Genomic DNA, 115,343 nt, shown 5'->3' with positions numbered 1-115,343 from the left:
GGCCAAATGCCCGAGCCAGGCCGATCACCGCCTCGGTCAGCGCCAGGTCGTCGCGGTCATCGAGAATGTCGCGCACGAAGGTCTTGTCGATCTTGATGGTTTGCGTGCGCAGGTGCTTGAGGTCGTTGAGCGAGCAGTGGCCGGTGCCGAAACCGCCCAGGGAAAACCCCACGCCCAGCGCCTGGCATGCCTGGAGGCAGGCGCTGACATGGGCCAGGTTCTCCACGGCGACGGACTCGACAATCTGCAGATCCAACAGCCGTGGCGGCACCGCCGAATGCCGCTCCAACACCTGTCGCAGCCGCTCGACAAAATCCGCCCGCTGGAAATGCCGCGCCGAGATATTGATGCTCACCGGCCAGCCCTGCCCCGCTTGCTGCCACTGTTGCAACTGGGTCAAGACCTGTTCCATGACCCACTCGCCGATCTCGACGATCAGGTCAGTCTCCTCCACCAGGGGCAAGAACTCCCGAGGCGGCACCAGGCCACGTTGCGGATGCTTCCAGCGCAGCAGCGCCTCCAGGCCGACCACGGTGCCATGACGCATATTGACCTTGGGCTGGAAATGCAGCCGCAGTTCGTTATCGGCCAGGGCCTGGCGGACTCGCTCGACCGTCTGGTAAGTGGCCCGTACCTCCTTGTCCCGGGATACATCGAACAAGTGGAAACGATTGCGACCGCTTTGCTTGACCACGTACATCGCCTGGTCGGCGTGACGCAACAAGGTCTCGGCGTCTTCGTTGTCCCACGGGAACAACGTGACGCCAATACTGGCGAAGACCTTGATGTCCTTGCCGTCAATGGCATACGGCAGTGAGACGGCGATCAACACCCGGTTCAACGCGGCATGCAGCTCTTCCATCCCACGCACATGGCGCAGCACCAGCACGAACTCGTCCCCGCCCAGCCGCGCCACCACGTCCTCGCCACGCACAATGCTGCGCAGGCGCCTGGCGACCTCCACCAACAGTCGATCACCGCTGGCGTGACCATAGCCGTCATTGACCGCCTTGAAGCCATCAAGATCGAGCATGCACACCGCCAGGGGCAGGTTTTCCGCTCGGGAAAACTCCAGGGCCTGGTCCAGCAGATCCGACAGGTAAGTACGATTGGGCAGACCGGTCAGCACATCGTGACCGACCCGCCATTGCAACGAATGCAGCAGGCGACGCTTTTCGCTGACGTCGAAGCGAATCGCCAGATAACGCTCGATTTGGCCTGTCTGGTCGTCGACCACCGGCACCAGGGTGGTGTCGACCCAGTGCAGCGTACCGTCCTTGGCCCGGTTGCAGATCTCCCCTTTCCAGACCTGGCCCAGGGCAATGGTGCGCCACATGGCGCTGAAGAACTCGCCAGGGTGCTGGCCGGAATTGAGCAGGCGATGGTTCGCGCCCAGCAGCTCATCGCGCCGGTAACCGAAAAGACTGCAAAATTGATCGTTGACGTAGGTGATGCGCCCGCTCAGATCGGTCTCGGAAAAAATCGCGGCGGCGTCAACAGCCCTGCGGTACTTCTTATCCATCGAAGCAGTCATCCATGAGTCAGGCTCATTTGTCGCGCGCGGTTGCACCGCCTTCAGGACAGGCGAAAATCAACTAGGCTCAAACACTCTGAGAGAAGCTGGAGCGCGGGCCCTGGCGATGCCAAAGGAGAGCTTCAGCCCTTGCCTTGTATCGTGGCAAGAACACAAGGCCCGGCTCCTGCACACACCTCGGCTTCGAAAAGCAGGTCACCAAATACCCGTGCCAAAGGCCGATTCTACGAAACACATCACATTTTGCAAAGCAAGGTGATGGATCACGCGGTTGCCTAATGCGAAAATCTATCGTTAAGTTCTTGATTCTAAATGGGAATTAAGCGATGCAAATTTCAAGTTTGGGTCCGGCCATCAGACGCTACCGCAAAGTAGCGGGGCTTACTCAGGCTGAACTTGGCGAAAAAACCGGTTTTGATCCTAAAACCATCAGCCGCTTCGAAACCGGCACCTACACCCCCAGCGTCGAAGCCTTGTTCCTGCTTGCCAACGTGCTGGATGTGCAGCTGAAGGCCTTTTTTGCCGACATGGCCGATGAGGACGAACAGCGGGCGTACCTGTTCGGTGTCATACACAAAGCCACCCCGAAGGACCTGGGAAAGCTGATCGCAGCGGTCGACCAGGCCTTGTCCAAGCCTTGACGCAGTGAAAGAGAAGCCTGGCCTGTCGATGGGAGACCGGCTGGGCTTCTCTTTGCCCGCTTGCCCAATTCCGAGGGTGACGCAAGACATAATGCCACGTTGACATCGCTTGCCGCGAACCCGGACTATCAACGCGCTGATTCCTGCGTCCCTATGACGCCTACCGACTCGTCGACACAACAAAATCCCAGGGGACTCCGTGCATAAACTTTCGATCATTCTTGTCTCGATACTCGCCACCGGCTGCACCGCCAAATACGCGCAACAAGACGTGTTCCCCAACCCGGGGAAACTTGATCGGCAATTGCCCGTCACCATCGCCATACCGGTCGACGGCCGCTACGAAACGACGCCCTACCCTGCCTCCGGCGATATGACAGCCGCCGCTGTCAAGACGGCCTTCTCTTATTACACCAACCGTGTGACGGTAGTGGGCGCGTGCCGTGAATTGAGCTGCCTGAGACAAAACAGTCCTTCGGGCTACTACGTCATCCCGGAAATCCTGCACTGGGAAGAACGCGCCACGGAATGGTCGGGCCTCCCCGACAAGATTGAAGTGAAGCTCGCTATTTATGGCCCGACTGGCGCACAGCCGCTGGGGTCTGCGATCTTGTCCGGTAAAAGCAAATGGGCGACTTTCGGCGGGGATCATCCACAGGATCTTTTGCAAGAACCGATTGCCGAGTATGTGAAGGCTCAGTACTGACTATAGGATCCGGTCCTGTCGGCGCACAGGACCGGCCTGCTTGTTGACGTTGACGCTCGATTGCCTTGTCCGGCCAAAGCCTGGGCAGCAGAAAGGACCGATCGGTATCGATCAGCAAAACAACAAGAAATTTTGAAGTTGGCAAACCTTGCGAATGAAGGCTTGGGCGTTATGGAGGCAACCCCACCAGCCACACCCCGGCACACAATGTTCCCGCTGTGGCTGCTTCCTTCCGGATCTGACCAGGTTCACGGGTAATCGTTGCGGGGGGACCGATGGGGTCACCATAACGACGCCCGCCTGACGGCGAGCCGCGCCATTGTACCTATCTGACAAGAAGTTACAACCGTTCACGACGGATAAAAACTGAAGGCGCTCAAGCACTTGCTGTGGGAGCAGCGCTCGCTCGCGAGAATGTCGGGGCATTCGGACAGGGGGACGGGCTTGGCCACCGCTTGGCGAGCATGCTCGCTCCCCCAAGCAGGTCCGTGAGGAACACCGCAAGGGTGCCCCTCAAACATTGTCGAGATTAAATCATCGGCAACAGCCAAGTACATACGCTGGTAACCATTGATCACTTTCAGTTTCAATATATAGCGACAAAAGCAATGACGACTCTTAAAAACAGCAGGCGTTCTTGCCTATCTTCCAATCACGACGAAGTATTACAGACAACCACTGGACAGAACGGCCCATACTCGCCGTTCAGGGCCTGAGCCCGAACTTGAACATTGAAAGATACTGGCTGGGTACCCCCACTGACCCTTATTTCATGCCGATACCAGCCGCGCCCGTCTGGTTTTACTGAGGTTGCAGGAACAAACTGCGCCTGCCCATTTGCCGCTGCAGTCACTTTGAACGCATGAGCTGCAACCTGGTCGGGCCGGACGTTATCCGAGATTTGCCAAGCCAATATAATGCTGTATCGACTTTGCCCTGCCTGGGAAAGCCTGCGGGGCGCATTGGGAATTGTCGTCGTTTTATCCATCTCATTGTATTGCATAATATTCTCCCTAATAAAATCAGCCATCATCCATGGCGACTTCAGGGTAAAACAAAGCGTGAATACAAAACCACTTTCAAAACAAATGGCATTACTTTAACCGCCTCGACTTCTTATCGATAATCGACTCTATCTTTGGCGAGCAACATTGATCGCAAGAGCGATGTTATGCCAGCACTTCATCCGCCCGCCCACCCTCTTCCTGAATCACCAGATGGATGAAATGCAGTTTGGTGATCACCGCCGCCGGTACGACGAATGGGTAGAAATCCGGCTGGCCCATGCTGCGGGACAATTCGTTGAGCATGCCGGCCAGTTCGATCCAGGCGTTGACGAACGAGAGGAAAGCCGCACCGCCTGCATGCTCGGCATCGTACAAGGTCTCGGGCGGGAACGGCTGGTAGTCGAAATCCATCTCCCGGGCACTCATGCCGAAGCCCAGGGCCGTGTCCACCGCGTCCATCATGTGCAGGTAATGGGCCCAGGTTTCCGCCCAGTCCTCCCAAGGGTGCATGGTGGCGTAGGCGCTGACGTAGCGGGTTTGCCAATCCAGCGGCGCGCCTTGCTGGTAGTGGCGTTCCAGGGCTTCGGCGTAGCTGGCGCGCTCGTCGCCGAACAACTCGCGAAACGCCTCGAGCCAGTGGCTGTTGGCAATCAGCCGATCCCAGTAGTAATGCCCCACCTCATGACGAAAATGCCCGAGCAAGGTGCGATACGGCTCGCGCATCTGTTGGCGCACGTACTCACGATGGGCATCGTCCGCCTCTTTGATGTCGAGGGTGATCAGCCCGCTGGCATGGCCGGTCATCGGCGATTTGCCGTCGGGGTCGACGCCGATGAAGTCGAAGGCCAGGCCGATGTTTTCGTCGACCGTTTTCGGGATGACCGGCAAGCCAAAGGTAATCAGTTGCGCGACCAGCCGACGCTTGGCGGTCTCGACCTTGCGCCAGCGCTCAGGATTTTCCGGAATCGACAGGTCGGGGATGGTGCGGTTCAGGCTGCAGGCGATGCACAGGGTATCGCGCCCATTCTCCGGCAGTAGCCAATTACAGGCGGCCGGGGTGTCGAGGTTGGCGCAACGGCGGAACAGCCCGGCTTGCGGGTCGGCATCCAGTGTCCAGGTGCCGGGTTGCTCAGCGGGTTGCAAGGACGACAGGCGACTCTGCTCGGGTTGATACCCCAGGGCCGCCAGGCAGGCCAGGCACTGGCTGTTGCGAAAAAACAGGGACTGGCCGCAACGACACGACCACACCTTGCTGTTGCGCGACCGGTCGCCCATGAACGGTGCGGCGATGCGTGAACTCAATTGTTCGAAGAAGCGGTACATGGCGATCTCTCCCTGGAGCCTGCAAGACTAGATCATGCTCCGTGTCGGATCGTTCCCCCGCACTGCGTCACAACACCGAATAAACCGTGGCGAGGGAGCTTGCTCCCGCTGGGTGGCGCAGCCGCCCCAATCGGAACGACTCAACCTATCAGACGGACCGCGTCAGGAGGTTTTACGACGGCTGCGCCGCCGAGCGGGAGCAAGCTCCCTCGCCACAGAGGATGCCCTCACGATTGAACCGTGATGCCATGCTGACTCAAAAAAGCCACGAACGCCGCTTCGTCGAGCACCTTGAGTCCCAGCTCATTGGCCTTGGTCAACTTCGAACCCGCCCCCGGCCCGGCCACCACGCAATGGGTTTTCGCCGACACGGAACCGGCGACCTTGGCCCCCAGGCTCTCCAGCTTGTCCTTGGCGACGTCACGACTCATCAGCTCCAGCGAACCGGTCAGCACCCAGGTGTGCCCGGCCTCGGGCAAGCCTTCGACGACTTTCTTCTCGCTTTGCCAGTGCATACCGAAGTCGCGCAACTGCTGTTGCGCCGCTTCGGCCTGCTGACGGTTGGCGGCGATGGCGAAGAACTCGCGTACAGAGTTGGCCTGCTTTTCCGGCAGCGCCTGGCGCATGTCCAGCCAATCGGCGTCCATCACCCCTTCGAGCGAGCCGAACTTGTCCGCCAGTTTCTGCGCCCCGCCCGGCCCCACCGAAGGAATGTGCAGCTTGTCGAGAAAGCCACCCAGGGTGGTGCTGGCGGAGAACTCGGCGCCCAACTCGCCCTGGTCCTGGATCTCGAGGCCATGGCGCAGCAGGTCCTTGATCACCTGGCGGTTGTGCGGGTCTTCAAAGAAGCTGTGAATCTCGTGAGCCACTTCCAGACCGACGTCCGGCAAGTACGTGAGCACTTGAGGCAAGGCCGCCTGCACACGCTCCAGCGAACCGAGGGAGCGCGCCAGGACCTTGGCGGTCTCTTCGCCCACGTCCGGAATACCGAGGGCGTAGATAAACCGCGCCAGGCTTGGTTTTTTGCTGTCGACGATGGCGGCCAGCAGGTTCTTGCTCGACAGTTCGGCAAAGCCTTCCAGATCGACTACCTGTTCGAAGGTCAAGGCATACAGATCGGCAGGCGAACCCACCAGCCCCTCATCCACCAGTTGCTCGACGCTCTTCTCGCCCAGGCCCTCGATATCCATGGCCCGACGCGAGACGAAGTGGATGATCGCCTGCTTGAGTTGCGCGCCACAGGCCAGGCGACCGACGCAGCGGTACACCGCGCCTTCGCTGACGGTTTCGCGGCCCTTGCTGCGCTTGATCAATTGCGTGCGCTCGACATGGGAGCCGCAGACGGGACATTGCTGGGGCACCTCCACCGGGCGGGCGTTTTCCGGACGGCGCTCGGTGACGACCTGCACCACCTGCGGGATCACATCCCCGGCGCGGCGGATGATCACGGTGTCGCCGATCATCACGCCCAGGCGCGCCACTTCGTCCATGTTGTGCAGGGTGGCGTTGGCCACGGTCACGCCGGCGACTTTCACCGGCTTGAGGCGGGCCACCGGAGTCACCGCCCCCGTGCGGCCGACCTGGAACTCGACGTCCAGCAACTCGGTGAGTTCTTCAGTGGCGGGAAACTTATGGGCGATGGCCCAACGCGGTTCCCGGGCGCGGAAACCGAGTTCGCGCTGGGAAGCGATGCTGTTGACCTTGAACACCACGCCGTCGATCTCGTAGGGCAACGCGTTGCGCCGCTCGCCGATGTCACGGTAGTAATCCAGGCATTCATCGATACCGTGGGCCAGCTTCAACTCACGGCTGATGGGCATGCCCCAGGCCTTGAGTTGCTTGAGGTTGCCGATGTGGGTGTCGGCGATGTCCGACGTCACCTGGCCGATGCCGTAGCAACAGAACTCAAGGGGACGGTTGGCTGTGATCCTGGAGTCGAGCTGACGCAGGCTGCCGGCCGCCGCGTTGCGCGGGTTGGCAAACGTCTTGCCGCCCGCCTCCAACTGCGTGGCGTTGAGACGCTCGAAGCCGGCCTTGGACATGTACACCTCGCCGCGCACTTCCAGCAGCGGTGGCCAGCCAGTGCCCTGCAACTTGAGGGGAATGTTGCGCACGGTGCGCACATTGACGCTGATGTCCTCGCCCGTGGTGCCGTCACCGCGCGTGGCGCCGCGCACCAGCATGCCGTCCTGGTACAACAGGCTGACCGCCAGGCCATCAAGCTTCGGCTCGCAGCTGTACTCCACCGCCGCGCCACCGCCCAGCAAGTCGCCCATGGGCAGGTCGAGACCTTCCGTCACCCGCCGGTCGAATTCACGCATGGTGGTTTCGTCGAAGGCATTGCCCAGGCTGAGCATCGGGATCTCGTGGCGCACCTGGCTGAACGCCGACAGCGCCACGCTGCCGACCCGTTGGGTCGGGGAGTCGCTGGTGACCAGTTCCGGATGCTGCTCTTCCAGGGCCTTGAGCTCGTGGAACAGGCGGTCGTACTCGGCATCGGGAATGCTTGGCTCATCGAGGACGTGGTAGCGGTAGTTGTGCTGATCCAGCTCGGTACGCAGCTTTTGGATGCGGGTTTCAACGGCGTTCATGGATGTTCTCTCATAAAGCAAAAGAGCAGCCTGGGCTGCTCATTCTCAATACTTTGATCGCGTGTAGGAGCTGTAGGAGCTGACGAGTGCAACGAGGCTGCGATCTTTCCCCTGACACTTGAATCTCAAGCGAAAGATCAAAAGATCGCAGCCTTCGGCAGCTCCTACAGGCCAGCGATCCTTGGCCTCAGCGCTTCTGGGTCAGCGCCCGACGCTCGAATTCGACGATGCGCTGGCGGTAGTGCTCGATGGTCTGGGCGGTCAGCACACTGCGCTGGTCATCCTTCAGTTCACCATTGAGTTCCTGGGACAGCTTGCGAGCCGCGGCCACCATCACGTCGAAGGCCTGCTTGGGATGACGCGGGCCCGGCAGGCCGAGGAAGAAACTCACCGCCGGCGTGCTGAAATGATCGATGTCGTCGAGGTCGAACACACCGGGCTTGACCGCGTTGGCCATGGAGAACAGCACCTCGCCGTTACCGGCCATGCTTTCGTGGCGATGGAAAATGTCCATCTCGCCGAAACGCAGGCCGCTTTCGAGGATGTTCTGCAACAACGCCGGGCCCTTGAAGCCGGCCGGGTCGCGGCAGATCACGCTGATCACCAGCACTTCTTCAGCCTGGGCCTGGTCCTTGTCGGCGCTCGGGGTCTTGGTTTCGTCCGGGAAGTCGCCGTCGCGACTGCTGAAGCTCGGCCCACCATCCAGGTCGAGGTTCAGGTTCAAATCACCCTGGGACGGCTCGCTGTTGCGCTTGCCGCGCTTGGAGCCCGACTCCCGTGGCTCACGGACAGGTGCGCTCATCGACGGCAAGTCGTGTTCGTCCAGTTGCGGTTCCTTGTGGGTATCCAGCACCCGCGGCGGGCCCAGCAGTTCGGCGCTGTCATCCTCATCAGGCAGGTTCGACAGGCTGCGATCCAGGCGAAACTTCAGTTTCCCCTTGCCGCCGCGCATGCGACGCCAGCCGTCGAAAAGAATACCGGCAATGACAATGATGCCGATGACGATCAGCCACTCGCGCAGACCGATTTCCATGTAATCCCGTGCCTCTATAAAAATGCTGAAAAATAAGGGGCTTAGCTATTTGCAAACCGCTTTAAAACGTGGCGCCAACTCTATGTTCTGAATGGCGTTTTGCCCACGCATACGAAAAATTGACATTAAACTAGCACGACCAAAGATAACTTTACACCGTCTGTCGCATAGGCTTGTGCCCAATCTGTGAATTGAACATCAACCCCCCGGGTAAAAAATACCTACAACGGTCGAAGTAGAAGCCCTACAACCGGTTGTTCAGGCATCCACCATGGCCATGGCCTCCTCCACATCCACCGCCACCAGTCGCGAACAGCCAGGCTCATGCATGGTCACCCCCATCAACTGATCGGCCATTTCCATGGCGATCTTGTTGTGGGTGATGTAGATGAACTGCACCGTTTCAGACATCTCCTTCACCAGCCGTGCGTAACGGCCTACGTTGGCGTCGTCCAGTGGCGCGTCGACCTCGTCGAGCATGCAGAACGGCGCCGGGTTCAATTTGAAGATGGCAAAGACCAGGGCCAGCGCGGTCAGCGCCTTTTCGCCACCGGAGAGCAAATGGATGGTGCTGTTCTTCTTGCCAGGAGGACGCGCCATGATTGTCACCCCTGTATCGAGTAAATCTTCGCCCGTCAGTTCCAAGTAGGCACTGCCGCCACCGAAAACTTTTGGAAAAAGTGCCTGCAAACCGCCGTTGATCTGATCAAAGGTATCCTTGAAGCGGTTGCGGGTTTCCTTGTCGATCTTGCGAATGACGTTTTCCAGGGTCTCCAACGCTTCCACCAGATCATCGTTCTGGGCGTCCAGGTAGCGCTTGCGCTCGGACTGCTGCTGGTACTCGTCGATGGCCGCCAGGTTGATTGCCCCCAGGCGCTGGATACGCTGGGCAATGCGCTCCAGCTCTTCCTCGGCGTCTTTCTCGTTCGCCCCGGCCACCAGGGTGGCGAGCACACCGTCGAGGTCGTAGCCGTCTTCCAGCAATTGGTCCTGCAAGGCTTTGCGCCGCACCGTCAGGGCTTGCCACTCCATGCGCTGCTGTTCCATCTGGCCGCGAATCAGTTGCGATTGCTGTTCGGCCTGGCTGCGGCGCTTCTCGGCATCGCGCAGTTCGCGGTCGGCGTCCTCCAAGGCGATCTGCGCCGTCTTGAGCTCTTCGTCGACGCTCATGCGCTTGTCGAGCAACTCTTCGAGCTTGAGGCGCAGCTCTTCCAAAGGTGCCTCGCCCTCCTCCAGATTGAGGCTCAACTGCTCGCGCTTCTCGGTCAGGCGTTCGGATTGCATTTCCAGCCGTTCCAAGGCCTGGCGCGTGGAATCGTATTGAGCCTTGAGCGAGCCCAGGCGCACCGCCAACTGATGGGCGTGGTCCTTGTGCTGGCGTGCTTCCTGACGCACCCGATCCAGGCGCTCACGCAAGCTGTCACGCTGGGCCAGCAGCAGCTCACGCTGTTCAGTGTCCAGCGCCATGGCATCGAGGGCTTCCTGCAATTGCAAGCGCGCCTCACCGATCTGTTCGTGCTCCAAGGCCCGCTGCTCGCCCAACTCGGCGATCTCTTCTTCCAGGCGGGTGCGGCGCAGCGCCAGTTGTTCGAGCTTGGCCTTACCGGCCGATAACTGCGCCTTGAGCTCGCCCTGCTGGCGCGCTTCATCCTGCAACAGCCGCCGTAGGTGTTCGCGACCGTTTTCCTGTTGACGCTGTTGCGCCCGCAGGTTTTGCAATTCGGTTTCCAGGGCTTCAACGCTGGCTTCGCGCTCTTCCCGTTCGGCGCCCAGGCGCTGGATTTCCTGGCCACGGGCAAGCATGCCGCTCTCGGCTTCGCTGGCCCGGCGCACCCGCAGGAAATGCCGGCCGACCCAATACCCGTCACGACTGATCAGGCTTTCGCCGGCCGCCAATTGCCCGCGCAGGGCCAAGGCCTGTTCAAGGCTGTCCACCGGCTTGACCTGCCCCAGCCAGGGCGACAGGTCAACCTGGGCCTCGACTTTATCCAGCAAGCTGCCGGGCACGCGTACACCGTCGCCGGCCGGGCTAAGCAGGCGCAGATCGCCCTGGGTGAAGCCCGACAGGTCGAAGCCGCCGAAGTCATCCACCAGCACCGCTTGCAGGTCGGCACCCAGCACGGTTTCCACCGCCAGCTCCCAACCGGCATCGACCTTCAGCCCCTCGGCCAGCCGCGGACGCTCGGCCAGATGCTGGTCGCGCAGCCATTCGGCGGTGCCGGTGCCCGGGTCCAGCGCCGCTTGCTGCAAGGCCTCCAGCGAAGCCAGGCGCCCATTGAGCCGCTGCAGCTCACCCTGGCCCTGCTGCTGGTTCTGCAAGGCCAATTGCAAGGCCTGGCGCAGTTGTTCAAGGCGTTCGACCTGGGCGTCTTCGCTGGCCTGCAGGTCTTCGAGGGTGGCTTCGCTGGTCGCCAGTTGTTCGCTCAGTTCCAGGATCGCTGCGTCTTCCGGGTCCGCCGCGAGCAAGGCGCGCTCTTCGGACAGGCGGCGCTGACGTTCGGCCAGGCGCTCCATACTGGTTTCCAGCTGCTGGATGCGCGACTGCTGGACTTCAGCCTGGCGCCGCGGCTCGGCCGAGGCCAGGTTGAAACTGTCCCACTGCTCTTGCCAGCCATGCATGGTCAGTTCGGCTTCTTCCAGGGCCGCGGCGGCCTCTTCGGCGGCGGCACTGGTGATTTCCTGCTCCGGCGTGAGCCTGTCCAGCTCTTCGCCGAGGGTCAGCAGCAGTGTGCGGTCGTGGCCCAGGTGCGATTCGGTTTCCAGGCGCGCCCGCTCGGCTTCCTTCAAATCATCCTGCAACTGCCGCAGCCGTTGCTGCCCATGCTGGATGCTCTGCTCGACCCGGGCGATGTCGCCCCCCACGGAATAGAAGCGTCCTTGCACCAGATTGAAGCGCTCGGACAGGTCATGATGGCCGTCGCGCAGGCGCTCGATGGCGGCGTCCGCATTACGCTGCTCGGCCACCAGGGCTTCGAAGCTGACTTCCTGGTTACCGATGATCGCTTCACGCTGGCCGACCTGCTCGTTCAACGCCTGCCAGCGCAGGGCCGAAAGCTGGGCCTTGAGCTGGCGCTCCTCGCCCTTGTATTCCTGGTACTTCTTCGCGGCCTCGGCCTGGCGGTGCAGACGTTCGAGCTGACGCTCGAGCTCTTCGCGCAGGTCGGTCAGGCGCGCCAGGTTTTCATGGGTGCGCCGAATGCGGTTTTCGGTCTCGCGCCGCCGCTCCTTGTATTTGGAGATCCCCGCAGCCTCTTCGATGAAGTTGCGCAGGTCCTCAGGCTTGGCTTCGATCAGCTTGGAGATCATGCCCTGTTCGATGATCGAGTAGCTGCGCGGGCCCAGGCCGGTGCCGAGGAAAATATCGGTGATGTCGCGACGCCGGCACTTGGCGCCGTTGAGGAAATAACTGTTCTGGCTGTCGCGGGTCACTTTGCGCCGAATGGAAATCTCCGCATAAGCCGCATATTCGCCAACCAGGGTGCCGTCAGAGTTGTCGAACACCAGCTCGATGCTCGCCTGGCTAACCGGTTTGCGACTGGTGGAGCCGTTGAAGATGACGTCGGTCATCGACTCGCCGCGCAGGTTCTTGGCCGAGCTCTCGCCCATCACCCAGCGCACGGCGTCGATGATGTTCGACTTGCCGCAACCGTTGGGTCCGACCACCGCCGCCATGTTACTGGGGAAGTTCACCGTGGTCGGGTCGACGAAGGACTTGAACCCCGCCAACTTGATGCACTTGAGCCGCACGTCAGGCCGCCGTCAGGGCAGCAACCACCAGATCGCAACTGCGCTGGGCGTAGGCCGTGAGCACAATGCGGATCTGCGGCAGATCACGGGCCAGCACGGCGGCGAGCAGGCGCTGGAACAGGTCGAGGAATTCGCTCATTTCCGCCTTGCGCTGTTCCAGGGCCAGGAAATAGGCACGGCTCATGGCCGGTTGCAGGTTCTCGACGGTTTCCTGCAAGTACGGGTTGTTGGCAAAGGGATAGGCCGCGCGCATCACACTGAAGCTTTCATCGACGAAGGTGCGGATGTCCTGGCGCGCGTAGGCGTCCTGGAGGCGCTGCTGGATCGCCACGAACGGCGCCATGTCGGCCTGTTCTTTCCAGCCATGGGCTACGGCGTTGCCCAGCAGAATGTACAGCTCGCTCATCAGCGCGCAGAGGCTACGCACCTTGTGCTCGGTGAGTTCGGTGACATGGGCGCCACGGCGCGGCAGGATCGCGATCAAATGGCGTCGTTCCAGGATCAGCAAGGCCTCGCGGACCGAGCCGCGGCTGACATTGAGCGCCAGCGTGACCTTCTGTTCCTGGATGCGCTCTCCCGGCTTCATTTCGCCGCGAATGATGCGTTCGGCGAGATGATGGGCGATTTGCTCGGCGAGGCTGTCCGGGGCCTTGAACGTCATGGTTGTCCTTCAAACTCTTCGATTTGCACAAGCGGCGCAGTGTAGCGCACTCGATACGTCATGGCGCAGGGCCTGCAGCGGGTTTTTGGCACGATATAAGCAATTTTTTTCAGTGCTGCGCCCCCTGTGGGAGCGGGCTTGCTCGCGAAGAGGCCAGCCCATCCGCAAGAAATCTACCGGCAGAAACACCGTCTTCGCGGGCAAGCCCGCTCCCACAGGTATTTGCGCTTAACTGATAGACATAGGACATCCCTCGAGGATCAATACCCGAAACCGTTGTTCATCGACAAAACAACTTTTCCTGACCTTTAAGTCAGAAAATCATTGACCGAAAAGTCAGACCTGATAAATTCAGGCCCATGTCGATACAACAATAATGAGTCTGCGAGGCCTTCCGTGATCCAGTTTTTACTCAACCAGGAACTCCGTAGCGAGCACGCCCTGGACCCGAACCTGACCGTGCTCAACTATTTGCGCGAACACGTTGGCAAACCGGGCACCAAAGAAGGCTGCGCCAGCGGCGACTGTGGTGCGTGCACTGTGGTGGTGGGCGAATTGGAAACGGACGCGAATGGCCGCGAACGCATTCGCTACCGCAGCCTCAATTCGTGCCTGACCTTCGTCTCGTCCCTGCACGGCAAGCAACTGATCAGCGTCGAAGACCTCAAGCACCAGGGCCAACTGCACAGCGTCCAGCAGGCGATGGTCGATTGCCACGGTTCGCAGTGCGGCTTCTGCACACCGGGCTTCGTCATGTCGCTGTTCGCCCTGCAAAAAAACAGCGAGCAGCCCGACGCCCACAAAGCCCACGAAGCCCTGGCCGGCAACCTGTGCCGTTGCACCGGCTATCGGCCGATCCTGGCGGCCGCCGAGCAGGCCTGCTGCGGCAAGCAACCGGACCAGTTCGACGCCCGCGAGGCCGAGACCATCGCTCGCCTCAAAGCCATCGCACCGACCGAGACCGGCGAGCTCAATAGCGGCGACAAACGCTGCCTGGTGCCGCTGACCGTGGCCGACCTGGCCGATCTCTACGACGCCTATCCCCAGGCGCGTCTGCTGGCCGGCGGCACGGACCTGGCCCTGGAAGTCACGCAATTTCACCGCACCCTGCCGGTGATGATCTACGTGGGCAACGTCGCCGAACTCAAGCGCATCGAGCGTTTCGACGATTGCCTGGAGATCGGTGCCGCCACCGCCCTCTCCGATTGCTACGAAGCCCTGAAAGCCGAATACCCGGACTTTGGCGACCTGCTGCAACGCTTCGCCTCGCTGCAGATCCGCAACCAGGGCACCCTCGGCGGCAACATCGGCAACGCCTCGCCGATTGGCGACTCGCCGCCCCTGCTGATCGCCCTCGGCGCGCAAATCGTGCTGTGCAAGGGCCAGACCCGGCGCACCCTGGCCCTGGAAGACTATTTCATCGACTACCGGGTCACTGCGCGCCACGAAAGCGAATTCATCGAGAAGGTCATCGTGCCCCGGGCCAGTGCCGAACAGGCGTTCCGCGCCTACAAGGTGTCCAAACGCCTGGACGATGATATTTCCGCGGTGTGCGCGGCGTTCAACCTGCGCATCGACAACGGCGTGGTCAGCGACGCCCGCGTCGCCTTCGGCGGCATGGCCGCCACTCCCAAGCGCGCCAAGCATTGTGAAGCGGCATTGATCGGTGCGCCGTGGACCGACAGCACCGTCGAGCGCGCCTGCGCCGCCCTGGCCGAGGACTTCACGCCATTGTCGGACTTCCGCGCCAGCAAGGAATACCGCCTGCTCAGCGCCCGCAACCTGTTGCGCAAGTACTTCATCGAACTGCAAACGCCGCACATCGAGACTCGGGTGACCGCTTATGTCTAACCATCACGCCGTAGAAAAGACCCAGGCCGAATTGGCCGAGCTGTTCGCCCGTGACCTGACCTCTGGCGTGGGCCGCAGCGTCAAGCATGACAGCGCCGCCAAGCATGTGTCCGGCGAAGCGCAGTACATCGATGACCGCCTGGAATTCCCGAACCAGTTGCACGTCTACGCCCGGCTATCGGACCGCGCCCACGCCCGGATCATCCGCATCGATACCGCGCCCTGCTACGCCTTCGAAGGCGTGCGCATCGCCATTACCCATGCCGACATTCCGGGGCTGAAGGACATCGGCCCGCTGCTGCCCGGCGACCCGCTGCTGGCCATCGATGACGTGCAGTTCGTCGGCCAACCGGTGCTGGCCGTCGCCGCCAAAGACCTGGAAACCGCCCGCAAGGCGGCGATGGCCGCCATCGTCGAATACGAAGACCTGGAACCGGTGCTGGATGTGGTCGAAGCCCTGCGCAAGCGGCATTTCGTGCTCGACAGCCACACCCATCAGCGCGGCGATTCGGCCACGGCACTGGCGAGCGCCGAACATCGCATCCAGGGCTCGCTGCACATCGGCGGCCAGGAGCATTTTTACCTGGAGACCCAGATTTCCTCGGTGATGCCCACCGAGGACGGCGGCATGATCGTCTACTGCTCGACCCAGAACCCCACCGAAGTGCAGAAGCTGGTGGCCGAAGTGCTGGGCGTGTCGATGAATAAAGTCGTGGTGGACATGCGTCGCATGGGCGGCGGCTTTGGCGGCAAGGAAACCCAGGCCGCCAGCCCGGCGTGCCTGTGCGCGGTCATCGCCCACCTCACGGGGCAGCCGACCAAGATGCGCCTGCCCCGGGTCGAAGACATGCTGATGACCGGCAAGCGCCACCCCTTCTACATCGAGTACGACGTAGGCTTCGACAGCCGCGGGCGCTTGCACGGCATCGCCCTGGAACTGGCCGGCAACTGCGGTTGCTCGCCGGACCTATCGGCCTCCATCGTCGACCGGGCGATGTTTCATGCCGATAACGCCTACTACCTGGGCGATGCCACCATCAACGGCCACCGCTGCAAGACCAACACCGCGTCGAACACCGCCTACCGTGGTTTCGGCGGCCCCCAAGGCATGGTCGCCATCGAAGAGGTGATGGATGCCATCGCCCGGCACCTGGGCCTGGATCCGCTGGCGGTGCGCAAGGCCAACTATTACGGCAAGACCGAACGCAACGTCACCCACTACTACCAGACCGTCGAGCACAACATGCTCGAGGAAATGACCGCCGAGCTTGAAGAAAGCAGCCAATACGCCGAGCGCCGTGAAGCGATCCGCCGCTACAACGCCAACAGCCCGATCCTGAAAAAAGGCCTGGCGCTGACCCCGGTGAAATTCGGCATTTCGTTCACCGCCAGCTTCCTCAACCAGGCCGGCGCGCTGATCCACGTCTATACCGACGGCAGCATCCACCTCAACCATGGCGGCACCGAAATGGGCCAGGGCCTGAACACCAAGGTCGCCCAAGTGGTGGCCGAGGTGTTCCAGGTGGAAATGGACCGCGTGCAGATCACCGCGACCAACACCGACAAAGTGCCGAACACCTCGCCCACCGCCGCCTCCAGCGGCGCTGACCTGAACGGCAAGGCGGCGCAGAACGCCGCCGAAACCATCAAGCGACGCCTGGTGGAATTCGCGGCGCGGCAATACAAGGTCAGCGAAGAAGATGTGGTGTTCCATAACGGCCATGTGCGCGTACGTGATCACATCCTCAGCTTCGAGACGCTGGTGCAGCAGGCGTATTTCGCCCAGGTCTCGCTGTCGAGCACCGGCTTCTACAAGACCCCGAAAATCTACTACGACCGCAGCCAGGCCCGTGGCCGCCCCTTCTACTACTACGCCTTTGGCGCGGCTTGTGCCGAGGTGATCGTCGACACCCTCACCGGCGAGTACAAGATGCTGCGCACCGACATCCTCCACGACGTCGGCGCCTCGCTGAACCCGGCCATCGACATCGGCCAGGTCGAGGGCGGTTTCATCCAGGGCATGGGCTGGCTCACCATGGAAGAGCTGGTGTGGAACGACAAGGGCAAGCTGATGACCAACGGCCCGGCCAGCTACAAGATCCCCGCCGTGGCCGACATGCCGCTGGACCTGCGGGTCAGGCTGGTGGAAAACCGCAAGAACCCGGAGGACACGGTGTTCCACTCCAAAGCGGTGGGTGAACCGCCGTTCATGCTCGGCATCGCCGCGTGGTGTGCCATCAAGGACGCCGTGGCGAGCTTGGGGGACTATAGGCACCAACCGAACATCGATGCGCCGGCGACACCGGAGCGGGTGTTGTGGGGGTGTGAGCAGATGCGCGGGTTGAAGGCGGTCAAGACGGAGGAAGCTGAAGTCGAAGTGGCTTCGCTCTAGACCGCGGCGCGGCCGATCGCGAGCAAGCTCGCTCCCACAGGGGATTTGTGAACACCGCCCCAATGTGGGAGCGAGCTTGCTCGCGATGAGGCCGGAACAGACAAAAGAGATGTCGAGGTGAATATGTACAACTGGATCAGCGCCCTCGCCGACCTGCAAACCCGCGGCGAACCCTGTGTGCTGGTGACGATCATCGAAGAACTCGGCTCCACCCCGCGCAACGCCGGTTCGAAGATGGTCATCAGCGCCAGCCAGACGTTCGACACCATCGGTGGCGGGCACCTGGAATACAAGGCCATGGAAATCGCCCGGAACATGCTCGCCAGTGGCCAGCAGAATACCCATCTGGAGCGCTTCAGCCTCGGTGCGAGCCTGGGCCAGTGCTGCGGCGGCGTCACCGTGTTGCTGTTCGAACCCATGGGCCAGGTCCAGGCGCAGATCGCCGTATTCGGCGCCGGCCATGTCGGCCGCGCCCTGGTACCACTGCTGGCGAGCCTGCCCTGCAAGGTGCGCTGGATCGATTCGCGGGAAGCGGAATTCCCCGAACACTTGCCCCACGGCGTACGCAAGATCGTCACCGAAGAACCACGGGATGAAGTCGACGAATTGCCCGCAGGCAGCTACTGCATCGTCATGACCCACAACCACCAGCTCGACCTGGAACTGAGCGCCGCGATCCTCAAGCGCAACGACTTTGCCTATTTCGGCCTGATCGGCTCGAAGACCAAACGGGTCAAGTTCGAACATCGCCTGCGCGATCGTGGCTTCGACAGCACCACCTTGCAACGCATGCGTTGCCCGATGGGCATCGGTGAAGTCAAAGGCAAGTTGCCTGTGGAAATCGCCATCTCCATCGCCGGCGAAATCATCGCCACCTATAACGCCGATTTCGGCCAGCACACCGTGCGCGCCGAACCGATTGCCAAGCTGCTGCCGGCCTCGCGCCGCAGCCAGGCGAACCGTTGAACATTCGTTGAGAATTCCCATGCCCCTGACACGCAAAGCCTACCGCGCCGCCCTGCTCCACAGCCTCGCCGACCCGGCCGAAGTGGGTATCGAAGCGTCCTATGAATATTTCGAAGACGGTTTGCTGGTGGTGGAGAACGGCCAGATCAGCGCCATCGGCCACGCCCATGACCTGCTGCCGACCCTGGCGGCGGATATCGAAATCGCCCATTACCCGGACGCGCTGATTACGCCAGGTTTGATCGACACCCACATCCACCTGCCGCAAACCGGCATGGTCGGCGCCTATGGCGAGCAACTGTTGGACTGGCTCAACACCTACACCTTCCCCTGCGAAAGCCAGTTCGCCGACAAGGCCCACGCCGAGGCGGTGGCGGATATTTTCGTCAAGGAATTGCTGCGCAACGGCACTACCACCGCGCTGGTGTTCGGCAGCGTGCATCCGCAGTCGGTGAATGCGTTTTTCGAAGTGGCCCAGAAGCTCGACCTGCGGATGATCGCCGGCAAGGTGATGATGGACCGCAACGCCCCGGACTATCTGACCGACACCGCCGAATCCAGTTACACCGAGAGCAAGGCGCTGATCGAGCGCTGGCACGGCAAGGGCCGGCTGCACTACGCCGTGACCCCACGCTTCGCGCCCACCAGCACCCCGGAACAACTGGCCCTGGCCGGTCAGTTGCTGGGGGAATACCCCGACTTGTACATGCAGACCCACATCAGTGAGAACCTGCAGGAGGTGCAGTGGGTCAAGGAACTGTTCCCGGAGCGCAAGGGTTACCTGGACGTCTACGATCACTACCAGTTGCTCGGCGAGCGCTCGGTGTTCGCCCACGGCGTGCACCTGTGCGACGACGAATGCGCGCGCCTGGCCGAGACCGGTTCGGCCATCGCCTTCTGCCCCACCTCGAATTTTTTCCTCGGCAGCGGCCTGTTCAACCTGCCGATGGCCGAGAAGCATAAGGTGAACGTAGGGTTGGGCACGGACGTCGGTGGCGGCACCAGTTTTTCACTGCTGCACACCCTGAACGAAGCCTACAAGGTGATGCAGTTGCAGGGCGCGCGGCTGAGCCCGTTCAAGTCGCTGTACCTGGCCACCCTCGGCGGCGCCCGGGCCCTGCGCCTGGAAGACAGGATCGGCACGTTGCAGCCGGGGACGGACGCGGACTTCCTGGTTTTGGACTACAACGCCACACCGCTGCTGAGCTATCGCCTCAAGCAGGCCAAGGACATTGCCGAGCGGTTGTTCGTGTTGATGACGCTGGGGGATGACCGGACGGTGGCGCAGACTTATGCGGCCGGTAAATTGGTGCATCAGCGCTAGATTTTTATTGCCTGTTGAATCGCCATCGCGAGCAAGCTCGCTCCCACAAGGGTTATGTGAACAACACAAATCCACTGTGGGAGCGAGCTTGCTCGCGATTGACGGTATGACTGATTCACCCCATCAAAGCTTGGCGGTCGAGCGCCCCGGTTTCTTGCTCTGCAACAAATGCGAGAACACCGCGTGCAAATCATCCGACGCGCTTTCTTCGTCGAGGTTGAGTTTGCTGTCGATGTGGTCCATGTGATGCATCATCAGGTCCACCGCCAACGTCGCATCGCGCGCCTCGATGGCGTCGATCAACTGGGTGTGTTCGTCGTAGGAACAGTGGGAGCGGTTGCCGCTTTCGTACTGGGCGATGATCAGCGACGTCTGGGACACGAGACTGCGCTGGAAACTGATCAGCGGGGCGTTCTTCGCCGCTTCGGCCAGCTTGAGGTGGAACTCGCCCGACAAACGGATGCCGGCGCCGCGGTCGCCACGGGAAAAACTGTCGCGCTCATCGCTGACCATCTGCCGCAGCTCAGCCAGTTGTTCGGCCGTGGCATGCTGCACCGCCAGTTCGGTGATCGCCCGCTCCACCAGGCGCCGGGCCATGAACACCTGGCGAGCCTCTTCGACACTGGGGCTCGCCACCACGGCACCGCGATTGGGCCGCAGCAACACCACGCCTTCGTGGGCCAGGCGTGACAACGCCCGGCGGATGATCGTGCGGCTGACCCCGAAAATTTCCCCCAGCGCCTCTTCGCTCAACTTGGTACCGGGCGCCAGGCGTTGTTCGAGGATGGCCTCGAAGATATGCGCATAGACAATATCGTCCTGGGTTCCGCTGCGGCCGGCTTTACCAGCTCGCGGTTGTTTCTTGAGGGGCTGCAACTGTTCGTTCATGGGCACTCGAGTCGGGAGAACTGCGGCGAATTGACCGTGACTGTAATACGGCACAGCGGGTCGCTGGCAAGTATCGCGTAAAAAACAGCTCGATTGTACACAACCTCTAATGGCAACACGACTGTACGGCTGTTTGCGGGCATGGCTGTATTGCAATCGCACACGGGGTTGAGTTTAGGCTTAAACCCACCATTCTGTGACATCTGTGGGAGCAAGGCTTGCCCGCGATAGAGCTGACGCGTTATGCCTTGGAATCGAGGCGTTCTCATCGCGGGCAAGCCTTGCTCCCACAGACGCATAACCTATAACAAGGAACATCGCCCACCATGACCGAAGTCACGACCACGCCACTTCGTCCATTAGCCGATACCACGCCCTCGGCCATCGTCGCCGGGTTCATCGCCATGATGACCGGCTACACCAGCTCCCTGGTGCTGATGTTCCAGGCCGGGCAAGCGGCCGGGTTGACCAGCGGGCAGATTTCCTCGTGGATCTGGGCGATTTCCATTGGCATGGCCGTGTGCTCCATTGGGCTGTCGCTGCGCTATCGCACGCCGATCACCATCGCCTGGTCAACACCCGGCGCGGCGCTGCTGATCACCAGCCTGGGCGGTGTGAGTTACGGCGAGGCCATCGGTGCCTATATAACCTGCGCAGTCCTGGTGACGATCTGTGGCCTGACCGGCAGTTTCGAGCGCCTGGTCAAGCGCATTCCGGGCTCACTGGCGGCGGCGTTGCTGGCGGGCATCCTGTTCAAGATCGGCAGCGAGATCTTCGTCGCCACCCAACATCGCACCGGCCTGGTGCTGGGGATGTTTTTCACCTACCTGATCGTCAAGCGCCTGTCCCCTCGCTACGCGGTATTGGCAGCGCTGCTGATCGGCACGGCGCTGTCCGGGCTGCTGGGGCTGCTGGACTTCAGCGGCTTCACCCTGGAAGTCGCGACACCGGTGTGGACCACACCGCACTTTTCCCTGGCGGCCACCATCAGCATCGGCATTCCGTTGTTCGTGGTGGCGATGACCTCGCAGAACATGCCCGGCATCGCCGTGCTACGGGCCGACGGCTACAACGTGCCGGCCTCGCCACTGATCACCAGCACCGGCATTGCCTCGCTGCTGCTGGCGCCGTTCGGCTCCCATGGCATCAATCTGGCAGCCATCAGCGCGGCCATCTGCACCGGCCCCCACGCTCACGAAGATCGCAACAAGCGCTACACGGCGGCGGTCTGGTGCGGGATTTTCTACGGGATTGCCGGGGTGTTCGGCGCGACGCTGGCCGCGTTGTTCGCGGCACTGCCCAAGGAACTGGTGCTGTCCATCGCGGCCTTGGCACTGTTCGGCTCGATCATCAATGGCTTGAGCATCGCCATGAGCGAAGTGAAGGAACGAGAAGCGGCGCTGATCACCTTCATGGTCACGGCGTCGGGGATGACGCTGTTCTCCATCGGTTCGGCGTTCTGGGGGATTGTGGCGGGGGTGTTGACCCTGGTGATTCTGAACTGGCGTAGCGCTTGAAAGCATCGCGAGCAAGCTCGCTCCCACAAAGGGAGCATGAACGCCAGACCTCCTGTGGGAGCGAGCTTGCTCGCGAAGGCGTCCTGAAGGTCACTCAATACCCAACAGGCAGGCACAAAAAAACCGGCACCCATAAGGGCTGCCGGTTTCGGAACATCAAGCGACCGGATTGATCGGCTTTTCCGGATACCAGACGTCCATCAGCGGGCTGACTTCCACGCTGGTCAGCTCAGGACGGGCCTTGAGCCAGGCTTCAACGGCAGCGCGCTGCTCTTCGGTGACCGAGCCACGCTTCTGCAGGCAAACCAGACCGTAGTCGTCGCCGCCGACATAGCCCAGGCCGTTGGCTTCCATGGCTTCTTTCAGGAAAGCGTCGAGGAAAGCGTCAATAGCCTCATCGGCCAGATCTTCTTTGAAATCCAGGTTCAGTTCGAAACCCAGCTCCTTCCTTTGACTATTTAGCGTCGCATGTCATTATCGTCCTAACCGCTCTGTACCGGGCCTTTCACTCTGTTTTGTACGATAAAAAAAATGACAATTATCAAAAACCTACTCGGCATCCGCCATCACCCTTTCAACGCCATCGATGCCGCAGTAGTCGAGGTAATCCTCGAAGGCCAGGAAATGGTACGCAGCACGGTGAAGAACCCCAAGAAGAGCTACACGATCTCCCTCGATCTGACCTTGCTGGAAGGCTACTGCGACCTGACTGACCAGCGGATTACGATGGAGACACTACGAAGCCCAGCGATCGAGACAATCATGCAGGGCTTCACGAAAGCTGTTGCGGGGAAGGAGCTGATCGAACTGTCAATAAAAGCTGGGCGCAAGCCCTGCCGGAAGATCTACTACGCACTGAATGCTGCGAGAAAGAAGTACCCTGACTTTCATCCTGTCGAGTGGGACTTCGCTCAATACCATCCAGATCCTGCAATCTGTCATGCGATCGCATCAGCCAGTGGTGATAAACGTTGGTACTGGGAGGGCTGGTACCTTAAAGGTAAACTAGACGGTAGGGACAATGTATACCCGCGCCTGGCTCAGCTAGTGATTCCATACGGCCACGAATTCATTAAATCGGTTGATGCCGAGCTCCAGAATCATTATCTCGATCGCACCAACTCATTCAGCGTAGAATGGAATCATATGTTTGACTACTTGAGCAAACATCATTCTAGCTGGCCACTGCATAAACTCCAGAATGAATCAGGCGTAAGAAGTTTTATGGCTGCGTTCACTCGCGCTTATTTTACCGCAGCAAAAAAGGCAAATAAAGACGGCAAGACTCAAATCAAAAACTGGGGAAAATTCCTAAATTCGGTTGAAGCATGTCTCTGCAAGACTAATATTTGGTGTAATTTGACAGCACCAATCAAACGTCCGCCACCGCTAAAAAAACATCCGTCAGAGACTAAAACCAAGCAACACGACAATGGAATGATCGTTCAGGAAAAACTTCTTACCGACATTCCGCTGCATGTTACTGATGCGGAAGCTGTAGAGATTTTGTTTTTCCATATCAAACGAGACGTAGCCACAGTCCGTGGGTGGGCAGCTGCGCAATATGAAGATCTGAAAGCCCGGTATACACGTCGAATCTCGCTTGCTCGGGAAGGCCAGCCTATTTTGCGGCCACACGCTGATAACGCCTATAAAAATTATAGCCTAGCCGATATCTGCACCACACTGGAAGACACTGCCTCCACGGTGCGCCAAGAATACCTTTGCAAAATTTACAACTACCAAACCGGGGAAAAGTTCGGCGCAATAAAGCTCGCCCATACTTTCGGTTTCCCCACCGCTCACAGCCTCCTCCCATTACAGTGCTTGCTTGTGCTTGAGCACCCGGAAATCACAACCGAATTCCTGAAGAGCTTTGAGCTTTATAATGATCAAGGCAAACTAACTGGTTTCGATAAGGAAAACCGCTTACTGATTGGCTATAAAGATCGGAAGCAACCTGAAGTTCGAGAGCAAATCATTGAGCTGAATGACTACTCGTATACCATCGTGACGGATATCATTAACTTCACCGCCCTGCCTCGTCGCGGCCTCCGCGCAGATAATGACGACGCGTGGAGGTACCTGTTCCTGACAACTGGAAGAGCCTTCAAACCCTTTAAGATTGCGGGCATTCCAGGCTGGAATGAAACCGAGCTCGAAGGTGTTAGCGGGCTCCGTGAGCGGTTGATCAAGGAATTTAGTCCTCACAGCGACCTACCAGAGGGGGAGTTGGTCGAATTCATCAAGAGGATTCGCCTCACAAGTATCAGGGCGTCGCGAGCTGTGGAGGTGTTCCTTCAGACAAAGAGCACCGATAAAATGTCCAAAGCTCTGGGGCATGAGCGCTACTATCCGGACTTGCTGAGCCACTATCTTCCTGATGCCCTGCTCGCGTTTATCAAGGCGCGCTGGATCAGGGTCTTCCAGAAAGCGCTCGTATGCGAGGCGATGAAGGATAGCCCTTACTTATTCCGTGTTACTCAGTTCGCGACCATGGACGAGCTCGACACCTTCCTGGAAAACCATCGAATCAAAGAAATCCCCTCCCAGGCCGCAGATCCCGAGCGTAAAGCACAGGTTGAACAGGTAGAGAAGAGCGAGGCCATACTCTCGGTTGGGGTTCCGTTTCTCGCATCGCTGCTCTCCCTGGAGGCCGCCGTTTCGGCGTCCCTTGATCGCGCCCGCGTGTGTGGTAAGGCCGAGTACTGGGCGTCCCTAGCAGACAAGATCAAAACTGAAATTCTCGGTGGCCGCAGAGGTGAACTCAAGAAATACCTGGAAGCAGCAATGAAGCTCGTTGACCCAAGAAAGATGGAGGCTTTGATCTATGTCCCTGCGCATTGGTCGTAAGACCTCTAACCAAGCTCAAATCTCTAAAGACCGGCAAATCTCCACAGACCATCAGCCGCCCAACCAGCATCCCAGTGCAGCAATCATGCTGCAAAGGACGGGGTACGAATTTCTGGACGATATGGATCATGAAGACGATCCGGAAGGGACTGTTGCCCCTCATACCACCGCGCCCTGGCTGCACAGCGATTTCGATGAGCCTGTATGGAAGATTCAGGCCGCTTCTGAAAAGGCGATGGAGCTCGATTGGTCAGTCGTGCTGTGGAACGACAGTGTACTGACCGATCCTGAGAATGATGTGCTGTTACGGTCACTCAAGCATCTGTTGATTATCGGCGCCAACGGTGTCAACCAGGAGTTCTCCTCGTTGGCCCCGCAGAGTATGACGGTGAAGATCTCGTACACCCTGAAGCTGATCGACTACCTGTTGATCAACGCGAAGGATCTAGGTTTAGTGGATTTCGGCTTGGGCGACCTTGATCGCGATAGCCTCAAGGGCATCCTGAACAACCTGTCCAAGTCTCCGTGGTCTGAGGAGTCCATCTACGCATGGCGCGAGCGCGCATCGGCGTTTTGCGTGGCTGAACTCAGCAAGCTCACCAAGTCGGTGGAGCATGCAATGTATGCGAAATATCCGAGCATGCTGGTGGTGAGCGACGACAGTGCGGAAGACATGCGAATCGATGTTGCTGCGTCTGACATTCCACGCCTGCGTGCGGCGCTCATGCACGAGGGCATGTATTACGGCAACTCCAATCAAGGATACAGGGCCAGCTCAAAAGCGATTTCGGATCGTATCTATACGGGTACGCTTCGAGGCCGCCAGACTCCGAAATCTGCCCTGGAGGTATTGGCGTTTTATCCCCACGAACAAGCGTATAAGCGTGAATTTCCGGGCGTTCGTGTGACGACCGGGGAGGCTGTAACGCTTAGCACCACCACTTATAACAACTACCGCTACACCTTAGTTGGCAGTGCCGTCCTCAGTACGTTGGGCCTGCCCTCTCCGACCGATATCGATCAAATCGCCGATTACGTGCCACAGCTGAGTACTCCCGCACGCTTCAGAAGTGTTCCCTCAGCAAACTTGCTGAAGCTTTTCCGCAAGAGCATGGAATTTCACGTGGAGCACGGCAGGAAGATCCTGAACGGCTTCATTCGCGTGGCGGCTCACTGTCAGCGAGAGAACAAGCCCATGTCGCATTTAACTGATGCGGAGCTACAGCAGATCATCGGCCCGGAGCTCGTTGACCTAGGCGTGAGGCGTCTGGGCCTTTCGAGCAATCGTGTTTCCAAGCCAAGTCTGATACGCAAATCCAGCCGAGATAAGTACTTCCATAGCTTGCGGGCGAATCGAGGATTGCTAGAGCTGGTATACGTATACCTAGGCAGTGTTCAGCTGACTATAGGGACAATCATGGCTCGGCGTGTCGACGAACTGCTGACACTGGATGCCTCGAAGTGCCTTGACGCGAGCAAATCCTGGCTCATGTTCAACCTTGCTAAATCGTCACGTCGTGCCCTGGGCATCCGGCAACGGGAGTCACGGCCCATCGAAGCCATTGCGGTGGAGATGATCGAAGAGCTGCGTCGCTTCCAAAGGCTTCTCAAGCGCTTTGGCGTTATCGATGACATGACTGATCTGTTCGCTACCCCTTCCTCGATGGGATTCTCGGGTCTGCAGGACTGCACGATTTACCTTTACAACCGCCACCTTGATTTTGCTTGCGATTACTTCGAAAGCGACCTCAACGCCGAGGGGCAACGCTACTACGTGCGCCAGCATCAACTGCGACGCTTTTTCGCGATCATGTTTTTCTACACGAACAGCTTCGGCGAGCTGGATACGCTGCGTTGGATGCTAGGCCACCGAGACATCGAGCATGTCTGGCACTATTTGACCGAATGCTTGGAGCCCGGCGACATACGGGCAGCGGGCGCACGTTATTTCACGGATTTGGCGAAAAACGACCGCCTTGAAAACTACCAAACGCTGCAGGAACTGCTGGCTGCCGAGTTTGGCACAACGTCGTTCAAGCTCGTGGATGAAAAGAGGATTGAGGACTATCTACAGGCCATGCTCGAAGAGGGAAAAGCCCGAATCGAGCCTCACTTCTTCAACGACGAGAGCGGCCAGGCCATGAAGGTTCTTTTCATCGTCAGCTAAGTGGAGGGTCAACAGTTGGGCGGAACAGTTATCGAGACAATCAGTAATCCGCCCCACTGTTGACATGACCAGCCAGCCAGGGACAAGACTGGTGAGATAAGCAGATTACGGCACCGCTGTACCTAGTAGATGTGTCGGAGAGAAAGAAATGACTACATTGAGCAAACGCGAGCTAATCGACCGATCCATCGAAGGTATTTTTGCCCTTCTTTACGAAATAGCCCGCACGCCCGCCAGCTACGTTGGCAACGAGCAAATTCTTGAAGCGCTCAAAAGCCAGGGCAACCTGTGCACCCTGGACATGGAGTCGGAGATTCAGGGTAAGCCGTTGCGTATTCAGCCTATCAGTTTGAATACCCTCAAAAAGAGGCTTTCCGACAATGGGCCTGATCGGGATTTCGCACTCTTGGACAAGCTGAGGGTGCATGCTCAACAGGCTATCCTCGGGGTCAATGATAAACAGGCAGAACCAAAGAAGCGATCACTCAAGGGCTTGGAGGATCAAATTGCTGATCTCGAAGCGTCTGTCGCTTCTCTTCACGCTGTCAATATGGTGTTGGTACAGGCGTTGGAGGTTAATCGCAGAGACCTGATTAGTCTCTTAAGTATGACCAACGTGGGCCTGCGCCAGTCTAAAACTCAGAAAGCCATCGATCGAATAATAAAGATTTTGAGCATTAATCCTGCCCCATTCGACGATGTGACAATTCTATCCATGCAGAAGCATTTGCAGGTGGTGCCCAATGGCAAAACGAATCGTTAACTACCCGGAATCGTCTCAGCTGTTCACGCCCATCCCTGAGCTGAGGCTTTATGACTATATGTCGAATGACACGCTACAGACCGTGAACGGCAACATGATTTCGTTCATGTCCTGGCCCGACGGTTCGCCTTGCCTACAAGCCAATGCCTATATGATCCAGTTACGCATGCAGTCTGGCCGTGGGGGGCATGGCCCTTCGAGGTCAGGAACCAAAGGAGGCACGTTTGGACAGTACGCTGGCCAGTTGAGTCATTTAATCAGATTCTGCTACTACAATCGCTTGAATTTCATCGCGCTATCTGACGACGATTTTTGCCATTTCATATACGGCCTTCGCAAGGAAACTTGGAAAAACAATCCCGCCAAGCGCAAGCGGAATGAGCGAACCATCACAGATATTGGACGTAGATGTTTGAGCTTTCTTGCCCACGTAGGAGAAATGCACGGTATTCACAATTTTGTGGGCGTCGGAGGAACCATTTCGGTTGAAATGGTGGACTCGACAAGTTATCGGAATGGTAAAAGTTATAAACACTCAAGCGTTCACCATAGGTCATTCAGGACGCCGGGTGCGAGAAAGAGTCGTAGCCCTATCGGTGAAGCCACGGTCGAAAAGCTCAGGAACACTATTGACGAGATGTCCACATCAGAATTTCTCTGCCGCCGCCGGCATGTGATGATCTCATTGTTTGAAGAGATGGGCGCCCGTCGGGCCGAAGTCCAGCCGATTACAGTGTCTCAGGTGATTGCAGCCAGCAAGGCCAAGATGCCGGTGGTTCATGTCCAGACCCTGAAGAAGGGAGGAACAGGTGTCACACGGGAGCTTGAGCTCAGCCCGCTATTGATCGACGAGCTGATGGACTACATCCGTATTGACCGGCGCTCGATCATGAAACGCTTCAAAGGAATCCCGGATCACGACTTCCTGTTTGTCACTGAGCGAGGTGGTCGGCCTCTTGGGATCGACACCATCACGACGGAGTTCTCGAATATTCGCCGTGCAGCGGGTATTGAGGAGCAGGCATGCGCGCACCTATTCAGACACGCCTATTGTACGCACATCGTCGCCCAGCTAATTGCCGAGACCGAGGCGCTCAGCCCCAATTCGTTTAGGCAAACGCTAATGACCAACAAGATGTTGGCAGAACGCGCCATGGCCAAAACCGGACACGCGACATTGGAAAGCTTGCTGGATTACGTTGACGCAGCCTTCAGAAAAAAATCCAAATACGAGCAGATCATTCGAAATGTCGATATGGCAAGGGCATACGAGAGCTTCGAAAAGCGTAGGAAACGGCTTTTGGAGGACTTCAAGAAAGGGAAGCTCACCAAAGAAGACTACATTGAGCGTGAGGAGGCTTTGTCGAGCGCTATGGATCGCGCACTGGAGGCTGCATGACCGACCGCTAACCTGGGGCACAATGCCATGACCAATCCCGACCGGCTTTCAGGTGGACTTTTCATCTGGTGCAATCGCGGATCCACCTGCGTGTGAGCGCATGTGCTTCTTAAGCGGATGCTCAACACACCTTATGAAATCCATTGTTAAGGGCAATGGTGTCCGCCCATTTTTAGCGGACGCGATCACACTTACCTCAAGTTGATCACAACGGCGGTTCATAATTTGGATCGAGCAAATAAGGGATTTCTGGAAGGTGCGGCGAGAGCGTTTCGATCAAGCTAGCGCGCAGTCGGCTATCAATGTCTTTATGCAGGCGGATCTTTCCGATCGCCAGCGCGATCACGAACTCCAAGGCGGCTTCTCCCCGCTCTTGGCCATACCCTGCGGCGACACGCTTGATGATATCGCTCATCGACAAGCTGTGGGTTTCCTGAGCCCGGTAATCGAGCTCGGCAGGTAGCGCGGCACGCAAGAACGCAGCCTGGATAACACCATCGTCGAACCGGGAGAACACGTCGGGCGAGAGGAGCACTTGCTGAAGCTCCCCGGACTCCAGTCGCTTGGCGTTCTGCACTTTATCGCTATGCCGGGCATTCTGCAGAATCCACAGGATGGTGAGGTAGATGTCAGTCGACGTCGCGATCCTCACATCTTGCGTACCGTCGACAAATGCGAAACCTCGGCTCAGGGTCATCGGTTCACTGGTGTTGCTACTGGGCCAGAAAGGGTGCTGCCCGAGCCCACCTGTGCCTGCGTTATCAAACACCTCCATGCGCTGCGTTATTGGCGCTGAGAATGTGTCGACGACTGAGTGCAAAGAGTCGAGCAGGCGCTGCTCTTCGGCCCAGTGGTTCGTGCAGGCCAGCTCCGCCGCAGGGATTTCCATGAAGGTCTTGAAAACGTACCTACTGTGATCCTTGGCGGGCTGGGTCAGGTTGCTCTGCAGATCCTTCATCAGCGCAAAGCTGCGCCCGAAAAGTGCCCCAGTGATGTACAACCGGGTGCCGGACTGCTGCGCGGTGCGCAGGCGACGGCTTACGCTCTGTAGGCGCGACCCACGCTCAGCAGCAGCTGCAATGATAATGACAGACCCGTCAAAATCCACACTGGCATCAAATTTATCAAATGACACCTTGCTCTCGACCGTCACGCCACAGGACGCAAGGTACGCGATTGCCCGGTCGGCCAAAGCCTCGCTGGCCCTGTCGTCATCGTGAATGATCCACCGGGTCGATGCGACCGCTTCCTCCAATAACACCCGCTCGAACCATTCCACGAAGTCCTCGGCAGCGACCAGATTGTCTTTATCGATGCACACCGTCCGAGGCCTGAGCCCTGGCCGATCATGGGCGTAGCAGCTGAAAAGGTTCGCCCCCATGAAGGAGTGAAACAGTTTTTGCAGCAAGGCCGGCGCATGATCGGTTCCGATGTTCAGCGCCTTAGTTTCGCTGTGCTCTGCAACGAATCGCTCACCATGGATCCGAATCAGACGGATACCGCCCGCTTCACCCTCCCCCAGTATTTCGAAGTCGTCTGGCTGCTTGAGTGTGTACAGGACAGAACAGGAATCCGATGACCGCTCGAAGGAGAGGATGGTCGCCACACGCTCTGGAGGAGCGCTGTTCACTTTTACCCACTGTTGCGCGAGGCCGCACTGGGTTGAGGCAGAGATGAGGCACAAGGCGGAAACCGCCTTGGGCAAAGGCCCGTCTTTGATCAGTCCCTCGTGCGAGTGGAATGAACGGACGTTGGCGAAGCCTGGCAGCCCGAATTTCATGAGGTACATTTGCATGCACATCGCCAGGGGCAGCAAGGCAATCGTGTCCAGGTAGAGGGTATCAGGGCAAGACGCGCCCTCGTCCGTGGCCTTTTCGATCAAGGGCAGGCATGCGAATGCCAGGTAATAAGCGTGCAACGTCTCGGACAGGAGGTCTTCAGCGCGGATGAAATAATTTGAGGCCCGAGAGGAAGGCTTTGAATAGAAGAAACCCGCAGGCGCTTTCTTTAGAACACTGGAGCGCTCGACAAGGTTCGTCAGACCGGCTTTGGCAATGGCCCTGGATTTGTCCTTGATGAGCGTTGCCAAGCCCTCCTCAGGCCCTGAGATGTGGACATACTCTGTTATGACACCCTTTACGTCGTAGAACGCACACGCATAGGTGCGCGGCGACCCCGGGCCTTTGCGGCCTAGCTCCGCCATGAGCGGGGATGTTGTGTCTGCTTGCTGAGTGCGAAATTCGGCCAAGGTGTAGGCCGGCATAAGAAACATCAGGAGGTCGGGCATGACATAGCCGGCGAGCTGGTGCTGGAGCGCGTGCGCTGCTTGCGTCTCGGTCAGGAGATCAGGGCCGGTGAAAAACACCACCGCGTGAACCGGCTTCCCGGCGTGACTCAATTCGACTTCAAAATCCACGAGATCGAACATGTCAATTCACCGGAATGCAGATCGTGAAGACAGTGCCTTCGACAGCAGCCAATACTCGGCCACCAAATCGAGTCGACGGTTCGAATTCCATAACCTCATCTCTTCCATGAAAGGCCTGGTGCAATGAAAGCCGCCCCGTCCGGACACGTACAAAAGCTTTAAGTTTGTTGAGTGCCTGAACAGCGTTGTGCAGGCCCATTCCCGAATTCGGAGACTGTGTCTTGGAAGTGACGTGCTTCTTGAAGCAGTCGAGCGTGGCCTCAAGTTCAGCCTCTAAGCTCAGCCCCTCCAACGATTCGACTGGTCGTTCCTCCTTGACCGTTAGCCATCGCCGGGCCAGGCCAGGCCCGCTATCGATGACCGAGATCTCCAGGAATTCCAGTACCTCAGCTTTGACAAAACGCTTCAGAATGAATCGAGCAAGTTCTGGCTCAACGTCGGAGTAATCCAGCGCATCCTGACGACTCATCCTGTTGAGCTTGATCGAGGTGCCGCGCAGCGCCTTCTTATACTTGTTCCCGTCAACGTCGGTGACAGCATGCTGGTCAGCGTTCGAGATCAGCTCCCAGAGTACGCTGCCCAGTGCAGGGAGGCCTGATCTGAGCAATGCACCTTGGTCACTGCGAGTGGTCATCAGCTTCGACGACGTCTCTACGAGCGTTGAGAACCACGTCCTGGGCTGGACTTTTGGGACGGAGTGATCGAAGTAGAACGGCTTGATGAATTCACGCTTTGCATTGTTCACGCAGAATAGGTTGATGGCAGTTGGGCGGGCGCCTCTCAGGTTCGAAGTGTTGCGCAGATCACCTGCAAACATTGCATCGACCAGGGGTCTGATCGCCATGAGGGCTTCTCGCCGATCAATCAGTTGATGATCCTGGGCGTGCACTTCACTGCACATGATCAAGGCAAAGAATCCGGCGGCGCTGTGAGCCAACTGCGTGATTTGGGCGATCGCTTCATCAGCAGGCGAGTACAGGTGAAGGACGGTCTTATCGTAGGCACGAGCCCAGGTCACGATGAACTGAGCCAGTGCTGCATCAACACCCAGCCCACCGCCGTGGCTCATGCTGCGGGGAAGCCTGAGGTTGGGATCAGTGCCTAGCGACTGATAAAGATCCTCAATCTCGTAGAGGTTGAGCTTTCGGCTGATTTGCATTCACGCCCTCACATTCCATCGATGACAAGGCTGCCCGGGATTTCCAGCTGCCAGCGTCGTGATCTGCCTTAGCCGCCTCAGGCCTCGCATCGGAAAGGGCGCAGGCGGAACATGCGCCAGACTCTACTCGATGCAACAAATTTAGGCGATGATCCGAATAGCTTGCGCGCAACGCGCCGTGTTCGGCCTCGGCAAGCGTGCAGCTTTACCCACGACCCAGCAAGGGAATGAGAAATGACCAGCATCGAAAAGGATTTCGCAGATGTCAGGCGGCTGACTCGAATCGCCCTGCCCGAGAGTGACCGCTATGTATTTCGTCTGGGGGCCGCTGTCTACGGATTCGCTTCGGTCAGCAGTTTTATGGCGGAGGTGATCTGCCATATGGATCCCGAGAAGTCTCGTACCGAGCTCGAAGCCAAAACGGGCGGTCGCCTTGCAGACGCGTTTAAGCAAACGGTGGCAAAGATCGAGCATTTGGAACCGGAAGCCTTCGCCGCCGGACAACAAGCCTATGAGCTGTTCAGGACACTCAACGATGAGCGATCGGACATCATCCACTCCTACCCGATCACCAGCACGGCTGGTAACCAAATTCTGCATCGACGCCAGGATGCGACTGAGCCCAGAGGTCAGGGCCAGACGCTAACCTTCGGCAAACCGGCGAAGCACTTCGAGGTTACCGATGAGTTCATGGATACCTTTTTAGCTCGGCTGCATCAAGTGAACGAACGCCTGTATTTCATCCGTGACATCTTTCGTCCCACCGTACAACCTGTGGCCTGAGGGACGATGACGCGCGCGCTTCAGAGAACGAAGCGGTGCCAACAAGCTCTTCTTCCATCACATCAACCATGACGAGGTTAAACAGGACGAGCATGCAGAGAGCTGCCGCCCAGCCAAAAGTGCTGCCTTGTACAGAGCGTCCAGAGAGACGCTTATGTATGTACCATGGTGATCAAGCCAAGATCCAGCCGCCGGAATCAATACCGACGACGGGTCAACTTTGGCTGTCGGGCTCCCTGCCGTCTCGGCTTCCCAGGCTTGTATTTGCAACGAGGAAAGCCCGAGCAGGATTTGAAATCACCGAACTTACCCGTGCGCTGAAGCACAACCCCATGCTGACAGACGGGGCAACGTTCCTCTTGGATCGGTTCACCCTTCATGTCCGTAACCATGACCACACCGTCCTTCGCCAGCTCGGTCAAGAACGGCGAATTTCTGGCAGTTACGGTGAACATGGCAACCGACCTACGCGCCCGAGTCAACGCAACATAGAAAAGCCGGCGCTCTTCTCCATGCAGATAGGTGTCACCTTCTGGCATCACCAGGCCGAAGACTGGATCATCCCCTTTCAAGCTTGGGAACCCTCCAATCATCATCCCTGGCAGCAATACGTAGTCGGCTTGGTCGCCCTTTGAGGTGTGGATGGTTTTGAATCTGATCTCAAGCTTGTCGCCGTAGCGCTGCTCCCATCCTTGGGGGATGAACTGGGCGTCAGATTTGTAGCGCCCAAGGACGAAGACCGATATCAATCTATCGCTGGCTCCTGGGGTGACGCCGGTCGACAACTGCTGATATAGGTCGTCCAGGTACTGTCGCAAGCCATCCCGAACCTGATCCCTACTAGACAGTTGAAACGCCTGGAATGCGGGGCCGATGGGCTCCGTCACAGAGATCACAGTCTTCTGCAACTGAGCCGGGTTTTTAGCCACGAACTGGCTGGAGGCATCACAGATGGCCTGTGGGCACCTGTAAGTTTTCTCAAGCCGGAACACCTCTCCATGGCCATACCATTCCACGAAGCCAGTCATAACACTTACATCGGCGCCGGCGAACCGGTTGATCGATTGCCAGTCATCACCCACTGCGAATAGGTGACTGTGGGGTTCTTGAACCAACGCCCGGCACAGCCGAGCTCGCGCGCGCGAGGCATCTTGGTACTCGTCAGCCATGACCAAGCGATAAGGCGACGGGTAGCCACGTTCCAGGCAATCAGCGGCCAGGTTAATCATGTCCTCAAAATCGATCCCACGGTCTTCTTTTAGGGCAGCGTCCCAGCCTTCGATCACCGGGATCGCGAGCTCCAGGAACATTTTGTACCGGAACTTGAAGACGCCGATCGGAAGAGCGTCGTACCGTTCGTACAGCATTGCCGCCGTCAGGCTATTGCTCTTGTAGTGCGAGATGAATGATCTGAGCACCTTCACCAAGTCAATATGATCCAGCGGTACCAGGCCGGAGTCCGGGATCGGACGGTCGGGGTCTGGATCTAGCTCCACGCCTCGCGACGTTAGCTCGCGGGATAGATGATTGAAGATTTCACCCGTGCGCAATTGGTGTGAAGTCGACTCGATCAGTTGGGTGCCATAGCTGGCATGGGTCTTCCGCTTCCATTCAGCGCCTTCTGCATAATTCACGAAATGCTCGGGTGCCTGCCCCTCTGCATCGAAAGCAAAATGCTCGTGGTAAAGGTTTAACTGCGGGTAATAGAAGTCAGGCACATACTGACGGTGATCGGCGGTTGCAGTGTCGTGTTCGTAGGGCCGTTCATAGGCGTACTCAACACCATTGTAGAAAAGCCAGTTGGCAATCAAGCGCTCTTCTTGACTCGCGACATGCTCACCATTGAGTGTAATTAGCCGAGCCTCCCCTTCACCGTCGAAGGCCTCCGCTACATCTCTCAGCGGCGTAGCGGAGTGATCCCGCCCAAAGACCAACCGGAAAAGATCCCACTTGGTGCGGAACTCATCTGACCTGTCTTTAAGCGTATCGACAATCACCCCAAGCTTCTCCAGCCCAAGATCCGCCTTGGTAGCCCACTTAGGGACGCTTGGTTTTTTGCCCGTAGCGCCGCCAATGATTTTGAGGCCCAGTGAGTGAAATGTGAGCGCATTGATCGTGACACCGGCCATGCCGAGCCGTGCGAGAGACAGAGCGCCTCTTTCCTGCAGCTCCTGCGCAGCATCCTTGTTGAAGGCCAGCATGATGATCTCGGATGGGGCTACAAAACCGCGATGAACCGCGTAGATAGCCTTGGCAACCATCGTAGACGTCTTGCCGGAGCCGGCGGAGGCAATAAGCTGAACCCGGTTGTCGAAGCAAACAACGGCTTTTGCTTGCTCATCATTGAGCTCTCTGGACTCAACGTTATCCAGAAGATCTGAGCAAGCATCAAGCTCCCGGATCATGTGTAAGTGATTACGAGCTTTCCAATGCTCTATCCAGTCCTGAGACCATAAGCGCAACCGTTCCTGTATTCGCGGCTTGTTATCCCCCATCGCTGCCTGGATCACTGGAGAATCAAACAACGCCTTGAGCTTTGCATCGTCGACCTCTAGGGCATCCCGCTTGGAGAGAAGCTCCTGCTGCATGTCGTGCGTCAGCCAGCGGTGTTCTGCATCCGCTGTAACCGCGACCTGTTCGACCTTTTTCAGCCAAGCCATGATTTTGGCGTAGCAAGCCCGAAAATGCTGCCGGCTCGTTACAGCCCGAAGCTGATGATCAAGGGTGCTGCGCGCTGCGTGAGGCAAACCAACGAGATGAACTTCATGACCAATCCAGACAGTGACATTCGTCCACAGCAGGCGGTGATGAAAGCGCAGCGAGGAGAACGCTTCGAGAGGTATCGAATACATTTGGTCGTCCAGCTTGACGCTCAGCTCGTCATTCTCGATCGTCAGACGCCAAGAAGCAGCTCTTCTGAATAAACGCGATAGAAAAGAAGGTTGCCACTCCATTGTCATCCGCTAACCACACCGCAAAAAAACAGGGAGTTTATCAGAGGCCGAACGTCATCAGGCGCCACCACAACGCTTGAAGCCCATACACATTGAGATCAATTCACGAGGTGATTAGGCGGATGGATGTCAACGACTGGGTGGGGGTCGCAGTGCGAGGCGAGGCAGGTGTTACCACACAAGCAATCAGCCGAACACATGCCCGAACTCAGCCTCGTCTTGATGTCATCAAACCAAGCATTGCGGGGACGGACAGCAGCTCCGAATGAAGAGACCCCATGCTTGCAGGCTAGCCCTCGATCAGTACACTGATGGCCCATAGCCAGACAACTGGACGCCCGGACGCTAGAACTATTCGCAAGATCAGGAGCGCAACCGTATCGGATACCACGCAGTCGCCGGCAGAACGACCATGGCTGCTGGCTCGATATGCGTTGGGATCAGATCCGGCTTTGACATGAGGAGTGATTATGGGCATCAAAATGGATCATGCCTTTGACCAGAATGGCGATAGATGGGAAGCAGACACATACACCAAGGGCACAGGTGCAGAACCTCTTCAATGCAAATGCGGAACGCCAGTCGCTCACAACCCACCGTACACCCGGGAAATGTATGACAAATCTGTTTTCGTCCAGGGCTATTTTCGCCTCTATCCCAAAGGTGCCCATGCCGCGAACTGTCGATTCGGTGTGGACGAGGAAATTAACGAGATCGCCAGCACCTCCGAAGACCTGATCGAGAGCATCCAGCACAATCGTTATCGGATGCGCCTGGTCATGATCAAGAAAGCCCTGGAAAAAGGTGGTCGTAATTTCGAGGATGATGGGGGCACTCGGGCGACAGCGGGTCGGACTTACACCCACAACCCAAATCTTCTTCCTGCGTACATCAATTCCGCCAAGCGAGCCCTGAAGCTCCGCGCGCTCTGTGACAAAGACCATGACATCGAACAGCATCTGGAGCTGGTGTTTGAGGGCAACGTGAAGGTCGCCTGGAATCAGTTCTATTTCGAGCCGGAACGCCACGGGGAGGCGTATTACGCTGTGTCGCACAACGCCATTCAACACCCCGTCGCGATTCAGGGTGCTGTGAGCAGCGTCAGGACTGAAATCAGGGGTGATAAAACCAAAAACGTTATCAACCTGCAGATGAACAAGTTCCGAGCCGATCCGGATGACGCAGAAAATGGCATTGGCCTGGAAGTGAGCATTTGGGCCAGGGATCCAGCATGGCTCAAAGGCATTGAAAAGGACGATGAGGTTGTAGTTCTGGGCATGTGGAGACACTCCACAACCGCACCCGAGAAAGCCCCTAGGGAGGGGCGCTTCAAGACCCTCACTAAACGCAGACTCACGTTGACTTTGGTTCTGAAGGCCCAAGTCTCCAAAATCGACTGATGAACGCTTGCTCCCCTGCCTAAGGTCAAACAGGAAACGCTCATGCCGGCCATCACCAAACTCGTGCTGCACAATTTCAAAAGCTTTGGCGATCTGACTCTTCAGTTTGATGCCGGCACCAACGTATTGATCGGGGACAATGAGACGGGCAAGAGTAGCGTCCTACTGGCCCTTGACCTCGCATTAAGTGCGAGTCGCAGCCGGGTCGAAACCATTGGCTACGAAGCGCTACTGAACCAATCAGCAGTGAGGAAATTCCTGGCAGGCCCTGCCCGCCTCGATTTGCTGCCTGAGGTGATAGTGGACGTTTTTCTTGAAGCGGGTGATGACCAGGGTTTGTACGGACGCCAGAACTCGACGGGGGCAGACAGTGATGGCCTGCGCATGGCCATCGTTCCCTTGGTGGAGGATTTCGGCGGAACCATTCTTGAACTGCTTCGGGATAACAAAGAGAGCTTTCCATACGAATACTACGCGGTGCAGTTCTCCACTTTTTCCGGGGCACCCCACGTCAGTTATCGAAGGCCTGTGAAGCACCTACTCATCGACAGCTCTCGAATCGACACCGAGTACGCCGCGCGGGAGTACACACGTACGGTGTTCGGCTTCCACACCCAGGTGCCAGACCGCCATCGGCTCGAAAACCAATACCGTCAGGGCAAGGAAGGCTTCCAAAGAGACAGTCTCAAGGAGCTGAATGCCAAGCTGGGCGAGTACCAGTTCGCATTGCGAACCAGCGTGCGTTCGAATTTGGAATCTGACCTGGTGATCACCAAGGAAGGGATCCCAATCGAAAACCGTGGCAAGGGCGAGCAGTGTTTCATCAAGACCAATTTTGCGCTGCAGAAACATGATGCCAGAGGTGGTCTACACGCGTTGTTGCTCGAAGAGCCCGAGAACCATCTGAGCCACACGAACATGAAGCGCCTGGTAGAGCGTCTGACCCGCACCCAGGGAACTCAACTCTTCATCGCCACCCACAGTAGCCACATGTGCTCACGACTCGATCTTCGTCGAGCCCTGCTCCTGGGAACCGAACAAAAGGCAGGCCGACTCAAGGATCTGACGGAGTCCACTGCCGAATTCTTCATGAAGGCCCCGGACAACAATGTGCTTGAGTTTTCGTTGTCGAATCGGGTCATTTTGGTCGAGGGGGATGCCGAATTCATCCTTCTGGAACACTTCTACAACAAGCACGCTGGAACCACTCCGCAGTCAGACAACGTCCACATCATCTCGATCGGTGGTACCAGCTTCAAACGCTATCTAGAGCTCGGCAATCTCCTTGGGATCAGAGTCGCAGCAATCCGGGACAACGACCATGACCATCAGCAAAATTGCGTCGAGAACTACAAGGCTTGCCTGTACGACGGTGCCCGGATTTTCGCTGACGGGAACAATGAGCGCTCTACGTTCGAGATCGGCCTTTATCTCGACAACCAAAAAATCTGTGACGATCTATTCGGGGGAGCGCGCAAGACCCTGACGGTTCAGGATTACATGCTTAAAAACAAGGCGGATGTGGCGTTCGAGCTACTTACGAAGAAACCAGAAGAACTTGTCGCACCGGCCTACATCCAGGAGGCGATCAAGTGGATAAGAGCGTGATTTTCGCGGTCGCCGGATCCGGCAAAACCAGCCTGGTGATTGATCGCCTGAGCCTTGACCAGCGCGCCCTGATCGTCACCTATACCGAGAACAACTATCGCCACCTTCGACACCGCATCATCCAAAAATTCGGGACGATTCCGCCCAACATCACCGTCATGACGTACTTCTCCTTTTTGCATGGTTTTTGTTACCGGCCACTGCTGCAATTAGAGCTCAATACTCGGGGCATGAACTTTCGACTGCCAACCAACCCTCGGACGCCGCTCAGCGATATGGCGCGTTTTAGGGATAGCAGTCGAAGGCTCTACTACAACCGCCTGGCTAAATTGCTGGAGATGAGAAAATGCATACCGGCGATACGCGCGCGGGTCGAGCGTTTCTATGACTGTGTCTACGTCGACGAGGTGCAGGATTTCGCCGGCCACGACTTCAACCTACTGCTGGATATCTCGAAAGCAAAGGCCAGTATGACCTTTGTTGGAGACTTCTATCAGCATACTTACGATACCAGTCGGGACGGTTCGGTTAACAAATCGCTGCATGACGACATCACCAAGTACGAGAAACGATTCCGTGAGGCTGGAATCAAGGTGGACAAAACCACTCTGGGGCACAGCTGGCGGTGCTCAACAACCGTCTGCGATTTCATCAATGCGAAGCTGCAGATCACCATCGGCGCGCAGCAGGAGCGGGTCAGTGAGATCATTACGATCGAAAAACCTGAACAAGCCGCAACCCTTTACGCCGATCCAAACGTCGTGAAGCTCTTCTTGAAAGAACACGATAAATACGATTGCCACTCGCTCAACTGGGGAGCGAGCAAAGGCATGGATCACTTCGGGCACGTGTGTGTCGTATTGGGCTCTGACACCTGGAAACGATACCAGAATGGCAACTTACACGAAGCCAATCCACAGACTCGAAACAAACTGTACGTGGCTTGCTCGCGCGCAAATGGAGACCTCTACATCGTTCCCGACAAGCTTTTCAAACCGTTCAAGAAAGCCCGGTAGCCGGCTTAGTCGTCTTTGAGGGCAAGATGGTGGTGGTAGCTACATAGGCCGCCAGAATCTTGGTCATAGACGCCTAGGCTAGTGCTGCACATAGCGCACTCCGTGTAGTCCAGTTCAGCAAAGCAGATTGCACATTGCCCATGCTCCACGAGGAAGGTGTCGTTACCGCACTCGTGGCACGTTTCGCTGCACGCATCCCCACCATCTTTTACGTTCACGTAATTTATGCCAGCTAGCGATTCCGCCAAGGCAGGCACCATGACCGCCTCGTAGCTGCTGGATTCCAGACACACCATGCAGTCGAACTCTAAGCTCTCAGGATCGAGCGTCGGATCGCCGACCCGAACCAGCTGAGAGTCGCACTGGGGACAGCGCACTTCGTCAACAGCATCGGCAAGCTCGGGAAAAACCCAGTCAACTTGCTCCAACGATTTCAAGCACGCTTCGTATTGTCGAGCGTAGACCTGCTCGACCTCTACTAGAGATTGCCAGCATGACCGCCCCAACAGCTTCGCAGGGTCTTCGCCCAAGTGGGGCTGGCAGAACTGGATGATAAGCTGCAACGAATTAGCGATGGCCTCCTGCATCTGGGAGTGCGAGACCAGGCTGTAATAGTGCTCAGTTGAATTCCGGATTTTCTGAAGATTTTCAAGCAGCTTCCACTCAACCCCCGCAATGCCGAGCGATGTAAGCCGATTTTGGATCTCCATGTAGTCAACGGTTTTCTTGCCCTTGCCCTTCCAGATGACGGCCTGGGTCTCAGCGTCAATGACAGGGCTGATATCCGTTTTCAACAAAACTTCATCCGATCCAGATGGGCTGAGTTGCTGCAGCTTACATTTGAACAGCAACAGTAAACCCGCGTAGAGGTTGCGGATCGCCGAGAGAACCCTTCTCGGGTCGTCGCTATGAAAATCCTCCACGCCAAGCTGAATGGATGTGACAGCGTTTTGCATCATGCTCATTCGTAAAGCTCCAACGAACCTACCCACCCTGATTCGACAATCGTCGCTGTGAACTGCTATTCCGAGGATAGATGCATTGATGCCCATGCCCCTGGTATACGCCGTAAAGGCCTCCGCCCTGCGTCAGCCTGGGTTAACAGCTTGCTGGGTTGGCAGATCATCTATTGATTAAGCTACCTCAGCCAGAGGCCTTGGGAGATATCTGGAGGCTAGCATTAGTCCAGTCGAATGTTCGGCTATTTCCATAACGGCCTGCGAGGGGAATGTAAGTGAGCACTAGATCTGCACGCCACGATCTAGCCCACCACAGCAAGGCTCTGGCTCAACAGCTGGTATACGCGTACTACGCCAGCGATGCCTCGTATGATCATCGCTGCTTTGATTGGCGTTCTGGAAGCCGCAGAATCGCGCTCCGGGAAAAGCCGCAACCAAGCCCTCTTCATGCTTCGCACTTCAGGCAGCATCTTTGCGCGCCAGCCATGCGTATCCCACCTCCCACCCAAGACACTTTGTCGCGCGATCTCATTCCGCTATCATTCGGCAGAGCTCCTTTTGCTCGCCCGCTCTCAAGGAACAGAGCATGCCCACGAACAAACGCAAGAGTTTCTCCGAGAACACCAACATCATGTTGGTGGGCGAGGTTTCGGCCAAATGTCCTAAATGCCGAAAACCTCTGATGTACGAGAAAGCCAAGACTTCAAATAAAAAGTATGAACTTGCGCATATCTACCCATTGAATCCCAAGCCTAAAGAATTGGAGCTTCTCAAGGACGAATTCAGACTTCACGAGAACGTGGATCATCCGGACAACCTCATCGCCCTTTGCATCCTGTGCCATACTGAATTCGACAACCCGAGAACAGTAGAAGGCTATCGGGAGATGGTCGCATTAAAACAATCAATCATGGAGCACAACCGCCAGGCCAAGCTCATGGATGAGTATGCTATCGAGAACGAAATCGCGAAAATAATTGACGCGCTCGAACATGTTTCAGACGAGGACGTAGAGCTAAGTCTTGAGCCGAAAGAGTTGAGTTACAAGATCAATGAGACCATGACGCGGCTGACTAAGAATCGTATCAAGGAAAACGTCAGCAATTATTTTTCGTTCGTTCGAAAGAAACTTCAACTGGTGGAGGCAGAGTCCCCGGACTCCTCCATCATGATTTCCCTACAGGTCAAAACCTACTACCTACTGCAAAAAAAGCAAACACAGAACCAACAAGTAATATTCAAGAACATTGTGGATTGGATTTGTCACCGCTCTGGATCCGATTCCAATGAAGCCTCGGAAATAATCGCGTCATTTTTCATTCAGAACTGCGAGATTTTCGAATGATCACACCAAATAAATTTATACCATTCACGAAGTCATCTCTAGGTCATGCAGAAAAAGTGTACACCGCCGTTGAGCAACCCATGTCGCTTGTAGAGCTGTACAAAAAAACCTCAAGCATTGGCTCCATTGAGATCTTTCTTTACGCCGTAGAAATCTTATATCTAAGTGATGCTCTCCAGGTAAACCTCACAACAGGGATCGTTTCAAGATGCTGACATACATCGAGTGCGAGTGGTTCACTGAAAAGCGCATCACATTCAAGGAAAAGCTCAATATCGTCGTGGGAGATCGCGCCAACTCCAACTCGATAGGCAAATCAACGCTTCTTAAAATTATCGATTTTGTGTATGGCGGTGATACGCTGATAACCCATGGCAAAGATGTGGCTGAGAAACTAGGGCACCATAGCTACGTTTTCCAACTTCGCCTGGATCAAGAATACACATTTGAAAGAAATACTGGCAGCCCGACATTGGTATATATTCATGGGCTAGACGGAGGCAAGCAAGAAATAAGCATTTCGGACTACCTTGGTTTCTTGCGCAACCACTACACCAGCACAATTGAAAGTCTGAGTTTCCGATCCGTGGTGTCTTTAGTGACACGTGTGTGGGGCCGGGACAACCTGGACGTCAGGAGACCGCTGCATGATTTCACGCAGGAGAGCGGATCTCAATGTATTGATTGGCTGATCAAGGTATTCAACCGCTTTGGCCCGCTTGAAGATATGTCAATTCGACAGTCTAATTTGCTTGCTGAGCAAAAATCTCTTAATGCTGCAGCCAAACAGAGCATCATTCCAAAAATCAACAAGACCAGATACACCAAAAACGCTGAAGACATCGCTACTAATGAATCCCGCCTAGACAACATCAGAAATGAAATTTCTAGCCTAGCGATGTCCATCAACGAATTGATCGACGACTCTGTGCTAGAGCAAAAAACTCAAAAAAATCAGCTGCTCGAAATCAGGATGTCTATCTCCAGCGAACTTGAACGAGTGAAGGCCAACCTAGAAAATAATAAAAATATTACCCAAAGAAGCTTCCAGCCCTTGCTTGAAATAATACCCTCACTCAACCTGGAAAAACTGGACAACATCGAATCCTTCCATAACGGACTGACCCGAATCCTACGGAAAGAAATCAAAGCAAAAGAGCAGGAGCTATCCGAACAACTGGCATTAGTTGATGTGCAAATTGCCTCATGCAACGCCGCCATCGCCAAGGCACTAAAAAACTCCGGCAATCCTGCCTTCATCGTCGACTCGGTAATTGATATCTCTTTGGAGCTTTCCAAATTAACCAAAGAAAATGAGTTATACGATAAATTCACCGAACTTAAAAAAACAATTAAAAGACTCAAGGACAAGTTAAAAGAAGATAAATTATTCATATTATCGGAACTTGAAAAAAGCCTGAATAATGACATCGAAGGACTTGTCAACTTTATTTATGGAGAGATGCGAGCGTCGCCAAAGCTCGAACTTAAGCCAGAAAAATACAGCTATGAAATACCGGAAGACACCGGCACTGGCAAGGCCTATTCGAACTTAATCCTTCTAGACACCTCACTACTCAGACATACAACCATTCCCTACTTAGTTCATGACTCCATTCTTTTCAAAAACATCGAAAACAAGGCGATTGAGAATATACTGCACGTGTATCTGTCTCTCAACCAGCAAAGCTTCATTTCGCTTGATGGAGAAATAGTAGAGTCAAACTCGGCGAAGACGCTTGTCGAGTCATGCGCCGTTTTATACTTAAACGCTCAGAAGCTTCTATACACGATGGACTGGCGCAGAGAATCAGGCATTTCAACCGCCGACTGATCTGAAATCGGGGAGGCATGGCAGTATGACTGCTGCTGTCATTATGCTTTCGCCGCAGCCTCTTAAGACTGAGGTAAGCCAGGATCAACTTGGCAAAGAGGTGCAGCATAGTGCCCCAGTCTGCATGGCTGGGGCTGGTCTCAACTAGCCCCGACCTGAGTACAATCACCCCTGCACTGAGCACGCATAACCAGAACCGAGGAAATCCTCCCCTTTCAGTGATCCATGAGGGAGGATCAGGAGTCTAAATTTGAGCACCCCGCAATTTCTTCCGCAGCGCAATTACATCTTGGAAGAGCCGGAAGTTTATGTCGAGCGATACAGGATCATAGACGAAGCATCACTGCCCTTTTTGGCAGAGCAGGTAGAAAAATCAGGCGACGAGGCCTACCGAACCGTTCTACTTGGTAAGCAGGCAGGATTGGGCATCGACGCTTACGGCAAAGCCATGCGATGGGTTGGGAGGGCCGATCGGTTAGCCTTCAACGACCTCAAAAACGCGGCGGATTGGTTGTACTGCCCTGCCATCTTCGAACTCGACCGATTACTCACATCCAGTAATGCGGACGAACTGCTTATGAGTGATGAAGAGTTTGAGAGTGAGGCACGTTATTGGCGAGAGCTGGCGGAAAAAGCTGCGTGGACAGACATAGAGAGCGCATTGCTGACAGGCACGCGTCCGGTCTTGTGGCAAACGCTGCCGGGAAAGCCATGCATGCATAACGCCCGATTTGGTAAAGGATCGCTGTTTGTAGTTACCTACAAAGGAAAACAATTCGCGATTACTGCTAAGCACGTCGTTGGCGGAGTAGATCCTGCGATTTTCAGGCTAGTGCTGGCTGAGTCCAAGGACATTTTACCAGTCCATGCAGGACGACATCCGCTCGCAGGGTCAGAAGACCATCAAGACGACTCAGAAGATGTCTTCGTATGGCAGATCGATGTTGCCAGTACCGCTCCTGGTATCGAGTGGTGGTCATGGAATCTCGATGGTTTATGCCGAAAGGTCTCGGACATAAGTCCCGGTCAACGCGTCTATGCCGTAGGCTACCCAGAGTTTGAGGACAATTTTGACACCGAGAATTTCGACATTGAGGAACACCCATTCGTAGCGTCCGGGCTGTTAACCGACCGTCCGCTCACGGACGATATCTACTCGATGAAGCTTGACCAACACCTTCCGTCTGTTGACCTGAATGGGATGAGCGGAGGGCCTGTGTTTTCGAGGTTTGGTGAAAAGTTTCACTTCGTTGGAATGTGCATACGGGGCGGAGGAACGCCGCCGCATTTGCACCTCATATCTTCCGAAAATGTGCTCGTTTTCCTGGACACCCTCATAGAAGAATCCAGCCAAGTGGCTCCATAGCGGTCAGCGACCCGCCACAGGGGATAACCACCCCTGGCGGCGATAGCCGCCTCACTAAGCGGGCGGAGACCGGAAAGCTGGGCTGTAGAAAATCGTGTAATGCCCGCATGTGCAAAACAGTACATCACCGTCCAGGACAGGGTACGCGCACCAATGGATACGTACCTGCTCTACCTCGTCGCGAGGATACGAACTACGGTAGTTTGAAAGATCAAGATTGCTGTTCGAACACTTGGGATTCCCACAGGCCGCTGTATCTGGCCGTCTTTCTAGCCGTTGAACCATCCATTCTCCTACGCTAAATGTGCTTGCCGTAGGTGTTCATTAGGAACGTGCCAAGGACAGTCTTTCCGGTATTTAGGTGGCTCAACGGCTCCCTGAGGCATCCCTTGAATGAGTCGGCTGGCCGCCATTCAGGATGCTTACCACTTACCCAGCACAGTCGTGCCCGATGACCCGGTTAGCGAATTGCATGAGGTCGCTGATCTGTCCCGAACCTGACCGATCTAAGTGGTACCCCATTATCCCCACACCGCCAGGGCCATCTCTGTCGCACTTCCTCGAATCACCAATCATCACCACCTGCCCTTTTCCATCGTCGCGATAACCGGCCTCCACGCCCATCTCTCGGCATACGGCCAGATAGATCTCAGGAGTGGGCTTCATAACTCCAAGCTCGTAACTGAACGCGTGGCACTGCACATGCGCAAGGGCCTTCCTGATCACAGGGCCGAAGGGCTGGGCCAGATTCGAACAGATGCCAACCATGACCCCGGCTTCCTGGAGCCTGGAAATCGCTTCGAGTGCATCTGGGTATGGCTCTATGGATGCCAGCTCCTTCCCCAACGCATCATTCAGCTCGGCTCGCTTGTAGGGAGAAAGCTCAATACTCAGGTGATCAGCCATCTGATCAAAAGTGAGGTTTGTCGTCATCGCAAAATGAGCGCTGTTGGGTGCGAGCATCACCCCCTGTCGACGGCCTTCTCTGAACAGAGCACCGTAAGGGTTGGTGCGTCGGCGAATACGAACAACGGTACCAAATGCATCGAATACGGCGGCTGAAATCATGATGCTCTTTCTCCTGACCAACCTCATTCAAACGCCATGAGTGCTCGGCGCAAAAAGTCGCTAAACGCCACCCGAGTCTGTTCCGCCAATGACTCCAATCAGGACGTACCCTAGGAACCATAGGACTGTAAACCGGTTTTCCGACTTGTAAACCGAGGTGGTTAACACGTCAAAAAAGAGGTTTACAACTTTCTGAGATGCGTGTTTTCCAAGCCGCTTCTGCCAAATGATAGCTGCGATCATGAGCGTGATATTTTGTCCAAAAATGGAAAGCCAACGTTGCTGGCAAGCAGCATAAGTGACCGCGTGCACTACCCTGTTAACGCCTCAGCGACCACCTAGAAAAGCTTCAAAAGCATCCTGAACTGGGTATCGACAGTTCATAGGCAGTGATCCGGACATCGCCTGCGCGAAAGCGATTGCCTCATACGGGGGCATACAGTCCCCGCCATAAACCGCCCCAAGACTCATGATCCGGATCATTTCATGGACTGGCAGGAGTGCTGGCCTCATCGGCTTCGAGCCAATTCACAACGACGTAATGATCACGACCACTAATGCTCCGGAGCAATACGAAGCCCTGCTGCTCAGCGACAGGCTTGGCGGGGGGAGTGGCGACGGTCTCTCCGTCCTCAATCAGACCCGCACGATCCGAGAAGACCATGGCCGAGTATCGTGATCCTACCCTCGCAACGTCGGTAAGGTATGCATCGATGACAACGCCCCACTTGATACGCTTCGCAGCTAAGACTTGTAGAGGGATGGGAGTCACGTCACCCGCCGAGCTCCTCACTACTTTCGACACTTTAAATCTCCAGAATCTTGCTAGGGTCAAAGCCCGTTTCTTCGGACGGGTATCCCCGAGGGTTCGAGATCAGCCGGCACTGCCCAAAAAACTGATCGAGCGAATGGTGGGTATGCCCGAAGATCCAGACGTCGGCTTGGTCAACTAACTGGTGCCAGCGATTGAAATAGCCGGCGCTCAAATGTCCTGAATGCTCTGACCCAGAGGCCTCTTGGATAGGGCAATGATGAGTGATGACTACCGTCTTGCCGACATAGGGAATCGCGAGCTGCTCGCGCAGAAACTCGTAAGTTGTTCGATTCTTCTCAATGAGATCCGTAGGACGAATGCGACGGTATTCGCTACCCGTACGGATCATTCGAAAGTCATTCATTTCCCGCACGCACGCGCTGGAAGCAGCCATCACATCACCAGTTCCGGAGAAATCTGTCCAACCGGTCGCGACAAGAAATCGGACACTGCCCGACGTCCAGACCTGGTTGTCCAGGACATGCACATGGGAGGCCGCTGCTGCCTCCATTTTTTCACGAGTACGAGTGAGATGACCTTTGTAGAACTCGTGGTTACCGCTGCAATAAATCACATCACTCGTGAACGCGTCATTTGCCCACCTCACCCCTCGGTGCAGGAGATCGATATCCCCAGCCAGGACGACCAGGTCAACATCGATATCGGGTGGGGCAAAGCAGTCGAATTCGTTATGCAGATCCGAGTAAATCAAAATCTTCATCAGGGAACCCTTGCCTCCCAGGTAACGAGCCGGGACGGCATTTTTGGCCAACCTTAGAACAGCCGCTTGGCGGTGTATGGGTCTTCTAATTGACGCTTTATCAGTATATTGAAGCTCGGAGCAGACTGACTTTGAGCAGCGATACGAGCACCTGCTCATAACTTTAGGCCGTTTGAGCACCTTCGCCCCAAATACTTAACGAGACCAACCCTCATCTACGCGAATGCCGTGCAGAGAAAAGTCTCGAAGCAATTGCTCACGACTCAACCGAGCCGGAATTTTGAAAACCTGCATATATGCTTGATAAAAAGCAAAAGGGATTAACGCTAGGCCGACCCCATAAGTCGCAATTGCCACAATGCATCCAGCAGGAATTGCGGCGATACCAATCAGGACTCCCCACCAGAGGCCCCTGCGGGACAAGTTTCGAACTTCATCAAGGTCATATTCAACCGTACCGTTCTGGGCTTCAAACGCTACCAATACCACTGCGGATTTATGAAAGCTTTTTATATACCAAGTTCTCAACACGTCCTGTGCAAATGCACCTCGACGCTCAAGGTACTTTGGAACAATTAGATTTTTAAAATAAACATTTTTCCCAGACGAATCTAAAAGACGAACCTTTTTGTAAAGACGCGCATAGTCGTCGGAAGAGCTGGACTCAAAATTCTTAACAGTGACAGTTACTTTCTTCAGATCTGACATCCTAGCGTTCCTTAGTACCTACCCTGTACATAAAGCGATTTGAGTCTTAATTGCGCCTGGGCACGAGCCCAGGAGGGCGCGCCACCCCTCACCATGGAATCCATCGCAGGCATGTTGCTGAAATGCCGCGCCGTGCGGCATGCCAGGAGCTAGCCATGGAGACGAGCGAAACCCATTCGGCTCAATATATAGATTTGTTCGGGCGCAGGCAAACGAGGCATACCGTCTCCTTTTGAGAAGGCCTAATGTCGATTCAAACTGGCTTCGCCGCCGCGCTGCGCGTCATTCGCCTGGCCAAAGGTTTTACGCAAAAAGACCTCAGCGGCACGGTGGCCGCGTCGCACGTCAGCCAGCTAGAAAGCGGGAAGACCACACCGACACTCAAAGTAGCAGCAGACCTAGCCCATACGCTGGGCCTCTCACCCTCTGCTCTAATAGCCGTTGCTACTGCCTCTGATTCACGTGACTCACCAAGAGCGGTGCTGCTCCAGGCACTCGGCGAATTGGAGGCCCTCGGGCTGGCGGATCAAACTCCACCAGCATCGGCACTGGCCGTGGATAGCACTCACCCAACAAGCATCCGCGCTGCGGCTACGCGCGCGGACGTCCAGAAGCTCAAAAGCCAGGGGCTGACGCAGGTCGAGGTAGCGAAAGAACTGGGGCTTCCAAGATCCACCGTTCAGCGGCATTGGCATGAGCTTTGATAAAGGAGTGGGCTTGAGGTGATTTCGGGCATGGTTCCAGGCGGCAAACTGACGCGATTTACTAGGCACCAAAGCCGTTTTCTATTCGCGCTATCAGATCCATGACCTGTTCAATATCCGCCTCTACTGGGCGCTTGTTGCCCAGCGCTCTCGCTGGAGTGATCAGCCATTTTTTCGCGAGAGTCGCGTTACCGAAAACACCAATAGCTGCCCCCAGCACATTGGGGTCAATCTGACCTACTGATTCGTCAAGTATGACGTCTCGGTTTTCTCCAAGGCCCTGCTCAGCTTCATGAAACCGATCGACAGCTTCAGCTATGGCGCTTTCTAAAACGGCGGAGAGGTTCAGGTCGATGAGCGCTGCCCTCTCCAGAAGGTCACCGTTCACGAGAACACTGACAGCCTGTTTGGGGGCATTTGGATCGTAGCCGAGCGGCATGGCTTATCTCCTATATTGTGCTGCGCGAATGGGCTGTCCTGCTCGAAAGCTCCAAGCCAGCAAACCCTAGAAGTGAACGCCTAGCATGCCATCGACACTCCTCGTTCGTGACGGGGCAGATTCTAGCCTACACCTCAACGCCCAAGTCCATGGCCAGAATAGTCGTCATTGATCGTCACCGTGAGCGACTACACTCGATGACGGACGACACTCGACGGCATTTTTGGGAGCGCAGCCATGCAGGACAGCATCACACCAGCCACCATCTACTCAGCCTCAAACCCGCGTTTCGCTGGGCGTTTCCCAGACTCGCAGCATGACGAGCTTTGGCTCGCTGACATTAAGGCTTGCGAGCCTGGAGGGGCATGTCGGGTTTTCAAGAATGTGTTGTTTGTGGAATCTCAGGGGACGGCTTACCTATACGGCCTCGAACATGAAGATGGCAGGCCTAAGGAGCTCAAAGCAGAGGTGGTAGACCCACAGCAACTTTTCGTCGAATTTGTGCGAGAGCAGATTGAGCTCACGCTGGCCAGAATGGGCCTGCTCGCCCCCGTCTTCGATGGAGCAGAGTATGCCTGCGAGGCTAGGGTCACGGCGGCTTACATGATCCACCGTGAAAATCTTCGGTACTTGGCCTTCGGCTACCGCAATCGCGACGGCGACTACATCAGAGAGAAACTTGAAGACCCTGAGGACTGGCTCGATAACGCACGGGCTATCCGGCCTTTTGAGGAGCTTGGCACATCGAAGGCGTAGATAGGCCCGGGGGACAATTGGGAGTGACAGGGGCGGATGGGCCCAGTGAGAGCCCACCTAGCCGGATGCTTTAGGTAGGGTATCGTTCCGCCGGCATGCATTGACCGGGCTAGCATCAGAAGCCATTACGAGGCGCTTTGGAAAGGCCGGAACTCGGATAACCTTGGGCAGTCTTGTGCGAGACAGGTATGCGCCCAACCTGCCTATCAGTCCAGACACAGAGATATTGATCACGTAGGTGACCCCAAGCCCCGTTTAGAGGGCTGTATACTCCTAAACAAAATGCACCGAGAACGCCTTTTTTACGCCATCTGCGCCCTTTTGATTATGCCGAGGAAGCACCATGCCAGTTGATGGGCCTTTACCAGGGACGGGTGATCAGCACGACATCAATGCAGATGCAACACGTTGTCTGATGGCTCGTCATCCCAAGGATTGGCGGGTGCAAAGCCTAGAAGGGACTGACGACTATGGCTATGACTTCCAAGTGCAGACCACGCCGAATCAACGCGCGACGGATATTTTTCGTATCCAACTTAAAGGCACCCGCTCTCCTAGCCTGACGGCGGATGGCGAATACATTTCGGTGACTCTGAAAGCCACCACTGTCCGCTATTACGCCAGAGCCGTTGAACCGGTGCTCCTAGTGATCTGCGACCTTTCGGTAAATGAAGATCCTGTTGACTGCCCTCTTTACTACGTTTGGCTTAGGGATGAGCTGATCCGCATCACCGTCGATGATCTATCTGCCGAACAGAAATACGTCACCCTTCGCGCGCCAACAAAAAACATTCTGAAAAGGACTACGGATCTCTCTGAGGGCATTCGTCACCAGAACGAACTGTCTCGCGTAGGGCACGTCCTTAGCCAGCGCGCTCAGCAAACCCACCCTGGGATGCAAGCAGATGACCGCTTAACCTTGGTTCAGGGGGTGGTAGAAGGTGTGGCTGCAAGAGGGCCTGCGCTGATGAACGCCTTGGCAGGCTCAACGGAAGACTACTGGGTTAACCCAGCTCGGGGCACGCTTGCCTGGAATTTGACTCAGGCCAAAGCGGATCTCCAAGTAACTGCGCTGGATCGAGCGAAGATACAGCTCGACGAGGCAGAGCCAAAGCTCGAAAACTCGACCACGCTGGAGCGCGCAGAATATTGGCGTCTACGTGGCAACTGGCAGGTTCAAACCGGGGATAACGAAGCGGCAGCCTCTTCATACCAGAACGCGTATGAGGCAACGCCTTTGCCCAAGTACCGAGCCGCTTTGGTGGAAGCAGAGATCCGCATCAGATTCGAACACGATAACGAATCGCTTGCTGAGCTGCATGATCTGCTGGAGGGTGAAGACCCAATAGTCATCGCCGTTCGTTCCCGACTCCATGCTGTGCAAGGGCATTATGAGCTGGCCATTGAGCTGGCTGATTTGCTGCCAGAACCTCAACGGTCTTTCGCTAGAGCGTTTGCACATTGGTTGTCTGAGCAGCCTGCAGATGCCCTGACTGACTGCGAAGCGGGCCTTGCAGCCTGCGAGGCATCCGATGACATACGTGAACTGTTACTTTTGCTTAGGGCCCGAGCCAAATTTTCCCTAGCTTTGGCCACCGCCAGTACGCAGCGACGTGAATCTATCCCACCCGCAGGTCTTCCGGGTGTAAACCTTCAGAAGCTTGAGGAGGCTTGGGCTGCGATTAACGACGCGGTGTTATCTATAAAGGCGTCAGGGTGGGATTCCAACATAGAGCAGCTTGTCGACATATGGGGGGCTACAGCGTCGGCACTCGGAAAGGCAGAGTCGATACTTGCAGACCTGAAGGATGCTGTGCAGAAGCGCCCGGACTTGCCTCATATCCATGAGGTCTTACGGGGCATTGCGGGTCAGTTATCGGACTTCACCCTCGCATTGTCGGCAAATGATCAGTTGCCCGACTCACCTGACAAGCATCTCTGGAACACGCTCTTGCTATATGAGACCCGTAAATTCCGGGCATGCTACCAAAGCTTTGGCACATACGTCGGCACCGTGGAACGCAGCCATCCCCTTTTTGGCTCGGCTGTCACCGCCGCCTCGATTTCTGCTCACAAATCAGTTCAGCCTGGCCTAGTGAAACAGTGGATGAGTCTGCTCGAATCAGATCCTGATTTAGCTCCCCAAGCCGCCCTCGCACATTTTTATCTCCAGTTGGAGATGAGCAGGTTGGCCAAAGATGAAGCTTTGAAGACGCTGCAGGCACGGTATGAGGAATTGGATCAGCCCGTGAGCATTGCACTCACACTCATCCACGAGCTTGATCCCACCGATTCAGACAGTGCGATGGAGTGTGTTCGACTCGCCGAAAGAATAACAAAGCACTACGTACTCTCGCCTGCGATGGCGGCGCGCCTCGGGATGGCGTTGGTAGCTTTGAAAGATTGGCAGGGCATCGTAGAACTGTGTCAAAGCAATAAAGTCCGCGTTGAGTCGGGTGATCGAATGGGGGCCTTCGAGGCATTGGCACTTGATCATCTAGGCGAAACGGAAAAAGCGCGCGATCGGTTGTTGAAAATTGTTGCTACAGGATCCGACGACCCACTGGCTCTGAACACCTATGCCACGATCGCCACTCGCTGCGGCTACCTCGATGACGCCGTAGAGGCGGCGGAGAGGGCTCTCGAAACTGCAAAGTCCAAAGGAGAACAGCTGGAGTTCGTGAAGTTACTGTTCTTTCTCATTCAGTTTTCCGACCCAACGAGCGACAGACTATTGGAGCTGGCCCTGCGAGCAGGCGAACTGGTGGATCAGAGCGTAGAGAGCCAGGAAGGCACCTATTTGATGATGCACCTGAGCGGTACCCTGGGTGGACGCAGTGACATCGACCTTGCTAAGGATAGGGAGCAATTCCGAACACGCGCTGATGCATTCTTCAGAAATTTTCCGAATTCCCGGATGCTCTGGAGAGGCGAGGTTCGAGATGGCGCCTCTGGCAGGGAGCTGGTTGAAAGCCTAAAAGCACTGACTGGGCTGACGCCCGACAGAGAAGCGTTCCAGAAACGGTTGGAGCGCTCCCTCCGGCAGGGATTATCCACCATCCCTTTCTCATGGCGCCCGCGACTGGTGCTGTCCTGCATTTGCGATATCGTGCATCTGTGGGAAGTTGCCAAAGTGTCCAGCCGCGATGATCGCCAGTATCACTTGGCGATGGTCAACGATATTGGCTGGCAACCCGCCGGTGCCGATTCCCTGCGCAAGCGTGTGCCTCTGCTGGATTGGACAGCGCTGCTAGTCCTCAATGATTTGGGGCTCATCGACGCCGTCATCACTTTCTTCGGTCAAATTGCAGTGGCCAGAGCCACAATGGAGGAGCTTGCCGAGTTCACGAATCCTGTATTCGGAAGCCCGATGCGAAGCAAGTGCTTGGCACTACAGAACGCCTTGAAAGCCCATCTCGCTTCCATCCTCCAGCCCTCCTCGTCAGAAGAAGCAAACGAAGCACTGCCTTCAAAAGTCATTGGGCGAAGCAACAGCGAAATGGCGGAGATATGCGCCAAAGAGCCAGAACGGTACCGGCTCTATTCTGATGACGAAGCGCTGCGCATTTTTTGCGCCGCAGGTTCCAAGGTGGATGACTTCTGCACACTTGACGTCCTTTACGCCCTGACAGAAGTTGGGCAGCTTTCACCACTTGAAAAAGCGGGCAAAATTGCCCAGCTGTGCGAATGGCGGGTCGGGATAATCGTACAGCTATCCGAAATTGTGCAGTTACTTCCTCCGGATGTCTTTACTGCACGAACCGTACGTCAAGGCGTAGCAATCCTTGATGCAGAACCTGGGTTCATTTCAATGATCTCGGCGCTCTGGGATTACCGCGTACCCTTTGAAAAATCGCTGGGGCATGCAGCATCGGCGTTGCATGTACTGGTGGAGCATGCTCAGCTTCCTGAGATTGGACTAGCTTCGCTGATGCGGCACTGGCATATCAAAGCAGCCATGAAAAAGGATGCTCCTGATCAGGCCCTTGAGACCATAGTCCTTCTGATCATCACCTCGGCACTCATGGGCCATTTGTCGAAGGCTTGCGCCAAACGACTTTGGGCGGTTTACAGGCTGTTGGTCGAGTCCCACCATGGTGACTACATGGACGAACGTCTAGAGATGGTCGCCATCCAGCTGCTAGGTTCAAAATGTGCTCAGTTGGAATCCGTAGAGGCTGGCGAAGGTTTACGAATCTTTACTGAGCTCAATGAGAGCCTAACGAGGGGCACGATTGACCAGTACGAGTTCGCCAACGCTTACACCACAGCGCGAATAGCGGCGCAAAACCCCAAATTCGGACGATGAATGCAAGGGCGTCAGCGATGGACGCTTCGCCATGCGGCTTCGGTGTAGTCCCGCCTGGGGACGATTCAATCGTCAACTTCGTGTAGATCAGAAGAGCTCAGTTGCACCGCATGCTCAACTCCTCAATACCTTTCCGACCACTCGGCACTTTGTTGGTAATTAACTACCATCGTCCAGACGGCACCCTACTCCATGCACGGAGCAGCACCGGAGAGAACCTTTTTTGGGCGATAGGTTTACGACTCGCATTGGGCAGAGCCCATGCCGTGAGAGCCGTTTAGGCCAGTGAACTGGGGCTCTACAGCTTTGCCCTTCCGGACATGGCGTCAACGTAGATCAAGCCTCGTGTTTGAGCAGCCTTGATCTTGCAATCCAGCATCTGTGTGAACGTCAGCAATCCTTCTAATACGAGTATGAGATCGGCCCCGTCGATGAACACCGTCTTGATAGCTTTTCCGGCGATCAGCGAGTTCACAACCTGCTCACTGAAACCGTGGATCGAGATGAAGAGACCTCGGCCATACATCTTGCCTTCAACCTTGCCCGCAAACTGGTACACCGACTCGTTTGCAGCCGCCTTTTCTTGCCACTTCGCCTCGATGAGGTAGTGCTCCCCGTCGTATTTGATGGCTCCGTCAATCTGCTCACCCCTTTCTCGAAATGCCTCGGTCACCTCCAACGAAGAGACGCGAGCGAGCTCATGAAGTATTCGCTCCAAAGCATACCCGCGCTTACTTCCAGTTTGCTCGCCCTGAAGCAGCGAAATGAACTGCTTCTGGAGGTCTGGCAGGGTAGATTTGGCTGTTCGATTTTCCGACTCACGCCGCTCCCGCTCTTTTCTGAGTTCCTGGAGTTTATGGTCACGAATTTCCTGCAATTGCTTAAGGTGCGTGATCGCATTCTGAGCATGCACACGATCCAACTTTTGCAGCCGATCAAAGTAGTACTCGTCAAAATGCGTCCACGTGACAAGCGTCTGTAACATCGCCCTAAACTGACCCAGTCCCTCATCTGGCTTCTGGCTTAAGTGAGTAAACATCGCGTCAACGATCGCTGAGCGGGAGAGCGCCTTGTAATCACCCAAGGCGTTAATATCTGCCTTGGTACAGCTGTTGCTGCCAAAAAAACTCAGGATGTCGTCCTTTGGCCAAAGCACGTTGAGAATACACTGCCGCATGGCCAGCTTGATGTCGGATGGAAAACTCATTGAACAGTCCAAGCGCGTCAAAGGGAAGCCCAGTGTAAGGTCAGACGCTGCTTGCCACTACCACCTTTCAATTGACGGCTCACACCTCGCTCTTGCGCAGGAGCGTGTTAATTGAGCTAGCGACAACCGAGGGGCATTCAACCCCATCACTTGATCTATCAGAGGAAGCGAGACAAGCTCCGAAACCCTGATCCGGCCCACACCCGTGACGACCATTTTTGACAAGGACGACTGCATGCCCAACGTACAACGGATACTCCTGCCCGACACCAATCAGAGCCCTGTGCACATCTTGGCAGGTGTCAAAGTTGCAGACCGCCTCTGCGAAACCTCCGGCACGCTCGAAGTCATTTTCTTGGTACCTGCCAAAGCATCACTCACCTCTGGCGCCCTCCATGAGGCGCTAGGGGCGACGATTCACACGAAGCTAGTCAAAGGAGTGCCTGTGACATTGCCTAGCGGCGCCCAGATGCGCTGCGAAACGATGAAGACCTTGAAATGGGTATCCAAACCATCCGTGCTGATCGCCATCTTTGCCGGCCAGGACATGATGGACAAAATCGATTCGCTGCAAAATCTGGTCGCTGTCGTGGCTGTCCCATGGACGCCCGATGCAATTGAAAATTGGAATAGAACCTGGTCACCCCAAGTGCTGGGTAAGCCCACAAAATCCGGGAAGTCTGCTGCCCCGGCGCTCAAGCTCATCGCCGATCCAATCGTTGAGCAAGCGATGAAGTCCCTGACCTCAGTGATCAACCTGGGCACCGCCGTCCTGAACGCCTCCGATGATGATCACGCCAAACGCATCCTTAGAATCCTGCGCTCGCGTAACCACCAAGAGCCCGCAGAGAACATCAAGCTTTGGGCGATCAAGAATGGCTGGCTGCCGAAAGCAGCAGAGCGGCTGGAGGCCTTGGCTGAAAAGACGTTCGCTTTGCGTTCAAAACCGAAGCTCGATAACCCGGTTCACGCCGAGCAGAGCTATCAGCGCTGGATGGACGCGGCGAAGTCCTAGCTCCCCTCTTGGCCCACAGCTGACAGGGTCAGGATCGTGCCACCCACTGTTGCGCTACGCTGGCCCAGGTGCGTTCAGGCCTTACTCGCTTGACGCTGTCGCTGCCGAAATCGCTTGATGAATTCGGCATTTACCAGTTCATCGACAGCCAAATCAAGGCCACAGTTGACGAGCGAGGCCATGCCGCTATCAGACAGCGTGAATTCATCAGGGATGAAGCCACAATTTTTAATTCTGCTGCCGTCGATCCGCGTCATAAACGCCCTCACGAAATCTGAACGCCCTGATTTCCTACTTGCGGTGGCAGCTGCAGTAGCTGGGTCGGTGGCAGTCACCTCTGCGCGCTCGGCGTCAGTGCCGATTGCCTGAAGCACATCACTCAGCGGCGGCCAATATTTCAGGTCGAATTGGTACTGAAGACGATCCAGATCTTCTTTCACATAGCTCTCATACAGACCATTGTGCTCAGACGCTTCGTGCACGATATCCAAGATGTGATAGTGGGTATTGGAACGAAAACCTGAGTAGTTATGAATGGCATCACGCCGATCCAGCAATGCTGCCAATTGGTCAGCGAGCTCGCTAATCCGCCGGTTTACACCAACCAATTCCTCACGGGCTTGCCGCGCAGCTCGATTCTTCTGGAGGTTCCAACCATCAGCAGTATGGAGGAAGACATCCCAGAAAATGGAGAGGGCTCTGGGTGCGTGCGCCAGGGAGGCATGAACCTCTTGGTACACCTCCGCAAGCTCTATGCGGCGTTTGAGCATGCCGTCGATGATGCTGGACATGTTCGGCCAGATTCGCTTGGCCTGAAGATCCTCCATCATAGTGCGCAGTAGGATTTCGCATTTTTGTACCGCTTCGGTAGATTCGTGGGGCACTCAGTGATACCTGTCTGATTTATGTCTGCATAGGCTAGCGTTCGGCACCTGCAGAGTCGGTACCTATTCAAAACTTTTCCAGCTCACGATAGGTACGCACGCTTCCCATAGCGCAACGTTCATTGCGAAGGTACAGGCCCGCCGTCCTAATCAACCCGAAAATGCCCTCAAGCTTGCTCTCTTCCAGACACCCAAAAAGCGTCCTGTCGCAACAGCGCTCAGGCCAGTAGACTGCTTGCCTCGATCGCCGTTTACCTGAGCACCGGCTCAGCCACGAAGGAGAGGTTTCTTCAAAACGTATACCAATCGGCGGTTAACTCTGACGCTGGCCGTGTAAGCAGATCGCCAAGGTGTGACTCGATCGCCTCAGTTTTGCCCCATTTGTTCAACACCTGACCCGTAGTCCAGCCCCCCTTCACTACCAGTGAAATGCTCTCCCGAGCCATCGCGGGACAAGGTCTCGACAACGAGCCGTCTAAGAATCAACGCAATCTTTTAGGAACTGCCATGAATGACAGAGAATTTATTTATCGACATCAGACCGCCGCTCCGTGGAGCAAAACTGATGGCGCCTCTTTACGCTTGCCCGTGGTAGATGACGCGGAGGCGTTGGCAGTATCGTTCGTATACTGGCCTAAGGGCCGATCCGATGGATCTGCGCATGATCCAGGTGGTTTGATTTTCGAAATCTGTGAGTGGTGCAAGGCCTTATCCCCTGACGGCGAGAAGCAATGGGATGTGAAATTCAGAAAAGCGATCGAGGTCTCTGGATCCGTCAGTGGTTTGTTCAAATACAATGAGAACGTAGGTTTAGCTCGCGGAGTGAGAGAGCTATTCAGCAGGGGGACTCCCATTGAGGTCGAAGGCTTTGTAGCAGAGACGAAGGGCGAGCCTTACCTAGCGATCAAAGGGGCCAAAGACGCCATGGCCCGGTTTTATGGCGTAGATTCTACTGCCATCACAGTCACCCTCCAGGAATAGCCAATACTTGGCCTAGGCTCCCGCCTGGGCCGTAACGAGCGTTACGGAAGGGGAACCGTCGAGGTGCATTCGCTTCTACAATCGCAGCAAGTAATCAACACAGAGGCGGTAAAGCGTTATGGCACGCAGATGGTTGAAGCAGGAACGCCGGACGAAAGAAGAGCTCTTCGACGCCTTGGTACGAAACGCCCTGGGCTTCGTGAATAGCTCTATCGACCATCTCCAAACCAAACCCAAGAATGCCATCGTCGATCTGTACACGGCGGTCGAGTTGTTCCTGAAAGCCCGGCTAATGAAAGAGCATTGGACGCTCATGCTTTCAAAGCCCGAGACCGGCGATCTTCAGAATCTCGCCGTAGGTGATTTTCTCTCCGTCTATCTCGATGACGCGCTTAACCGAATCCCATCCATTCTTGGCGAGAGAATCGACAAGAACGCCTCGGACAATTTCAAGGCCCTAGGCGAGCACCGTAATCAGATCGTCCATTTCGCTCATTCAGGTATGGATAATCCGAGTAAGACACAGGCCGGGGTGATTGCCGAAGCATGGGCATCTTGGCACTACCTGCATGCGCTCCTGACCGGGCTATGGGAAGGCGTGTTTCAACCCTATGCAGTAGAGCTACAAGTGCTCAACCAGCGCATGATGCGCCAGGGCGAATTCATCAAAACCCGATTCGAAATCCTGAAGCCTCAAATCGAAATCCAAGAGAAGAAAGGCAAAAAAATCGTCCCCTGCGGCCATTGCCACATGCCCGCCGCTATTGTTGGCGAGACCCACTCATGGGGTACTGACTACACCTGCATGGTGTGTGGCGTCGATGACACCGTTGTGGAAGAGTGCAACGCAGAGCTGCCCTGCCCCGCCTGCAACGCTCCATTTAAATTCTTCCAAAAGGGTTTAAACGCTTGTCCAAACTGCGGCCACGGCATCACCATCGACGTCCTGACCAACCTCTGCGCCAAGCATTATCCTCAGGGAGATGAGTGGTGTGAGGAAGGACAGGAGCATATCGCGTCCTGCCACGAGTGCGAGCACCCTGAGCCTTCAGTATTCTTTATCGACGGGATGTGGAGCTGTGTATCGTGCTTCGACCGGGGCTGGGGTGCTGTCACGTGTGAGCGATGCGGTGAATTCGTCACTGGGGATATGGAGAGAATCAAATACTTTGCCTGCCACAAATGTGAGCCCCTGGTAAGGGAGCAGATGCTGCGCATGGTTGAGACTAATGAGAGCGGTAGTCGGGCTGAGGGTAGCGAGGAGCCTGCGCCAATAGCTCAAGAATGATGGGAATGGTATCTACGCCTCATGACGGCGGAAGACTCAGCCATTCAGGATGAGATGGCTGATGCATCTGAGACAAACGACCAGAATCGCCTACGTCCGTGATCCAAAAACCGTGTTGATGGCCTGTATGTGATAACCACCCGAACCATTGCGGCTGCTCCACAAGCGATTGCGTAACTCAGGTCTCCCCATGACAGAAATTTACACCTTGGATCAGAATTACTTCCGCTCGGAGGAGCTGAAGCAATTAATTGAAGACAGGCCCAAGGCCAAGTTTCTAATTCCGGACGCTGCACTCCTCGAAATGTGCAAAGGCCCCCAATGGCGCGAAACCATGCGCGGATCACTGGCCACCCTGTCGTCTATCCCCGGTCGCGTGTCGGTTTCGCTTTCTGTCGGCGTCGCGTTTCAAATGGAGTGCGCCGAGCTGAAAAGCATGGAAGGACGCTTGGTCGACAAAGCTTTCACCAAGGTCGTTCGAAGGGCGATGAACGATTTGAAAGCAGGATCTGATTCACCTGCCGGGCTAGGCCTCATCGCTGCACATATCGAGGAAATTCAGCCAGATATTGAAAAGCACGAGCTAAATCATGTCAAAAACCAAGAAAAGTTCTTGAAAAGAGACGGCCTGCTGAAAACTGTTCTGGGGCCGACCGCATCCAAAGAACTACGGCAAACCCCACCGGATGAGCATCGGCTTGGGGCCATTTATTCAATGGCCTTTGAGTGTGTGACAGTATTTCTCAGGAAAAAAGGATTTTCGGACGTCCGCATCAAAGGGTTTCTGAAAACTAAGCCACTGGTTCTGAGGTATTTCATATCTTGCTTTTGGCACAATATGGAATGGGTCAGCAAGGGTGGGATCGACAGTCGCCCCGCCGCTCGCATAACAAACGACTTGATTGATCAGGATTATGTAATTACAGCTTCATTCTTTGGTAAGCTCTTGACCAAAGACACCCCGGTCGCAAGAGCCTATTCGGAAATGAAACAGCTCCTAGCCATACAGGGAGCCATCTGATCATAGCAGTATCTCAATTCAGAATTGAGTTAGCATCGAACTTCACTATCTCGCCGACACTAACCATTCAGAATCTGGAAAATTCAAAATCAGCCGCTAAGTTGATATTTTGAAAATGCTACTTAACTCAGCTGCGCTCAGGCTTCGCTTGATTGAACCAAGACTCAAAGCTTCGGTGCCCAAATTTTTCCCTCCATGCAGCAGCATTTGAGCTGGCAGGTCGCAAACCAGATTCAGGTGCTGTGCTCGCAGCAGCCTGCTTAGCAGGGGTTGGAGCCGGGGATTCGCTTTTCAAATTCCCCACATCAGCTAGCTCCTTTCGAATTGCGCGGGGCGCATCGGGACGGCCCAGTAAAATCTCCAACAAGCGCTCCCTAGGAACGCCAGATTCGTCCAAAAGCTCGTTCAATTTCCTTTCGAATTCCAACGCCCGAACGAGCTCTCCATCCTGAAGCATATGCTCTTTCTGTTTTTCCAGCGTATGCACTAACTCAGTCAGACAAGCGAACTCTTGAAGACAGCCCATATCAGCCCTCTATTCAATTAACAGATGGGTTAACTCTACCGCTATCCCACAAAAAAATGTGAGGTACTCACCATTTTTGTGAGCCGGCCAACATTCCGTCGATGGCGTTAGATTGAAGGGGCGCGGATTATGTTGAACCCGGAGTTCGCAGCAACAATATAAGGCTAAAACGAACTTTCAATGGAAGCAGAGTCGCCCTGATAAAAACCTTCAACTAAGGATCGTAAAATCGATGGTGAGGCTGGATTACTGAGTCATCGAAAGGTTGATCAGGAAGGCAAAGTCACCAGACTTTATGGATGACATGGGCTGATCGCGACCGTCAATTCAGAATTGGCCAGATAAGACCTCGATCAAGGCCCCTCGACTCACGGCGTGGCTTCCCAATTCTGAATGCCACAGATCTGCGAAAAGAGCCTGGATTGGCCTAGCTCGGCCCATGCCTATAACCACACATAGACTATGGCTATGCACCAGGCCACGCCGCGTAGCCATTCGACGCACGCACCCCACGACTAGATCAGCCGATAGTCACGATGCAAAACGCCCAGCTCATCAAGCCCTCGCGCAAGCATCTGACTGTACCCTTGGCGATCATGGATGAAGGAGGATGAAAGACTGTGCCCTAGCCACTGCTCAAACCCATTTTCGGCGACGTTTGCCAGCGCCATTCCAACCGACCGCACGTCTTCAAATCGCCCATGTTGCAGGTCATCTTTGCTCAGGTTGTCGTAGACGTACCAAGTATCATCATCGAGCGCCGACCAACGCTTAAACGAGGCGCGTCTCACCTGGCAAGGCACGCATCGGCCACAGTGCTTGTAGCCGAACCGCTGGAAACGCCCGCAACTTGTGGATGCCACAGCATGCTGCTTGAGCAAATCCTGGTTTTTGCATCCCACCATCATTTCCCCTTTCGTAACCAAGGCATAGGGGTTACGAATCTGAACGTTGATGCCTGCAGCATCAAAGATCTGCTGAAGACGCCCAAGGTACTCAGGATGTGCGGTGCGCGTGCTGAGGCTTCCCAATCGGGACATAGTCAGTGGTGGATTGATAGCGATGAATCCGTTCTCGCAGATATAAAGCGGTACAGTCTCGCCGAGATGGTAGCGATCAAGCGATGTCGCCACCGCTAGGCCGAATGCTAAGAATACGATCGAGCGAGCACGCTGAGACGGCTCCTGCTCCCCCGGAGACTTGGCGACATGGTTTAAACCGATTCGGCTCAGTCCAAGGCTCTTGGCGAAGAGATTCTGCTTTTCGCCATCACCTCGGACAATCTGACTCACTGCGTAGGGCTTTACCCCCTGCTCGACCAGATCAATAGCACCAATCAAGCTGTCCAGGCCACCCGAGAGCAGCACAACGGAGTCTTCGATAGGGTGCAATGCCTCCATCTGTGCCGGCGGCCCATAACCACCAGGATGAAATGCCAGCGTCCACTGATCCGTTGTGAGGAACCGCAAAGCCGCCTCCAAGGCACGCGCTTGCGTATTCCAAAACACCGAATCCTTCACAGCAATTTCAAGGCTGATCTGGCGAGTCCAGGCATCAGCACTTTTTGCTCTCAAAGCAGTGAAATCCGCAGCTACCACCGAAAGGGCGATGTTCAGGAAGTCCCAGGCTTGAGGGCTGATCTCCAAATGGGCCTTGTCCAGCAGTTCCCTGGCGTAGCCACCAACGCTGACTTGCCCATCCTCAGCTTTGCCGTAGATCACCACTTGCATGGCGTCTTCCACACCCGGCACTTTGAAACCAGCTGGGCCGCACACGAATCTCATTCTACGTACCCCTCGAAGACTTCAAAGGTGTCTTTCAACGCCTGTGCGACAACCTGAGAAATTTTCCCTGTGGTCAGGGGCCTTCTGGCGGTTGCGATCTTGCGGAACGACGCGCTCACGCATTCTTTGATGTAATCCTTAATTTCCTTTAAACGACGCATGGCCACAGTCGCCGACGGAGCTTTCTCCTGAACAGTTTTTCCCAGATCCAGCTCATACCGGTGAAACACGTCCATGGCGGTAAAGCGCTCGATAGCAAACGCCCGCTGCTCGACCGACAGGTTAAGCAAGTCGGCGTCCGGGTAACGCAGCAGAACGTCAGACAGCGAACCGCGAATCGATGCACGCTCGGCTTCCGCATCCTGGGAGCCATCAACAGGGCGCACCGCTTCGACCAGTGCATCCATGACCTCAGAGGCCGAACGGCCCTGCAACAGCGCGCGATCAAGCACACCTGGGCCGGCTTGCGGGTTACCTTCAGCAACCGCCTCAAGGGCGCTGCCGAAGACCCCTGCGATCGACGCAGTGCCCCCAAAGCGAGCAGTGGTTGTTTTGGCCCCGCCGTACCCATGCCGGACATATTCCCGCAGACTCTTGCGCAAGCTGTCGCGATTACCACTGCTCGCATAGTCACCAAGCCCCCGCCGCGCGCCCGCAAATCGTCCAGGAGGCGCTAGCGGCGACGGTGCTTGAGGCGCCTGGCTCGGGTCATCAGCTTGGTCACCGTCCTCAGGCCTGTCTTTGTCTGGCTCGGATGGCCCGTCGTCATTCGGATCCGGCTCAGGCGGTTCAGGCGGTGTTGGAGGCACAGGCGGCGCAGGCGGCATCGGCGGCAGCGGAGGAGTCCAAGGGGGAACGAACGGTCGGTTTTTACCAGGCCCGTCATTATTTTGCGAAGTGCCCATCGAATCTCCTTATCGCAGCCTTCACAGGCCCGCTCACTTCAGCGGTCATCCAGAATTCGTACACTGACCTAGCCCATGGCTCGTCGGTCAGTTTCGGCACAATGGCCGCCTGAATTTGTGCAGGCGGGCGATCTTTGAGAAACGCAGCCAGTCGAAGCCCTTGCTGAGGGTCAAGGCGCCCAACCACGAGTAAGGCCTCCAAGATGTCCGGCACGCCCCACTCTTGCTCAGCACCCGCTTTATCCAGCAAACGATCCATCACCACGTTGATATCTACGGGCGCAATGAGAGCCAGCCGATCTTTCAACTGCCCGGCCATGTCAGGGGTAGCGAGCAGTGCAGTGAGCAGCTCGGCGGCCTCGGAAGACAGCCGGTCTTCGTCCGTGATAATCGGGGCGTGTTCACGACTGACGTAGATGGCTCCCCGCAAATCCTTGTCCGCCAACGCCGGTGGCAGAGCCAGCCATTCCTTTACGAAAGGCAGATCCCAGGGCTGCTGAAGCGTCAGGGCTTTGCCTACCTTCACATCCGCTTCCCAATCGCCAAGCATGGTCGGCTTACCATCCTTATGGGCAGCCACGGCCTTCATCAACTCTTCATATGCCTTGGGGTTGCCGCTACGCTCAAAGAGCATCAGCTTGACCAGCACCGCTTCGTCAACACCCACCCCGTGGGCACGAGAAATGCTCATCCGGATAGACAAGGCGTTCAGGAAACGCTTGATGAGTCGCGGGTTTCCCTGGATACCTGAGGCGGATGTCATGACTGCAGCCAGGCGCTCAGCGGTGTCGAACTTGCCGATGAGATCTGTGGGGAAGCTATCGTACAAACTCTGCATGAACGCGCGATCCACTCGGTTGCCCTGCCATGTCGACCGAAGCTGCCCGCGTACCTTGATCCGGATGTCTTCGATCACATCTTTCTCCAGCTTACTGTTCTCCAGGAACAGCATCATCATGTACGCCCTGACTTCCTGGGTACCCAGCGGAGGCACACGAATCGGCACTTGGATCAGTTTGTCGAAGTAGCTGGTCACCAAGACATCGTCAGGCACGCCGCTAAAGTGCTTTCGCACCGCGTGCTTGATCATCTCGTTGTCCGCAGCGATCACGAACGCCGTGTTGCGCAGGAACAAGAAGAGCCGAATGGCTTCCAGCGTGGAGATGGTGGTCTCGGGCAGGCAGCGATCTAGGTCGTCGATTAAGACGACCAGCGTGACTCCAAGCTCCTCCAGGATGGCCTCGAAGTTATCCCTGAGTGCCTGGATTTCCTTGGGCGGAGACTTTTTGGCAGGTGCGCTATTCCATAGCTTACCGGCCTCGTCTTTAGCTTTTTCGGCGGTGTCGTGCAGCGCCTCGATCGCGTCCTGATCGACCTGGCCATTTCGAACTCGGTCGATAAGCCCAATGACCTCGCTCAGCAAGCCGGGAGCAGGTACGCCCGTCGCAAAGGACATTGCTGTGCTGCCAGCAAGCTTCGCTGCCCGAAGCCAGTTTACTCGTGAGAGAAGCTCCGTGGCCTTATCCAGGCCTTTCGCGCGTTTCTTGGCCTCAGCCTCCAGCCGCGTGGCAATCACATCCATCAGGGCAGCGCGGGCGTCATCGTAACCTTGATAGAGCCAGGCGTTGAACTCGACGAACACAAAGTCCTTCTTTGGCTTCTCCTCGCCTTGGGGAGGATCTTTCAGCGACGCCTGGATCAGCTTGATCATGGACGACTTGCCCGCGCCCCACGCTCCAGATACGCCGATGGAGATCGGACGGCCATTAGCTTGGTAAACGATCTCGGCAACCGTGTCAGCCACCCCAGAGAAATTGAGGAAGTCTGTTTCCGTCTCGTTATCTACCCACATGACAACCCTCCTTGGACGTCTTCAGCGTGAAAGCTTTCCGAGTGAAAGTTGTCAGCGTGAAGCAATGGCAACAACGCGTCATAGTAGCCTTTGCACTGGGCCAGTGGCCACCACCTACAAGTGCACTTGGATGAGAAATATTTCGTTACGTGGAGGTTAGTCAGGAAAGGGGCGCGCCATGCTAGATCCCCAAGTCACCAGCAAAGTACATGTCCCGAAGATAGTCAGGTAGCTTCTGATTCAGAGCGAGCCGAAAACCAGCCCGGGTAAGCTCATGCCAATTCTGGTTTTGGATGGCCAAGGTTCCAGCAAGCTCGGATATCCAGGCAAACTCGCTCAGGTGCTACCCCCCCGACAGCCATCGTCGGTTAGATCAGATCGAGGGTTAGACCTAGGCCCTGCTGGGGAGGTCAATCAGACGGTCACGCAATTGGTGGTGTTAGCTGATAGACTGCGCGTCGTAATTACTTAGAGGATTTTTTTGATGGCCACTAACCGCTCCCGTCGTCTTCGCAAAAAGCTTTGTGTGGACGAGTTTCAGGAATTGGGCTTTGAGCTGAACCTGGAATTTAAGGAAGACCTGGATGATGAGGCAGTCGATGCATTCCTCGATGCCTTCCTGAGCGAAGCGATGGATGCCAATGGCTTGGACTACGTCGGCGGCGACGATTTCGGCCTGGTTTGCAAGGCAGAACGTGGCTCGGTTACCGAAGAGCAACGCGCAACCGTCGAAGCATGGCTCAAAGGCCGTAGCGAAGTGACCAAGGTTGAAGTCAGCCCTCTGCTCGACGCCTGGTACCCCGAGAAGCCGGTCAACGCTGCAAAGTGATCGCGCTTAGCTGCAGTGAATAACTGCTAGCTTGTGAAAAGACCACCCCATCGGGGTGGTTTTTTTTGGGCTACCGTGCGGCGCGGGACAGCAAGCATCCGGCCTGATTACAGTTTGCTTGAAGCTGATGACCGCGCTACCTGGCAGCTTCGGCGATGCGCCTCGCGTCCCAGAAAAGTGGCTTCCAATCCACTGTAGTACCGTCAATGGTCACCTCGCCTTTCAACCACATCAGCGGTATCACCGGCTTCGGAATACTTGACGCGAAAACGATGGTCGAGCCAAATTTCATCGCTCCTAGCTTCCACCGATCAACATCTTCTTGTGATACTGATGCCAAGTCGATTTCTGGAAAGTCCGCAGCGTTTCCTTCCTGCATCGCTTGAGCCTGGCGCTTTTCTCGTGCCTTCCGAGCCAGATACGGCCTTACGAGCTGCTCTCCTATGTCAGAGCACACCTTTCTAGCATCGTCGCACTCCTCCCCCCAAACCCCAGCTACACCAAACACATATGGCTCAATATTGGCGTCAATGGCCGCGCGGACGGCTGCGTCACCTTTGTCGATCAGGTCAGGAAACTGAAGATCGATCCCCGCCGGCACAAATGAAAAGTGATAACCGGGTGCGGCAGGCTGAATGTCGAACAGGCGATGATCAAGCTTGCTGCTAGCATGCCGTGCGGCAGCGAGGCCTGCATCACAGGTCACGCAGTATCTGAATACAATTTTCGTTTTGGACTGGGCTAGCGCCTCAATTTCGGACAGCGCCTTCAAACGCTTTACGATCTCGACCCCACTCCACAAACCGTCCTCATACACGTAGAGGACATCCGCTTTCAGATCCTGAAAGTAGGATAAATCAGCAACATCCAGAGCCGTAACAGCCCCTTCGGGCAGCATGTGCTCAAGAATGTTTTTCACCGCGATACAGCTTGAGCCCGGTTCATTGTCATGAAAATAGGCGTGAGCGATCGTGTAACCGATACCTTCAGCATCAGAAAGCTTGAAGGCTGTACGCAACTCAGCATCCGTTATCACGCGCAGGGCCTTCAACAGGCTCCGGCCCGTACCGGGGTGGCCAAGCTTGCCAAACTGAGTCACCCACTCCTTGGGTGTGAGGTGACCCAGGGAGCTTTTCGCCCACTCCTCTTCAGCACGTCTTTCCCAGTGAATTCCGAAGTCCATCAGCGATTTCTTGATCTCACGGCTCAGCGCCTCAGCGGACGGGCGTACGGTGAAATCTATGCCCTCCTCCTGGAGAACCTCCTGATCCAACAATCCCTTTTGAAAGTAAACCTTCCGGAAATCGGATTCGGAGTGATCATCAATTACATACTCGGTGAGGTCATCCAGGGAAAATTGCTTAGCTACAACCTTGAACCTAACTTGTTCTTCCCAGCCAAGCCCACACATAAGCGCTATCTTCCGCTTCAAGCTGGCAGCATCTGCTTCACGCACCACGACGAGGATGCACGGGCGGTGGTTAGCCCTCAGGTATCCTTGCACGACTACTCCATGATATCAGTTCAGAATCCGCCCAGAGCCGAGCCCGCAGTCACTTCTTACCGAGTATCCCTAGGGCATCAGCTACTGCGCCCACCGGCAACCTCAGTTCGCGCAGCTCAGCGATTGAAAGGTTCATCACCGCCCGTACCACCAAGTCACGAAGGTCAGCGTCTTTATTGGCAGCACATGACGCTGAGACCAGCACTTCCGCGCATCCGATGGCATTTCTGCTTTCGAATGTATTACCCGCCGTTTTGGGGGGCGTCTTGGGCAGACGGGCACTGCGCGAGCGGTTCATGAAGTCTGTAAGACTCTTGCGGTCATGCTCATTAACATCAGCAGCTTCTAACCTTTGGTTGAACAACTGCAGGAGACGGTCAATACGGAAGTCTATCCATCTCCGGTAGGCGGGCCTGTCGCGCTCGCGAAGGCTGGCAGTCCAGTGTGCATAAGGCAGTTGGGTATCAGGAAGAGCACTACCCAAGGCAGCTTGCTCGGCCTGCACAAATCCATTCATTATCCCGCTCAGTTCATCTTGAGTGACGCTGGGAATAAGGACAACTTCCGTCTGACCCGCATCAACGTTGCTGTCAGCGCCAAAAAGCATCAAGGATTTACTGGCTGTAATTAGTCCGACTTGGTATTTAGATTGAGGCCGGACAAAAGCCTTCCAAAGGGCATAATCAGGCTCAACACCGGTATCGGCAGTCGGGGCGCCAATGTTGTAGACCGAATCTTTGCCCTGAGCATGCGATCGGAAGAGAACCCCTTCGAAGTACTTTTCGATGAACCGTGAAAACGTAGCTTTAGTCGGAAGCCCCAAAGCTTTTATGTCTAATTCAGGTGTGGCTTTACGAACCATTTCACCGAAGACTGCTCCAGTGATCTTTTTATCACTACGACTTTCGAGCGAGGCCTTGAGCAGATTGATTGCGGCGTCAATTTCTTCTGTTGACTGCATTCTTCGTCCTTGCAAAATTAGAAAGGCTCGCCGATGGGCGAGCCTTATTTTTTTCCTACCATCTTTAGCTTTAGCTTTAGCTTTAGCTTAGCCAAATTAGTAAGTTAAATCCGTAATAGACAATAGACCAGTAATAGGAGTCAATCCCTATACCGCGCTACCATGTCAGCAGAAGGCCCGAATGGTCATCCGGTGCTATGTTCCCTCTGAAGTCTCGGGACGAAATATGATCCATGTTTCATGATTTCTACCGAGACCGCACCGCCATCCGCACTATACCTCATCCATTCGCTACCGGACAAATCCCTGCACATTGCGACCCGAGCTTTAGCTAGCCGGATCTCTGTTGGGGTTGGCTTGTGAGACTGGGCGCTCTCCGGCAGGCGCGAAGGGCAACGCCAGGCTTCGCATGCAACGCTGATGGCAGGGATGTCAGGAACCGCGCTTTCCTCCGCACGGCCACCCCAGGTCACTTGGGTACACAGGCGAACTACGTATTAATTGCTGAGCTTACGGGGCTGGAGGGCGTAGAGGGCGTACTAGGGAAGGGGTGGGGATTTTTGACAACCAACCGACTATTTTTTGCTAATTAGCAAAACTTGAAATTCATCCACGCACAGTTTTTTGCGCAGACGCTGGGAACGGTTAGTCGCCATTGGAACAATCCTCATAAGTAATAACGGCCGGCACTTTACCAGTTTGATGCGTCGATTGCCCGACTGATCGGGCGTATCGGCCTACCGTCGGTAAAAAATAGCAGCCGAAGGGCTCAGGCACGGCCCAAGCCGTTGCGGCTTGGGGCATAATGCCGACACTTTCATGACCGTTGAGGACGTTCATTTTCATGTCCTCGTTTTTTCCCCCTCGCCCGTAGGGTTCTATTTCAAATGATCAAATCTTTGCGCCCACTGCTTCTGGCCAGCCTTCTTCTTCCCCTGGCCCTCCCTGTCACCGCCCACGCCGCCACGATCAACACTGCCCTGTCGCCGAACGTGCAAAAGGCCCTCAAGGCCAGCAAACTGCAGAACGACGCCCTGTCCCTGGTAATGGTGCCGCTCAACGGCCCCGGCACCCCGACGCTGTACAACGCCGACGTTTCGGTCAACCCCGCTTCCACCATGAAACTGGTGACCACCTACGCGGCCCTGGAAATGCTCGGCCCCAATCACCAGTGGAAAACCGAGTTCTACACCGACGGCACCCTCAGCGGCGGGATTCTCAACGGCAACCTGTACCTCAAGGGCGGCGGCGATCCCAAGCTGAACATGGAAAAACTCTGGCTGCTGATGCGCGACCTGCGGGCCAACGGCGTACAGCAGATCACCGGCGACCTGGTACTGGACCGCAGTTTCTTCATCCAGCCGCAACTGCCCGAGTTCAACGACGACGGCAACGACGAAAACAAGCCGTTCCTGGTCAAGCCCGACTCGCTGCTGGTCAACCTCAAGGCCCTGCGCTTTGTCGCCCGCAATGACGGCGGCCGGGTGCTGGTGTCGGTGGAACCGCCGATTGCCAGCATTCGCATCGAAAACCAGGTCAAGGCGGTCAATTCCAAGCAATGCGCCGGCGGCGTGCGCTACAACCCGGTCCCACAGGCAGACGGCAGCGTGACGGTGACCGTCGGCGGCCAGCTCGGTGACGGTTGCAGCTCCCAGACCTACCTGTCGCTGCTGGACCATGCCACCTACACCGCTGGCGCGGTACGGGCGATCTGGAAGGAGCTGGGCGGCAGCATCCAGGGCAAGGACCGCCTGGCCGCGACCCCGAGCAACGCCAAGGTGCTGGCCCGGGCGTTCTCCCCGGACCTGGCGGAGATCATCCGCGACATCAACAAATACAGTAACAACACCATGGCCCAGCAGCTGTTCCTGAGCCTCGGCGCGCAGTTCCGTAACGAAGCCGATGGTGATGATGCCAAGGCGGCGCAACGGGTGGTACGCCAGTGGCTGGCCAAGAAAGGCATCACCGCGCCGCACCTGGTGATGGAGAACGGCTCCGGCCTGTCCCGCGCCGAACGGGTCAGCGCCCGGGAAATGGCGGCGATGCTGCAAGCTGCCTGGCGCAGCCCGTATTCGGCGGAGTTCATCAGTTCGATGCCGATTGCCGGCACCGACGGCACCATGCGCAAACGTCTGAAAACCACCGCCATGGCCGGCGAGGCCCACGTCAAGACCGGAACCCTGAACACCGTCCGCGCCATCGCCGGCTACAGCCGCGACATCAATGGCAACACCTGGGCGGTGGTAGCGATCCTCAACGATCCGAAGCCATGGGGCGCTTCGTCAGTGCTGGACCAGGTGCTGCTGGACCTGTACCGCCAGCCGAAACTGCCGCAGACGGCTTCGGTGCTCTGACCCAGCGCAAAAACCAATGTGGGAGCGAGCTTGCTCGCGATTCGGTCGGCCAGTCGATAGGGATGTGACTGACCTGCCGCTATCGCGAGCAAGCTCGCTCCCACAGGGGATTTGTGTCCACTGAAGGTCAAGTGTGAGAGCAAGCCAGCTCCCACATTTTGCCCGATACACCCCGCCAAAACGGCTAACCCAGCTGCGTCTCGACCCGATCCCGCCCGGCCTGCTTGGCCGCGTACACACCCGAGTCGGCCCTGAGCAGCAACGCATCGGCGCCCTCCCCGGCGCGCCAGGTGGCGATGCCGAAACTGGCGGTGACCACTCCCACATCCTCGATCGGCGCAGCTCGCAAGCCTCCCCACAGTTCCAGGGCCAGGGAATAGGCGCTGTCGCTGTCAGTGTCCGGGCACAGCACCACGAACTCTTCCCCGCCCAACCGGCAGAACACATCGGTGCGGCGCAACCGTTGGGCGATGCGCTGGCAGACCGCCTGCAACACCCGGTCGCCCATCGCATGGCCATGTTGGTCATTGATGCGCTTGAAGTGGTCGATGTCGAGCATGATGACCGCCAGCCCACCGGAACCGCGCTCGACCCGGGCCATCTCCGAGGTCAGGCGCTCCTGGAAATAACGGCGATTGCGAATGCCAGTCAGGGCGTCGGTCACGGACAAGGCCCGCAGCTCTTCTTCCACGCGCTTGAGGTCGGAAATATCCGAGATATAGCCGTGCCACAACACCCCGCCGCCAGGCAGCTCCTCGGGCGTGGCCTCGCCGCGCACCCAACGCAGGCCGCGCAAAGGCAATTGCACCCGGTACTCTTCACGCCATGGGCTCAAGGTGTGGGCCGAAGCACGGATCGAAGCGCGGACGCGCGTACTGTCCAAGGGGTGAATACGTGAGAAAATCGCCTCGGCGTTCTGCACCAGTACATCGGGTTCCAACTCATAGATGTCGCGGATGCCGTCGCTGGCATAGATCACGCTGAAGCGACCATTGAAGTCCATCTTGAACTGGTAGATCCCCCCGGGCACATGAGCGCTGAGCTTTTTCAACAACAGGTCACGGGCCGCCAGCGCCTCGTGGACGCGTTTGCGTTCGGTGACGTCGATACAGATTGCCAGGTGCCCGACCCACAGCCCCTGCTCATCGAGCATGGGTGTGGCGAGCATGTTCACGGTCAGGTGGCTGCCATCGCGGCGTACCAGGGTCCATTCCCGCGCCTGTTGCCCACCCTGTTCACCGCCCTCGAGCAGCATCGCATGGCAGGTGGGAATCGGTTTGCCAAAACGCGCGCCGAGCTGGGCGGCCCGGGCCTGGAGCTCCCGCGGCACATGCAGGCTTTCCAGGGTCATGCTTTGCAGCACCTCGCAACTCGGGTAGCCGAGCATCTGTTCGGCGCCGACGTTGAAGGTGGTGATGACCCCGCGCAGGTCAGTGGCGATGATCGCCACCTGGGTCGCGGCGTCCAGCACGCCGCGCAATTGGCCATGAGTACCGCGCAACTCCTGCTCCCGGGCGCGCAATTCACGGGTACGTTGCTCGACCAGCTTCAAGGCCCGCTGCCGTTGGCTGACCAGCACATAGAGCAAGGCGCTGAGCAGCAGGCTGAGCAGCCCGCCGAGTACCACCGTGCCCATGACCGAAGAGCGATTGGTGGACAGGAACATCTGGCTGGGCCGCAACTCCACCCGGTAGTCGCGATCGGCCAGGCGTAACAGGCGGGTCGCCGACAAATCACTGTCACCCGGCGCGTCGAGGGAATCGAACAGCACTTCCCCCCGGTCGTCCGTGGACTGGTCCAGAACACGCATCGAAAGATTGTCATGACCTGCGGCCGGCAAGCCATCGCCCACCAGCTGACGCATGTTGATACCCGCCACCACGTACCCGAACGGTTCCTTGGCCGACGCTCGGGTGACCGGCGCCACCAGCAACACGCCCCGGGCGAAGTCCGGTCCGACACCCATCAGGTCCAACGGCTGCGAGACCACCACCGTACCAAGCAAACGTGCGCGCTCAAGCGCGGCTCGACGCAATGGATGGGAAAGCAGATCGAACCCCAGGGGGGACATTGAGAGCGGCTGGCTCTGGAGGTACAACACCGGCACATACTCGTCCCGCTCGGCGGCACGCCGCAGGCCGCCGCTATCGTCGACCTCGCGGATGGCAAAGGCGTCGTCCCCCCGACCTCGCGTCTCTTGTTCGAAGGATTGTCGCAGGTGCCCAGCTATCCGTGGCGCCCAGGCGAAGGCCAGGGTGCGCCGCAACAGCGGTTCGACGTAGCCGTGAAATTCCGCGTTGGAAACCCCTGCCGAATTGACAAAGAACCGCCGCAAGCCATCGAGACGTTCTTCCTCGTCCTGGAATCGTTCTTCGATACGGCTGAAGCGCTCCTCGGCTTGCAACTCGAAGCGCTGGCGCAATTGCTGATCGAACAGGTTCGTCATCGCCCAGCTCAGCAAGCCGGTCAGGAAGGCGCCAGCCAGCAGCACCAGCAAAGCCACCAGCCAGGCCGACACATCTTCGCTGATAAAGCCCAGGATCCTGGGGCGCACCTGATGCAAAGCCATAAACGCAACTCAGAATGGAGCCAGGCATAGGTACAGCCCTGGACACAGCCTAAGTTATAGCTATTAGCCATCACTTTAGCCAGTCCCAAATGCGGCTGGAAGCCTTGAAGTACAAGGCTTCATGGATCCAATCAGGCTTCGATCAACGTGCCATGATCTTCCAGGCACGGTGGATCTTGCCGTTGCGGGCAAAATCCGGATCAATGGTCTTGGCGGTGATCTCTTCCACCGCGTAGCGCTCGCCGAGATTGTCCTCGAGCTGGAACTTGCGGAAGTTGTTGGAGAAATACAGCACACCGCCCGGAGCCAGGCGTGCCATGGCCAGGTCCAGCAACTGGACGTGGTCGCGCTGCACATCGAACACGCCTTCCATGCGCTTGGAGTTGGAGAAGGTCGGCGGGTCGATGAAGATCATGTCGTACTCGTCACGACTGGCTTCCAGCCAGGCCATCACGTCGCCCTGCTCCAGACGGTTCTTGTCGGAAAAACCATTGAGCGAGAGGTTACGCCGCGCCCAGTCCAGATAGGTTTTCGACAGGTCGACACTGGTGGTGCTCCGAGCACCACCCTTGGCAGCGTGGACGCTGGCGGTCGCGGTGTAGCAGAACAGGTTGAGGAAGCGCTTGCCGGCTGCTTCTTTCTGGATCCGCAGGCGCATCGGCCGGTGATCCAGAAACAGCCCGGTGTCCAGGTAGTCGGTGAGGTTGACCAGCAGCTTCACGCCGCCTTCGTTGACCTCGGTGAACTTGCCCTGGGCGCTCTGGCGCTCGTACTGCTTGGTGCCGCTCTGACGCTCGCGGCGCTTGATCACCACACGGTTCTTGTCGACGTTCAGTGCCTGGGGAATGGCCGCCAGGGCGTCGAACAAGCGGGCCGAAGCCTTTTCCGGATCGATGGACTTGGGCGCGACATACTCCTGGACATGAACCCAGTCGTGGTACAGGTCGATGGCCATGGAATATTCCGGCATGTCGGCATCGTAGACCCGGTAGCAGTCCACACCTTCACGCTTGGCCCATTTACTCAGCAACTTGAGGTTCTTTTGCAGGCGATTGGCAAACATCTGCCCGCCTTCGCTCAACCGCGCCTGCTCGACCACAGGGGCCGGTGCCGGAGCCGGTTTGATCGGGTTGCCGTTCTTGTTGTACTGGCGCTCTTGCGGTACTTCAGGGGCCTGATCGTAGACGGCCTGTTCGCGCTCGGCCTGGCGTTGCTCCGGGGTGCGACGCTCGCCGGTGACGAACTGATCCGGCAGGACCTTGATCAGCAGCAGCTTGCACGGCAAGGCGCCGTTCCAGAACGAATACTGCTTGTGGCTGCGAATGCCCATGCGCTTGCCCAGGTCCGGCGCGCCGGTGAACACCGCCGCCTCCCAGTTCAGGCAGGCCTGGCGCAGGCGCTCGCCGAGGTTCTGATAGAGGTAAAGCAGGCTGGCTTCATCGCCCAGGCGTTCGCCGTACGGCGGGTTGCAGATCACCAGACCTTTCTGGTTCTGGTCCGGACGCGGTTCGAAGGTGGCGACTTCGCCTTGATAGATCTTGATCCACTCGCTCAGGCCCGCACGCTCGACGTTGTTGCGGCCCGGCTGAATCAGCCGTGGGTCGGCTTCGTAGCCGCGAATCCACAGCGGCGGCTTGGCCAGCCCGGCGGCGGCGCGGGCGGTGGCTTCTTCGTGGAGTTTCTTCCACAACGCCGGCACATGGCCGAGCCAGGCGGTGAAGCCCCACTGCTGACGACGCAGGTTCGGCGCCATGTCGGCGGCGATCATGCCCGCCTCCACCAGGAACGTGCCGACACCGCACATCGGGTCGGCGAGCGCGCCGCCTTCAGCGGCAATGCGCGGCCAACCGGCGCGGATCAGGATCGCGGCGGCGAGGTTTTCCTTCAGCGGTGCGGCGCCTTGCTGCAGGCGATAACCGCGCTGGTGCAGGCTGTGGCCGGAAAGGTCGAGGGAGAGGATCGCTTCGCCGCGGTCCAGGCGCAGGTGGATGCGCAGGTCCGGGTTGAGCTTGTCGATGGACGGCCGCTCGCCCGTCGGGGTGCGCAGCTTGTCGACGATGGCGTCCTTGACCTTCAAGGCGCCGAAGTGAGTGTTGTCGATGCCCGAGCCATGGCCGCTGAACTCCACCGCCAGGGTGCCATCGGCCAGCATATGGTCTTGCCAGTCGACATCCAGCACACCGTGGTACAAATCTTCGGCGTCCTTCATCGGGAAGCGCTTGAGCACCAGCAACACGCGGTTGGCCAAGCGCGACCACAGGCACAGGCGATAGGCCGTTTCCATGTCGGCCATGCCGCGCACGGCCGAGGTGTGCTCGCGCGCCTCTTCAAGGCCAAGCCCGACGGCTTCCTCGATCAGCAGGCCTTCGAGGCCCTTGGGGCAGGTGAGGAAGAGTTCGAAACGATCGGACATGGGATTTCCAGAGCCTTTGGCTAAGTGGACCGGGCAACGCATTGCCAGGCCGGGTTCAGTCAGGTGCTTTTCTCAAGAGCACCCGCGTGGCACGAAAGTGTGCCGTGCCGCCCTCGCCGCTCAGGTTAAAAGAGCTTAGATGCGAAGGCAGGTAAAAAATTCTGTGCAACAAATTGTGAAAACTCGACCCTTTCGTCGAATAGTACCCGAGTGCAACGGGAGGACATTCTCATTCAAGGAAAGCCAGTCCCCTTTGGCGCAGGGCCGATCATACAGGGGTCTTGCTCAAAAGCGGTCAACGAACATGAAGTTACTTATCGCCCTAACATCTTTATTGTTACGTGCTTATGACAAAACGATCATTCCATCCATGTGACGCTTTGGTTAGAACTCAACACAGGTTGACGTCGCAACGGCGTCAACACCTCGGCTCGTCACGCCGGCAACGAGCCACCAACGGCAGAATGATTCTGCCCCGGCCTCGATAGAGGTCGACGCTAAGTAACAGTCAACAAGTGAGGGCAACACCCTATGAGAAGACTTAAGCGTGATCCGTTGGAAAGAGCATTTTTACGTGGTTACCAATATGGCGTTGGTGGTAAATCCCGTGAGCTTTGCCCCTTTACTCTACCGTCGGTACGTCAAGCCTGGATCAATGGCTGGCGAGAAGGACGCGGCGACAACTGGGACGGTATGACCGGCACTGCGGGTATCCACAGACTCAACGAACTTCACGCCGTCGGCTGACACAGGGCTTAATACTCAAGAACTCGACAATTTGACACCCATATCGATTTAACCACGCACGTCCCATCCGGACGGCGGGCTACGGCCCAGGGGGCTCCTTCGAGGAGCCCTTTTTAATGCCTGGGGTTTCGTGAATATCGGGGGGTGATTAGCGCAGGACTCAAGCTGCAAACATTCCTGTGGCGAGGGGATTTATCCCCTCGCCACAGGGGTACTGCACTCCCCCTTACAGGCGCGGCTGATCAACCCAACGCCGCAATGGCATCCACCGACTCACGGATCAGCGCCGGCCCTTTGTAGATAAAGCCCGAATAGATCTGCACCAGGCTCGCCCCGGCGGTGATCTTCTCGGCGGCATGCTTGCCTTCGGTAATCCCGCCCGCCGCGATGATCGGCAAGCGCCCCGCCAATTCAGCGGCCAGCACCTTCACGGTGTGGGTGCTCTTGTCACGCACTGGCGCGCCAGACAAACCACCCGCCTCGTCACCGTGCTCCAGCCCTTCGACACCTTCGCGCCCCAAGGTCGTGTTGGTGGCGATCACCGCGTCCATGCCCGTCTCGATCAGGGCCTGGGCTACCTGGGTGGTCTCCTCGTCGGTCATGTCCGGGGCGATCTTGATCGCCAGTGGCACATGCCGGCCGTGGATCAATGCCAGTTCCGCGCGCCGCCCGGCCAGGTCGGCCAGCAGTTGCTTGAGGGAATCACCGAATTGCAGGCTGCGCAGCCCCGGAGTGTTGGGGGAGCTGACGTTGACGGTCACATAGCTGGCGTGGGCATAGACCTTGTCCAGGCAGATCAGGTAGTCGTCGACGGCCCGCTCCACCGGCGTGTCGAAATTCTTGCCGATGTTGATGCCCAACACGCCCTTGTATTTGGCCGCGGCCACACGGGCCAACAGATGGTCGACGCCCAGGTTGTTGAACCCCATGCGGTTGATGATCGCCTCGGCTTGCGGCAGGCGAAAGATCCGTGGCTTGGGGTTGCCCGGCTGTGGTCGTGGGGTAACGGTGCCGATTTCGACGAAACCGAAACCCAACTGGGCGAACCCGTCGATGGCCGCGCCATTCTTGTCCAGACCCGCCGCCAACCCGACCGGGTTGGGGAACTCGAGGCCCATGACCGTTACCGGCAGGTTCGCCGGGGCCTTGCACAGCAAACTGTTAAGCCCTAGACGCCCACCCGCACCGATCAGGTCCAGGGACAGATCGTGAGAGGTTTCCGGGGAAAGTTTGAACAACAGCTGACGGGCCAGGGTGTACATGGGCGGGGGTGACTCGTTCGACGAAATGAGGCGGGGATTATAGCCGGGGCGGAGGAGTGGGTGGGAACGAGCATGAATGAATTGTCCTGCACACCGGTTTCCTTTGCTGCGTAGCCTTGGAAGAGCCGACAAGATGAAAGACTCGGCGTCTTGAATCTTGATGCAAAGGTGGATGGGGCACGCACTGGCATATGCCTTGCACCCTTTTCGTTCATCGGTGCCCATGCCAATGGCGGAATGAGTGCCACACTGTTTTAAAGGACAACGGCGTCGTCATCCGGCTTGCCTTGGCAATCGTCCGGACACGGCGCTTTTTTATGTGCAAAGGTGAAGCGCGATGAATGAAGTTCCAGCCAACCCCCTGGCCTGGGTCAACGGCAGCGATGCCCCGGAAAAGAGCGCGGTCAACCTCGGTTTCATGGCCTTGAGCGACTGTGCCCCGGTGGTGGTCGCCGCCACTCAGGGCTTCGCCCAACCCTACGGCCTGACCCTGAACCTCAAGCGCCAGGCATCCTGGGCCAACCTGCGGGACAAACTGGTCAGCGGTGAAATCGATGCCGCCCACAGTCTGTATGGCCTGGTCTACGCCGTGCATCTGGGCATCGGCGGGGTCGCACCGACCGACATGGCGGTGCTGATGGGGCTGAACCAGAACGGCCAGAGCATCAACCTGTCCCATGGCTTGCAGGCCCAGGGCGTGACCAGTCCTGAAGCACTGGAACGGCACGTGCACCAAACTCGCCCGAAACTGACCTTCGCCCAGACATTCCCCACCGGCACCCACGCCATGTGGCTCTATTACTGGCTCGCCGCCCAGGGCATCCACCCCTTGTCGGACGTCGACAGCGTGGTGGTGCCGCCGCCGCAAATGATTGCGCACCTGCAAGCCGGGCGCATCGACGGGTTTTGTGTCGGCGAACCGTGGTGTGCCAGCGCGGTGAAGCAGAACCTCGGTTTTACCCTGGCGACCACCCAGACCATCTGGCCCGACCACCCGGAAAAAGTCCTGGGCTGCACCCGGGCGTTCGTCGAGCAATACCCCAATACCGCCCGGGCCTTGGTGATGGCGATCCTCGAAGCCAGCCGCTTCATCGAACAAAGCAGCGAAAACCGTCGCAGCACTGCGCAACTGTTGAGTGCACCCGAATACCTCGACGCCCCGCTGGACTGCATCGAGCCGCGTCTACTGGGGATCTATGCCGATGGCTTGGGCAACAGTTGGCAGGATCCCCACGCCATGCGTTTTCATGGCGGCGGCGAAGTGAACCTGCCGTACCTGTCCGACGGCATGTGGTTCATGACCCAGTTCCGTCGCTGGGGCCTACTGCGCGAAGACCCGGACTACCTGGCCGTGGCCCGGGACGTCCAGCAGCTCAAGTTGTACCGTGAAGCCTGTGCGGCGCTGGATATAACGCCCCCGGGCCAGGATATGCGCAGCAGCCAACTGATCGACGGCATCACCTGGGACGGCTCGGACCCGGTCGGGTACGCCCGCAGCTTCAAACTGCACGCCTTGAGCGATGCGGCTCCCCTTCTCGCCAGCCGCTGACAGGAGCCACGACCATGCTGCGTATCCTGCTGATCAACGACACCGCGAAAAAAGTCGGCCGCCTCAAGGCCGCCCTGATTGAAGCCGGCTTCGAAGTGATCGACGAATCCGGCCTGACCATCGACCTGCCGGCGCGCGTCGAAACGGTGCGTCCGGATGTGATCCTGATCGATACCGAGTCACCCGGTCGCGATGTGATGGAGCAAGTGGTGCTGGTCAGTCGCGACCAACCACGACCGATCGTCATGTTTACCGACGAGCACGACCCCAATGTGATGCGTCAGGCGATCAAGTCGGGCGTCAGTGCCTACATCGTCGAAGGCATCCACGCCGCGCGCCTGCAACCGATCCTCGACGTGGCCATGGCCCGCTTCGAAAGTGACCAGGCCCTGCGCGCCCAACTCCTGGCCCGGGACCAGCAACTGGCCGAACGCAAGCGCATCGAACTGGCCAAGGGCATGTTGATGAAGATGAAGGACTGCAACGAAGAACAGGCCTACACCTTGATGCGCCGCCAGGCCATGAGCCGCCAACAGAAGCTGATCCAAGTGGCGGAGCAGATCATCGCCATGAACGAGTTGCTCGGCTGAAAACCTTGTAGCACCTGGCCTGGCGCCATCGCGAGCAAGCTCGCTCCCACAGGTTTCATGGCCCTGAAAATCCAATGTGGGAGCGGGCTTGCTCGCGATAGCAATCTAACTTCCAATATCAATATCGACTGACCCACCGTCTTCGCGAGCAAGCTCGCTCCCACAGGTTTCATGGCCCCTGAAATCCAATGTGGGAGCGAGCCTGCTCGCGATAGCCCTCACGCCAATCCCTACTGTTGGCACAGATCTCGCTTAAGACAAACCCACAGGTAACCAACGGCGGTTGCCCCACCTACGACAAAGACGTCGCACACCCTCCTTGCCTCTCTGGCGATCCGGGTTGCGGCGTTTTTTTGTTTTGGCTCTTCGGAGCCGGTGGTGCGACCACAGGCGGCGCACTGCTCTAAGCACTGACTCATTTCTCGAGACTTTTACAGCTGAGGTGCGCGATGAATTCAAGCTTCTGGAAATCCGGCCACACCCCGACACTGTTCGCGGCCTTCCTTTATTTCGACCTGAGTTTCATGGTCTGGTACCTGCTCGGTCCACTGGCGGTGCAGATCTCCGCCGACCTGCACCTGACCACCCAACAACGCGGCCTGATGGTGGCGACGCCGATCCTGGCCGGCGCCGTACTGCGCCTGTTCATGGGCCTGCTGGCCGACCGGATTTCACCGAAGACCGCCGGCATGGTCGGCCAGGTGATTGTGATCGGTGCGCTGTTCTGCGCCTGGAAACTGGGCATCCACAGCTACGAACAAGCCCTGCTGCTCGGCTTGTTCCTGGGCGTGGCTGGCGCGTCGTTCGCCGTGGCCCTGCCATTGGCGTCCCAGTGGTATCCGCCACAACATCAGGGCAAGGCCATGGGCATCGCTGGCGCCGGTAACTCGGGCACCGTGCTCGCGGCGTTGATCGCTCCGGTGATGGCGGTGGCCTTCGGCTGGACCAACGTGTTCGGCTTCGCGCTGATCCCCCTGGTGCTGACCCTGGTCCTCTTCGCCTGGCTGGCCAAGAACGCCCCCGAGCGGCCGAAAGCCAAATCCATGGCCGACTACCTCAAGGCCCTGGGCGATCGTGACAGCTGGTGGTTCATGTTCTTCTATAGCGTGACCTTTGGCGGTTTCATCGGCCTGGCCAGCGCCCTGCCCGGCTACTTCAACGACCAATATGGCCTGAGCCCGGTCACCGCCGGCTACTACACCGCCGCCTGCGTCTTCGGTGGCAGCCTGATGCGTCCCTTGGGCGGTGCCCTGGCGGACCGTTTCGGCGGCATCCGCACCTTGCTGGGCATGTACACCGTAGCGGCGGTCTGCATCGCGGCGGTGGGCTTCAACCTGCCAAGTTCCTATGCCGCCCTGGCCCTGTTCGTCTGCACCATGCTCGGTTTGGGTGCGGGTAACGGCGCGGTGTTCCAACTGGTGCCACAACGCTTCCGTCGCGAAATCGGCGTGATGACCGGGCTGATCGGCATGGCCGGCGGCATCGGCGGCTTCGTCCTGGCGGCCGGCATGGGGGCGATCAAGCAAAGCACCGGCAGCTATCAGTTGGCCCTGTGGATGTTCGCCAGCCTTGGTGTCCTGGCCTGGTTCGGCCTGCACGGCGTCAAGCGTCGCTGGAGAACCACTTGGGGTTCGGCCGCCGTCACCGCTGCTCGGGTATAACCTGCAACCATGAGCCTGCAATTGAGCTTCGCCGAAGCCAGTGCCATCGGCCCGCGGGAGGAAAACCAGGACGCCCTGCGCCTGGTCACCCCCGCCCCGGCCCTGGCCGCCAGCAAGGGTTACCTGTTCGCCATCGCCGACGGCGTGAGCCAATGCGCCGATGGCGGGCTCGCCGCCCGTTCGACCTTGCAGGCCCTGGCCCTGGACTACTACTCCACGCCGCAAACCTGGGGCGTGGCCCAGGCACTGGACCGGTTGCTACTGGCACAGAATCGCTGGCTGCAGGCCAACGGTGGCGGGCAACCGCTGCTCACCACCGTCAGTGCGCTGGTCCTGCGCGGCCGGCGCTTCACCCTCGCTCATGTCGGCGATTGCCGCGTTTACCGCTGGCACGCCGATCATCTACAACGGGTCAGCGAGGATCACGTCTGGGAACAGCGGGGCATGCAACATGTGCTCAAGCGCGCTCTGGGCCTGGATCAACACCTGATCCTCGACTTTCTCGACGGTGAACTGCGCACCGACGAAACCTTCGTATTGCTCAGCGACGGCGTTTGGGCGGTCCTGGGGGACACGGCCATCGCCGGCATCCTGCGCGACCAGCCGGACCTGGACCTGGCCGCGCAGACGCTGGTCAATGCCGCGCACCTGGCCGGTAGCCAGGACAACGCCAGCGCCTTACTGGTGCGGGTCGATGCACTGGGCGAAGCCAGCATCGGCGATGCCCTGATCCAGTTGCAGCAATGGCCCCTGCCGCCTGCGCTGAAATCGGGCCAAGTCTTCGAGGGCTGGCAGATCGAAAGCCTGCTTGGCCACAGCCAGCAATCGTTGCTCTACCGGGTACATGACGGCCAAGGCCAACCCTGGCTGCTGAAAACCCTGCCCGTGCAGCTACGGGACGACAGCCGGGCCGGACAGGCCTTGCTTTCGGAAGAATGGTTTCTCAAGCGGGTCGCCGGGCGGCAGTTTCCCGAGGTCCATGGCGTACCCCAGCGGCAGCATTTGTACTATGTGATGCGGGAATACCCGGGTGCGACCCTGGCCGCGCTGTTCAACCAGGGCGGGCCGCTGCCCCTGGCGCAATGGCTGGACCTGGCGCAACGGCTGGTGCGGGCGGTGGGCCTGCTGCATCGAAGGCAGATCTACCACCGCGACATCAAGCCGGAAAACCTGCATCTGGGCGACGACGGGGAATTGCGCTTGCTGGACTTTGGGTTGGCGTATTGCCCGGGCCTGTCCGAAGACCAGGCCAACGTGCTGCCCGGCACCCCCAGCTACATCGCCCCGGAAGCCTTCGGCGGCACCGCGCCCACGGCCCAACAGGATTTGTATGCCGTCGGCGTGACCTTGTATTTCCTGCTGACCGGGCATTATCCCTACGGCGAAATCGAAGCTTTCCAACGCCCGCGCTTCGGTGTGCCGGTCAGTGCCAGCCGCTATCGGCCGGACCTGCCCGAATGGCTCGGGCAAAGCCTGGAACGCGCCGTCGCGGCGGACCCGGAGCAACGCTTTGAAACCGCCGAAGAGTGGTTGTTGCTGCTGGAGCAGGGTGAACGCCGCAGCTTGAGCGTAAGGCCCAGGCCGTTGCTGGAGCGCGAGCCGCTGAAGGTCTGGCGGACCTTGGCGCTGGTGTCGCTGGTGGCGAATGTTGTGCTGCTGTTTTTGGTATTTCACGGCTGAGACCCGGTCGCGCCTATCGCGAGCAAGCTCGCTCCCACAGGTTGTGTGTCCACCACAGATCCAGTGTGGGAGCGAGCTTGCTCGCGATGGCGGCCTGATCGTCCATACAACTGCTCCTGCAAGATGCTCCATTACCGAGCAACACGCTTTGATTCGGTGCAATAAATCCTCCCCAACCCTCCCCACCCCACGCGTCCCCCAATAGATCCGCGTCCTCGCGGCACTTGGCACAACCACTGCATAACCTCTCTCACCATACATAAAGCAACGCCTCCAACGATGAAGGCGGTGCTTCCCGAGAGAACGGGACCAGGACAAAGGCGTCCTCGCTAGCTTGCTAGCGGGACGCCTTTTTTTGTTTTCGTAAAAATTGCCGAGCCAGTCCGATCGCCGTGACGAAACGGGCCTGGCTTGCGGAGAACCCTGATGAAAAAACTCAAACTGGTAATGATCGGCAACGGCATGGCCGGGGTTCGAACCCTCGAGGAACTGCTCAAGCTGAGCAACGAGCTGTATGACATCACGGTCTTCGGTGCCGAGCCCCACACCAACTACAACCGCATCCTGCTCTCGCCGGTACTGGCCGGTGAGCAGACGTTCGAAGAGATCGTGCTCAACGACCTGAGCTGGTACCTGGACAACGACATCAAGCTGCTGCTCAACCGCAAAGTGGTGGAAATCGACCGGGTCAAGCGCCGAGTCATCGCCGAAGACGGCAGCGAAGCCGAATACGATCGCCTGCTCATCGCCACCGGCTCCACCCCGTTCATCCTGCCGATTCCCGGCAACACCCTGGAGGGCGTGATCGGCTACCGCGACATCGCCGACACCCAAGCGATGATCGACACCGCCAAGACCCACAAGCATGCCGTGGTCATCGGCGGTGGCCTGCTGGGCCTGGAAGCCGCCAATGGCTTGAAGCTGCGGGGCATGGACGTAACCGTGGTGCACCTGGGCGAATGGCTGCTGGAACGGCAACTGGACAAGACCAGCGGCCAATTGCTGCAGACCGCCCTGGAAAACCGTGGCCTGAAATTCCGCCTCAGCGAGCAGACCCAGGCCCTGCATGACGCCGGCAACGGTCGGGTCGGCTCGGTGCAGTTCAAGAACGGCGACATCATCCCCGCCGACCTGGTGGTGATGGCCGCCGGCATCCGCCCCAACACCGAGCTGGCGGAAAAATCCGGCATCCCATGCAACCGCGGGATCCTGGTCAACGACACCATGCAAACCTACGACCCGCGCATCTACGCCATCGGTGAATGCGCCAACCATCGCGGCACCGCCTACGGTTTGGTCGCACCGCTGTTCGAACAGGCCAAGGTCTGCGCCAACCACCTCGCACAACTGGGTTTCGCCACTTACAAGGGCTCGGTCACATCGACCAAACTCAAAGTCACCGGCATCGACCTGTTCTCCGCCGGGGACTTCATGGGCGGTGAAGGCACCGAGACCATCACCCTTTCCGACCCCATCGGCGGCGTCTACAAAAAGCTGGTGATCAAGGACGACGTGCTGGTCGGTGCCTGCCTGTACGGCGATACCGCGGACGGCGGCTGGTACTTCCGCCAGATCCGTGAAAACCACGGCATCAGCGAGATCCGCGATCACCTGATGTTTGGCGAGAACGCTTTGGGCGACGTCGGCCACCAAGGCCAGGATAAAGCCATGAGCATGGCCGACAGCGCTGAAGTCTGCGGCTGCAACGGCGTGTGCAAGGGCACCATTGTCAAGGCGATCCAGGAACACGGGCTGTTCAGCGTCGATGACGTGAAGAAACACACCAAAGCCGCCAGCTCCTGCGGTTCCTGCGCCGGCCTGGTGGAGCAGATCCTGATCAACACCGTGGGTGGCGCGGCGGACGTCAAACCGAAAAGCGAAAAAGCCATCTGCGGTTGCAGCGACCTCAACCACGGCCAGATCCGCCAGGCGATCCGCGACCAGCACCTGCTGACCATCGCCGGGGCCATGAGCTACCTGAACTGGCGCACCCCGAACGGCTGCGCCACCTGCCGCCCGGCGCTGAACTACTACCTGATCTCCACCTGGCCCGGCGAAGCCCAGGACGACCCGCAGTCGCGCCTGATCAACGAACGCGCCCACGCCAACATCCAGAAAGACGGCACCTACTCGGTCGTCCCGCGGATGTGGGGCGGCGTGACCAATCCTTCGGAACTGCGGCGTATCGCCGACGTGGCCGACAAGTACAACGTGCCCATGGTCAAGGTCACTGGCGGGCAGCGTATCGATTTGCTGGGGATCAAGAAGCAGGACCTGCCCGGCGTCTGGAAAGACCTCGACATGCCGTCCGGCCACGCCTACGGCAAATCCATCCGCACCGTGAAGACTTGCGTGGGCAGCGAGTTCTGCCGCTTCGGCACGCAGAACTCCACTCAACTGGGCATCGAGCTGGAACACGACCTGTTCAACATGTGGTCGCCCCACAAGGTGAAGCTGGCCGTCTCCGGTTGCCCACGCAACTGTTCGGAAGCCGGCATCAAGGACGTCGGCATTATCGGCGTCGACTCCGGCTGGGAGATGTACATCGGGGGCAACGGCGGGATCAAGACCGAAGTCGCCGAGTTTTTCGTCAAGCTCAAGACCGCTGAGGAAGTGCGTGAATACAACGGCGCCTTCCTGCAGTTGTACCGCGAGGAAGCCTTCTATCTCGAACGCACTGTGCATTACATGCAGCGGGTTGGCATGGAGCACATCAAGAAGGCCGTGCTGGAAGACCCCGAGCGGCGCAAGGCCCTTCACGAACGCCTGAAGTTTTCCCTGTCGCTGGAGCAGGACCCTTGGAAGCAACGCCTGGAACAGCCTCAGTTGAAGAAAGAGTTCGAGGTCATCCCCGTGAAAAACCTGGAGGTGCCGGCATGAACTGGTTGGATATCTGCGCACTGGAAGAGATCAACATCCTGGGTTCGCGCATCATCAATGGCCCCAAAGGCGATATCGCGATTTTCCGCACCAGCGACGATGAAGTGTTCGCCCTTGATGACCGTTGCCCGCACAAGGGCGGCCCGTTGTCCCAAGGCCTGGTTTACGGCAAACGCGTGGCCTGCCCGCTGCACAACTGGCAGATCGACCTGGAAAGCGGCCAGGCCCAAGCCCCCGACGTGGGCTGCGCCCATCATCATTCGGCCCGGGTCGAAAACGGCCGGGTGCAGTTGGCCCTGCGGGACGCAAGCTGATGAACCGCCAGACCACGGCCTCGACCTGCTGTTATTGCGGGGTCGGTTGCGGCGTGCTGATCGAGCATGACGACGAGCGCATTCTCGGCGTCAGTGGCGATCCCGCCCATCCGGCCAACTTCGGCAAACTGTGCAGCAAGGGTTCCACCCTGCACCTGACCGGCGACCTCGCCGCCCGCGCCCTATACCCGGAGCTGCGCCTGGGCAAAAGCCTGGCCCGGGCCCGCACCGATTGGGACAGCGCCCTGGATCACGCCGCCAGTGTCTTCGCCAAGACCCTAGCCGAGCATGGCCCCGACAGCGTGGCGTTCTACATCTCCGGACAACTGCTGACCGAGGATTACTACGCTTTCAACAAACTCGCCCGGGCGTTGGTGGGCACCAACAACATCGACAGCAATTCCCGGCTGTGCATGTCCTCCGCCGTGGTGGGCTACAAACGCAGCCTCGGCGCCGACGCCCCGCCCTGCAGCTATGAAGACCTGGAGCTGAGCGACTGCGTGATGATCGTCGGCAGTAACATGGCCTACGCCCATCCCATCCTCTTTCGCCGCCTCGAAGAGGCCAAATCCCGCCGGCCGCAGATGAAAATCATCGTCATCGATCCCCGGCGCACCGACACCTGCGACCTGGCGGACCTGCACCTGGCGATCCTGCCGGGCACCGATGTCGCCTTGTTCCATGGGATTTTGCACCTGCTGCTGTGGGAAGACTGGGTCGACCGCGCCTTCATCAAGGCCCACACCGAAGGTTTGGCGGACCTGAAGAACCTGGTACGCGACTACACCCCAGCGATGGTCGCCCAGTTGTGCGGCATCAGCGTCGAACAACTGCACCAGTGCGCCGAATGGGTCGGTACCTCGCCGAGTTTCCTGTCGTTGTGGTGCATGGGTCTGAACCAATCCACCGCTGGCAGCGCCAAGAACAGCGCACTGATCAACCTGCACCTGGCCACCGGGCAAATCGGCCGGCCGGGTGCTGGCCCCTTCTCTCTGACCGGCCAACCCAATGCCATGGGCGGACGGGAAACCGGCAGCCTGTCGAACCTGTTGCCGGGTCACCGCGAAGCCGCCAACCCGGAGCATCGCGCCGACGTCGCCCGTTACTGGGGGGTCGAGCAATTGCCCGCCACCACCGGCTTGAGCGCCATCGAGCTGTTCGAGCAGGTGCGCAGCGGCAAGATCAAGGCCTTGTGGATCGCCTGCACCAACCCGGCCCAATCGATGCCGGACCAGACAGCGGTACGCGAGGCCCTGCAAGCCTGCCCGTTCGTGGTGTTGCAGGAAGCCTTCCGGACCACCGAAACCGCCGCCTTTGCCGACCTGCTGCTGCCGGCAGCCAGTTGGGGCGAGAAAGAAGGCTCGGTGACCAACTCCGAACGGCGTATTTCCCACGTCCGTCGGGCCATCGGCGCACCGGGTGAAGCACGGCCGGACTGGGCGATCACAGTGGATTTCGCACAACGCCTGGAGAAACGTCTGCGCCCAGGCCAACCCAGCCTGTTCGCCTTCGACACCCCGGCCCAACTGTTCGATGAATACAAGCAACTGACCCGTGGCCGCGACCTGGACTTGTCCGGCATCAGCCATGCCCTGATCGACCGGCTCGGCCCTCAGCAGTGGCCCTTCCCGGATGGCGCCACGGTCGGAACGACGCGCCTGTACGTGGACGGGATTTTCCCGACCGACAGTGGCCGAGCGCGCTTCGTGGCCGATCCCTATCGCGCCGCCCAGGAACTGCGTGACGCCCGCTACCCATTGACCCTCAACACTGGCCGCTTGCGTGACCAGTGGCACGGCATGAGCCGCACCGGTACCGCCGCGCAGCTGTTTGGTCATGTGAACGAAGCCGTACTCAGCCTGCATCCCGATGAACTGCAGCGGCATCGCTTGCAAGCGGGCGACCTGGTCAGCCTCAAGAGCCGTCGCGGCAGCGTGATCGTGGCCGTGGACAGCGACGACAGCGTGCGCCCCGGCCAGGCGTTCCTGCCCATGCACTGGGGGGATCGATTTCTCAAGGGCGGCGTGAATACCCTGACTCAACCGGCTTTCGACCCCTTGTCGAAACAACCGGAACTCAAGCACAGCGGCGTGCGCCTGGAGCCGGTGAACCTGCCTTGGCAGCTTTTCGCCTTGATCGAAGGCGACGTTCAACAGCATCTGGAAGCGCTGCGCCCCCTGTGCGAGGCGTTTTCCTACGTCAGCCTGAGCTTGACCGGCCGTGAACGTCCCGCGTTGCTGATTCGCGCTGCCAGCGCCGTCGCGCCCGAACCGCAACTGCTCCAGGCCATCGACGAGCAATTGGGCCTGATCGACGGGCCGGTGCTGGCCTATGACGACCCGCGCCGCGCCATCGGCAAACGGGTGCGCATCGAAAACGGCCGCATCACCGCCATTCGCCTGGCCGGCGAAACCCTGGCACGCCACTGGCTGCAGAACCTGTGGCTGGAAGGGCGTGCCGATGAACAACTGCGGCGCTGGCTGCTGGCACCTTTGAGCGCGCCGCCGGGCAATGTTGGCGCCGCAACGGGTGGCAGCAAAACGCTGTGCAACTGCATGAACGTCAGCCAGCGTGCGATCTGCGCAGGCATTGAACGTGGCCTGGACTTGCAGGGGCTTAAACAGGAACTGGGCTGTGGCACGCAATGCGGCTCTTGCGTACCGGAAATCAAACGCCTGCTGGTTGCCACTGCGCAACCGCTGGCGGCTATCTCGTGAGGAAAACACTATGAACGCAAAAGTCTGGCTGGTGGGTGCAGGTCCCGGTGACCCCGAATTGCTGACCCTCAAAGCCGTGCGCGCCTTGGGCGAGGCCGACGTGGTGTTGATCGACGACCTGGTCAATGCCGCAGTGCTGGAACACTGCCCCGCTGCGCGCATCATTGCCGTGGGCAAGCGCGGCGGCTGCCGTTCCACCCCCCAGGCCTTCATTCATCGGCTGATGCTGCGTTATGCCCGCCAGGGCAAATGCGTGGTGCGCCTCAAGGGCGGCGACCCGTGCATCTTCGGCCGCGGCGGCGAAGAGGCGCAGTGGTTGCGCGAGCATGGCGTCGAGGTGGAGCTGGTCAACGGCATCACCGCCGGCCTCGCGGGGGCGACCCAGTGCGATATTCCACTGACCCTGCGCGGGATTGCCCGGGGCGTGACCCTCGTCACGGCCCACACCCAGGACGGCAGCCGCCTGAACTGGCATGCCTTGGCCCAAAGCGGCACGACGCTGGTGGTGTACATGGGCGTGGCGAAACTGAGCGAGATCCGTGAGCAGTTGCTGGCCGGTGGCCTGGCGGCGAACACGCCCGTGGCCATGATCGAAAACGCCTCCCTGCCCCACCAGCGTGATTGCCGCAGCGACCTGGCCTCGATGGAAGCCGATGCCAGCGCCTTCCAGCTCAAGAGCCCGGCGATCCTGGTGATCGGTGCGGTGGCCGGTGCTGCCGAACTCACCGCGTCACAGCCTGCGTGGGTTCAGGCTTCGGCGCTGTAACCAACAGCACCCAACCTAATGTGAGAGCGAGCTTGCTCGCGATAGCGGTGGGTCAGCAGCATCAATACTGGCTGACATACCGCTATCGCGAGCAAGCTCGCTCCCACAGGTGTTGTGTTTAACCAACTGTTTGCGGCAACCCCCCCCTCATTTTCATAAATCCCAGGCAAAGAAAAGCCCGGCCTAGGCCGGGCTTTTCCAAAGCTGCGGGCTAATTACTTAGCTTGAGCTTCAACCTGCGCTTCTACGCGACGGTTAACTGCACGACCAGCATCAGTAGCGTTGTCGGCAACTGGGCGGGTTTCACCGTAGCCAACAGACTGAACGCGGGACGATTCAACACCGTACTGGTTGGTCAGAACTTGCTTAACGGCGTTTGCACGACGCTCAGACAGCTTCTGGTTGTAAGCGTCAGGACCGACGGAGTCAGTGTGACCTTCAACAGTAGTGGTGGTGGATGGGTACTGCTTCATGAAGTCAGCCAGGTTCTTGATGTCGCCGTAGCTGTTAGGCTTGACGACCGACTTGTCGAAGTCGAACTTGACGTCCAGCTCAACACGAACGACTTCGGCAACTGCTGGGCAGCCATCAGCGTCAACAGTTACGTTGGCTGGGGTGTCAGGGCACTTGTCGACGTTGTCGCAGACGCCATCGTTGTCGCTGTCGGAGCAGACTTCAGCCGGAGCTGGAACTGGAGCAGCAGCAGGCTTGGAGCCGCCACCGAAGTTCACACCGATACCAACGCTTGGCGCCCACTCGGTGTCGCCCTGGTCGATGTTGTACTGAGCTTCAACGCCGGCACGGGCGTAGAAGTTCTCGGTGAAATACAGCTTGGCGCCGCCACCAACGTTGGCGAAGGTAGAACGGTTACGACCGTTGCTGCCATTCTGGTCGATGCTCTGGTCGGAGAAACCGGCCGAAACGTAAGGACGCAGCATGTCGCCTGGGTTGTTGAAGTGGTACAGAGCGTCCAGAGCGGTGTTGGCGCCCTTGACGTTAGTGCCGTCGTCGGTACGTGCGTTGTGCACTTCGTCATAGGCCAGACGCAGTTCAACGTCGTCGGTCAGAAAGTAACCAACCGAACCGCCGAACAGGTTGCCGTTGTTCTTGAAGTTACGAGCGCTGTCGAATTGTTCTTTCTTGGCGAAGCCTTCGATTTCAACTGCGCCTTGGCCTTGTGCCAGAGCGCCGAACGAAGTGGCAGCAATCAAAGAACCAATGGCAAAGCCCAAGGTGTTTTTCAGTTTCATCCGTTAAATCCCCATCTGGTGATTGTGAAGCAGTCCCGCAAACCGGGGGACAACTCGGCGGCAAGTCTATCAGAACTTGCCTACGCGTAAGAGATATTTGCGCCGAACTAAGTTTCAGCAATGCCCGCAAATTTCTCACGCAATTTGTCAAGAGCGCGCTTGTAACGCATTTTTGTCGCGCTCAAACCCATGTGCATTATGTCTGCGATCTCCTGGAATTCCAGCTCTGCGACAAATCGTAGCACCAGAATCTCCCGGTCGATCGGGTTTACATAGACCAGCCAGCGATCGAGCCCACCCTTTTCCTCGGGCTTGGGCGCCTTATCTTCCGACGCTTCCTCGAGAGGATCCAGGCTCAACGCGTCCATCAAGCGACGCTTTCGCCGTTCCTTGCGATACTGCGTGATGCATTCGTTGTACGTGATGCTGTAGAGCCAGGTCTTGAACTTCGATTTCCCCTCGAAGTTCTTCAGGCCATACAGCACCTTCAACATCACCTCCTGACAGACATCGTCAGCATCACGATCGTTCCCGAGATAACGCGCACAAACGTTAAATAAAGTTCTCTGGTAGCGACGCATCAACTCTTCATAGGCGCGTGTTACGTGGAACAGCTCCGTATGCGCGCGCGCGACCAACTCCTCATCGGAGAGATCACGGGGGTCGTAGCGCGTGGATAGCGATTGGGGTTTGTTCAAAACAAGTCGGGCCGACAGTCTAGGTCAATGTGCGCCGCAGCCTGTGTTATCAGGCATTTCGCGGCGGCATACATTAGCAGGATTTGCCGGGTTAGCGGCTACTCACATGCTGTTCCAGCAGGATCCGATTGGAAAGCGACACCAACTCGCCCTCCTCGGTCAGCAATGTGGTTTTCACCGTGCCGATCTCCTCGATCTGGCCTTCGACCTCGCCAACACGCACTTGTTGCCCAACCTCATACAATTCACGCACATAGATTCCCGCAAGAATCTGACCGGCGATTTCCCGGCTTCCCAATCCCATTGCCAGCGCAACCGCCAGACCAACGGTAATCAATACGATCACGATCACGTGGTTGAGCAGGTCGGTCTTGACCTCCAACTGGCTGATCGCCACCGAAATACTGATGATAATCACCAGGCCCTGGGCGATACGCCCCACGCCAGCGGCATAGTCCAGCCCGACGCCTTCGGCCGCCCCGCGTACCAGCCCATTGGCCAGTTGGGCCAGCAGGACACCCACCAACAACACCAGCGCGGCACCAAAAACCTTCGGCAAATACAATGCAAGCATATCGAGCGTAGCTGAAACTCGCTCAAGGCCAAGGGATTCTGCTGCGGAAACCAGGAAAATCAACAATACGAACCAATAAACGATCTTGCCGACCAGGGTCGAGATCGGCACCTGGATGCCGCCACGGGACAGCAACTTGGTCAGGCCGGTGCCCCCCATCAGGCGATCGAGACCCAGTTTGGCGAGCAACTTGGACAGCAGCGTATCCAGCAGCTTGGCCACGACAAAACCCAGCAACAGCACCACCAGAGCCCCAAAGAGGTTCGGGATGAAGTTGGCTACCTTGGTCCACAATGCAGTCATTGCCGTGACGAGGCTCTGGGTCCAGAGATCAAGTTCCATATTCAATCAGCCTTATCAGCGGTGCGAGTAACAGGTTTACGGCGGGAAACCGGCGAGACATGGGCCGATCCGTTATTCAGGGCGATCATCAGCGCGGGCAACCAGCGGCCCAGCAGGCTGAACAGATCGCCCGCGCCGACCTGGCGGTTGGCGGTTTTCAGTACACGTCCCAGGCATGCATCGTCGTCCCGGCTGGACGGCGAAGCCTTGAGCATGTCGCGCAAAGACTGTTCAAACGGATCGTGCATACGCACCTCTCGTGATGTCTGTGGAAGACGCGATCAAATTTCGTCGGGTCACATGAAACCCCTGTCATACCCAGCGCAAACGACGGAACAACCACCACTGCCCCAGTGCCACGCAGATCATCAGCAGGCACGCAACCATGAAACCGTAGGGGCTTTCGGAAAACGGAATACCGCCGACGTTAATACCCAACAGGCCGGTGAGAAAACTCATCGGCAGGAAAATCCCGGTGATGATGCCGAAGCGGTACATGGTGCGGTTCATGCGTACCGAAAGGCGCCGGTCTTCGGCCTCCAGCACAAGCCCCACGCGCTCTCGAGTCAATTCCAGCTCCTCGAGGTAACGGGTCAGGCTGTTGTTCAATTCGTTCCAATAGTCGCCGTCGTCATCGCAAAACCAGGGCAGCTTGAGCCGTGTCATCTGGCCGAAGATGTCCCGCTGTGGCGCCAGGAATCGCTTGAGTGCGGCAGCCCTTCGACGGATGTGCAAAATGGCGTCGTGCTCGGGGGTATACCGTTCGTCGGTATCAAGCTTTTCTTCCTCGCCATCGACGATTTCGGAGAGGCAAGTGACCAGGTCCTGCACCTTGTTGGTGAGGTATTGCGCCATGTAAAGGATGAGTTCGGAGGCCGTTTTCGGCCCCTTGCCCTCGGCCAGTTGCGCCAACAGTTCATCGGTGGCGCGCAACGGACGCAGGCGCAGGGAGATCACTCGCTGGGCGGACGCGAAGATCCGTACCGACACCATGTCCTCTGGCTCGGCACCCGGGTTGAGGTTGATCCCCCGCAGGAACAGCAGCAGCTCGGCATTGGGCAACGGCAACAAGCGCGGCCGGGTGTTCTCTTCGAGCAGCAGGTCGCAGTTGAATTCGCTCAGGCCGCTGGATTTACGCAGCCAGGTGTGGGTTTGCGGATGACTGCGATCCCAGTGCAGCCACAGGCTTTCGTGGGCCTGCAGCTGCAAATCGTCGAGTTCGGTCCGGGCTATGGAACGCGCGCCGCCTTTACCGTCCAGCACCAGGGCATGCACCAGCCCCCATTGCGCGTTTTCTTCCTCGAACATCCTCATCCCTTATGGCTGTGGCACTTCATTCAGGCATTTTCAGCGGGCTTGGCGAAACGATCACGCCGTTGTTGTCGGCATAGACATACTCGCCCGGGCGGAACGTCACGCCGGCAAAGGTCACCGCCACATTGAGCTCGCCGACACCACGCCGGTCGGTCTTCATCGGATGGCTGGCCAGGGCCTGGACCCCGAGGTCGGTCTGGGCGATGACGTCGACGTCGCGGATGCAACCGTAGATCACCAGCCCTTCCCAGCCATTTTTCGCGGCTTTTTCCGCCAGCATGTCCCCCAGCAGTGCCCGGCGCAGGGAACCGCCGCCGTCGACCACCAGCACCTTGCCGTTGCCCTTGAGTTCAACCTGCTCCTTGACCCGCGAGTTGTCCTCGAAGCACTTGATGGTCACGATTTCGCCGCCGAAGGAATCGCGGCCACCGAAATTGCTGAACATCGGTTCCAACACCTGCACCAGTTCCGGGTAGGCGTCGCACAGGTCGGGCGTGAGGTAATGGTTCATCGAACAACTCCTGAAGGCTGGAACGTCAGACTGAATGAGCAACCGTTTGTGACTGGAACTGCTTGAAGCGTCATATCTTAGCCGCAAGCCGACCAGAGCGAAATGCCCTTGTCAGAGCCTTCGCCTCAAACCGCCTCGGCCAACTGGGGCTGCCCTGCCACCAGGGAGGCCTGTTGATCCTCGAGCCAACGCGCCACCAACGGCCAGACCTCAAGGTGAGCGGCCTTGCTGACCAGCATCTCCACATGTCCGAAATCATCGGTAAAACCCTGTCCCCGGCCCAGGCAGACAAACTGCTTGTGCACCGAGCCGATCTGATCGAAAAGTTTGCGGCAAGCCCAGGTCGGGTCCTGGTGATCACCCGCGGCACTCACCGCCAGCACAGGCAACTGGACATCGGCCAACCCGGCCCACCAGTTCTTCTCGGCATCGCCGAAACGTCCGAACAAACCGTACCAACGCATGCTTTCCAGGGCCAGGCCGATGGGCTCGTCCTCGGGGCCGCGCTTGAGCCTTGCGCCGGACAACTGGGCAAAGCGCTTGAGAATGAAGCGGCCACTCCATTCCACCGGAGGGATCTTCAGCGGCCAGTAGGTGCGGCTGACCTGGGTGCCGAAAAATGCCGCCGACGCCACGGCAGGCTCGCCCAGGTAGTGGCCGCCCAAGGCTGCCGCCAGGGTAATTCCCCCCAGGGAGTGGCCGATCCAATGGGGCACCTGCCCGCTCTGCTCACGCACGAAGGCGCCAATGGCCGGCAAGTCATAGCGGGCGTAGTCGGCCACCCGATTGTGGCGGTAGCCCTGGTTACGCTGAGATAGGCCATGGCCGCGCATCTCGGGGATCCACACGTCGAATCCCAGGCGTGCCAGGTACGCCCCCAGGCCCAAACCCTTGGACGAATACCAGAAGCGTCGGTTGGAAAAGCTGCCGTGCAACAAGATCACGGGAACGCCACGGGTTTCGGTGGCGTCGGCCATGCCCAGCCGGGTGACGGCCAGTTCGACGCTGTAGTCCGGGCTGTTGCCGGGTTTCAAGCGATAGACATCTTCGCTCAGATCACCGCGCCGCTCGGCGCTGATCAGGGCGACAGGAAATAGATTGCTGCTGCTTTGCATAATGCTCTTGCACAAAAAAAGACGACTGTGGGAGCGAGCTCGCTCGCGATTGCGGTTGATCAGCAAAATAATCTTGGCTGACACTCCGCTATTGCGAACAAGCTCGCTCCCACAAAGGTTACCCGGCTTACATTACCGGTGGGACCCCTTCACTCGATCAGCCCGCTGCCTGACCCTCAGCCAGGAAGAACCAGGTTTCCAGCACGGAGTCGGGGTTCAACGAAACGCTTTCGATGCCCTGCTCCATCAGCCACTTGGCCAGGTCCGGGTGGTCCGAAGGACCCTGGCCACAGATGCCGATGTACTTGCCAGCCTTGTTGCAGGCGGCGATGGCATTGGCCAGCAGTTTCTTGACCGCCGGGTTCCGCTCGTCGAACAGGTGGGCGATGATCCCGGAATCGCGGTCCAGGCCCAGGGTCAGCTGGGTCAGGTCGTTGGAACCGATGGAGAAACCGTCGAAGAACTCGAGGAACTCTTCAGCCAGGATGGCGTTGGACGGCAGTTCGCACATCATGATCACGCGCAGGCCATTGCCGCCACGGGCCAGGCCGTTTTCCGCCAGCAGGTCGACGACCTGGCTCGCTTCACCCAGGGTCCGCACGAACGGCACCATGATCTCGACGTTGGTCAGGCCCATCTCGTTGCGCACGCGCTTGAGGGCGCGGCACTCGAGTTCGAAGCAGTCTCGGAACGATTCGCTGATGTAGCGCGACGCACCACGGAAGCCCAGCATCGGGTTCTCTTCTTCCGGCTCGTAGAGCTTGCCGCCGATCAGGTTGGCGTATTCGTTGGACTTGAAGTCCGACAGGCGCACGATGACCTTTTTCGGCCAGAACGCCGCCGCCAGGGTGCTGATGCCTTCCACCAGTTTCTCGACGTAGAAACCGACTGGATCGTTGTAGCCGGCAATGCGCTTGTCGACGCTGTCTTTGATTTCCTGAGGCAGGCCGTCGTAGTTCAGCAGTGCCTTGGGGTGCACACCGATCATGCGGTTGATGATGAACTCCAGGCGGGCCAGGCCCACACCGGCGTTCGGCAACTGTGCGAAGTCGAAGGCGCGGTCCGGGTTACCGACGTTCATCATGATCTTGAACGGCAGCTCCGGCATGGCGTCCACGGAGTTCTTCTTGATGTCGAAGCCCAGTTCGCCCTCGAAGATGTAGCCGGTGTCGCCTTCGGCGCAGGAAACGGTCACGCCCTGGCCGTCCTTGAGCAGTTGGGTGGCGTTGCCGCAGCCCACCACTGCCGGGATCCCCAGTTCACGGGCGATGATCGCCGCGTGGCAGGTACGCCCGCCGCGGTTGGTGACGATGGCGCTGGCGCGCTTCATCACCGGTTCCCAGTCCGGGTCGGTCATGTCGGAGACCAGTACGTCGCCGGCCTGGACCTTGTCCATCTCCGAGACGTCCTTGATGATCCGCACCTTACCCGCGCCGATGCGCTGGCCAATGGCCCGGCCTTCCACCAGCACGGTGCCGGTTTCCTTGAGCAGGTAGCGCTCCATGACGTTGGCCTGGGTGCGGCTTTTCACGGTTTCCGGACGGGCCTGCACGATATACAGCTTGCCGTCGTCACCGTCCTTGGCCCACTCGATGTCCATCGGACACTTGTAGTGCTGCTCGATGATCATTGCCTGCTTGGCCAGCTCGCTGACCTCGGCATCGCTCAGGCAGAAGCGCGCGCGCTCGGCCTTGTCCACGTCGACGGTCTTCACCGAGCGACCGGCCTTGGCTTCGTCGCCGTAGATCATCTTGATGGCCTTGCTGCCCAGGTTGCGGCGCAGGATGGCCGGACGACCGGCTTGCAGCGTGCCCTTGTGAACGTAGAACTCATCCGGGTTCACCGCGCCCTGCACGACGGTTTCACCCAGGCCGTAGGCGCCGGTGATGAACACCACGTCACGGAAGCCGGACTCGGTGTCGAGGGTGAACATCACGCCGGCGGTGCCGGTTTCGGAGCGGACCATGCGCTGCACACCGGCGGACAGGGCGACCAGCTTGTGGTCGAAGCCCTGGTGCACGCGGTAGGAAATGGCACGGTCGTTGAAAAGGGAGGCGAAGACTTCCTTGGCGGCACGAATGACGTTTTCCACGCCACGGATGTTCAGGAAGGTTTCCTGCTGGCCGGCGAAGGAGGCATCCGGCAAGTCTTCGGCGGTAGCCGAGGAACGCACGGCGACGGCGATATCGGGATTGCCTTCGGACAGTTTGGCGAAAGCGGTGCGGATCTCGGCGTTCAGTTTCTCGGGAAACTCGGCTTCCATGATCCATTGACGGATCTGGGCACCGGTCTTGGCCAGGGCGTTGACGTCATCGACGTCCAGGGCATCGAGCGCATCGTGGATCTGCTTGTTCAGGCCGCTCAGTTCCAGGAAATCACGATAAGCCTGGGCGGTCGTGGCGAAGCCACCTGGCACCGATACGCCGGCACCGGCGAGGTTGCTGATCATCTCGCCCAGGGATGCGTTCTTGCCCCCCACATGCTCCACATCATGGACGCCGAGCTTATCGAGGGAAACTACGTACTCTACCAAGGTGATCTCTCCACTAACTGTGTTGGAAAAGCTCAAGGCACCGGCGGCTCCAGGGGAGCGCCTGCCGGCGATATGGCCTGGACCTGGAAAATAAGTGAGAATGCTGGCCACTGGCGGCCGGCAAATCGCGCCTATCATATCCAAGAATCGTCACTAGCTCACTAGCTTAAGGCCCAAGGCGCAAATGAAACGATCTGCTTTCTTTATCTCCGACGGCACCGGCATCACGGCCGAAACGCTAGGCCAAAGCCTGTTGGCACAGTTCGAAAACATTACCTTCGCCAAGATGACACGTCCTTACATAGACAGCGTCGACAAGGCGCGGGCCATGGTACAGCAAATCAATAAAGCCGCCGAAACCGACGGTTTCCGCCCGATCATCTTCGATACCATCGTCAATCAGGACATCCGTGAGATTCTCGCAACGTCCAATGGTTTCATGATCGACATTTTTTCCACCTTCCTGGCGCCCCTGGAACAGGAGCTGAGCGAGCACTCTTCCTACTCGGTCGGCAAGTCCCATTCCATTGGCCACAACTCCAACTACATGGAGCGGATCGAGGCGGTCAACTTCGCGCTGGACAACGATGACGGCGCCCGCACGCATTATTACGACAAGGCCGACCTGATCCTAGTGGGCGTGTCGCGTTGTGGTAAGACACCGACGTGCCTGTACATGGCGATGCAATTCGGCATCCGCGCGGCCAACTATCCGCTGACCGAAGACGACATGGAGCGCCTGCAACTGCCCAGCGCCCTGCGTGCCCACCAGCACAAGCTGTTCGGCCTGACCATCGACCCGGACCGCCTCACGGCGATCCGCAACGAGCGCAAGCCCAACAGTCGCTATTCAAGCTACGCCCAGTGCGAGTTCGAAGTGCGCGAGGTGGAAAACCTGTTCCGGCGGGAGAACATTCCCCATATCAACTCCACGCATTTTTCCGTGGAGGAGATATCGGCGAAGATCCTGGTGGAGAAAGGGGTGGAGCGGCGGTTCAAATAACCAGAAGGTATGCCGGAAAACCTGTGGGAGCGAGCTTGCTCGCGATTGCGGAGTGTCAGCCAACATTGATCTTGCTGACCCACAGCAATCGCGAGCAAGCTCGCTCCCACAAGGGATAGGAACTCTTCCGGCCTAGGGTTTCAACCGCTCAACCAACGCCTGCCCCACCGCCAGCGCCGAGGCCGGATTCTGGCCGGTGATCAATTCCCGATCCTCCACCACATGGGCAGTCCACGGCGTGGTGTTGCTGCTGTACTGCCCGCCAGCCTGCTGCAACGCGGTCTGTGGATAGAATTTCATGCTCCCGCCGCCCAGCAGCCCCTTGGCCAACTCTTCTTCCTGATTGCTGATTACCGTCATCCTGTACCCGGCGTAGATCCAGTCGGCCTTGGCCGAGGCCTGGCCTTTGGTAGTCAACTGGCCAACGAAGCCCTTGGCGTCAGGCAGGGTCGACAGCAACGCGATCGGCCCGTGGCAGACCAGCGCGGTGGTCTTGCCCTTGTCATGGAAATGCGTCAATACCCGCCCCAGCGGTGCGCTCGTGAGCAAATCCTGCATGGGCGCATGCCCGCCGGGAATGTACAGGGCATCGAACTGTTCCAGACCGATCTGCTCGACACGGGCCAGGCTGATCACCGGTGAGTCCTTGGCCGAAGTGATGTTCAGTTGAGCCAGCAACGCCTGGTAGCGCTCCAGCTCCGCCGGATCATTGTTGAAGTACATCTTGTCCACCGAGGACCGGTCCAGCGTCGGCGCCCTGCCCTCCGGGGTGGCGAACGTCACGTGGTGACCGGCATCCAGCAACAGCTTCACCGGTTGCAGCAATTCGTTGAGGTAAAACCCGGTGGAAAAGACCTTGCCCTTGTTCAGATCCAGATGATCGGAATCCGACAGGACCACCAGCACGTTATCGGCATGGGCCGCGACGCCAATACCCGCCAGAACAACAGACGTTGCCAAGGTCGTGAGCTTTTTCATGATGACTCCAGGATGTTTCGATAAAAGATGCGCTCACTGTATTGATGCGTTCACCGGCGATAAACTGGCGTACCGGAACATCACTTGGCCCCTGGAGGCAACAATGGCCCGTCGATTCGATTATCTGGCCGACGTGGAAGCCTTCGTCACGGTCGTGGAAAAAGGCACGCTCAGCGCCGGTGCCGTGGCGCTGAGCACCACGCCTTCGGTCCTGAGCCGCGCCATCTCCCGCCTCGAAGCCCGGCTCGGGGTGCAACTGTTGCGACGCACGACCCGGCGGCTGAACCTGACCGATGCCGGCACGTTGTACCTGGAACAGTCGCGCTCGGCCTTTGCCCTGATTGACGACGCCGAGCGGCGAATCCAGGGCCAGGACGGTGTCTTGACCGGTCGCGTGCGCTTGAGCGTGCCGACCACCTACGGTCATTACCGCCTGCCATCGCTGCTGTCGCGTTTCGCCGAGGCTTACCCGCAAGTTCGGGTCGAGCTGAGTATCACCAACCGCAACGTCGATCTAGTGGCCGAGGGGTATGACCTGGCGATCCGCCTTGGGCCGCTGCCGGACAGCGGCCTGGTCGGGCGCAAGCTCGAAGACGCCCGCCTTTGCCTGGTGGCCGGGCCGCATTACCTGGAGCGCGCCGGAATACCCCGGCACGTCGATGAACTGGCTGCCCACGCCTGCCTGCCCTTCGTAATGCCCAGCAGCGGACGCATCGCACCCTGGCTGTTTCGCGACAATCATGAAGACCGGGAATGGCTGCCGGCGGGCAATGTGCAGGTGTCCGATGATGTATTGGGCATCGTGTCCCTGGCACAGGCCGGGATGGGGATCTGCCAAACCTATGAATTCATTGTCCGGGAGCGAATCGAGCGCGGGGAACTGGTGGCTTTGCTGGAGGACTTTGGCGGGCGCAGCCGGCCATTTTCAATCATCTACCCGCCCCATCGGCAATTGCCGGCGGCGGCACGGGCGTTGATTGATTTTTTGATCGAGCAATAGCGGGTGACGCCGGCCTGCCTCTGTGGGAGCGAGCTTGCTCGCGATTGCGAAGTGTCAGCCGGCATTAATGTTGCCGATCCATCGCTATCGCGAGCAAGCTCGCTCCCACAGTGGTTCTGATGTGACTGCAAGATTTGTATTCTCCCGCAGCCTTGCTGTGGAAAGCTTTCTTGCTGCCACAGGCTCTACATTTAGTGGGTCGCAGCCGCCTGCTCGTCCATTTTCTTGCGCAAGCTCAGCGGGCGCATGTCGGTCCAGACTTCTTCGATGTAGGCCAGGCACTCCTTCTTGAAGCCGCTTTTACCGACGGTACGCCAGCCCTCGGGGATGGCTTTGTAGTCTGGCCAGATCGAATATTGCTCTTCGTGGTTGACCACGACCTGAAAGACGATGTCCTCGCGGTCGAATACTGAAGTCATGGGTGTCTCTCCATCTTTGCTCGAGGTTCGCTGCGTCACATGCGCAGCCAGGATATGAAAGGAACGTACGGGGCCGGGTGAAAATTAGCTGTCTTTGACCGCCGCATGCAGGGCTCGCCCGAAAATCTCGGCGACCTGATCGATTTCGGCCCGGGTGATGATCAACGGTGGCAGGAACCGCACCACGCCGCCCTGGCGACCGCCGAGCTCCAGGATCAGCCCGCGCTTGAGGCATTCGCGTTGCAACCGTGGCGCCAGCTGGGCATGCACTGGCGGATGGCCCAGGGCGTCCGGCTTGCCCGCCGGGTCCACCAACTCGACACCGAGCATCAGCCCGCGACCACGGATATCGCCCAGTTGCGGGAAGTCCCGCTGCAGGATGTGCAGGTGCTCACTCAGGCGTTCGCCCATGGCGGCGGCGTGGGTCGGCAGGTCGTGCTCACGCAGGTAGCGCATGACCGCAGAGCCGGCAGCCATGGCCATCTGATTGCCACGGAAGGTCCCGGCGTGAGCACCCGGCAACCAGGTGTCGAGCCAGTCGCGGTAAACCACCACCGCCAGCGGCAGGCTGCCGCCAATGGCCTTGGACAACACCACCACGTCCGGGATGATCCCGGCATGCTCGAAGGCAAACATTTTGCCGGTGCGGCCGAAGCCGCTCTGGATTTCGTCGACGATCAACGCCACCCCTGCCTGCTCGGTGATCCGCCGCAAGCCGCGCAGCCAGTCCAGGTCGGCGGGTATGACTCCACCCTCGCCCTGCACCACTTCGACGATGACCGCCGCCGGCAATTGCACGCCGGCCTCCGGGTCGTTCAGCAGGTTTTCCAGGTAATGCAGGTTGGCCTTCACGCCCTCGACACCGCCCAACCCGAACGGGCAGCGGTAATCGTAGGGGTATGGCATGAACTGCACGCCGCTGCTGAGCAAGGCGCCCAAGGGTTTCTTCGGCCCCAGGCTGCCCATCAGGCTCAATGCTCCCTGACTCATGCCGTGATAACCACCCTGGAACGACAGCACGGTGCTGCGTCCGGTGGCGGTACGCACCAGCTTGAGGGCGGCTTCCACCGCGTCGGTACCGGTGGGGCCGCAGAACTGGATCTTCGCCTCGGCGGCCAGTTCCACCGGCAACAGGCCGAACAGGTCCTGGACGAAGCGGTCCTTGACCGGCGTGGTCAGGTCCAGGGTATGCAGCGGCAGCTCGTCGGCCAGCACCTGCTGGATCGCGTCGATCACCACCGGGTGGTTGTGCCCCAGCGCCAGCGTGCCGGCGCCGGCCAGGCAATCGATGAAGGTGCGGCCCTCGACATCCTCGACATACAACCCCTTGGCGCGCTTGAGAGCCAGGGGTATGCGCCGTGGATAGCTGCGGGCATTGGACTCCTGCCGACTCTGGCGAGCCAGTAGCGGCGACTCATTGAACTGGTAAAGCGTCTCGGCCGGCACGGGGCTGACCCGGGCCGGCTGTGCTTCGATAAGGCTGTTGGCGACTGACATCTCTCGACCCCGCAGTACGTAGTGACCCAAAACGACACACCGGGCAGGTGCGCATCCGGTCGGGGCGCACATGCAGGTTTCCTGTTGTGGAAACGCATCAGCTGCGGGGGGATTTACTCGCGGGCAGCACTTTCTCCTGTGGCGCGATCAGTGGCTTGTGCATCGCAATGGCCTTGACCCCGCCGATGGCGAAAGCGTCAGCGCTTTGCTCGAACCCCAGGTGTCGATAGAACGCCTGGCTGCTACGGGTGCTGTTGAGGCGCACCCGGGCCACCCCGCGCCCGCGCAGCCAGGCCTCGATGTCCCGCACCAGCGCCCGGCCGACACCCCGGCGGAAGGACTCCGGCTGTACGTAGCAGAAGGCGATCCGGCCACTGGCCGAGGCCATCGCGACACCCGCCGGCCGCCCCTGCAAACGTGCCAGGGTCAGCCGCAAGCGGGGATCGACCAGCCAGGGGCGGATATGCGCGAGGGTGTTGTTGCGTACCCAGGCGGCGACGACAGTGGGGTCGTTGCGATGTTCGGCGGCACACCCGACCCGGATGGAGCGTTCGGCGATCCGGCTGATGATGCCGGCATCGCTGGGCGTGGCCGTGCAGATTTCGATGAAGGTGTCCATGGCGCGGTTTTCCTCAGTCCTTGAGTCGAGCTGAAAAAAACATAGACCCGGTTAAGGCCGGGGCGCCAATGACAGGTCGTTACAGCAGATGTACGCAAATCCCTGGTATGGGAGCACAACGCTGTTCTTAGAACTTGCCTGAACCTGTGTGGCGAGGGGATTTATCCCCGCTGGCTGCGCAGCAGCCCTCGAGAAGACAACTCACTCAATCTGACACAGCCGGTTCGCAGCTTTTGGGGCTGCTGCGCAGCCCAGCGGGGATAAATCCCCTCGCCACAGGTTCATCCACTTAGCCGACCACTACCTGCACCGGCATGGTCAATTCGACCCGTAGCCCATCCGGGCGGCTGTCGAAATGCAGACCGCAACCGCAACGCTGGACGATGGCCTGGACGATCGCCAGCCCCAGCCCGCAGCCGGTGCTCTGGCCGTTGCGCCAGAAGCGTTGGGTCAAGTGCTGGATGTCGTCGGCGGCGATGCCAGGGCCATGGTCGCGGACCTGGAAACGCACGCGCTGGCCGATCATTTCCAGGCTCAGTTCCACATCGGTATCGTCCGGGGTATGGCGCAGGGCGTTATCCAGCAGGTTGCGCAAGGCGGCGATAGAGAGCACCGCCGGCATCTGCACCGGCGCGTCGGACACCCCAGGGGCCAAGTGCAATTTGATTCGCCTGGACTCACTGCTGGCCGCGTCCTGGATCGCCAGTCGCGCGACCTGCTCGGCGTTGCAGTGCACGCCATCGTCGAACGACAGGCTGCCTTCGACCCGAGCCAGCAGCAGCAACTGTTCGAGAGTGCGATGCATGCGGTCGGCGCCCTCCTCGGCCCGGGCCAGGGATTGGTCGCGGGCGGCGCCCTCGGTCATGCGCGCCACTTGCAGGTGCGTCTTGATGGCGGTCAACGGGCTGCGCAGCTCGTGGGCGGCGTCGCCGGTCAGCCGTCGCTCGCGCTCGATGGTCTTGCCGATGCGCTGGAACAGCTGGTTCTGGGTCTCCAGCAATGGACGCAACTCGCTGGGCAGCGGATGGATCTGCAAGGGCTCCAGGGAATCGGCATTGCGCCGCATCAGCGCATCGCGCATGCGATTGAGCGGCGCCAGGCCCTGGCCGATGCCCAGCCACAACAGGCACAGGCAACCGAGCAACGCCACGCCCACCGGTACCGAGGCGGCCAGCAATATCGACATGTTCAAGGCTTCGCGCTCGATCTGGCGGTCGGCGGTGGTGATGCGCAAGTCGCCTCGGGCCAGGGTGAAGCTGCGCCAGGGCGCACCGTCGATCATCTGGTCGTGGAAGCCCATTTTCTCGGCTTCCAGGGCCTGTTCCGGGGTGCCGTGGCTGCGGGCCAGAATCTCGCCGCGCAAGGAACTGACCTGACAGGCCATGCCACCGGGAACGCTCAATTGCTCGGAGCTCAAGTGTGTGCCGTCGCCCTTGCTGGGCAATGGCGGCATCTGTTCCAGCAACCCGGCAACCATCCGCGCCGAGGCCACCAGGCGCTGGTCGAGGGAGAACATCATCTGGTTGCGCAGATCACTGAGCATCCACGCCGCAGCCAAGGCCCAGATCAGGGCGAAGGCCGCGCCGAGGGTCAGGCTCAGGCGCAGTCGCAGGCTCATCACTTGGAGGGTTCTCCGCCGTCGGCCGGCCCCAGGCGATAGCCCAGGCCGCGCACGGTCTCGACAATGCCGTTACCCAGCTTGCGCCGCAGGTGATGGATATGGACGTTGAGGGCATTGCTTTCCAGCTCGTCGCTGAACCCGTAGACGCTGTCCTTGAGTTGCTCGGTGGACAGCACCCGGCCGCGACTGTGCAAGAGCGCCTGCAACAGCGATTGTTCGCGCCGGGACAGATCCACCGGCTGGCCGTCCAGGGTGGTTTCCCGGCTGCTGGGGTCGTAGGTCAGGCGACCGTGCTCGATCAGGTTGACGCTGCGCCCCGCCACGCGCCGCAGCAACGTGTGCAGGCGCGCCGCAAGCTCGCGCAGGTCGAAGGGTTTGAGCAGATAGTCATCAGCCCCGGCCTGCAAGCCGTCGACCCGGTCGGTCACCGAATCTCGGGCGGTGAGGATCAACACCGGCGTCTCCAGCCCTTGCTGGCGCAGTTGCCGGAGCAGCTTGAGACCGTCCTCATCGGGCAATCCCAGGTCCAGCACCATGACGTCGAACTCCGCCACGCCGACCATCGCCCGCGCCGCCGATGCGGTGGCCACGTGCTCGACCGTCAGGCCCTGCGCCGTGAGGCCGGCAACGATCCCGCTGGCAATCAACTCATCGTCTTCGCAGACCAGTACGCGCATGGTAAGCCCCGTGGAAAAAGGTACATTAGGCCGCCGGCCGATTAAGCCGACATTATGCGACGAGTACGGCAAACATGGGCGATCATTACGGCCTGCCGGTCGCCGCCGGGTTAATCGACGGTTAATCGCCAGTCGCCATTGTGTTTTCCACTCGCTTCGTTCTAAGGCTTTATCCATGCGTCGATTGTTTTTGCTGTGGCTGTTCCTGATCTCGGGCCTGGCCCAGGCCGCCAATCCCTTCGAAACCAAACCCGATTTCCTGCCGGTGGAGAAGGCGTTCGTGTTGACCTCCGAACGCCTGGACTCCGGTGAGACGCAGCTGTTCTGGCAGATCGCCGATGGGTACTACCTGTATAAGCAGCGGCTCAAGTTCGATGGCCTGGCCGAGGCGCAGAAACCCAAGTTGCCGGAGGGCGAGGCCCACAGCGATGAGTTTTTCGGCGACCAGCAAGTCTATCGCCAGGCGCTGGAACTGAAGATTCCAGCCGATGCCACGGGCAAGATCAAGGTGGGCTTCCAGGGCTGTGCCGACGCCGGCCTGTGCTATCCACCCCAGACCCAGGTGATTGACCTGGGCGGCAGCGCACCGGCGGCAGCCATTGGCGAGGCGCCGGACCAGGCCTTGGCCAGCGGCCTGCAGCAACGGGCCTTGGGCTGGAGCTTGCTGGTGTTCTTCGGCCTGGGCCTGCTGCTGGCGTTCACCCCTTGTTCGCTGCCGATGCTGCCGATCCTGGCCGGGCTGGTGGTGGGCAGCGGCGCCGGGCCGAGACGCGGCCTGGCCTTGGCCGGCAGCTACGTGATCAGCATGGCCCTGGTGTATGCGGCCATGGGCGTGCTCGCCGCTCTGCTAGGGGCCAACCTCCAGGCACTGCTGCAACAACCGTGGCTGCTGGGCAGCTTCGCGGCCGTATTCGTGTTGCTGGCGCTGCCCATGTTCGGCTTCTTCGAATTGCAATTGCCGGCGGCGCTGCGTGATCGCCTGGAAAACGCCGGACGCCAGCGACGCGGTGGCAGCCTGGTGGGCGCCGGCGTGCTCGGCGCCCTGTCCGGCCTGTTGGTAGGCCCGTGCATGACCGCCCCGCTGGCCGGCGCCCTGCTGTATATCGCCCAGAGCGGCAATGCGCTGCACGGCGGGTTGATCCTGTTCACCATGGGCATCGGCATGGGCCTGCCACTGTTGCTCCTGGTGACCGTGGGCAACCGCTTCCTGCCCAAGCCCGGCGCCTGGATGAACCTGCTCAAGGGCGTGTTCGGCTTCCTGTTCCTGGGCACCGCACTGCTGATGATTCGCCCGATCATCGACGGCTCGCTGTGGATCGGACTGTGGGGCGTGCTGCTGTTGATCGCCGCCTACAGCGCCTGGCGCCAGACCGGAGGCTTCGGCCGCATGGCCTACCTCTGCGGCAGCGCTTCGTTGCTGTTCGGCCTGTGGGGCAGCCTGCTGGTGATTGGCGCAGCGGGCGGTGGCGATGATCTCTTCCAACCCCTGAAGGTCTACGCTGGCAGCGAGGGTAGCGCGACCGTCAGCGCCCACGATACATTCGTGACCGTCAGCGAGCCCGCCGCCCTGCAACGGGAGCTGGACGCCGCCAAGGCCCAGGGCCAGTGGGTGCTGCTGGACTATTACGCCGACTGGTGCGTGTCCTGCAAGATCATGGAAAAACAGGTCTTCGGCCGCGCCGAGGTGCTGGACGCCCTGCAAAGCGTGCGCCTGCTGCGCCTCGATGTCACCGCCGACAGCCCCGCCAGCCGCGAGTTGCTGAACCGTTACCAGGTACCGGGGCCGCCGAGCCTGCTGTGGATCGGCGCCGACGGTGAAGAGCGCCGCAGCCAGCGGATCACCGGGGAAGTCGACGCCAAGGCGTTCCTGGAGCGCTGGAACCTCACCCGGGATGCGCGCTGATGTTGACTTTCACCCTGGGCACCTTCGCCATCGCCCTTAACCATCTGTTGCTGATCAGCGCCCTGGCCCTGGCGACCTTTGTCGGCTGGCGGGTGGCCAGGCGCGGTGGGGAGAACCCTGAGTCGGTGCTGTTCGTGCTGTTTCTACTGGGGCTTCTGGCCGCACGGATCGGCTTCGTCGTCGCCTATTGGCAACATTACCGGGACGACCCGTGGCAGATCGTCGACCTGCGTGACGGCGGTTTCCTCGCCTGGCCGGGGATCGTGGCGCTGCTGATGGGCGCGTTATGGTGGGCTCGACGCCGCCCGGCCCTGCGCCGCCCATTGGGCTTCGGCGTCGGCAGCGGCTTGCTGTTCTGGCTGGTGGCGACCCTGTCGTTGACGATTTATGAACAAGGCACCCGGCTGCCGGACATCAACCTGCGCACCGCCGACGGCCAGACCGTGAAGCTCACCGACTACCAGGGCGGCCCCCTGGTGATCAACCTCTGGGCCACTTGGTGCCCGCCCTGCCGACGTGAAATGCCGGTGCTCGAAGAAGCCCAGCAACAGCGTCCGGACCTGACCTTCCTGTTCGTCAACCAGGCCGAAAGCATGCAAAGCGTCAGCACCTACCTGGCCACCCAGGGCCTGAGCCTGACCAACGTGTTGTTCGATGGCAGCGGCCGCCTCGGCCAGGCCGTGGGTTCCATGGCCCTGCCGACCACCCTGTTCTACAGTGCCGACGGCCGCCTGCTGGGCAGCCACTTGGGTGAATTGTCGGAAGCGAGCCTGGCCCGCGCCCTGGAAAACTTCGAAACGCCGGATTCGTCCACGACGCCCCACTCCGCCACAAGGAAACCGCCATGCCCCGCCTCCGCCACCTGCTGACCCTGGCCGTCGCCGCCGCACTGTCGCAGGCCCCGCTGCTCCAGGCCGAAGAATTGCCTGCGGCCATCAAGAAGATCGAAGCCAAGGGTGCGAAAATCGTCGGCACTTTCGAGGCCCCGGACGGGTTGCGCGGTTACGCGGCGCAATACCAGAACCGCGGCATGGCGCTGTACCTGACCCCGGATGGGCAGCACGTCCTGCTGGGCAACCTGTACGACGCCGACGGCAAGGACCTGAGCGCCGAACCGCTGCAAAAACTGGTCTATGCACCGATGGCCAAGGCCATCTGGACGAAGATGGAAGCGAGCAACTGGATCGCCGACGGCAACAAGGATGCACCGCGCACGGTGTACCTGTTCAGCGACCCGAACTGCCCGTACTGCAACATGTTCTGGGAACAGGCCCGACCTTGGGTCAAGGCCGGCAAGGTGCAGTTGCGCCACATCATGGTGGGCATCATCCGCGAAGACAGCCCGGGTAAATCCGCCGCCTTGCTGGCCGCCAAGGACCCGGAAAAAACCCTGGCCGAGCATGAAAAGGCCGGCAAGGGCAGCCCGCTCAAACCGCTCAAGGATATACCGCCGGCCATCCAGGCCAAACTGGACGCCAACCAGCAGTTGATGGACGAACTGGAACTGTCCGCCACCCCGGCGATTTTCTATCTGGATGAAAAAGGCGACCTGCAACAGCAGCAAGGCGCGCCATCGCCGGACAAGCTGGTGAAAATTCTCGGGCCGAAGTGACCGACCTCCACTGCAGCCCCCTGTGGGAGCGAGCTTGCTCGCGATGATGGCAGATCAGTCAGCATTGATTGACAGACACACTGCAATCGCGAGCAAGCTCGCTCCCACAGTGGATTTGCATCGGTCACAAAATCCCAGTGGGAACGAGCCTGCTCGCGATGCGGTGGATCAGCTGCGCAAGACCTTCAGCAACGCCTCGGTCACGAACTCCGGATTTTCAAGATTGGAAATGTGCCCCGCCTCTGGGACCAGCACATGCAGGCAACCAATCAGTTCGGCCATTTCCAGTGCCTCGGACGGTGGCCTTGGTTTGTCCTGGTCGCCGCACATCACCAGGGTGCGCTGCGCGTTGAGTTCATGCAGGCGCCCCCGCATGTCGTCCCGACCGAAAATGATCCGCCCCAGCGGCACGATGCTGGCGCGCAGGCGATCGCTTGGCAGCGCGGCCAATGTGGCGCGAAACTGCTGGTAGAGCGCCGATTGCGGGTCGATACCCGGCCGGAAGAAGATCGGCACGATGATGTCCAGCAACGGCTCGGGGACGCTGCCGCTGGCTTCGATCTTGTCGAACAGTGAGAAGTAGTACTGACGGGTCTGCTCCGGCTCGACGCCCACATAAGTGTCCATCAGCACCAGCGACTGGATCCGCGTAGGCGCCGCCAGCGCCAGCCGCGTCCCCCACATCCCGCCCACCGAAAGCCCCACCAGGTGGAAGCAGTCGATGCTCAAATAATCCAGCAGTTCCATCATCTGGCGGGCCAGATCGTTCAGTGAACTCATGCCTTCCGGCATCTGCCCGGACTGGCCGTGACCCCAAAGGTCCGGAGCGATCACCCGGTAATGCCTGGACAATACCTCGATCTGCGGCGCCCACATGGCGTGGTCCCACAGATAGCTGCCGCCCAGTAACACCACCGGGCCCTGGCCCTGGTCCAGGTAGTAAAGGGGTTGTCCGTCGATCGTTGCAAAGGGCATGGGTGACCTCCTTGTTTGAGTCTGGAAAAAAGCTTGGGAAGACTGAGCCGCGAAGCGCGAGGCGTCAACCTTGGGTTTGCGCTGGTTGTGCAGCCGCCATCGCGAGCAAGCTCGCTCCCACAGAAAATGTGCGTCGTACACAAATCCACTGTGGGAGCGAGCTTGCTCGCGATGGTCTTGTTAGACGCCGCAAAACTACATGCCTTCCAACTCCGCCATCAAATCATTCAACCGATCCACCTTCTCCTCAGTGATTTCGCTGGCCGCCAGTCCTTCGATGTAGTCGGCCAGCTCCAGCACCGTGCTGCACTCGAACATCGCCCGTAGCGGCACGTTGCGTTGCAGGGCCTTTTGCACCCGTGAGGCGATTTGCGTCGCCAGCAAGGAGTGACCACCCAGCTCGAAGAAGTTGTCCCGTACCCCCACCCGCTCGACTTTCAGCACCTGGGCCCAGATGTCTGCCAGGGTCTGCTCCAGTTCATTACCGGGTGCCTGATAGTCCTGGCCTTGCAACTGGCCGATCTCCAGGGCCGGCAGGGCCTTGCGGTCGAGCTTGCCGTTGGCGTTGAGGGGCAGACGATCGAGCCACAGCCAGTGCAGCGGCACCATGTATTCCGGCAGTTCGGCCCGCAGGCGCTGCTTGATGCGCTCCAGGCGTTCGGCGGGTTTGAGTGCCGAGTCGGTGGCCACGAGGTAGCCCACCAGATGCTTGCCATTGGCGCCCTCCTGCACGCCTACCGCCCCATCGCGCACTTCCGGCTGTTCATGCAAGCGCGCTTCGATTTCCCCCAGCTCGATGCGGTAGCCGCGAATCTTCACCTGATGGTCGATGCGTCCGACGTACTCCAACACCCCGTCGCTGCGCCGCCGCGCCAGGTCGCCGGTGCGGTACAGCCGCTCTCCCGGTGCCCCGAACGGGTTCGGCACAAAGACCGGGGCGGTGCGCAACGGATCGCTGACATACCCGCGCCCGACCCCAGTACCCGCCACGCACAACTCACCCACCGCCCCCAGCGGCACCAGCTCCAGCGCGCCGTCGAGCAGGTACAAACGGTTGTTGTCGGTGGGCGTGCCAATCGGCAGGTAAGTACCACGGGTGGAAGCCATGTCGACCCGGAAGAACGCCACGTCATCGGAGCATTCCGCCGGCCCGTAGGCATTCACCAGACCGATGTCCGGATAGCGCAGCAGCCATTGATGGGCCAGCTCCGGCGGCATCGCTTCGCCGGTGGGCAGCATCCAGCGCAGGCCGTCCAGACCGATGCGCTCTTGGGCGAGCATGCCCTGGATCAGCGACGGCACGCTTTCCAGCACGGTGATGCCCTGCTGCTGCACATGCTCCAGCAACCCTTGCGGATCGTGGGCGATGGCGTTGGGCACGATGTCGACCCGGGCGCCGAACAACGGCGCGGCCAGGAACTGCCAGACCGAAATATCGAAGCTTTGAGACGCCGTCTGGGCGATGACATCCGCCTCGCTCAGCGCCAGGTACGGCACTTTGCTCAGTTGGTTGTTGAGCATGCCCCGCTGTTCCACCATCACGCCTTTGGGCAGGCCGGTGGAGCCGGAGGTGTAGATCACGTAGGCGAGGTTGTCCGGCCCGCTGTAGACGCCAGGGTTTTGCGGCGAAAAGTCGCCGGCCTGGACGGTTTCCCATACCAGCAACTTCGGCCGTGCGGAGCAGGCGAACTCGTCCAGCAACGCCTGGGCCTGGGCCTGGCAGGCCTGGGTGCAGACCAGCAAAGGCGTGCGGCTCAATTCGATGATGCGACTCAGGCGCTGGCTCGGCAGGCCGGGATCCAGCGGCAAGTAGCCGGCACCGGCCTTGAAGCTGCCGATGATCATGCCCAGCAGTTGCGCATCCCGTTCAGCCAGCAACGCCACCGGCTGATCCAGACCGACCCCGGCCGCGATCAGCGCGTGGCCGAGGCGGTTGCTGCGCGCATTCAACTCGGCGTAGCTGTAGGTCGTGTCCAGGCAACTGACCGCAAGACGTTGCGGATGGACCGCGACCCGTGCCTCGAACAGCTCGACGTAGCTCTGCTCTAGCGGATAGGCATGCTCGCTCTGGTTGCAGCCTTCGATCAGGAAGTCCTGCTCTTGGGCACCGATCAGCGGCAACTCGCTCATGTCACCGTGCAAGCCCTCCATCAGCGCCAGCAGCAGCCGCTTGAATTCACTCAGCAAGCCCTGAACGGTGGCTTCATCGAAGTAGCGCTGGTCGTAGGAAAGGTGCAGCCCGAGGTCATCCCCCGGGTAGCAGACCGCCGTCAGCGGGAAATTGGTGTGGGTACGGCCCGAGTCGGAGGTGGCATTGAGGCTTTGGGCACGGTCCAGCACCGAGACTTCCACCGGCGCGTTCTCGAATACGAACAGGCTGTCGAACAGCGGTTGGCCCTTGGGCAGTTCGCTGACGTCCTGGATGCTCACCAGCGGCAGGTATTCGTACTCGCGCAGTTGCATGTTGCTGTCCAGCAAATCGCTGAGCCACTGGCGCACGCTGCAGCGCTGATGGTCCTCGGGCATCTGCACGCGCAAAGCGATACTGTTGATGAACAGCCCGACGGTGCGTTGCATCTGCGGCAGCTCCACCGGACGCCCGGCCACGGTGACGCCGAACAGCACGTCGCGGTCGCCGCTGACCCGGCGCAGGACCAGGGCCCACGCCGCCTGGGCGAAGGTGTTGACCGTCAATTGATGGGCCTGGGC

At 58.5% G+C, this 115,343-nt stretch carries 86 protein-coding genes and 1 other RNA gene (2 of these 87 running past the window's edge); 42 read left to right on the top strand and 45 right to left on the bottom strand.

Going from position 1 to position 115,343, the window contains the following annotated elements:
- Window positions 1-1,522, bottom strand: partial view of a putative bifunctional diguanylate cyclase/phosphodiesterase gene (locus AB7M32_RS13720; protein WP_454250208.1) — the 5' portion only. Its footprint begins 227 nt before the window's first position; the window shows 1,522 of its 1,749 coding nt (coding positions 1-1,522); its start codon is at window positions 1,520-1,522; its stop codon lies beyond the left edge, outside the window.
- 338 nt (window positions 1,523-1,860) lie between these two features.
- On the opposite strand from AB7M32_RS13720, the gene AB7M32_RS13715 reads away from it, so the two are divergent.
- Both AB7M32_RS13715 and AB7M32_RS13710 read left to right on the top strand, forming a co-directional pair.
- A complete protein-coding gene (locus AB7M32_RS13715) occupies window positions 1,861-2,175 on the top strand; it encodes a helix-turn-helix domain-containing protein (RefSeq protein ID WP_053120652.1) in 315 nt (104 codons plus the stop codon).
- A gap of 199 nt (window positions 2,176-2,374) precedes the next feature.
- Complete coding sequence (locus AB7M32_RS13710) at window positions 2,375-2,881, top strand: DUF4823 domain-containing protein (RefSeq protein ID WP_454250207.1); 507 nt, start codon at window positions 2,375-2,377, stop codon at window positions 2,879-2,881.
- Window positions 2,882-3,062: 181 nt separating this feature from the next.
- Here the strand turns inward: AB7M32_RS13710 and ffs are convergent.
- The 7 genes from ffs to AB7M32_RS13675 form a co-directional block, all read right to left on the bottom strand.
- Window positions 3,063-3,159, bottom strand: an RNA gene (gene ffs / locus AB7M32_RS13705) — signal recognition particle sRNA small type.
- Window positions 3,160-3,533: 374 nt separating this feature from the next.
- On the bottom strand, window positions 3,534-3,884 hold the full coding sequence (locus AB7M32_RS13700; protein WP_146139220.1) for a hypothetical protein: 351 nt from the start codon (window positions 3,882-3,884) through the stop codon (window positions 3,534-3,536).
- Window positions 3,885-4,050: 166 nt separating this feature from the next.
- On the bottom strand, window positions 4,051-5,211 hold the full coding sequence (locus tag AB7M32_RS13695; RefSeq protein ID WP_454250206.1) for a zinc-binding metallopeptidase family protein: 1,161 nt from the start codon (window positions 5,209-5,211) through the stop codon (window positions 4,051-4,053).
- A gap of 227 nt (window positions 5,212-5,438) precedes the next feature.
- Entirely contained in the window at window positions 5,439-7,802 is a 2,364-nt protein-coding gene (gene ligA / locus AB7M32_RS13690; protein ID WP_454250205.1) for an NAD-dependent DNA ligase LigA, read from the bottom strand.
- A gap of 187 nt (window positions 7,803-7,989) precedes the next feature.
- Window positions 7,990-8,835 carry a cell division protein ZipA gene (gene zipA / locus AB7M32_RS13685; RefSeq protein WP_092166671.1) on the bottom strand — a complete coding sequence of 282 codons (846 nt, stop codon included), beginning with the start codon at window positions 8,833-8,835 and terminating at the stop codon, window positions 7,990-7,992.
- Window positions 8,836-9,093: 258 nt separating this feature from the next.
- Complete coding sequence (gene smc, locus AB7M32_RS13680) at window positions 9,094-12,582, bottom strand: chromosome segregation protein SMC (protein WP_454250204.1); 3,489 nt, start codon at window positions 12,580-12,582, stop codon at window positions 9,094-9,096.
- A 1-nt stretch (window position 12,583) separates the two neighbouring features.
- Window positions 12,584-13,243 carry a GntR family transcriptional regulator gene (locus AB7M32_RS13675; protein ID WP_454250203.1) on the bottom strand — a complete coding sequence of 220 codons (660 nt, stop codon included), beginning with the start codon at window positions 13,241-13,243 and terminating at the stop codon, window positions 12,584-12,586.
- Between the two features lie 396 nt (window positions 13,244-13,639).
- Between AB7M32_RS13675 and xdhA the strand changes: the two genes are divergently transcribed.
- From xdhA to guaD, 4 genes are all read left to right on the top strand, one after another.
- Entirely contained in the window at window positions 13,640-15,094 is a 1,455-nt protein-coding gene (xdhA, locus tag AB7M32_RS13670; protein ID WP_454250202.1) for a xanthine dehydrogenase small subunit, read from the top strand.
- Complete coding sequence (gene xdhB, locus AB7M32_RS13665; RefSeq protein ID WP_454250201.1) at window positions 15,087-17,486, top strand: xanthine dehydrogenase molybdopterin binding subunit; 2,400 nt, start codon at window positions 15,087-15,089, stop codon at window positions 17,484-17,486. The genes xdhA and xdhB overlap by 8 nt, the downstream gene beginning before the upstream one ends.
- Window positions 17,487-17,609: 123 nt before the next feature.
- Window positions 17,610-18,452, top strand: coding sequence for a xanthine dehydrogenase accessory protein XdhC (gene xdhC / locus AB7M32_RS13660; RefSeq protein WP_454250200.1), 843 nt, complete (start codon window positions 17,610-17,612; stop codon window positions 18,450-18,452).
- 19 nt (window positions 18,453-18,471) lie between these two features.
- Window positions 18,472-19,776 carry a guanine deaminase gene (gene guaD / locus AB7M32_RS13655; RefSeq protein ID WP_454250199.1) on the top strand — a complete coding sequence of 435 codons (1,305 nt, stop codon included), beginning with the start codon at window positions 18,472-18,474 and terminating at the stop codon, window positions 19,774-19,776.
- A gap of 123 nt (window positions 19,777-19,899) precedes the next feature.
- Here the strand turns inward: guaD and AB7M32_RS13650 are convergent, their stop codons facing one another.
- On the bottom strand, window positions 19,900-20,664 hold the full coding sequence (locus tag AB7M32_RS13650) for a GntR family transcriptional regulator (protein WP_003183531.1): 765 nt from the start codon (window positions 20,662-20,664) through the stop codon (window positions 19,900-19,902).
- Between the two features lie 326 nt (window positions 20,665-20,990).
- Here AB7M32_RS13650 and AB7M32_RS13645 point away from each other — a divergent pair, with 326 nt between their 5' ends.
- Complete coding sequence (locus AB7M32_RS13645) at window positions 20,991-22,181, top strand: benzoate/H(+) symporter BenE family transporter (RefSeq protein ID WP_454250198.1); 1,191 nt, start codon at window positions 20,991-20,993, stop codon at window positions 22,179-22,181.
- A 156-nt stretch (window positions 22,182-22,337) separates the two neighbouring features.
- Here the strand turns inward: AB7M32_RS13645 and AB7M32_RS13640 are convergent, their stop codons facing one another.
- Window positions 22,338-22,622, bottom strand: coding sequence for a 50S ribosome-binding protein YggL (locus AB7M32_RS13640; RefSeq protein WP_454252136.1), 285 nt, complete (start codon window positions 22,620-22,622; stop codon window positions 22,338-22,340).
- 90 nt (window positions 22,623-22,712) lie between these two features.
- Here AB7M32_RS13640 and AB7M32_RS13635 point away from each other — a divergent pair, with 90 nt between their 5' ends.
- The 4 genes from AB7M32_RS13635 to AB7M32_RS13620 all read left to right on the top strand — a co-directional run bounded on the left by AB7M32_RS13635 (window position 22,713) and on the right by AB7M32_RS13620 (window position 29,363).
- Window positions 22,713-25,034 carry a hypothetical protein gene (locus AB7M32_RS13635; protein WP_454250197.1) on the top strand — a complete coding sequence of 774 codons (2,322 nt, stop codon included), beginning with the start codon at window positions 22,713-22,715 and terminating at the stop codon, window positions 25,032-25,034.
- Window positions 25,012-27,201 carry an integrase gene (locus AB7M32_RS13630; protein WP_454250196.1) on the top strand — a complete coding sequence of 730 codons (2,190 nt, stop codon included), beginning with the start codon at window positions 25,012-25,014 and terminating at the stop codon, window positions 27,199-27,201. Before AB7M32_RS13635 ends, AB7M32_RS13630 begins: the two co-directional genes overlap by 23 nt.
- A 148-nt stretch (window positions 27,202-27,349) precedes the next feature.
- Window positions 27,350-27,964, top strand: a complete 615-nt coding sequence (locus AB7M32_RS13625; RefSeq protein WP_454250195.1) for a hypothetical protein — start codon at window positions 27,350-27,352, stop codon at window positions 27,962-27,964.
- Entirely contained in the window at window positions 27,945-29,363 is a 1,419-nt protein-coding gene (locus AB7M32_RS13620; RefSeq protein WP_454250194.1) for a tyrosine-type recombinase/integrase, read from the top strand. Before AB7M32_RS13625 ends, AB7M32_RS13620 begins: the two co-directional genes overlap by 20 nt.
- Before the next feature lie 205 nt (window positions 29,364-29,568).
- Here AB7M32_RS13620 and AB7M32_RS13615 read toward each other — a convergent pair whose 3' ends face one another.
- Window positions 29,569-31,791, bottom strand: a complete 2,223-nt coding sequence (locus AB7M32_RS13615; protein ID WP_454250193.1) for a hypothetical protein — start codon at window positions 31,789-31,791, stop codon at window positions 29,569-29,571.
- Between the two features lies 1 nt (window position 31,792).
- Window positions 31,793-32,950 (bottom strand): ATP-binding protein, encoded by a 1,158-nt coding sequence (locus AB7M32_RS13610; RefSeq protein ID WP_317146860.1) that lies wholly within the window; start codon window positions 32,948-32,950, stop codon window positions 31,793-31,795.
- A 234-nt stretch (window positions 32,951-33,184) separates the two neighbouring features.
- Between AB7M32_RS13610 and AB7M32_RS13605 the strand changes: the two genes are divergently transcribed.
- Entirely contained in the window at window positions 33,185-33,733 is a 549-nt protein-coding gene (locus AB7M32_RS13605; RefSeq protein ID WP_454250192.1) for a hypothetical protein, read from the top strand.
- A gap of 197 nt (window positions 33,734-33,930) precedes the next feature.
- On the opposite strand, the gene AB7M32_RS13600 is transcribed toward AB7M32_RS13605, so the two are convergent.
- Window positions 33,931-36,687, bottom strand: coding sequence for a UvrD-helicase domain-containing protein (locus AB7M32_RS13600; RefSeq protein WP_454250191.1), 2,757 nt, complete (start codon window positions 36,685-36,687; stop codon window positions 33,931-33,933).
- Window positions 36,688-37,157: 470 nt separating this feature from the next.
- On the opposite strand from AB7M32_RS13600, the gene AB7M32_RS13595 reads away from it, so the two are divergent.
- From AB7M32_RS13595 to AB7M32_RS13585, 3 genes are read left to right on the top strand one after another with little or no spacing between them, the layout of a single operon-like run.
- Window positions 37,158-38,087 (top strand): hypothetical protein, encoded by a 930-nt coding sequence (locus AB7M32_RS13595; protein ID WP_454250190.1) that lies wholly within the window; start codon window positions 37,158-37,160, stop codon window positions 38,085-38,087.
- A 42-nt stretch (window positions 38,088-38,129) separates the two neighbouring features.
- Window positions 38,130-39,695, top strand: coding sequence for an ATP-dependent nuclease (locus AB7M32_RS13590; RefSeq protein WP_454250189.1), 1,566 nt, complete (start codon window positions 38,130-38,132; stop codon window positions 39,693-39,695).
- Entirely contained in the window at window positions 39,680-40,711 is a 1,032-nt protein-coding gene (locus tag AB7M32_RS13585; protein WP_454250188.1) for a DNA helicase UvrD, read from the top strand. The genes AB7M32_RS13590 and AB7M32_RS13585 overlap by 16 nt, the downstream gene beginning before the upstream one ends.
- Before the next feature lie 5 nt (window positions 40,712-40,716).
- On the opposite strand, the gene AB7M32_RS13580 is transcribed toward AB7M32_RS13585, so the two are convergent.
- Window positions 40,717-41,676: a hypothetical protein gene (locus AB7M32_RS13580; protein ID WP_454250187.1), complete on the bottom strand. Its 960-nt coding sequence runs from the start codon at window positions 41,674-41,676 to the stop codon at window positions 40,717-40,719.
- 580 nt (window positions 41,677-42,256) lie between these two features.
- Here AB7M32_RS13580 and AB7M32_RS13575 point away from each other — a divergent pair.
- The 4 genes from AB7M32_RS13575 (at window position 42,257) to AB7M32_RS13560 (ending at window position 46,215) form a co-directional block, all read left to right on the top strand.
- A complete protein-coding gene (locus AB7M32_RS13575) occupies window positions 42,257-43,015 on the top strand; it encodes an ABC-three component system protein (RefSeq protein WP_330755052.1) in 759 nt (252 codons plus the stop codon).
- Window positions 43,012-43,230, top strand: a complete 219-nt coding sequence (locus tag AB7M32_RS13570; RefSeq protein WP_454250186.1) for an ABC-three component system middle component 7 — start codon at window positions 43,012-43,014, stop codon at window positions 43,228-43,230. The genes AB7M32_RS13575 and AB7M32_RS13570 overlap by 4 nt, the downstream gene beginning before the upstream one ends.
- Window positions 43,224-44,849 (top strand): DUF2326 domain-containing protein, encoded by a 1,626-nt coding sequence (locus AB7M32_RS13565; RefSeq protein WP_454250185.1) that lies wholly within the window; start codon window positions 43,224-43,226, stop codon window positions 44,847-44,849. The genes AB7M32_RS13570 and AB7M32_RS13565 overlap by 7 nt, the downstream gene beginning before the upstream one ends.
- Before the next feature lie 250 nt (window positions 44,850-45,099).
- On the top strand, window positions 45,100-46,215 hold the full coding sequence (locus tag AB7M32_RS13560) for a serine protease family protein (protein WP_204934325.1): 1,116 nt from the start codon (window positions 45,100-45,102) through the stop codon (window positions 46,213-46,215).
- 429 nt (window positions 46,216-46,644) lie between these two features.
- On the opposite strand, the gene AB7M32_RS13555 is transcribed toward AB7M32_RS13560, so the two are convergent.
- The 3 genes from AB7M32_RS13555 to AB7M32_RS13545 all read right to left on the bottom strand — a co-directional run bounded on the left by AB7M32_RS13555 (window position 46,645) and on the right by AB7M32_RS13545 (window position 49,526).
- Window positions 46,645-47,283, bottom strand: a complete 639-nt coding sequence (locus tag AB7M32_RS13555; protein WP_454250184.1) for an HAD family hydrolase — start codon at window positions 47,281-47,283, stop codon at window positions 46,645-46,647.
- Window positions 47,284-48,089: 806 nt separating this feature from the next.
- Window positions 48,090-48,818: a metallophosphoesterase gene (locus AB7M32_RS13550; protein WP_454250183.1), complete on the bottom strand. Its 729-nt coding sequence runs from the start codon at window positions 48,816-48,818 to the stop codon at window positions 48,090-48,092.
- A 195-nt stretch (window positions 48,819-49,013) separates the two neighbouring features.
- On the bottom strand, window positions 49,014-49,526 hold the full coding sequence (locus tag AB7M32_RS13545) for a hypothetical protein (RefSeq protein WP_454250182.1): 513 nt from the start codon (window positions 49,524-49,526) through the stop codon (window positions 49,014-49,016).
- 245 nt (window positions 49,527-49,771) lie between these two features.
- On the opposite strand from AB7M32_RS13545, the gene AB7M32_RS13540 reads away from it, so the two are divergent.
- Window positions 49,772-50,230 (top strand): helix-turn-helix domain-containing protein, encoded by a 459-nt coding sequence (locus AB7M32_RS13540; protein ID WP_181125586.1) that lies wholly within the window; start codon window positions 49,772-49,774, stop codon window positions 50,228-50,230.
- A 61-nt stretch (window positions 50,231-50,291) separates the two neighbouring features.
- Here AB7M32_RS13540 and AB7M32_RS13535 read toward each other — a convergent pair whose 3' ends face one another.
- On the bottom strand, window positions 50,292-50,669 hold the full coding sequence (locus AB7M32_RS13535; RefSeq protein ID WP_401192567.1) for a type II toxin-antitoxin system CcdA family antitoxin: 378 nt from the start codon (window positions 50,667-50,669) through the stop codon (window positions 50,292-50,294).
- 237 nt (window positions 50,670-50,906) lie between these two features.
- Between AB7M32_RS13535 and AB7M32_RS13530 the strand changes: the two genes are divergently transcribed.
- The gene (locus tag AB7M32_RS13530) at window positions 50,907-51,425 is read left to right on the top strand and encodes a hypothetical protein (protein WP_454250181.1); all 519 of its coding nucleotides are present in this window, start codon (window positions 50,907-50,909) and stop codon (window positions 51,423-51,425) included.
- A gap of 343 nt (window positions 51,426-51,768) precedes the next feature.
- A complete protein-coding gene (locus AB7M32_RS13525; protein WP_454250180.1) occupies window positions 51,769-55,734 on the top strand; it encodes a DUF4365 domain-containing protein in 3,966 nt (1,321 codons plus the stop codon).
- A gap of 298 nt (window positions 55,735-56,032) precedes the next feature.
- Here AB7M32_RS13525 and AB7M32_RS13520 read toward each other — a convergent pair whose 3' ends face one another.
- Complete coding sequence (locus AB7M32_RS13520) at window positions 56,033-56,941, bottom strand: restriction endonuclease (RefSeq protein WP_401192552.1); 909 nt, start codon at window positions 56,939-56,941, stop codon at window positions 56,033-56,035.
- 235 nt (window positions 56,942-57,176) lie between these two features.
- Between AB7M32_RS13520 and AB7M32_RS13515 the strand changes: the two genes are divergently transcribed.
- The gene (locus AB7M32_RS13515; protein WP_454250179.1) at window positions 57,177-57,956 is read left to right on the top strand and encodes a hypothetical protein; all 780 of its coding nucleotides are present in this window, start codon (window positions 57,177-57,179) and stop codon (window positions 57,954-57,956) included.
- Between the two features lie 74 nt (window positions 57,957-58,030).
- Here the strand turns inward: AB7M32_RS13515 and AB7M32_RS13510 are convergent, their stop codons facing one another.
- Window positions 58,031-58,840, bottom strand: a complete 810-nt coding sequence (locus AB7M32_RS13510; protein ID WP_454250178.1) for a hypothetical protein — start codon at window positions 58,838-58,840, stop codon at window positions 58,031-58,033.
- 507 nt (window positions 58,841-59,347) lie between these two features.
- On the opposite strand from AB7M32_RS13510, the gene AB7M32_RS13505 reads away from it, so the two are divergent.
- From AB7M32_RS13505 to AB7M32_RS13495, 3 genes are all read left to right on the top strand, one after another.
- A complete protein-coding gene (locus AB7M32_RS13505; RefSeq protein ID WP_454250177.1) occupies window positions 59,348-59,821 on the top strand; it encodes a hypothetical protein in 474 nt (157 codons plus the stop codon).
- A 118-nt stretch (window positions 59,822-59,939) separates the two neighbouring features.
- Window positions 59,940-61,109 carry a hypothetical protein gene (locus tag AB7M32_RS13500; protein WP_454250176.1) on the top strand — a complete coding sequence of 390 codons (1,170 nt, stop codon included), beginning with the start codon at window positions 59,940-59,942 and terminating at the stop codon, window positions 61,107-61,109.
- Between the two features lie 190 nt (window positions 61,110-61,299).
- Window positions 61,300-62,130: a hypothetical protein gene (locus tag AB7M32_RS13495; RefSeq protein WP_454250175.1), complete on the top strand. Its 831-nt coding sequence runs from the start codon at window positions 61,300-61,302 to the stop codon at window positions 62,128-62,130.
- A gap of 127 nt (window positions 62,131-62,257) precedes the next feature.
- Here the strand turns inward: AB7M32_RS13495 and AB7M32_RS13490 are convergent, their stop codons facing one another.
- The 4 genes from AB7M32_RS13490 to AB7M32_RS13475 all read right to left on the bottom strand — a co-directional run bounded on the left by AB7M32_RS13490 (window position 62,258) and on the right by AB7M32_RS13475 (window position 67,197).
- A complete protein-coding gene (locus tag AB7M32_RS13490) occupies window positions 62,258-62,656 on the bottom strand; it encodes a hypothetical protein (protein WP_454250174.1) in 399 nt (132 codons plus the stop codon).
- A 515-nt stretch (window positions 62,657-63,171) separates the two neighbouring features.
- Entirely contained in the window at window positions 63,172-64,440 is a 1,269-nt protein-coding gene (gene qatC / locus AB7M32_RS13485; RefSeq protein ID WP_454250173.1) for a Qat anti-phage system QueC-like protein QatC, read from the bottom strand.
- Entirely contained in the window at window positions 64,437-65,042 is a 606-nt protein-coding gene (qatB, locus tag AB7M32_RS13480) for a Qat anti-phage system associated protein QatB (RefSeq protein ID WP_454250172.1), read from the bottom strand. The genes qatC and qatB overlap by 4 nt, the downstream gene beginning before the upstream one ends.
- Window positions 65,043-65,325: 283 nt before the next feature.
- Complete coding sequence (locus tag AB7M32_RS13475) at window positions 65,326-67,197, bottom strand: KAP family P-loop NTPase fold protein (protein WP_454250171.1); 1,872 nt, start codon at window positions 67,195-67,197, stop codon at window positions 65,326-65,328.
- A 484-nt stretch (window positions 67,198-67,681) separates the two neighbouring features.
- Here AB7M32_RS13475 and AB7M32_RS13470 point away from each other — a divergent pair, with 484 nt between their 5' ends.
- Window positions 67,682-68,026, top strand: a complete 345-nt coding sequence (locus AB7M32_RS13470; RefSeq protein ID WP_454250170.1) for a YggL family protein — start codon at window positions 67,682-67,684, stop codon at window positions 68,024-68,026.
- Window positions 68,027-68,162: 136 nt separating this feature from the next.
- Here the strand turns inward: AB7M32_RS13470 and AB7M32_RS13465 are convergent, their stop codons facing one another.
- Together AB7M32_RS13465 and AB7M32_RS13460 are read right to left on the bottom strand one after the other, a co-directional pair.
- Window positions 68,163-69,530, bottom strand: coding sequence for a phosphoribosyltransferase-like protein (locus AB7M32_RS13465; protein WP_454250169.1), 1,368 nt, complete (start codon window positions 69,528-69,530; stop codon window positions 68,163-68,165).
- Between the two features lie 49 nt (window positions 69,531-69,579).
- A complete protein-coding gene (locus AB7M32_RS13460) occupies window positions 69,580-70,491 on the bottom strand; it encodes a hypothetical protein (RefSeq protein ID WP_454250168.1) in 912 nt (303 codons plus the stop codon).
- Between the two features lie 887 nt (window positions 70,492-71,378).
- On the opposite strand from AB7M32_RS13460, the gene dacB reads away from it, so the two are divergent.
- Complete coding sequence (gene dacB / locus AB7M32_RS13455) at window positions 71,379-72,845, top strand: D-alanyl-D-alanine carboxypeptidase/D-alanyl-D-alanine endopeptidase (RefSeq protein ID WP_072407908.1); 1,467 nt, start codon at window positions 71,379-71,381, stop codon at window positions 72,843-72,845.
- Window positions 72,846-73,029: 184 nt separating this feature from the next.
- Here dacB and AB7M32_RS13450 read toward each other — a convergent pair whose 3' ends face one another.
- Window positions 73,030-75,414 carry a sensor domain-containing diguanylate cyclase gene (locus AB7M32_RS13450; RefSeq protein WP_454250167.1) on the bottom strand — a complete coding sequence of 795 codons (2,385 nt, stop codon included), beginning with the start codon at window positions 75,412-75,414 and terminating at the stop codon, window positions 73,030-73,032.
- A gap of 142 nt (window positions 75,415-75,556) precedes the next feature.
- Window positions 75,557-77,827, bottom strand: coding sequence for a bifunctional 23S rRNA (guanine(2069)-N(7))-methyltransferase RlmK/23S rRNA (guanine(2445)-N(2))-methyltransferase RlmL (gene rlmKL, locus AB7M32_RS13445; protein WP_454250166.1), 2,271 nt, complete (start codon window positions 77,825-77,827; stop codon window positions 75,557-75,559).
- Window positions 77,828-78,358: 531 nt separating this feature from the next.
- Here rlmKL and rmf point away from each other — a divergent pair.
- Window positions 78,359-78,574, top strand: a complete 216-nt coding sequence (gene rmf / locus AB7M32_RS13440) for a ribosome modulation factor (protein WP_003223300.1) — start codon at window positions 78,359-78,361, stop codon at window positions 78,572-78,574.
- Between the two features lie 242 nt (window positions 78,575-78,816).
- Here the strand turns inward: rmf and AB7M32_RS13435 are convergent, their stop codons facing one another.
- The gene (locus AB7M32_RS13435; protein ID WP_454250165.1) at window positions 78,817-79,836 is read right to left on the bottom strand and encodes a quinone-dependent dihydroorotate dehydrogenase; all 1,020 of its coding nucleotides are present in this window, start codon (window positions 79,834-79,836) and stop codon (window positions 78,817-78,819) included.
- A 337-nt stretch (window positions 79,837-80,173) separates the two neighbouring features.
- Between AB7M32_RS13435 and AB7M32_RS13430 the strand changes: the two genes are divergently transcribed.
- From AB7M32_RS13430 to cobA, 8 genes are all read left to right on the top strand, one after another.
- On the top strand, window positions 80,174-81,385 hold the full coding sequence (locus tag AB7M32_RS13430) for a CmpA/NrtA family ABC transporter substrate-binding protein (RefSeq protein ID WP_454250164.1): 1,212 nt from the start codon (window positions 80,174-80,176) through the stop codon (window positions 81,383-81,385).
- 14 nt (window positions 81,386-81,399) lie between these two features.
- Window positions 81,400-81,975, top strand: coding sequence for an ANTAR domain-containing response regulator (locus tag AB7M32_RS13425; protein WP_060738484.1), 576 nt, complete (start codon window positions 81,400-81,402; stop codon window positions 81,973-81,975).
- Window positions 81,976-82,424: 449 nt separating this feature from the next.
- Window positions 82,425-83,636: a nitrate/nitrite transporter gene (locus AB7M32_RS13420; protein ID WP_092327020.1), complete on the top strand. Its 1,212-nt coding sequence runs from the start codon at window positions 82,425-82,427 to the stop codon at window positions 83,634-83,636.
- A gap of 9 nt (window positions 83,637-83,645) precedes the next feature.
- On the top strand, window positions 83,646-85,316 hold the full coding sequence (locus AB7M32_RS13415) for a protein kinase domain-containing protein (RefSeq protein ID WP_454250163.1): 1,671 nt from the start codon (window positions 83,646-83,648) through the stop codon (window positions 85,314-85,316).
- Window positions 85,317-85,742: 426 nt separating this feature from the next.
- Window positions 85,743-88,196 (top strand): nitrite reductase large subunit NirB, encoded by a 2,454-nt coding sequence (gene nirB / locus AB7M32_RS13410; RefSeq protein ID WP_454250162.1) that lies wholly within the window; start codon window positions 85,743-85,745, stop codon window positions 88,194-88,196.
- A complete protein-coding gene (gene nirD / locus AB7M32_RS13405) occupies window positions 88,193-88,510 on the top strand; it encodes a nitrite reductase small subunit NirD (RefSeq protein WP_018605256.1) in 318 nt (105 codons plus the stop codon). Before nirB ends, nirD begins: the two co-directional genes overlap by 4 nt.
- Window positions 88,510-91,227 (top strand): nitrate reductase, encoded by a 2,718-nt coding sequence (locus AB7M32_RS13400; RefSeq protein WP_454250161.1) that lies wholly within the window; start codon window positions 88,510-88,512, stop codon window positions 91,225-91,227. The genes nirD and AB7M32_RS13400 overlap by 1 nt, the downstream gene beginning before the upstream one ends.
- 10 nt (window positions 91,228-91,237) lie before the next feature.
- On the top strand, window positions 91,238-91,993 hold the full coding sequence (gene cobA, locus AB7M32_RS13395; protein WP_454250160.1) for a uroporphyrinogen-III C-methyltransferase: 756 nt from the start codon (window positions 91,238-91,240) through the stop codon (window positions 91,991-91,993).
- 215 nt (window positions 91,994-92,208) lie between these two features.
- Here cobA and AB7M32_RS13390 read toward each other — a convergent pair whose 3' ends face one another.
- The 8 genes from AB7M32_RS13390 to ppsA all read right to left on the bottom strand — a co-directional run bounded on the left by AB7M32_RS13390 (window position 92,209) and on the right by ppsA (window position 100,330).
- Complete coding sequence (locus AB7M32_RS13390) at window positions 92,209-93,243, bottom strand: OmpA family protein (RefSeq protein ID WP_454250159.1); 1,035 nt, start codon at window positions 93,241-93,243, stop codon at window positions 92,209-92,211.
- 107 nt (window positions 93,244-93,350) lie between these two features.
- Window positions 93,351-93,941 (bottom strand): RNA polymerase sigma factor SigX, encoded by a 591-nt coding sequence (gene sigX, locus AB7M32_RS13385; RefSeq protein ID WP_003183614.1) that lies wholly within the window; start codon window positions 93,939-93,941, stop codon window positions 93,351-93,353.
- Between the two features lie 91 nt (window positions 93,942-94,032).
- A complete protein-coding gene (locus AB7M32_RS13380; protein ID WP_003199523.1) occupies window positions 94,033-94,857 on the bottom strand; it encodes a mechanosensitive ion channel family protein in 825 nt (274 codons plus the stop codon).
- 2 nt (window positions 94,858-94,859) lie between these two features.
- A complete protein-coding gene (locus AB7M32_RS13375; RefSeq protein WP_014337331.1) occupies window positions 94,860-95,105 on the bottom strand; it encodes a hypothetical protein in 246 nt (81 codons plus the stop codon).
- A 64-nt stretch (window positions 95,106-95,169) separates the two neighbouring features.
- Window positions 95,170-96,165, bottom strand: a complete 996-nt coding sequence (locus tag AB7M32_RS13370) for a zinc transporter ZntB (protein ID WP_072407931.1) — start codon at window positions 96,163-96,165, stop codon at window positions 95,170-95,172.
- 25 nt (window positions 96,166-96,190) lie between these two features.
- A complete protein-coding gene (rraA, locus tag AB7M32_RS13365) occupies window positions 96,191-96,682 on the bottom strand; it encodes a ribonuclease E activity regulator RraA (RefSeq protein ID WP_060738491.1) in 492 nt (163 codons plus the stop codon).
- A 125-nt stretch (window positions 96,683-96,807) separates the two neighbouring features.
- The gene (locus tag AB7M32_RS13360) at window positions 96,808-97,797 is read right to left on the bottom strand and encodes an alpha/beta fold hydrolase (protein WP_454250158.1); all 990 of its coding nucleotides are present in this window, start codon (window positions 97,795-97,797) and stop codon (window positions 96,808-96,810) included.
- A gap of 157 nt (window positions 97,798-97,954) precedes the next feature.
- Window positions 97,955-100,330 carry a phosphoenolpyruvate synthase gene (gene ppsA, locus AB7M32_RS13355; RefSeq protein WP_454250157.1) on the bottom strand — a complete coding sequence of 792 codons (2,376 nt, stop codon included), beginning with the start codon at window positions 100,328-100,330 and terminating at the stop codon, window positions 97,955-97,957.
- 184 nt (window positions 100,331-100,514) lie between these two features.
- Here ppsA and ppsR point away from each other — a divergent pair, with 184 nt between their 5' ends.
- A complete protein-coding gene (ppsR, locus tag AB7M32_RS13350; RefSeq protein WP_072407939.1) occupies window positions 100,515-101,333 on the top strand; it encodes a posphoenolpyruvate synthetase regulatory kinase/phosphorylase PpsR in 819 nt (272 codons plus the stop codon).
- A 132-nt stretch (window positions 101,334-101,465) separates the two neighbouring features.
- On the opposite strand, the gene AB7M32_RS13345 is transcribed toward ppsR, so the two are convergent.
- Window positions 101,466-102,311, bottom strand: a complete 846-nt coding sequence (locus AB7M32_RS13345) for a type 1 glutamine amidotransferase domain-containing protein (protein ID WP_454250156.1) — start codon at window positions 102,309-102,311, stop codon at window positions 101,466-101,468.
- Between the two features lie 103 nt (window positions 102,312-102,414).
- On the opposite strand from AB7M32_RS13345, the gene AB7M32_RS13340 reads away from it, so the two are divergent.
- Complete coding sequence (locus AB7M32_RS13340; RefSeq protein ID WP_454250155.1) at window positions 102,415-103,311, top strand: LysR family transcriptional regulator; 897 nt, start codon at window positions 102,415-102,417, stop codon at window positions 103,309-103,311.
- Between the two features lie 191 nt (window positions 103,312-103,502).
- On the opposite strand, the gene AB7M32_RS13335 is transcribed toward AB7M32_RS13340, so the two are convergent.
- The 5 genes from AB7M32_RS13335 to AB7M32_RS13315 form a co-directional block, all read right to left on the bottom strand.
- The gene (locus AB7M32_RS13335; RefSeq protein WP_454250154.1) at window positions 103,503-103,730 is read right to left on the bottom strand and encodes an MbtH family protein; all 228 of its coding nucleotides are present in this window, start codon (window positions 103,728-103,730) and stop codon (window positions 103,503-103,505) included.
- Between the two features lie 84 nt (window positions 103,731-103,814).
- Window positions 103,815-105,227 carry a diaminobutyrate--2-oxoglutarate transaminase gene (locus AB7M32_RS13330; RefSeq protein WP_454250153.1) on the bottom strand — a complete coding sequence of 471 codons (1,413 nt, stop codon included), beginning with the start codon at window positions 105,225-105,227 and terminating at the stop codon, window positions 103,815-103,817.
- Between the two features lie 97 nt (window positions 105,228-105,324).
- Window positions 105,325-105,846 carry a GNAT family N-acetyltransferase gene (locus AB7M32_RS13325; RefSeq protein ID WP_454250152.1) on the bottom strand — a complete coding sequence of 174 codons (522 nt, stop codon included), beginning with the start codon at window positions 105,844-105,846 and terminating at the stop codon, window positions 105,325-105,327.
- 289 nt (window positions 105,847-106,135) lie between these two features.
- Window positions 106,136-107,467 (bottom strand): ATP-binding protein, encoded by a 1,332-nt coding sequence (locus tag AB7M32_RS13320; protein ID WP_454250151.1) that lies wholly within the window; start codon window positions 107,465-107,467, stop codon window positions 106,136-106,138.
- On the bottom strand, window positions 107,464-108,144 hold the full coding sequence (locus AB7M32_RS13315; RefSeq protein WP_072407953.1) for a response regulator: 681 nt from the start codon (window positions 108,142-108,144) through the stop codon (window positions 107,464-107,466). The genes AB7M32_RS13320 and AB7M32_RS13315 overlap by 4 nt, the downstream gene beginning before the upstream one ends.
- Window positions 108,145-108,319: 175 nt before the next feature.
- Here AB7M32_RS13315 and dsbD point away from each other — a divergent pair, with 175 nt between their 5' ends.
- The 3 genes from dsbD to dsbG are packed head-to-tail and all read left to right on the top strand — an operon-like array spanning window position 108,320 to window position 111,659.
- The gene (gene dsbD, locus AB7M32_RS13310; RefSeq protein ID WP_454250150.1) at window positions 108,320-110,047 is read left to right on the top strand and encodes a protein-disulfide reductase DsbD; all 1,728 of its coding nucleotides are present in this window, start codon (window positions 108,320-108,322) and stop codon (window positions 110,045-110,047) included.
- Entirely contained in the window at window positions 110,047-110,916 is an 870-nt protein-coding gene (locus AB7M32_RS13305; protein WP_158457124.1) for a TlpA family protein disulfide reductase, read from the top strand. Before dsbD ends, AB7M32_RS13305 begins: the two co-directional genes overlap by 1 nt.
- Entirely contained in the window at window positions 110,892-111,659 is a 768-nt protein-coding gene (gene dsbG / locus AB7M32_RS13300; RefSeq protein WP_158457123.1) for a thiol:disulfide interchange protein DsbG, read from the top strand. The genes AB7M32_RS13305 and dsbG overlap by 25 nt, the downstream gene beginning before the upstream one ends.
- Before the next feature lie 168 nt (window positions 111,660-111,827).
- On the opposite strand, the gene AB7M32_RS13295 is transcribed toward dsbG, so the two are convergent.
- Window positions 111,828-112,634, bottom strand: a complete 807-nt coding sequence (locus AB7M32_RS13295) for an alpha/beta fold hydrolase (RefSeq protein WP_158457121.1) — start codon at window positions 112,632-112,634, stop codon at window positions 111,828-111,830.
- A 195-nt stretch (window positions 112,635-112,829) separates the two neighbouring features.
- Window positions 112,830-115,343 carry the 3' portion of a non-ribosomal peptide synthetase gene (locus tag AB7M32_RS13290; RefSeq protein ID WP_454250149.1) on the bottom strand. 10,473 nt of this gene lie beyond the right edge of the window, so the window shows 2,514 of its 12,987 coding nt (coding positions 10,474-12,987); its start codon lies beyond the right edge, outside the window; its stop codon occupies window positions 112,830-112,832.

The sequence above is a fragment of the Pseudomonas sp. R151218B TE3479 genome (genome assembly GCF_053629195.1).
The sequence above is the reverse complement of the archived record's forward strand: the minus strand, read 5'-3'. Positions and strand labels throughout refer to the sequence as shown.

What these genes read in the sequence shown, in the direction of transcription:
- AB7M32_RS13715 (WP_053120652.1), top strand. Translation starts at nt 1,861, where the DNA reads ATGCAAATTTCAAGTTTGGGTCCGGCCATCAGACGCTACCGCAAAGTA.
- AB7M32_RS13700 (WP_146139220.1), bottom strand. Translation starts at nt 3,884, where the DNA reads ATGCAATACAATGAGATGGATAAAACGACGACAATTCCCAATGCGCCC.
- AB7M32_RS13695 (WP_454250206.1), bottom strand. Translation starts at nt 5,211, where the DNA reads ATGTACCGCTTCTTCGAACAATTGAGTTCACGCATCGCCGCACCGTTC.
- ligA (WP_454250205.1), bottom strand. Translation starts at nt 7,802, where the DNA reads ATGAACGCCGTTGAAACCCGCATCCAAAAGCTGCGTACCGAGCTGGAT.
- zipA (WP_092166671.1), bottom strand. Translation starts at nt 8,835, where the DNA reads ATGGAAATCGGTCTGCGCGAGTGGCTGATCGTCATCGGCATCATTGTC.
- AB7M32_RS13675 (WP_454250203.1), bottom strand. Translation starts at nt 13,243, where the DNA reads ATGACGTTCAAGGCCCCGGACAGCCTCGCCGAGCAAATCGCCCATCAT.
- xdhB (WP_454250201.1), top strand. Translation starts at nt 15,087, where the DNA reads ATGTCTAACCATCACGCCGTAGAAAAGACCCAGGCCGAATTGGCCGAG.
- xdhC (WP_454250200.1), top strand. Translation starts at nt 17,610, where the DNA reads ATGTACAACTGGATCAGCGCCCTCGCCGACCTGCAAACCCGCGGCGAA.
- guaD (WP_454250199.1), top strand. Translation starts at nt 18,472, where the DNA reads ATGCCCCTGACACGCAAAGCCTACCGCGCCGCCCTGCTCCACAGCCTC.
- AB7M32_RS13650 (WP_003183531.1), bottom strand. Translation starts at nt 20,664, where the DNA reads ATGAACGAACAGTTGCAGCCCCTCAAGAAACAACCGCGAGCTGGTAAA.
- AB7M32_RS13645 (WP_454250198.1), top strand. Translation starts at nt 20,991, where the DNA reads ATGACCGAAGTCACGACCACGCCACTTCGTCCATTAGCCGATACCACG.
- AB7M32_RS13635 (WP_454250197.1), top strand. Translation starts at nt 22,713, where the DNA reads ATGACAATTATCAAAAACCTACTCGGCATCCGCCATCACCCTTTCAAC.
- AB7M32_RS13630 (WP_454250196.1), top strand. Translation starts at nt 25,012, where the DNA reads ATGTCCCTGCGCATTGGTCGTAAGACCTCTAACCAAGCTCAAATCTCT.
- AB7M32_RS13625 (WP_454250195.1), top strand. Translation starts at nt 27,350, where the DNA reads ATGACTACATTGAGCAAACGCGAGCTAATCGACCGATCCATCGAAGGT.
- AB7M32_RS13620 (WP_454250194.1), top strand. Translation starts at nt 27,945, where the DNA reads ATGGCAAAACGAATCGTTAACTACCCGGAATCGTCTCAGCTGTTCACG.
- AB7M32_RS13615 (WP_454250193.1), bottom strand. Translation starts at nt 31,791, where the DNA reads ATGTTCGATCTCGTGGATTTTGAAGTCGAATTGAGTCACGCCGGGAAG.
- AB7M32_RS13610 (WP_317146860.1), bottom strand. Translation starts at nt 32,950, where the DNA reads ATGCAAATCAGCCGAAAGCTCAACCTCTACGAGATTGAGGATCTTTAT.
- AB7M32_RS13605 (WP_454250192.1), top strand. Translation starts at nt 33,185, where the DNA reads ATGACCAGCATCGAAAAGGATTTCGCAGATGTCAGGCGGCTGACTCGA.
- AB7M32_RS13600 (WP_454250191.1), bottom strand. Translation starts at nt 36,687, where the DNA reads ATGGAGTGGCAACCTTCTTTTCTATCGCGTTTATTCAGAAGAGCTGCT.
- AB7M32_RS13595 (WP_454250190.1), top strand. Translation starts at nt 37,158, where the DNA reads ATGGGCATCAAAATGGATCATGCCTTTGACCAGAATGGCGATAGATGG.
- AB7M32_RS13590 (WP_454250189.1), top strand. Translation starts at nt 38,130, where the DNA reads ATGCCGGCCATCACCAAACTCGTGCTGCACAATTTCAAAAGCTTTGGC.
- AB7M32_RS13580 (WP_454250187.1), bottom strand. Translation starts at nt 41,676, where the DNA reads ATGAGCATGATGCAAAACGCTGTCACATCCATTCAGCTTGGCGTGGAG.
- AB7M32_RS13575 (WP_330755052.1), top strand. Translation starts at nt 42,257, where the DNA reads ATGCCCACGAACAAACGCAAGAGTTTCTCCGAGAACACCAACATCATG.
- AB7M32_RS13570 (WP_454250186.1), top strand. Translation starts at nt 43,012, where the DNA reads ATGATCACACCAAATAAATTTATACCATTCACGAAGTCATCTCTAGGT.
- AB7M32_RS13565 (WP_454250185.1), top strand. Translation starts at nt 43,224, where the DNA reads ATGCTGACATACATCGAGTGCGAGTGGTTCACTGAAAAGCGCATCACA.
- AB7M32_RS13555 (WP_454250184.1), bottom strand. Translation starts at nt 47,283, where the DNA reads ATGATTTCAGCCGCCGTATTCGATGCATTTGGTACCGTTGTTCGTATT.
- AB7M32_RS13550 (WP_454250183.1), bottom strand. Translation starts at nt 48,818, where the DNA reads ATGAAGATTTTGATTTACTCGGATCTGCATAACGAATTCGACTGCTTT.
- AB7M32_RS13545 (WP_454250182.1), bottom strand. Translation starts at nt 49,526, where the DNA reads ATGTCAGATCTGAAGAAAGTAACTGTCACTGTTAAGAATTTTGAGTCC.
- AB7M32_RS13540 (WP_181125586.1), top strand. Translation starts at nt 49,772, where the DNA reads ATGTCGATTCAAACTGGCTTCGCCGCCGCGCTGCGCGTCATTCGCCTG.
- AB7M32_RS13535 (WP_401192567.1), bottom strand. Translation starts at nt 50,669, where the DNA reads ATGCCGCTCGGCTACGATCCAAATGCCCCCAAACAGGCTGTCAGTGTT.
- AB7M32_RS13530 (WP_454250181.1), top strand. Translation starts at nt 50,907, where the DNA reads ATGCAGGACAGCATCACACCAGCCACCATCTACTCAGCCTCAAACCCG.
- AB7M32_RS13525 (WP_454250180.1), top strand. Translation starts at nt 51,769, where the DNA reads ATGCCAGTTGATGGGCCTTTACCAGGGACGGGTGATCAGCACGACATC.
- AB7M32_RS13520 (WP_401192552.1), bottom strand. Translation starts at nt 56,941, where the DNA reads ATGAGTTTTCCATCCGACATCAAGCTGGCCATGCGGCAGTGTATTCTC.
- AB7M32_RS13515 (WP_454250179.1), top strand. Translation starts at nt 57,177, where the DNA reads ATGCCCAACGTACAACGGATACTCCTGCCCGACACCAATCAGAGCCCT.
- AB7M32_RS13505 (WP_454250177.1), top strand. Translation starts at nt 59,348, where the DNA reads ATGAATGACAGAGAATTTATTTATCGACATCAGACCGCCGCTCCGTGG.
- AB7M32_RS13500 (WP_454250176.1), top strand. Translation starts at nt 59,940, where the DNA reads ATGGCACGCAGATGGTTGAAGCAGGAACGCCGGACGAAAGAAGAGCTC.
- AB7M32_RS13495 (WP_454250175.1), top strand. Translation starts at nt 61,300, where the DNA reads ATGACAGAAATTTACACCTTGGATCAGAATTACTTCCGCTCGGAGGAG.
- AB7M32_RS13490 (WP_454250174.1), bottom strand. Translation starts at nt 62,656, where the DNA reads ATGGGCTGTCTTCAAGAGTTCGCTTGTCTGACTGAGTTAGTGCATACG.
- qatC (WP_454250173.1), bottom strand. Translation starts at nt 64,440, where the DNA reads ATGAGATTCGTGTGCGGCCCAGCTGGTTTCAAAGTGCCGGGTGTGGAA.
- AB7M32_RS13475 (WP_454250171.1), bottom strand. Translation starts at nt 67,197, where the DNA reads ATGTGGGTAGATAACGAGACGGAAACAGACTTCCTCAATTTCTCTGGG.
- AB7M32_RS13470 (WP_454250170.1), top strand. Translation starts at nt 67,682, where the DNA reads ATGGCCACTAACCGCTCCCGTCGTCTTCGCAAAAAGCTTTGTGTGGAC.
- AB7M32_RS13460 (WP_454250168.1), bottom strand. Translation starts at nt 70,491, where the DNA reads ATGCAGTCAACAGAAGAAATTGACGCCGCAATCAATCTGCTCAAGGCC.
- dacB (WP_072407908.1), top strand. Translation starts at nt 71,379, where the DNA reads ATGATCAAATCTTTGCGCCCACTGCTTCTGGCCAGCCTTCTTCTTCCC.
- AB7M32_RS13450 (WP_454250167.1), bottom strand. Translation starts at nt 75,414, where the DNA reads ATGGCTTTGCATCAGGTGCGCCCCAGGATCCTGGGCTTTATCAGCGAA.
- rlmKL (WP_454250166.1), bottom strand. Translation starts at nt 77,827, where the DNA reads ATGTCCGATCGTTTCGAACTCTTCCTCACCTGCCCCAAGGGCCTCGAA.
- rmf (WP_003223300.1), top strand. Translation starts at nt 78,359, where the DNA reads ATGAGAAGACTTAAGCGTGATCCGTTGGAAAGAGCATTTTTACGTGGT.
- AB7M32_RS13435 (WP_454250165.1), bottom strand. Translation starts at nt 79,836, where the DNA reads ATGTACACCCTGGCCCGTCAGCTGTTGTTCAAACTTTCCCCGGAAACC.
- AB7M32_RS13430 (WP_454250164.1), top strand. Translation starts at nt 80,174, where the DNA reads ATGAATGAAGTTCCAGCCAACCCCCTGGCCTGGGTCAACGGCAGCGAT.
- AB7M32_RS13425 (WP_060738484.1), top strand. Translation starts at nt 81,400, where the DNA reads ATGCTGCGTATCCTGCTGATCAACGACACCGCGAAAAAAGTCGGCCGC.
- AB7M32_RS13420 (WP_092327020.1), top strand. Translation starts at nt 82,425, where the DNA reads ATGAATTCAAGCTTCTGGAAATCCGGCCACACCCCGACACTGTTCGCG.
- AB7M32_RS13415 (WP_454250163.1), top strand. Translation starts at nt 83,646, where the DNA reads ATGAGCCTGCAATTGAGCTTCGCCGAAGCCAGTGCCATCGGCCCGCGG.
- nirB (WP_454250162.1), top strand. Translation starts at nt 85,743, where the DNA reads ATGAAAAAACTCAAACTGGTAATGATCGGCAACGGCATGGCCGGGGTT.
- nirD (WP_018605256.1), top strand. Translation starts at nt 88,193, where the DNA reads ATGAACTGGTTGGATATCTGCGCACTGGAAGAGATCAACATCCTGGGT.
- AB7M32_RS13400 (WP_454250161.1), top strand. Translation starts at nt 88,510, where the DNA reads ATGAACCGCCAGACCACGGCCTCGACCTGCTGTTATTGCGGGGTCGGT.
- cobA (WP_454250160.1), top strand. Translation starts at nt 91,238, where the DNA reads ATGAACGCAAAAGTCTGGCTGGTGGGTGCAGGTCCCGGTGACCCCGAA.
- AB7M32_RS13390 (WP_454250159.1), bottom strand. Translation starts at nt 93,243, where the DNA reads ATGAAACTGAAAAACACCTTGGGCTTTGCCATTGGTTCTTTGATTGCT.
- AB7M32_RS13380 (WP_003199523.1), bottom strand. Translation starts at nt 94,857, where the DNA reads ATGGAACTTGATCTCTGGACCCAGAGCCTCGTCACGGCAATGACTGCA.
- AB7M32_RS13375 (WP_014337331.1), bottom strand. Translation starts at nt 95,105, where the DNA reads ATGCACGATCCGTTTGAACAGTCTTTGCGCGACATGCTCAAGGCTTCG.
- AB7M32_RS13370 (WP_072407931.1), bottom strand. Translation starts at nt 96,165, where the DNA reads ATGTTCGAGGAAGAAAACGCGCAATGGGGGCTGGTGCATGCCCTGGTG.
- rraA (WP_060738491.1), bottom strand. Translation starts at nt 96,682, where the DNA reads ATGAACCATTACCTCACGCCCGACCTGTGCGACGCCTACCCGGAACTG.
- AB7M32_RS13360 (WP_454250158.1), bottom strand. Translation starts at nt 97,797, where the DNA reads ATGCAAAGCAGCAGCAATCTATTTCCTGTCGCCCTGATCAGCGCCGAG.
- ppsR (WP_072407939.1), top strand. Translation starts at nt 100,515, where the DNA reads ATGAAACGATCTGCTTTCTTTATCTCCGACGGCACCGGCATCACGGCC.
- AB7M32_RS13345 (WP_454250156.1), bottom strand. Translation starts at nt 102,311, where the DNA reads ATGAAAAAGCTCACGACCTTGGCAACGTCTGTTGTTCTGGCGGGTATT.
- AB7M32_RS13340 (WP_454250155.1), top strand. Translation starts at nt 102,415, where the DNA reads ATGGCCCGTCGATTCGATTATCTGGCCGACGTGGAAGCCTTCGTCACG.
- AB7M32_RS13335 (WP_454250154.1), bottom strand. Translation starts at nt 103,730, where the DNA reads ATGACTTCAGTATTCGACCGCGAGGACATCGTCTTTCAGGTCGTGGTC.
- AB7M32_RS13330 (WP_454250153.1), bottom strand. Translation starts at nt 105,227, where the DNA reads ATGTCAGTCGCCAACAGCCTTATCGAAGCACAGCCGGCCCGGGTCAGC.
- AB7M32_RS13325 (WP_454250152.1), bottom strand. Translation starts at nt 105,846, where the DNA reads ATGGACACCTTCATCGAAATCTGCACGGCCACGCCCAGCGATGCCGGC.
- AB7M32_RS13315 (WP_072407953.1), bottom strand. Translation starts at nt 108,144, where the DNA reads ATGCGCGTACTGGTCTGCGAAGACGATGAGTTGATTGCCAGCGGGATC.
- dsbD (WP_454250150.1), top strand. Translation starts at nt 108,320, where the DNA reads ATGCGTCGATTGTTTTTGCTGTGGCTGTTCCTGATCTCGGGCCTGGCC.
- AB7M32_RS13305 (WP_158457124.1), top strand. Translation starts at nt 110,047, where the DNA reads ATGTTGACTTTCACCCTGGGCACCTTCGCCATCGCCCTTAACCATCTG.
- dsbG (WP_158457123.1), top strand. Translation starts at nt 110,892, where the DNA reads ATGCCCCGCCTCCGCCACCTGCTGACCCTGGCCGTCGCCGCCGCACTG.
- AB7M32_RS13295 (WP_158457121.1), bottom strand. Translation starts at nt 112,634, where the DNA reads ATGCCCTTTGCAACGATCGACGGACAACCCCTTTACTACCTGGACCAG.